Raw genomic sequence first — 115343 nt, 5'->3', positions numbered from 1 at the left:
ATTTTTATCAAAAGTACCAGAAACGTTTCAACCATTTTTGCATCTAGGTTCTTTTGCCTTGATTTTGGTTTTGATATATTATTTAAAACTGTCTTTTAGGTTGTTTATCGTAATGGTTTTATTTTCCTTAATTGTGCTTTACGGTATTTATATTTTAGACCAGTTAAATCTGGCCCCGCTTTGGTTAGTAATGTTATTTATTTTTGCCGTGTCGTGGGTATTTCAGTTTATAGGTCATAATCATGAGGGTAAGAAACTTTCATTTTTAAAAGATATACAGTTTTTGTTAATAGGGCCAGCTTGGACAATGAGTCACTTGTTTAGATTTTAAGTTTTTTCATTATTAAAGAAAGCATAGTATACATTGCACGTTGCGCTTTTTTTAATCTTTAACAGCATCCACCGCCATCATAATGGTATGTAGATTCGCTAATAAAAATATCATTTCGACCTAAAGTTTTTAATGCATCTGCCGTTTTATCACAAATGGCAAGTGGTTGATTTTTTAATAAGATATGCCCTTTTTTATCATCAAAATAATCGCCATCTCCATAATAAATAGCGGCTTTACCTGTAAATACGCATGGGCCGTCTTCAGGAATAGGATCTTTAATGGCTGCCACTTCTATAGATTCGATATATATTAACTCGTTTGTAGGGTAATTTTTGGGGTCTAAAATGCGATATGGTTTTCGCGCTCTAATTTCAATGGTTCCAAAACCGGCATCGGTTAACATTTTAATATATTCAGCAATGGGTATACTTCCGCTTAAACATAAAGCGCGCAAGCGTTCATCGTTTCTCAAGGTTTCGTTCATTTCTTGTTCACAGGTAGGGTCGCTCATCACTAACCGTCCGTGTGGTTTTAGCACGCGATACATTTCAGCAATAGCTCGCTTTAAGTCTTCAGCTTTGAAAATGTTAAATAAACAGTTTTGGGCTGCAACGTCAATGGTGTTGTCATTAACGGGTAAATTTAAAGCATCCCCTTTTTTCAAATCTATAAATTCGCTTTTAAACCAAGGGTTCATTTTTTCGGCTTCAATAAAATTTCGCTTTGAAGCCTCTAGCATTTCATCGACAACGTCAACACCTACAACGCCGCCCTTATTTCTATTGAAATAAGAAAATTGTAAAAGTTCCATGCCTCCCCCAACGCCTACATAAAGCATTTTTGGGTTGTTTGATAAATCGCGAGCATGTACCGTGCTACCACAGCCATAATTCATTTCCTGCATGATTTTTGGAATTTTTAACCCCGGTAATTCCCAAATAGGGTTAGTGGTACAGCATAAACCAACATCGGGAGTTAGTGCGGCTTCTTTATAAAGATTGTGGGTGGTTTCAAGGTAGCTCATATATTGTTATTCTGTTTTATTTGAGGATAAGTCGGTATGAATTTATAAAAATAACAGCATTAAAAATCTTTTCTTATGGTTTTCTCGTAAATAAAGCGTCTGGTTTATTGTAGGTGTGTTGTTCATCGAAAACATGCACAAAAAAGCAATATCAATTTAAAATAATGCGTTTCAGTAAACCAAGAATTTTTAATTTCGGCAGCCCTGAATTTATTAATATTTAACTGAAATAAAATATGAAAAAGATTTTTGTGAGTATATTTTCTATGTGGTGTGGTATTACGGCTTTTGGCCAAAGTTTTGGCGATAGTCCCTGGGTTTTTGAAGCAGGTTTTAATGCTGTAAATGTTTACTCGATAGGGGGAGATGCACCTCAGGGTCCGTTTTTTGATGAGTTTTTTAATGTTAACGACCATTGGAATATAGGCTTACCAACTTTAAAAGTAGCCAGATATATTAATGAGGACGTATTTTTAAGTGCGCGCGCATCGTTTAATAAACTTAATAAATGGGGTGAGTTTACTGGAGATTCTCGTGTTGAAGTAGATGGCCTTACTTACTTAGGCTTTGATGCCATGATAAATACAGATATTAATAATTTGTTCAAATCTGAAAATGCCGAACCATTTGTAGGCGCAGGTTTAGGGTATACATGGATTCAGGAAGGTACGTATAATATGCTTTCTGGTGCTAATGGAACGGATAATTTGGTTGGTGCGGCAACAATAAATTTAACAGGAGGTCTAAAATATTGGTTTTCTGAAACGATAGGTGTAAGTTGGGAAACCACTTATAAACATTCTTTTGAAGATTACTTAACCAAACACTGGCAACATAGTTTGGGCATAATTTTTAGAATACAAGATTGTTCGTGTACACTATAACAACAAAAAAGAAGGCTTCCTAGCCTTCTTTTTTGTTTGATATTTATAATATCTTGATTAATTCTCTGAAAAGGGTAATCATATTTGGTTCTGCCTTTTTTGCCATTTCTATAATTTCATTAATATTTACCGGTTTTAAATGGTCGGGGTCGCATTCATCGGTTAAAACTGAAACTGCGGCAACTTTAAGATTTAAATGATTGGCTACAATAATTTCAGGAACGGTACTCATACCTACAGCATCAGCCCCCATAATTTTTAACATTCTGTATTCAGCACGTGTTTCCAGTTGCGGACCCAACACGCTGGCATAAACGCCTTGATGTAGCTTGATGTCCAGATTTTTAGCAATACTCCTAAATTTTGCATTAATACGAGCATCGTAAGGCGCACTCATATCTACAAAGCGCTCGCCTAATTGTTCGACACCTCTAAAGGCTAGAGGAGAGTCTCCTTGCAAGTTTATATGGTCGTCAATTAGCATTAATTCACCTTTCTTATAGTTTGTATTAATAGCACCAGCTGCATTAGAAACTAAAAGTGTTGTTATGCCTAATTTTTCCATAATGCGCACTGGAAAAGTAACATCTTGTAGCGTATAGCCTTCATATAGATGAAAACGTCCTTGCATAACCATAATTTTTTTCCCTTCGAGAATGCCATAAATTAGTTTGCCCTTATGAAACTCGACAGTTGCAGTTGGAAAATTAGGTATATGATTATAGCTTACTTCATGTAAAACGTCAATCTCGTCGACTAGCTGACCTAATCCGGTGCCTAATATGATGCCTATTTCTGGATTGTCGAAGCCTTTGCCTTTTAGGTAGTCCGTAGTTTCGTTAATTATTTTAATCATGAGTTGAATAATATTGTTTTAATTCTTCATAACCTTGAATATCTTCAAAGGTATCAATATCATTTAATTCTTGTAATAAGGAAAAGTTTTTGTTTTGTAAATTTTTTAAAGTTTCTTTAAGTACGGTTTGGGTTCCCCATGCTTTGTTTTTAAAAAGTGTGGGTGTTAAAATTTTCATTCCTAATAAATAATATCCACCGTCTTTTGCAGGGCCAACAACATAGTCATGAGTATTAAGTTTTTCAAAAGCCTTGTTAATGGTCTTGGTATTTAAATCTAATAAGTCGCTACCAATTATAATAACCTTGTTGTAGCCCAGGTTTAAAAGAGCTGAAAAGGCTGATTCCATGCGCTCTCCCAAATCTTGTCCCGATTGTAAATATTTGTGGAATATTTTCGGATTCCAAATATCGTTTTCAACGATGTTTTCAGAATAAAACACAAATTTGTCTACTTTTAAAGATGCAGCTACCGAAGCTGTATGTTGCAGTAGATGTTTGTAAATTTTTAATGCGACTTCATCACCAACGGTTTTTGCTAATCGAGTTTTGCACTTACCAAGTTCTGGATTTCTCGTAAAAATGATTAAAGCCTGTTTGGGGTCTGAATTAATATTTTGGGTTTTCATTTAAATTGAAACAAAATTAGGTAACAGATCCCTGGCAACTACTACCTGCACCGGCGGTACAACCATAGCAATGTTGAGAAATAACAATATCTCTGCCTTCTAGAAGGTTCTCGTTATAATCGGAAATGTGTTTTACTTTACTGTTTACAGGAAGCTCTAACATTTGATTGAAATCGCAATCGTATAAATAACCATTCCAACTCACCGAAAGGGTGTTGGTACACATCACGTTTTTTACCGCATTAGGATTAAAGGCTTCAACTAATGCATACATGTAATCTTCATAATTTTCAGAGGCGATTAAATAATCTAAAAACCGACTAATAGGTAAATTAGTTAAAGCAAAGAGGTTATGAAAATGAATACCGAATTCTTCAAGAAATGCTTTTTTAAAGTCATTTTCCATAGCCGATTGATTGGCTGGTAGAAAAGCTCCTGAAGGATTGTAGACTAAATCCAGTTTAAGAGTGCTGTTGGGTAAACCGTAACCTACATCGTTTAACATTTTTAAAGCTCTAAGTGAGGCATCGAAAACACCGTTACCACGTTGTTTGTCGGTTTTTCCTTTAGTCCAGTGTGGCATCGAACTTACAACATGAACATTGTGCTTTTTGAAAAAGTCTGGCAAATCGAAATATTTTTTATTTGCTGTAATGATGGTTAAGTTTGAACGAACAATAAAATCTTTAATTCCTGCTTCTGAAGCTTCTTCTACAAACCAACGAAAATTCGGATTCATTTCTGGCGCACCGCCCGTTAAATCTAAAGTATGTGCTCCGGTAGTTTTTATAACTTCTAAACATTGTAACATCGTGTCCTTGCTCATAATTTCCTTTCGATCGGGACCAGCGTCGACATGACAATGTGTGCAAATTTGGTTGCACATATACCCTAAGTTAATCTGCAAAATTTCTAGCTTTTTAGCTTGTAAAGGGAATTGTTTAGATTCTGAAAGTTTGGTTTTAAAAGTAGGTAATTCACCATGTTGAAAAATACTATTTGAAAGTATTTCCTGTTGTCTCTTGGCATTTGCCAATTCACTTTCACGTTTATGAAGCGATTTAATCATTTGAAAATAGTTAGTTATTTTGTTGGCTAAAAGTACTGTTTACATGTCCAGTTTATTCACTTTGTTCATCATTTGGACACCGTGCACGAGCGAAGCACCTCCTCTAATAGCCGATGCTACATGTAAAGCTTCCATCATCTCTTCCTTTGTAATGCCACGTTGTAAACCGTCGCCAGTGTAAGCATCAATGCAATATGGGCACTGAATGGTGTGAGATACGGCTAAAGCTATTAGTGATTTTTCTCTTTCAGTAAGTGCGCCAGCTTCAAAAACTTTACCGTAGTATTCGAAAAATTTGGCGCCTAATTCTTCATTCCATTCCGATATTTTTCCAAATTTTTTAAGATCGGCTGGGTCGTAATATGTTTTTTGCATATTTTGATTTTTTGTTTAAAAATAGAAATGTATAACTTAAAAGTCGAAAGCTATTAATTTTCTTAACAAAAAAAGTCCATTATTCTCAAAAGAAAATAATGGACTATAAAACGTTGTCGTTTTTGGGATCTAGAAATAAAAAATGGATTTTTAAATACTGTTTGTAAAAAGGAATTTTTAAGCTCTCAAAATACTTCTCGAGATTACAATTTTTTGAATTTCTGAAGTACCCTCGTAAATTTGTGTAATTTTAGCATCACGCATTAGGCGTTCTACATGGTACTCTTTTACAAAACCGTTTCCTCCAAAAATTTGGACGGCTTCCACAGTATGTTGCATGGCTACTTTTGAGGCTTGTAATTTAGCTACAGCACTCGATACATCATAGCTTTTACCTTGGTCTTTATCCCAGGCTGCTCGCATCACTAAATATCTGGCTGCTTCAATGTCGGTATACATATCGGCTAACTTAAAAGCAATGGCTTGATGGTTGCAAATTTCAGTTCCAAAAGCCTTACGTTCCCTTGAATATTTTAAAGCCAGTTCGTAAGCGCCAGCGGCTATTCCTAAGGCTTGAGCAGCAATACCTATGCGACCACCAGAAAGTGTTTTCATAGCAAACCTAAAACCGGAGCCATCTTCGCCTATGCGATTTGCTTTTGGGACTTTTACATCATTAAATTGTAGGGTGTGGGTGTCGCTTCCTCGAATTCCTAGTTTATCTTCTTTGGGACCAATATGAAAACCTTCCATATCTTTTTCAATTATAAAGGCGTTAATGCCGTGCGACCCTTTGTCCCGATCAGTTTGTGCCATAACCAGATATATATCGGCACGACCGCCATTAGTTATCCAGTTTTTTGTGCCATTTAAAAGGTAATAATCACCTTTGTCGATTGCAGTGGTTTTTTGAGAGGTAGCGTCGCTACCAGCTTCGGGTTCGCTTAAACAAAATGCACCTAAATATTCTCCAGTTGCTAATTTTGTTAAGTAGTTTTGTTTTTGCTCTTCTGTGCCGTATGCTTCAAGACCGTAACAAACCAAAGAATTATTTACCGATACGATTACCGAAGCCGAAGCGTCTATTTTTGATAATTCTTCCATAATTAATACATATGAAATGGTATCCATGCCACTACCGCCATATTTTGGGTCGACCATAATGCCTAGAAAACCAAGGTCTCCCATTTTTTTTACGAGCGTTTTAGGGAAGTTTTGCTTTTCATCACGTTCTATTACCCCTGGTAATAATTCGTTTTGAGCAAAATCGCGTGCGGCATCTCGTATCATTTTATGTTCTTCAGAAAGCGTAAAATTCATAATTCTTAGTTATTGCGTTTATTCGATAAAAAATACACACAAATATAGCTTTTTAATGATAATTTATTAAAAGGCATTCTTATTTTTGTTGAGTATGATAAAAAATAGTTATAAAGTTATTGGAGTTATGTCTGGGACATCGCTCGATGGTATAGACTTAATTTATGTGTCGTTTGAAAAAAGTAATCGCTGGAATTTTCAGGTCATCCATGCTCAAACGGTAACGTATCCGAAGGTTTGGTGTACTGTGTTAAGCGATTTGGTTTCCCGTTCTATAGAAGAATTGAAATCTATCGATCTCGAGTACACTAATTATTTAGCTGAGGTAATAAAAAACTTTATAACCGAATTTAATATAGATAAAATTGATGCAGTTTGTTCTCATGGGCACACAGCGCTTCATCAACCTGAAAAGGAGATAACATATCAAATTGGAAATTTACCTGAGTTAGCAAAAAAAATTCAGGAAACTGTTGTGTGCGATTTTAGAGTTCAAGATGTAGCTTTTGGAGGGCAGGGCGCTCCTCTTGTGCCTATAGGTGATAAATTGTTGTTTTCGAATTTCGATTTTTGTTTAAACCTTGGAGGATTCGCAAATATCTCAACAGAAATAGAAAATAAGCGAATTGCCTATGATATTTGTCCGGTTAATATTGTTTTAAATCATTATGTCAAGAAATTAGGTTATGATTATGATGATGGAGGAAAAATAGCTGCCAAAGGAGTTGTGCATCGGGATCTGTTAAATGAATTAAATGCTATACCGTTTTATCTAGAAGATTTTCCTAAATCGCTTGGCTTAGAATGGGTTAATTTAAAAATCTTTCCGTTAATAGATGGATTTCAATTAAGTGTTAATGATGTTTTAAGAACCTTTGTTGAGCATATAGCACTACAACTGGCCAATGAAATGAATAAAAAGAAAAAAGCATCGGTATTCATTACGGGAGGAGGCGTTTACAATGCGTTTCTAATTAAAAGATTGAAAACGTATACTGAAAATAACATCGTTATTCCGGAAGCTGCCATTGTTGAATTTAAAGAAGCTTTAATTTTTGGGTTCCTCGGAGTCTTGAAACTTCGTAACGAAATAAATTGCCTGAGTACGGTAACGGGAGCCAGTAAAGACCACAGTTCGGGCAAGATTTTACGGCCCTAAAAATAATTTAAAATTAATCTTCAGGCATTTTTAGTTTTTTATATTTGTGAATTAATAATTTAAACCGTTTAGAAATGACTCAATTATAGCTACGCTTTAATATCAAAAAACACCGAACAAATTTGATTTTAGAATCAGTTATTAAAGACATTTTTAAACAAACACAATGAAAGAATTATTAAAAAAATACGAGAATAAAACCCCTGAAATAATATTTAACTGGAAAGACTCCGAAACCGAAGCCGAAGGCTGGGTAGTGATTAATTCATTACGCGGCGGTGCAGCCGGAGGCGGTACCAGAATGCGTTTAGGTTTAGATGTAAATGAAGTTTTGTCGTTGGCAAAAACCATGGAGATTAAATTTACAGTTTCGGGTCCAGCTATTGGTGGTGCTAAATCGGGGATTAATTTCGATCCTAAAGATCCAAGAAAGAAAGGGGTGCTTGAACGTTGGTATAAGGTGGTTTCTCCATTGCTTAAAAGTTATTACGGGACAGGAGGAGATTTAAATGTAGATGAAATTCATGAGGTTATTCCAATAACTGAAGAAAGTGGGGTCTGGCATCCTCAGGAAGGTGTGTTTAACGGACATTTTAAACCAACGGAAGCCGATAAAATTAACCGTATCGGGCAATTAAGACAAGGTGTTATAAAAGTCATTGAAAATCCGAAGTATTCCCCCGATGTTTTAAGAAAATATACTGTTGCCGATATGATAACAGGATTTGGTGTTGCCGAGGCTGTAAAACATTTTTATAAAATCTACGACGGATCGGTTCAAGGTAAACGTGCTGTTATTCAAGGGTTTGGGAATGTAGGAGCTGCGGCAGCATATTATTTGGCTCAAATGGGTGCAAAAGTCGTAGGAATTATCGATATTGCGGGCGGTTTAATAAATGAGCAAGGATTTACATTTGAGGAGATTAAAGCCTTATTTTTAGCAAAAAAGGGTAACACCTTAGAAAGTGATCATTTGATCCCTTTTGAAGAGATAAATGATAAAATTTGGAGCATTAATGCTGAAATTTTTGCACCTTGTGCCGCATCTCGATTAATTACTGAGCAACAAATAAATCAGTTAATTAAAAACGGACTTGAAGTTATTTCCTGTGGAGCCAATGTGCCTTTTGCAGATAAAGAAATATTTTTTGGGCCGATTATGGAGCATACCGATAATCAGGTTAGTTTAATTCCTGATTTTATATCGAACTGTGGTATGGCACGTGTATTTGCTTACTTTATGGAGCGTCGTGTGCAAATGACAGACGATGCTATTTTTAATGATACATCGAATAAGATAAAGGAAGCTATAGAAAACGTTTATAGCAAAAACCAACATAAAACAGGTATGAGTGCTACCGCTTTTGAGATTGCGCTCAGCCAACTTATTTAATTTTTAATTTTTTTATGGAAACAGCGATTATTTTAGTATTTGTTTTAGGCTATTTAGCCATAACTCTCGAACATAATTTAAAAATAGATAAACTTATACCGGCATTGGTCATGATGGCTATTTGTTGGGCCTTAATATCTCTAGGTTTAGATAGCTTTCCAAACTGGTTTGATTCTGCCAACCACGACTTGCTCGCTGGTTTTGGCGATTTTAATCACTACGAAAAGCTGCACCTCATGGAGGAAACCTTATTGCATCATTTGGGTAAAACAGCCGAAATTTTGGTGTTTCTTTTGGGAGCGATGACAATTGTTGAAATTATTGATTATTTCGATGGTTTTGCTACAATAAAGAGCTTTGTTAAAACAAAAAAGAAAACCAAAATATTATGGATATTTTCTATACTAGCATTTATTTTATCGGCTATTATCGATAATTTAACAGCGACAATTGTATTAATTTCAATACTTCAAAAAATTGTAAAAGACCGCGATATTCGTATTTGGTATGCAGGTTTAATTATTATTGCAGCAAATGCAGGAGGAGCATGGTCTCCAATTGGGGATGTAACCACAACCATGTTATGGATTGGTAAAAAAGTATCAACCGATCATTTGGTTGGGTATTTATTTGTACCATCGTTATTATGTATGATAGTTCCTTCGTTAATAGCTTCGTTTTTACCAGTGTTTAAAGGAGAGCTTGATATTGAAGAAAGTGATGATGACAAACCAAAATCGAAGTTTAGCGCTACAATGCTATATTTAGGGCTTGGTGCTATTGTGTTTGTTCCGATTTTTAAAATGGTAACACACTTACCGCCTTATGTGGGAATGATGTTGTCTCTAGGTGTTGTGGCTGTATTTGCAGAAATTTATAGTAGCTCTAAGTTTAGTATGACAGAGCTTGATGGCGAAAGTGATGCACATGCGCACCATAGTCCGGTGCACCATTCACTATCTAAAATTGAATTACCAAGTATATTATTCTTCTTAGGAATTTTAATGGCGGTTGCCGCCTTAGAGTCTTTAGGAATTTTATTCGGATTTGCTGAGTCTTTACAGGAAACTATGCCAATGTTAGGAACAGAAATTCATGTGGGTGAAGGTGTGTCAGATTTAGTTGTGTTATTATTAGGTGTGGGATCTGCGGTTATCGATAATGTACCGTTGGTTGCAGCGAGTTTGGGAATGTTTCATGAGCCTATGGATAATGAGCTTTGGCACTTTATAGCATATTCAGCAGGAACAGGAGGAAGTATGTTAATTATTGGTTCTGCTGCTGGTGTTGTGGCTATGGGTATGGAAAAAATTGATTTCTTCTGGTATCTTAAAAAGATTTCATGGTTAGCCTTGGTTGGTTTCTTGGTAGGAGCTGCGGCATTTATGGTAACCCGAACCTTGTTCTAATCAAAATAATAATTTTTTAAACTGTGCTTAAATAATTGTAAACTTGTAAGCGCAAGAAAATAGACTACCTCGTGGCAACTCCACGAGGTAGTTTTTTAGAAGTATGTATGAAATAAAACTAATTATTAATATTTATTTTTTTGTTTATTTGTAATAACATACTTAATTAACAAAACAATCGTTATACAATTGCCCATAAACTTAAAGATATGCTTAACACTTTATTACAAAATTCACAAGAAGGTGCCGAGTTACTTACAGATGAAGAGTCTGTAGAAAAAACACTTTCGATTATCGAACTAATCAGTAGCGGTGGTGTTGCTGGTCAAGTCATTATTTTATTGCTGTTTGTCCTACTTGTAGCAGCAATTTATATCTATTTTGAGCGCTTGTTTGCTATAAAATCGGCAGCAAAAATAGATGCTAATTTTATGAATCAAATTAAAGATCATGTTACACATGGTAAAATTGATTCGGCGCAATTATTATGTGCGCAAACCAATTCACCAGTATCAAGGCTTATTAATAAAGGTATCACAAGAATAGGAAAACCCCTAGCCGATATAAATACCGCCATTGAAAATGCAGGAAGATTAGAGGTGTACAGCTTAGAAAAAAACGTGAGTATATTGGCTACTATTTCGGGAGCTGCACCTATGATTGGATTCTTAGGAACTGTTATAGGAATGATCTTGTCTATTTTCGAAATTGCCAATTCTGGTGGTCAAATTGATATAAAATTATTAGCTGACGGATTATATACCGCCATGACGACTACTGTAGCAGGATTAATTGTTGGTATTGTTGCCTATATGACCTACAACCATTTAGTTGTTAAAACAGATAAGGTTGTGTACCAAATGGAAGCCCATTCAGTAGAGTTTTTAGATCATTTAAATGAGCCTATTTAATGAATTTAAAAGGAAGAAATAAAGTTACGCCAGAATTTAGTATGGCATCAATGACAGATATTGTTTTTCTGTTGTTGATATTTTTTATGTTGGCGTCTACATTAGTTACTACAAACGCTATCGATATTTTATTGCCAAAGGCAAGCGGCAAAACCGAGAATAAGAAGTCTGTAGCAGTTAGTATCAAAAAGGACTTAACCTACTACATCGATCAAAAGCGCGTTGGCGAAGCACTTTTAGAAAATGAATTATTGGCTTTATTATCTACTCAAGATAAACCAACAATTGTTTTAAGAGCAGAAAAATCGGTTCCAGTCGAAAATGTAGTGAAGGTGATGGATATAGCAAATAGAAACAAATTTAAAGTCATTTTGGCGGTTAGACCTAATAACTAAATTTGACTTTTAAAGCTATAATGGGGTTGAGGGTATAGCGTGAGTATATCATAAATCAGAAAAACAAACTGATGAAATATTTCGAAACGAAACACGAAAGAGATTCTGCTAAATTAACGGCGTTAATTACGGTTATTATATTGCTGCTGTTATTTGTAGTGGGAACGCCCTATATGGATCCTCCGGTAGAATATGGGGTAGCTGTTAATTTCGGAACGTCTAACGTGGGGTCCGGAAATGTTCAGCCATTAAAACCTATAAAATCTGAGCCCAATGAAATAGATCGCCCTTCGGAACCTGAAGTAACAAAAGCAGAACCAACAAAGGCAGCTGAAACAAAAGAAGAAGTTCTTACAGCGGATAATGCTGAAGAGATCGCGATAAAGAAACAGAAAGAAGCAGAAGCTAAAGCTAAAGCAGAAGCCGATGCAAAGGCAAAAGCTGAAGCCGAGCGTATTGCAAGAGAAAAGCGTGAGCAAGACGAAAAAAAGAGGAAATTAAATGCGTTAATTGGAGGTGTAAGTAAGTCTGAAGGAACGGCCACTGGAGGTGAAGGTGATGATAATAAAGCAGGTGATAAAGGTCAACTCGATGGCGACCCCTACGCACCGAGCTATTTTGGTTCCGGAGGATCTGGTAGTGGCGGCGTCGGTTATGGTTTAAACGGTAGAGGAAGGGCGTCATATCAAACACTAAAACAGGATTGTAACGAATCGGGCATGGTTATCGTAAAGATAATTGTAAACAGAAATGGGAATGTGATTGAAGCAGAACCTGGCGTTAGGGGAACTACCAATACAGCACCATGTTTACTTGAGCCTGCTAAAAAAATTGCTTTATCTCATAAATGGCAACCAGACCCTAATGCGCCTGTTAAACAAATAGGTTTCGTAAAAGTAAACTTCAAATTAGGTCAGTAATTAGAATATGACATATCAGGATACGATAGATTGGATGTTTTCACAATTACCAATGTATCAACGTCAGGGCCAGTCGGCATTTAAAAAGGATTTATCAAACACTTTAAAGTTAGTACAAGCGTTAAATCATCCGGAGCGTGAGTTTAAATCTATTCATGTTGCAGGTACTAATGGTAAAGGTTCAACAAGCCATATGATAGCGTCCGTGCTTCAGGAAGCTGGATATAAAGTTGGATTGTACACATCACCTCATTTAAAGGATTTTAGAGAGCGTATTAAAATAAATGGTGAGGTTGTAAGTAAAACTTATGTAATTGATTTTATAGCCAAGTATAAGCCTTTTTTTGAAGCAAATGAATTGTCTTTTTTTGAAATGACAGTAGGTATGGCTTTCGATTATTTTGCTAAAGAAAAAGTTGATATTGCTGTTATAGAAGTTGGTATGGGTGGAAGACTGGATTCTACAAATGTTATTACTCCAGAAGTCTCTGTAATTACAAACATAGGTTTAGATCATACACAATTTTTAGGAACAACTTTAGATGCTATCGCCCGGGAAAAAGGTGGAATTATTAAAAAGCATATACCTGTTGTAATTGGTGAAACGCAACAAGAAACAAAAGACGTATTTCTTAAATTAGCTAAGGATAATAATTCGGATATTATTTTTGCCGATCAGCTTTCATCAAAACAATATAGATCTGATTTAATAGGGGCTTATCAAAATAAAAATATCATCACGGTACAGCATGCTTTAAAACAGTTGCAATTAAAAGGTTTTGTTATTTCAGAAGAAAACATTGTTAAAGGGTTGCAATTTGTAGTAAAAAATACGGGGCTTTTAGGGCGTTGGCAGATTTTAAATTTACAGCCCAAAGTAGTTTGTGATACGGGGCATAATCGCGATGGGCTAACTTATGTAATGAATCAGTTTGCCAAGGAAAATTACAACAAATTACATATCGTTTTTGGAGTGGTAAGTGATAAAGATTTAAACTCAATTATAGACTTGTTACCGCAAAAGGCTGAATATTATTTTTGTAAACCTGATATTCCAAGAGGATTAAACGCCGATAAATTAAGAGAAGCATTTGCAAAATATAATTTATTTGGCAAATCGTATCCTTCGGTAAATAAAGCCTATGAAGCCGCGTTGCAAAATGCCGAAATTAGCGATTTTGTGTTTATTGGCGGAAGTAATTTTGTTGTAGCTGAAATTCTTTAATTTTTTTTAAAAAAGTTTTTGTCAATTCAAATTCTAGAGTATCTTTGCAGTCCGATTTCGGGGCGCGTAGCTCAGTTGGTTCAGAGCACTTGGTTTACACCCAAGGGGTCAGGGGTTCGAATCCCTTCGCGCCCACAAAAATCTAAAGTCAATCATTAGGTTTTTCTTTTTCAAAAAAGAGTTATTTTTTTAAGAAAAAGATTTTGCAAATTGAAAAACTAAAGTATATTTGCACACCGAAATTAAGGGCGCGTAGCTCAGTTGGTTCAGAGCACTTGGTTTACACCCAAGGGGTCAGGGGTTCGAATCCCTTCGCGCCCACAAGATAAAAATCCTAAAGTAATTTACTTTAGGATTTTTTTTTGTTTTCACATTTCTTGATAAGTTTTAGAATTAATCTTACAATTTCATCAATTTTTAATAAATTTAACTAGTTAAATATTATTAGCTCGTTATGAATTTGAATGAAATTAAAGGTCTTTATAAAGAAGTATTTAAAACATACGATCATCCGTCACTAGCAGATCATGTTCAAAAAATTGTTGAGTTAGATACCTATTTACCTTATAGTTCTACGTTTTACTGCATCACAAATACTAGCGATTTAACTTTTGAATATGTGAGTAGAAATATGCCTGCCTGCCTAGGTTTAGATAAGAGTTTGTTTGAAAAACAGGGGATGCGGTACTTTTGGAGTAGAATGCATCCTGATGATGTAGAGCCTTGGTTACAGGCGTTGAATAGTTTGATGACTTTTACGTTAAATGAAATTGATGTTTGTGATAGGAGTAAAGTGAATTACACTTGGAATTATCGTTTAAAGAACGGTGAAGGGAAGTATGTGAATATTGTCCAAAATACAACACCAATTCATTTTGATGAAACCGACAAGCCTATCATTGGTTTAGCGCATTACACGGTGTTAGCGCCAGAAATACAAATGAATGTTTGTGGCACTGCTAAAGTCTTGAACGATAATAATGAGTACGAGACAGTGTATTTTAATAATTTTTCGCAAAAATTATTAAACGATAATGTTAGTAATAGAGAGCGTGATGTAATTCGTTTACTGGTCCTTAATTACACCAGTAAAAAGATAGCTGAAAAATTAAATATTAGTTCAAATACCGTCGATACGCATAGAAGAAACATATTAAAAAAGTTTAATGTTTCCTCAACAGGAGAATTAATAGGTATTATAAAAATGAGTAATAATTTGGTGTAGTAGTTAAATTATGGCAAAATACTCAAATTGAGTATTGTAATGTGTGTTTTAAAGCGCCATATTTGTTTAGCTATTAATTAATTCTTAGGGAGAATTAAGTTTAAAGTGTCCATGTATGTTAAAATATGTTGGGCACTTTTTCATTTATAATTATAATAAATCCAGAATTCTTTCTAGAGCCATGCCTCGCGACCCCTTTATTAATAGGGTGGCATCATTGAATGCATTTATATCAGCATTAATTTTGAAGTCTTCATAGGATTTAAATTTTATAATCTTTTTTGAAATGAATTCAGTATTAAAGAAATGGGAGCCTATAGCAATAATCTGATTTATATTCTGGTTATTTGCGATATTTAAAATATGTTCATGCTCGGTTTTTGCACTTTCTCCCAATTCAAACATATCCCCTAAAATCGCAATTTTGTTGAAGTCTTTTAGGATTCCAAAGTTAGATAATGCCGCTTGCATACTTGTTGGATTTGCATTATAGGCGTCTAATATAATCTTGCTATTGGCTTTTTTAATAACCTGTGAACGGTTATTGCTAGGTATATACTGTTCTATCGCCAATTTTATTTTATCATCATCAACTTTGAAATAATTGGCAATAGTAATAGCAGCAGCAATGTTATTAAAATTGTACGCACCTATTAGTTGGCTTTCAATTTTTGTAGTTTTATAAAGAAGACTTACGTTTGGCTGGGCATTTAGAAATTTAATGATGTTTCCTTCTTTTTTGTCACTAAATACAACTCGCGAAGCATCATGGGTTTTGTCCATTTGAATGGGGTCTTGCCCATTAACAAAAATGACTTTTTTATGAGATTTAAGAAAGTCATACATTTCACTTTTGCCTTTTATAACGCCCTCAACACTTCCGAAACCTTCCAAATGTGCTTTTCCAAAGTTCGTAATGTAACCATAATCGGGTTCGGTAATAGCGCAAAGTACTTCAATTTCATTTAAATGATTCGCACCCATTTCAACAATTCCAATTTCTGTCTCTTGGTTCATAGACAGCAATGTTAAAGGAACGCCAATATGATTATTTAAATTGCCAACAGTAGCTTTGGTTTTATATTTTTGAGATAATGTAGCATTAATTAACTCTTTGGTTGTTGTTTTGCCGTTACTGCCGGTTAGTGCGATAATAGGAACTTTTAAATAGTTTCTATGGAAGTTTGCTAATTCTTGAAGCGTTTTCAAAACATTATCCACCAAAATTGTTCCTGAATTACTATGGTATTCTGCTTCGTCTATTAAGCAGTATTTTGCGCCACTTGCAAGGGCCTTTTCGGCATATTGGTTACCATTGAAATTTTCGCCTTTTAGGGCGAAAAACATGTCGTTTTTTTCAATAGTTCGTGTATCTGTACTTACAGCGCGACATTTTAAGAACAGGTCGTGTAATTGTGCTATTTTCAAGAATAATGCTATTTAATAATTGAGATTAAAAGTATAAAAAAAAGTCCTAACTCATTGTTAGGACTTTCAGTATTATTGGTAAAAACTAGAGTTTAGTTTTTCTTTTTGAATTTTTGTTTTGATTTCGATCCAACTCTAGACATAGCACATCTAAATCCAATATAATCGGTAGCCATATCTTGAGGGTAGTAGCGACGTTGAGCAGGGTCTAACCAATACTCTCTGTCTTTCCAAGAACCTCCTTTGTAAACTCTAACTTCGTCGTTTATTAAAGAAGTTCTATTGTTTGATTTGTCGTATTGTCTAACTAAGTTACCTAAAGAGTCTCTGGTTACAACATTTTTAGGAGAATTATACATTTTTCTTGTAACGCCATCTCCAGTGTTGGTACCCTCATCGTCATTAAAACTTTCGAAGTAACGTGAAGAACGTCGATCTCCATCTCTAAAGTTTATTTGATCACTCTTATCGAAATTAGTACGTAAATACGTTTCATTTTCATCTACAGGTACTTGTAAAATTTCACCTGGTAGGTTTCTTGCAACAATCTTTCCATTAGATAGGGTGTCGTAAACAATATCTTCTGGAGTAACAACTTTTACTGTTCCGTCATCGTTTAGTGCATTTTTGGTGTATACATTACCACGGTAGTAGTTAAAGTCGTTAAATTCGTCATCAACAATTGGTCTGTAAACATCGGCAACCCATTCGGCAACATTACCAGCCATATCATATAACCCATAATCGTTAGGTTCATATGATTTTACGGCATTAGTAATATCTGAACCGTCATCTGACCATCCAGCAATTCCGCCGTAATCACCTTTTCCTTGTTTAAAGTTTGCTAGTTGATCACCACGGTACTTACGTTTTCCGTTACGTGTATATTGGCCGTCCCATGGATATTTTTTACGTCCACGGTATAAGTTATAACTTCTTATTTCACTTAACCCTAAAGCAGCGTATTCCCATTCTGTTTCAGTTGGGAGTCTGTATTTAGGTGTAATAAGTCCTGTTTCTCTAGTTGCATAAATGTTAGTTTCATTACCATCGGCATCTGTTCTAACAAATCTTTTGTTTCTATTATCAGGGTTTATAACTTCTTCATTACCACCATAAGTTAAAGTTGGTGCATTAATATAAGTATCTGTATTAAACGTGGCATCTGCACCTACATCGGTAACTTTTGCATCACGTTTTAAGTAACCTTCACGCTCTAATGTATATTCATTAACACGGTCGGTTCTCCAATTAGCGAACTCAACAGCCTGAATCCAACTTACACCAACTACAGGATATTCTCCGTAAGCTGGATGACGTAAGTAATTGTCTGTCATTACTTCATTATAGCCTAAACGGTTTCTCCAAACTAAAGTATCTGGCAATGCACCATGGTAAATAGCTCTGAAATTTTCATCAGATGGCGGATAAACACGTTTTATCCAATCCAGATATTCCATGTACATGGCATTCGTAACTTCGGTTTCATCCATATAGAACGATTGAACATGTTGCTGGTTAGGCGTGTTGTTCCAATCGTGCATAACATCGTCTTGCACACGTCCTTTAGTAAATGTTCCTCCTTCAATAAAAACTAAACCAGGAGCTGTTTCCTGTTCTTTAAAGTCTGTATTGTATTGAAAACCGCCTTCACGTGAGTTAATTTGCCAACCCGTCGCTCTGGAAGTGTTTTTCGAGCTCGATGATTTTTTACAACTAGTTATGGTTGCGATTAGGGCTAAAACTAGTAAAGCTTTGAATGTTACTACTTTTTTCATATTCATACATTTAAGTAAGCTAATAATATTTTTGGTGATGCAATATAAGAATTAAACCTTACAATACAAGCGAATTTTTACATTTTACCTAAAAAAAAGTGTATTTCACCCTATTTTTTAGTCCTTACGTCGATGTTTTTGAGGTTTTTCTATCCTGATTTGTGTTATATTAACGTTTAGTTTCGAAAATTATTATTGTATTTTTGAAACTGTTATTAAAAATGTAAATTCAAGCTATACTATATATTTGTAATCAGCGTTAATTAAAGCAATGAAAGAGAAATTTTTACTTATCATAATTTTTATAAGTGGATTAGGTTTTGGGCAGCAAAAACAATTTAATTTAAATTGGGAAGCTTCACGGAGTATTTCTGCCGCTACTTATCAATTCGAAGTGCCGGCTTTTAATGCTGCTAATTTTACTTATGACTTTGAAACTGGTTTGCAATTTGTAGCTCAATGGGAATCTAATAGTTTAGTGAATGAAACCTCTGCTACCTTAAGTAATGTAGTTTATGCTTCCATAACCAAACAGGAATTAAAAGATTTAGATGTTACAATAATACCCACAAAATTAAGATTTAGTTTAAAAAATACGGCTGCCAGAGGAAAGCGTTATGCCTTTTTGCAATTATCACCCATTATTAAAGAGTCCAATGGGACTTATAAAAAAATAATCTCCTTTCAGCTTAATTATAGTTTTGGAGCAACAGTTTCAAAAAGAGCTAATTCTAGTAAAATATTTCAAACAAAGGTTATTTCTAATTCGGTACTCAGGAGTGGTGAATGGTATAAGTTTTACATAGATACTACTGGGGTTTTTAAATTGTCGAAGAATTTTTTGCAAAATTTAGGTGTCGATGTAAATAATGTCGATCCAAGGACGATTAAATTATTTGGTAACGGCGGCCGAATGATTCCTTTTTCTAATGCTGAACCTTACCCTTTTGATATACAAGAAAATGCTATTAAGTTTGTGGGTGAGTCGGATGGAAGTCTGGACAATGGTGATTATTTGCTGTTTTATGCGCAAGGCCCAAGAGGTTACAATACCGAAAGTAATACTCATATAAATTGTTATACCGATAAAACGTATTACTATATTAATGTAAGTTCAGGAAATGGTAAGCGAATTCAGCCGTTTTTCCAGCCTCAAGGAACGGCAGATATGATTATAACTACCTTTCAGGATTATAAATTTATAGAACACGACGAACATAATATTGCTTTTTTAGGCCGTCGTTGGTTTGGTGATAAGTTCGACATTACAACAAGTAGAAGTTATAGTTTAAATTTTGAAGATTTAGTAAGTTCAGAGCCAGTAACCTTAAGAGTTGCTGTGGCAGCTACGTCATCTTCCTCGTCTTCAATGGAACTGTCATTAAACGGGAGCACCTTAACGACGTTAAATATAAGTGGGGCTAACTCACCAACTTTAGCCAATGGCGCTTCGTATAACAATGAGATAACAGTAAATTCTTCTGAATTAAATATTAGAGTTAATTACAATAACCAAGGAAATCCAAGTGCCGTAGGGTATTTAGATTATATTTCGGCGGAAGCCACGCGGCTTTTAAAATTTCATGATAAACAATTTTCATTCAAAAATAATTTAGTTACTGCAGCTTCAGGTATCGGTGAGTATCAAATAACCAATGCCAGTAAGATTGATGAAATATGGGACGTTACCGATATTTATAATGTGGGTAACTTTATTAATGAAGCAGGAAATAGTACCCTTAGCTTTACTGCTGCATTAGGAGAGTTACGTACTTATGTGGCGGTGACCTCCGAAGATTATTACGTACCCAAGTTTGATTCAAAAACTTCAGTAAGTAATCAGAATCTAAAGGGGACTGTATTTTTAAACGATCAGGGAGAATTTCAGGATGTCGATTACCTTATTGTAGCTCCAGATAATATGATGAGTCAGGCGCAACGATTAGCTCAGATTAATCAAAGGCAATACAATTTGAATGTTAAAGTGTACAGTTTAAATAGTATTTATAATGAATTTAGTACAGGCAATCAAGATATTGGTGCTATCCGAAATTTTGTAAAATACATTTACGATAATGCCAGTTCACCTGAAAAACGTTTAAAATATCTATGTCTATTTGGAGATGGCTCTTTCGATTATAAAGATAGGGTGCCAAATAATACTAACATTGTGCCTTCATGGCATTCTTATAATAGTTTCAATCTTACTTCATCCTATATTACCGACGACTTTTATGGTATGATGGATGATACCGAAGGGACCATGGCGACCAGTGATAAATTAGATATCGCCGTTGGACGAATTTTGGCTGATAATCCGCAACAGGCAAAAGAGCTTGTAGATAAAATAGATTCCTACTATGCAAAGGAATCATTTGGAAGCTGGAGAAATAATTTTGTGGTTGTTTCCGATGATGTGGATAAAGATTGGGAGGGCATTTTACAGTCTACTACCGATAATATTGGAAACCGGGTAACCCAGGAAAAACCATTCATGAATATTGTTAAAATTCATAGCGATGCCTTTAAGCAGGAAACCTCGGCAGGTGGTAATCGATATCCTCAGGTGGTTACCGAATTTTTAAATGCTATAGACAATGGAGCTTTGGTGGTTAATTATTTTGGGCACGGTGGAGAAGATGGTTTAGCTCAGGAGCGTATTTTAACCAAACCAGATATTGAATCTTTAAGAAATTATAATAAGTTAAACTGTTTTGTTACCGTAACATGTGAGTTTACCAAGTTTGATAATCCATACCGCCAAACCGCAGGAGAGTTTACTTATTGGAATAAAGAAGCGGGAGCTGTTGGCTTAATTACAACGACACGACAAATTTTTGTGAGCTTTGCTATTGCATTTAATAATATTTTAAGTGAGTATATGTTTTCATATAGTGATAATGATGCTTATAGTGATTTTGAATATCCCTCTATGGCAGAGGCTTTACGGTTAACAAAAAATGATCCCGCCTTATCAGTTCAAAGTCAGCGACGACTGGTGTTTTTTATTGGAGATCCAGCTATGAAATTGGCTTTTGCTAAGCCTAATGTAGCGTTAACTAAAATAAACGATGTTCCAATTACACAAGCTACAGATACTCTAAAAGCATTAAGTTATGTGAAATTAGCCGGCGAGGTAACCGATTTGTCAGGAAATCTGTTATCCAATTATAACGGAACCTTAGCAACCACCATTTATGATAAAGATATCGACAGGACCACATTGGCTAATGATGGCACACGACTAAATGGAGAATTGGTTAAATTAAATTTTAAAACGCTGGGCGAGGTAATATTTAGAGGACAAGCCACCGTAACAAATGGTCAATTTGAATTCGATTTTATTGTACCAAAGGATATAGGTATTCCCGTTGGTTTCGGTAAAGTAAGTTTCTATTCAGAAAATGGAGCCTCGCTAGACGATCAGACAGGAGCAAGTGTGAATACTATAAAAATAGGAGGTATAAACGAAAATGCCGAAGAAGATAATATAGGGCCTGTAATAACATTGTTCATGAATGATGAAACATTCGTGTCTGGAGGAATTACTAACGAATCTCCTACCTTATTGGCTAAATTAGAAGACGCCAATGGAATAAATACAGCCAGTGGAATTGGTCATGATATTGTGGCTATAATTGATGGAGATGAAACCAACCCCTACATTTTAAATGATTACTATCAAACCGAATTAGATGTATATACTAATGGTGTGGTAAGTTTTCCGTTTCGAGATCTGGAACCTGGCTTACATACTTTAACACTGAAGGCTTGGGATGTTTATAATAATTCCTCAACAGCAGAAATTCAATTTATTGTTTACGACGAGGATCAGGAACTTGTTATCGAAAATGTGCTGAATTACCCAAATCCGTTTGTAAATTATACCGAATTTTGGTTTAATCACAATAGTTCGGCACCTTTAAACGTTTCTATACAGATATTCACGGTTTCAGGAAAGCTCGTTAGAACATTAAATGGACAAACCGCTGGAGGTGGTGTTGTGAATAGTACATTGTCAAGAGATATTATTTGGGACGGACGTGATGATTTTGGAGAAAAGATTGGCAAAGGCGTTTATATTTACAAACTCACGGTGCAATCTGAGGTATTAAGTAAAACCGTTGAAAAAATTGAGAAACTTGTAATACTTTAATAAAGATATATATTTGTTGAATTAAAATTAATCCATGAAAAACCAATTATTCTTTCTTTTGGCGCTGGCATTTGTATTAAATATTAGTGCGCAAACACCAACTACTATAATCCCCAATAATAACGATTCACGTGTAATAACTACGGGAATGCCTTTCATATTAATTGCCGCCGATGCACGTGCAGCATCGATGGGAGATATGGGGGTGGCTACCTCGGTTGATGCATTTTCTCAGCAATGGAATGCGTCGAAATATGTGTTTTCGGAGACAAAATCTGGTATTGGAGTAAGTTATACACCTTATTTAAGTAAGTTGGTTAACGATATATTTTTAGGGAACTTAACTTATTTTAACCGCCTGGATGAGCGTAGTGCTTTCGCTGCAAGTTTTAAATACTTCTCTTTAGGAGATATTGAATTTGTTACCGATGAGTTTTCTGAAGCTTTAATACAACGACCAAACGAATTAAGTATTGATGCGTCATACGCTTTACGATTATCGGACCAATACGCTATGTCGGTAGCTATGCGTTATTTGCGTTCCGATTTACGCCTAGATGGTGTTGATGGCGATACAACGCCTGCTAGTACTTTTGGTGTCGATATTTCGGGGTATTATCAAAGTGAAGAAGAGGCATATTCCGATTTTAATGGCCGCTGGCGTGCTGGTTGGGCGATTCAAAATGTTGGGCCTAAATTTAAGTATGATCAAGGAGGGTTTGAAAACTTTCAGCCAACAAACTTACGTTTAGGAGGTGGATTCGATTTTATTTTCGATCAATATAATAAAGTGTCTGTAACTGCTGAATTTGCAAAACTTTTAGTGCCTACCCCTCCAATTTTAGGTACGGAATTCGAGTTTACAGATAATAACGGTAATGGGGTTTACGATGAAGATGTAGACGATTTAGGAGATCAAATTTCAGATACAAATGGGGTGATTTTTGACGGAAAATCTCAAGATGTAAGTTTTCTTTCAGGAATTTTTCAATCCTTTGGAGATGCTCCAGGTGGTTTTAGCGAAGAACTAAAGGAATTTACCTGGGCCCTTGGTGCAGAGTATACCTATCAGGATTCTTTTGCATTTAGAGCTGGTTACTTTAATGAAAGTGAGGATAAAGGGGCTCGAAAATTTATGGGCTTAGGGGCCGGATTTAAGGCCAATGTATTGAATATAGACTTATCTTATTTATTCTCAACTTCAAAAGTTCAAAGCCCTTTAGAAGGTACATTGCGTTTCTCTCTTACCTTTAATATTGGGGCAGGTGAGTATATGGAGTATTAATTTCTAATTAAATATAACGAGAAAAAACTATTGTCTATGGCAATAGTTTTTTTGTTGATAATTGTTTCTTAACTTTATTGTATGGGCTGTTTTACAAAAAAGGCCTACACATTATGAAGGAAATAAAAATAGAAGCTACCCTAACTATTTTCGATTCGGTTAAAGAATTGCCCGATGATATACGTTTGTTAATAGATAAAGCAATAAAAGCAAGGACAAAAGCTTATGCACCATATTCTCAATTTCAAGTTGGTGCAGCTATATTGTTGGATAATGGTAAGATAGTTACTGGGAGTAATCAGGAAAATGCCTCTTTTCCTTCAGGTCTGTGCGCGGAGAGAACAGCTATCTATTATGCCGGAGCAAAGTATCCAAAAGCGCATATTATAAGAATGGCAATATCAGCTACATCGTTAAATAAACCATCGTTAACGCCTATTCCGCCATGTGGTGCTTGTAGGCAAGCTATTGCCGAGTATGAAATAAAGCAAAAAGAACCAATTGAAATTTATTACATGGGTGCAACAGGTAATGTAGCTCTGTCTAAATCTTTAGAAAATTTGTTGCCCTTTTTTTTTGATAAATCAGTACTTTAAAACTTATAAAAGTGAGTGATTTCATGTTGGTTAAACGTTTGAAATTTTAAAAAACATAGTGTTTTTTTTAAAATCTTAACAATTTGGCAAAGCAGACTTAGGTGTTCTTGTATTTTGGCATTTTTTTTTACTTTAATTAATTTACGTTTTTGCAATAGCTACCAATGTATTACTTTTGTAATTCGCTTAAGTAAAACCTAGAAATTAGTCGATGCAAAAAATCACAAAAGAGGTTTACCTCAAATGGTATGAAGACATGTTGTTCTGGAGAAAGTTTGAAGATAAACTTGCTGCAGTATATATACAACAAAAAGTAAGAGGATTTCTTCACTTATATAATGGTCAAGAAGCTGTATTAGCAGGTGCTTTACATGCAATGGATTTGACTAAAGATAAAATGATTACAGCGTATAGAAATCACGTGCAACCTATTGGAATGGGTGTAGATCCAAAACGTGTTATGGCTGAATTATATGGTAAAGGTACCGGAACCTCTCAAGGTTTAGGAGGCTCTATGCATATCTTTTCAAAAGAACACCGTTTTTATGGTGGTCATGGTATCGTAGGAGGGCAAATTCCTTTAGGTGCTGGTATAGCATTTGGAGATAAATATCACGGTAGCGATGCAGTTACTTTATGTTGTTTTGGTGATGGAGCTGCGCGTCAAGGGTCGTTACATGAAACCTTTAACTTAGCTATGCTTTGGAACTTACCTGTAGTATTTGTTTGTGAAAATAACGGATATGCCATGGGAACTTCTGTAGAGCGTACCGCAAATCATACCGATGTATGGAAATTAGGTTTAGGTTACGACATGCCTAGTGCTCCAGTTGATGGTATGAATCCTATAAAAGTGGCAGAAGCTTTTGATGAGGCTATTCAGCGTGCTAGAAAAGGTGGAGGTCCAACCTTCTTGGAACTTAAAACTTATCGTTACAGAGGACACTCAATGAGTGATGCTCAACATTATAGAACGAAAGAGGAAGTTGAAGAGTACAAGAAAATAGATCCAATTACTCAAGTAAAAGACGTTATTCTTGAAAAGGGTTATGCTACCGAAGACGAAATTAAAGTTATCGATAAGCGCGTAAAAGACCGTGTTTCTGAATGTGAAAAATTTGCAGAAGAGTCGCCATGGCCAGAAAAGAATGTTATGTACGATGTCGTTTACGAACAAGAAGATTATCCATTTATTCAACATAAATTATAAAATATGGCTATAGTAGTAAATATGCCGCGTTTAAGCGATACAATGGAAGAAGGAACTGTCGCCACTTGGTTAAAAAAAGTAGGTGATAAGGTTGAAGAAGGAGACATATTAGCAGAAATAGAAACCGATAAAGCCACCATGGAATTTGAATCTTTTAATGAAGGAACGTTACTTCATATTGGGGTTCAGGAAGGTGAAACAACCAAAGTAGATGAGTTGTTAGCCATTATTGGTGAGGAAGGTGAGGATATCTCAGGACTTTTAAGTGGAGGTTCTTCCGAAGCTCCTGCTAAAGAGGAAACTTCAACGGAAACTGAGGCTGCTCCTGCAGAATCAAAAGAAGAAGCTGCTGAGTCAGTAGAATTACCTGAAGGAGTTATTGTGGTTACTATGCCTCGTTTAAGTGATACTATGGAAGAAGGTACAGTCGCTACTTGGTTGAAGAAAGTTGGTGATGAAGTTTCGGAAGGTGATATACTAGCCGAAATTGAAACCGATAAAGCCACCATGGAGTTTGAATCTTTCCAGTCAGGAACGCTTTTACATATCGGTTTACAAGAAGGTGAATCTGCAAAAGTTGATTCATTATTAGCTATTATAGGCCCTGCAGGAACCGATGTTTCAGGTGTAGCTGCTAACTTTAAAGTAGAAGCTCCAGCTGCAAAAGCGGAAGAAGCACCTAAGGCTGAAGTTAAAACAGAAGCACCCAAGGCTGCTCCTGCCCCAGCAACGGAAAAACCTGTAAAGCGTCCTGCAACACCAGTAACTGAAGACGGACGAATTTTTGTATCGCCTTTAGCTAAGAAAATGGCAGAAGAAAAAGGTATTAACTTAACAAAAATTCAGGGTACAGGTGAAAATGGTCGTATTGTAAAGTATGATGTAGAAAATTATGAACCTGCTCAAGGTGCTGCTGCCGTTGGAAAATTTGTACCAGCAGGACAAGAAGATTTTGAAGATGTGCCGAATTCGCAAATGCGTAAAGCAATTGCTAAGGCATTAACAAACTCTAAATTCTCAGCACCACATTATTACCTGAGTGTAGAGTTTGATATGGAAAACGCTATGGCATTCCGTACACAATTCAATACCATACCTGACACAAAAATATCGTACAACGATATGGTTGTTAAGGCATGTGCTCTAGCATTAAAACAGCACCCTCAGGTTAATTCGCAGTGGTTTGCTGATAAAATGAGATTAAATAACCATGTACATATAGGTGTTGCTGTGGCTGTGCCAGATGGTCTAGTAGTTCCTGTAGTGCGTTTTGCAAACGAGCAAACCTTACCACAAATAGGAGCTGCCGTTAAAGATCTTGCGGGCAAAGCTAGAAACAAAAAATTAACGCCTCAGGAAATGGAGGGTAGTACATTTACTGTTTCTAATTTAGGAATGTTTGGAATTGATACATTTACTTCTATTATCAACCAGCCTAATTCAGCAATTTTATCTGTAGGGAATATTGTTGAAAAACCAGTGGTTAAAAACGGACAGATTGTTGTTGGGCACACTATGAAATTATCCTTAGCTTGTGACCATAGAACCATTGATGGTGCAACAGGAGCACAATTCCTGCAAACCTTAAAAGGATATATTGAAAATCCTATTACAATGTTAGTGTAGTAAATATTCTGAATAATTTAATTCAGAGTTTAGTTATATAATATAAATCGAAAAGCCTACTTCACATTGTGAATTAGGCTTTTTAATTTTTGGGTTCGTGCATTACTCCGATGTTACAGGATCTATTATTGTAGAAACCTCACTAATTGAATCTGCAGGAAAACCGCCTTGTTTGGCATGTTCCGCAATGAGTTCTTTGTTAGGTGAAATATACACACAATAAATTTTATTATCAGTAACATAACTGTGTACCCAATTTATTTCAGGTCCTAAGTTTTGTAAAACATTGCAAGACGTTTTAGAAATTGATTTTAATTCGTCTTGAGAAAGATTTCCCGCTCCGGGTAATGTTCTCTCGATTACATATTTTGGCATAACGTTGGTATTAAAAGGTTTCTCCTGATGTTGTTGGGTCTATGACTGTTGAAACTTTGGCAACAGAATTCACTGGGAACCCTCCTTTTTCGGCATGCTCTTTAACTAAATCAGCATTTTCAGCTAAATATACACAGTACATTTTATCGCCAGTTACGTAGCTATGCAGCCATGTAATTTTGGGCCCCATTTTTTTTAATACGCTACACGAGGTTATAGAGGCCGATTTTAAATCTTCGGTAGACCAATTGCCTAAATCGGGTATAATACGTTCTATAACATACATGTTTTGGCTTTTTAAGTTGGTGTCCGCTCTTAAGACCTCAGCAACCGATTTGCCTTGAGCAAACATATGAGTTGATGTAAGGGCTAGGGCTAGAAGTAAAACAAATTTAATAGTTTTCATAAATATTGGTTTTAGGGTTAAACATTTAGTTTGTTCCCCAAAGTTACAGTCATATTATGAGTTTAATTTGCACAAATAATTCAAAAGCTAGTAATTTTAACTCATTGATAAAAAGCGATTTATATTTTATTGCGTGTATTTTGAAGGTAGCATATTGTATTTGTTTTTAAAGCACTTCGAAAAATAGGCTAAGCTATTGAAGCCTGTTTCGAAAGCTATTTCTGAAATATTTCCCTCTTGATTGTCCATAAGTCGCACAGCTCTTTCTAATCTATAATCTCTTAAAAACGAATTGGGAGACTTACCTGTAAGTGCTGTTACTTTTCTATATAACTGAGATTTACTATACCCCAAACTTTCACTTAAAGCCTCTATGCTAACTTCCGGATTATGCCAGCTATTTTCAATATTATCCATAAAAAGCATAAGAAACTTTTCTTCAACAGGGGTTAAAGCTCTAATAGTTTTATTTAAAGGTAAGGGTTCGAGTGTTTCACTTTCATAAAGTTGTTTTACTTCATATGATATAGTAATGTCCGAATTTATGGATTCGCACATCCTGTTAATAAGTGTAATGACATCTTCAAAAATTTGAGGTTTGCTGGTTACAGGTTCGCCAGACGCAACAGCTATTTTTAAATATGTATTCGACATTGGTAAATTGTTGCGTATTTTCGATTCGATTTCTACCACAGTATTTATGGCGTTTATAACCGATTTAAAAGATATTAAATAACCGTGTTTATCTTTTTTTACAATATTGCCATGTTTAGTGTTAATGAGTTTTGTGATATGGTGGTCTAAAGTTTTCAAAGTTTCTTGAAAGCCATAACCATTTGAGCTGGGATTTCGATAAAAACTTATGTACATTAAAATTCTGTATGCCGAGTCATTTATTATATTCAGAGAAGAATTATTCGTGTTTTCAGGATCCGAAATGCGGCCTAGAAACGACTCCACTAGGCTAGCTTCAACCTCTATAATGGTATTAGGAACATCGCCATGAGCTTGCCTGTGCATCTTAACAATGGCTTCTTTGTTTGGAGCTTCAATTAGGCAAAACACGTTTTTTCGTTTATTGTCGAACCAGTAGGTAAATCCGCGGCAACCATATTCGTGTTCAATTTTTAAGTCTTCCTGATGTATTTCTGCCAACACCTCGGCCGAAACGTGTTCCGACACATCGTGGCGATCCATAAATATAGGCATGGGTTAAAATTTTAATTTAAAGTAATGATTATTAATTAGTTATGCAATTTTAATCGTTGTAATTCAATTGGTTTCAATAATAATCGGTTTTAAATTTTAATACAGAAATGAACTTTTTTATCTTTAAACACAAATAAAACCTATGCAGAAGAATATTATTATAACTGGAACGAGTCGAGGAATTGGTTTTGAATTAGTAAAATTATTTGCGCAAGCTGGCCATAATGTTTTGGCACTTTCAAGAAACGAAACGCCTGTTGTAGAATTAAACTTGATGGGGGTTACCGCATTTTCATTCGATTTGAATAACCCTAAAGCTTACCAGTCTGTAGAAACCTTTATATCGGAAAACTGGAAACAAGTTGATATTTTAATTAACAACGCTGGTATGTTGGTTAATAAACCATTTTCGCAAATAAGTATGACAGATTTCGAAGCGGTTTATAAAACGAATGTATTTGGTGTGGCAGAGCTTACGCGTGTCGTATTACCATTTATGAAACTTCAAAGTCATGTAGTAACCATTAGTTCGATGGGAGGCGTACAAGGTAGTATGAAATTTCCAGGGTTAGCAGCTTATAGCAGTAGTAAAGGAGCGGTTATTACGTTAACCGAATTATTAGCAGAAGAATATAAAGAATCCGGAATTTCTTTTAATGTATTGGCCTTAGGCGCTGTTCAAACTGAAATGTTAGAGGAAGCTTTTCCTGGTTATAAAGCACCAACCACAGCACTAGAAATGGCCGAATATATTATGAGTTTTGCTTTAACGGGGCAGAAATACTATAATGGGAAATTGTTACAAGTATCTAGCTCTACGCCTTAGTTTACAAAAGTTTTCCTCAAAAATTTATTAAATATAAATGAAACAATATAAGTGTATTATTTTTGATTGCGATGGTGTTTTGGTGGATACCGAAGTAACTAGCAATCAATTATTAGTCGATATGGCTAACGAATATGGTGCAAATATCGATTTAGATTATGCTATGAAATATTTTAAAGGAAGTCATTTTCAGCATTGTTTAAATCTTATAAAAAAGGTTGTGCAGGAGCCGGTTCCCGAATCATTTGAAACAGATTATAGAAGTGAATTGGATAGGCGTTTTAAAGCATCGGTGCAACCAATAGATGGAGTAAAGGCGATTATCGCTAAATTAAACATTCCGTTTTGCGTGGCCTCTAGCGGTACCGTAGAAAAAATTCGTTTAAATCTAGGACTGGTTGGATTATTAGAACAGTTTGAAGGAAAAATATTTAGTTGTTATACCATTAAAAAATGGAAACCCGAACCAGATGTTTTCTTATTAGCTGCTCAAACAATGGGATTTCAGCCAGAGGATTGTTTGGTTATAGAAGATAGTAAGTTAGGGGTGATGGCGGCTAAAAAAGGAGGTTTTGATGTGTTTGGTTATACCGAGCATGATTATTACAATGATTTGGATGGATTAGCAACCAAAACTTTTAAAACCATGGCTGAACTTCAAAATATGATTCCTCTATAAGTGAAAATGGGTATTTAGAATAATTACCTTACATTTGTGTATATGCGAGAAAAGCTTCAAGATTACATTCCGGTTCATGCGGTGTCTCAAGTTTTAAGCCTATTAGATCATGACAATTTGGTGGTTAAAGTCAAGAGGGAACGCAAAACTCGTCACGGTGATTATATGAAATTACCTAACGGTAAGCATCAAATTACTGTTAATTCAAATCTTAATCAATACCGGTTTTTAATAACGCTAATTCATGAAATAGCGCATTTCGAAACGTATAAGAATTATGGTGTATCAATAAAGCCGCACGGAAAAGAGTGGAAGAGAACATTTCAACATATAATGCTTTCTTTTTTAAATCCTGAAATTTTCCCTGAGCATTTATTGCCACTTTTAGCAAGACATTTTAAAAACCCGAGAGCCTCGAGCGATACCGATGTAGAACTGGCACATGCTTTAAAACAGTTTGATGCCCCATCAGACAAAACATATATTTTTGAAATCCCAGAAGGACGAATCTTTAAATTATATAACGGTCGTGTTTTTAAAAAGGGAGGTAAGCGTATCAAGCGTTTTGAATGTGTAGAAGTTAAAACAGGTCGATTGTATTTATTTAATCCGAATGCCGAAGTAGAATTATTGAATATAAATTAAAGGATTTAACTAAAAATTAAATGAAAATACAGTGTTTCAATGGTTTACTTAAAGGAGTCAAGTTGAAACTAAATATAATAGATGAGATGATTTTCAGTTAATTGAAGATTATCCAGAAAAACAAACAACCATGAACAAAAATTATTATGCTATTTTAATGGCTGGAGGCGTAGGGTCAAGATTTTGGCCGGTTAGTACAGAAACTTTTCCAAAACAATTTCACGATATGTTGGGGAGTGGAGATACGCTTATCCAAAAAACATTTCAACGATTAGCAAGACTTATTCCACAGGCAAACATATTCATATTAACAAACGAGCGATATAACGACTTGGTTTTTGAGCAGTTACCTCAATTAACAGAACGTCAGGTTGTTTTAGAACCAGCGATGCGTAATACGGCTCCATGTATTTTATATGCTTCTTTGAAAATTCATAAAGAAAATCCAGATGCCGTTATGATTGTAGCTCCAAGTGATCACTGGATTGAAGATGAGGTTACTTTTAGTGAAAACGTAGAACAGGCATTTAAATTTTGTGAAAAAAATGATGCGCTCATGACACTTGGTATTCAGCCAACATTTCCAAATACTGGATATGGCTATATAGAGTTCGATAAAAACAGTACCGATGCTATAAAAAAGGTAAATCAGTTTAGAGAAAAACCAGATTTCGAAACAGCCAAGGCATTTATAGCCCAAGGTAACTTTTTATGGAATGCCGGAATTTTTATGTGGAGTGTAAAGAGCGTTATTGCTGCTTTTAAAAATAATCAGCCAGATTTATATACATTATTCGAAAATGGAATTCCCATGTATAACACCGACAAAGAATCAGGCTTTATTGAACAAAACTATCCTTTGGCTGAGAATATATCAGTCGATTATGCCATAATGGAGCGTTCAAACAATGTTTATGTTATTGCTGCTGGTTTCGATTGGAATGATTTAGGGACTTGGGGAAGCTTATACGAAAAGCTAAACAAAGATGATGATAATAATGCTGTTGTTCACGCCAGGACTCTTGCTCAAGATGCTTCGGGAAATATGATTAGAACAAAAGGAGACAAAATAGTAGTTGTCGATGGCTTGAGTGATTATATCATTGTAGATAAAGATGATGTTTTGTTAATTTATCCAAAAACCAAGGAACAAGATATTAAACAGGTGCTTAAAAAGGTAAAGGATACCTTTGGAGAGCAATACGGATAACAGGTTACTATTTAAAATTTTTATGTGGTTTGGTTTTTAATTGAAAAGATTAATTACCAAACCATTTATTTTTTATATTAGTATGGCACTAGGAATATATAACCAATGGAAGAAAATAAATTCAATTTTTCTGAAGAAGAACATAAAAAAGAACAAATTGTAGAAGAAACAAAGGAAGCCGTTAAGAAAGATGCTCAGGGGCTTCTGTTAAGCATAAAACGTTTTTTTAGTGAGTTACTAGACTTTCGTGATGATACGGATAGAGAGGCGACTATGCAGGCTATAAAAAATGATATTCCGTTTAAAGGTGCTACAGCCTGGATTTTAGTTTGTTCCATATTTGTCGCATCAATTGGTTTAAATGCAAATTCTACAGCAGTTGTAATCGGTGCCATGTTAATTTCTCCATTAATGGGACCTATTTTAGGTATTGGTTTATCGGTAGCGATTAATGATATTGATACCCTCAGAAAATCGATGGTTAATTTCGGGGTAATGATTGTTTTAAGTGTTTTTACTGCATTTTTGTTTTTCTGGTTTTTTCCATTAAGTGAAGAATCTTCGGAATTACTGGCGCGTACTAAGCCCGATATTCGAGATGTGTTAATTGCTTTTTTTGGTGGTTCCGCTTTAATTATAGCAAGAACCAAAAGAGGGACTATCGCTTCAGTTATTTTTGGTGTAGCAATTGCAACAGCTTTAATGCCGCCTCTTTGTACTGTAGGTTATGGTTTGTCTGTGGCTATCGACGAAGAGTTTGCCAAAGGGATGCGATACGCTTTAGGTGCGTTATATCTATTCATTATTAACACGATATTTATCGCTTTAGCTACTTTTTTAGTTTTAAAAGTGCTAAAATTCCCAATGTTGCGTTATGCAAATTCGGCAAGACGTCGCCGTATAAGCCGCTTAGCTATGACGCTTGCTATCGTAGTTATGGTGCCGGCAATATGGACGTTTGTAAATGTTTTGCAACAAAGTCGTTTTGAAGTCGATGCACGTAATTTTATAAATCGGGAATTAACCACCTTACCTCATGCCGAGTATATTAGAAAAAACGCCTCGTACAGATATTCAGAAGACAAGGCAAGTCCGTCGGTGATAGAATTAAATACATTTGGGCTAGATGAAGTGCCTGAAAGCACGATTGCTTTGTTAAAAGATAGAATGGCAAAATATGATGGTTTAACAAGGTGTAATCTTATTTTTAATCAGAATAAAAGTAAGAATCTTGATAATTTGAAATATATGGAGCAGATACGTTATCGGGATTCTATCGATTTGTTGTCGCAAACCCAAAAAATTGTATTTCTTGAAGGAAAAGTTAAGAGTTTAGAAAAATTAGAAAGCTTACAAATACCTTTTGACGAACTAACCAAAGAAGTTAAAATCCTTTATGAAGGCGTAGAAAATTTGTCCTATTCAAGTGTCATTACCTCAAATTTCAATAAAATAGATACTTTATCGGTTATTACAGCGAAATGGAATACTTCAAAAATAAAAGAAAAGGATATTGCTAAAAAACAAGAGAATTTAGAAAAGTGGCTTAAACAAAAATACAAATTGGATAGTTTGGTGGTAACCAGACAAAACTAAATAGCTTAATGTTATTTAGAGTTTTCGGATAATCTTTTAAGCTCCGAATTCATTTTTTCAAATCCTTTTCGGGTATTTTCCAAATTGAAAAATTTAACCAGTACACCTTTAAAAAGTTCAGTGTGCTTAAAAGTTGTTGTGCCGTTTTTGTTGTCGGTGAGTTTCAAGGTATGCGTTCCGTCAAACAAACCTTTCATTAAAAAAATGCCCTTCCATTGAAGCGTTTTATTGGGTTCAAATTTTAAAATTTTGGGTTTAAATGTCATTTTCGATGCGTTTTCAGGTTGAATAACAACTTCAATTTTATTTCCAATTTCAAGTTTACCTTCTAGCTTTTTAATAAAAGGATTCCAGTCGGGATATGTTTCCTGATGAATTAAAATATTCCAGATGGTTTCGGGATTAGCATTAATGGTTATTTCAGTTTTTATCTCTTTTGTCATAATTCCTGTTTTTAATTAAGACAAAATTGAATAAAACAAAGCGCATAATTCTTGATAAAAATCAAGGGTTTTCAGAATGTCGTTTTCTAATGCGTGAAAAAGTTTCTGGAGTCATTCCTAATACAGACGCCAGATATTGTAATGACACCTGATTAAAAAGTGCTTTATTTTCTTGAAAGTACAAATGATACCTTTCTTCGGCACTCATAGATAGATGGGTAAAAACGCGATTTTCTAAGATAGCAAAACATTTGGCTATAAACTGACTTTCAATATCTTTCCATTTAGGAACAGATTCGCAGAGTTTATTGTAGTTTTGTTTGTCGATAGTTAATAGTTCTACGGGCGTTAAGGCTTGGATATACCATCGGCTTGGCTGGTTAAAAAAGAAGCTGGAAATTTCGGTAATGAAATAATCTGGGGTAGAAATCCAGTGTGTTATTTCTTTGCCTTCTGATAGAGCATAAATGCGTAGGAATCCCGTTTTTACTAAACTAAGTTTTTTGCAATAGCTGCCACTTTGTGTAAAGAAATCGTTCTTGGATAGTGTTTCCGAATAAAAAAATGAATTAAGTATTTGAAATTCTTCTTCAGTTAGTTCTCCGAAGTGTTCTTTTATAATGGAATAAAACGTGTTCAAAAGTAAAAAGATTAATCCTTATTGATGTTCTTCAATATACATACGTCTTACTTTTTTGAATAAATTAGACGAATAAACGAAATCGGTTACCGATTTGTTATCTGTTTTAAATATGGTGTCTTTAGAACCTTCCCATTCTTTATAGCCATTTTTTAGAAAAACGATTTTTTCACCAATCTCCATTACAGAATTCATGTCGTGCGAATTAATTACAGTAATTATTTGATATTCGTCGGTAATTTCCTGAATTAAATTATCAATTACCATGGATGTTTTGGGATCAAGACCAGAGTTTGGTTCGTCGCAAAATAAATATTTTGGATTGTTTACGATAGCACGAGCAATAGCGACACGTTTTTGCATACCACCTGAAGCTTCACTTGGCATTTTATTATGGGCATCGGCAAGGTTAACACGTTTCAATACAAAGTCAACACGGTCTTCCATTTCGCTTTTGCTTTGTTTCGTAAACATTTTTAGCGGAAACATTACGTTTTGGGCAATAGTCATAGAATCGAATAAAGCACTGCCTTGAAATACCATTCCAATTTCGGCACGTAAATCACGTTTTTGAGCGTCGGAAAGTTTTGAAAAAATTTTCCCGTCGTAAGCAATAGAGCCTTGTTCATATTCGAAAAGTCCTAATAAACATTTTAAAAAAACCGTTTTCCCTGAACCACTTTGCCCTATAATAAGGTTGGTTTTCCCTTTATCGAAAGTTGTTGTTATTCCTTTTAGGATTTCGGTATCGCCAAACGATTTATGTAAATCTGTAACTTCAATCATTAACTTAAAAGCATTTGGGTTAATAAATAGTTTAATAGAATAATGACCACACTGGTCCAAACAAACGATGTTGTACTGGCTTTGCCTACTTCTAAAGCACCGCCTTTCATATAATAACCATAAAAAGAAGGAATCGTAGCTAAAACAAATGCAAATACAAAAGTTTTAATAAACGCATAGGTCACATGAAAAGGGGTGAAATCGGTTTGAATACCAATTATAAAATCTTCTAGAGAACTAAAACCTCCAAACACGCAGGCTGCCATGCCTCCTAATATACCTAAAAACATACCAATTGCTATCACAAAGGGATACAGTAATAAAGCGACGGTTTTAGGAAATATTAAATAATTTAAAGAGTTAATACCCATAACCTCTAAGGCGTCAATTTGTTCGGTAACGCGCATTGTTCCTATGCTGGAAGTTATAAAAGAACCTACTTTACCAGCAATAATTATGGAGGTGAATGTAGGTGCAAATTCTAATATTACCGACTGTCGGGTAGCAAAACCAACTAATGAAGGAGGGATTAATGGGTTATCTATGTTTAATGCCGTTTGAATGGTTATTACGCCACCAACGAAAAATGAAATAAAAGCTACAATACCAAGAGAGCCTATAATCAAATCATCAATATCTTTTAAGATTAATGTTTTCATTACCGACCACTTTGTTGGTTTGCGAAACATATTAATAACCATTAAAAAGTATGCGCCAATATTGTGTAGATAAGTCATATGAAAAATTAATAGTGCTAAAGTAAAAAAAAGTAACAGGTATTTAACGTTAAATTTAAATTATGATTTTATTTGATAACTATTTTTGGCATCTTTATAAAAAATATATAATGAACAAAATTTTCACTTTATTATTCGCGGTTACTTTAGTTTTAAGTTGCAAAGCGCAGGAACAATCGAGAGATTTGCCTGCCAGCACACAAAATGATTATTATTTTACTAATAAACCAAAATTAATTGTAGGCATTGTTGTAGACCAAATGCGTTACGATTATTTAACACGCTTTTATACAAAGTATGGTGAGGGCGGATTTAAACGAATGATGAATGAAGGATATAATTGTAAAAATAATCATTTTAATTATGTGCCTACTAAAACGGCTCCTGGTCATGCCTCAGTTTTTTCCGGAACCACGCCAAAGTATCATGGCATAATATCTAATGGATGGTACGATAAGGAAATTAAGAAAAATGTGTACTGTGCAGGAGATGATAGTGTAGAATCTGTTGGTACTAGAAGCGATGCAGGAAAAATGTCTCCGCATCGAATGACCACAACGACGTTTGCCGACGAAAATAGGTTGTTTACACAAATGAGGGGTAAATCGATAGGTATATCTGTTAAAGATCGAGGTGCTATTTTACCAGCAGGGCACTCGGCAAATGCAGCCTATTGGTTTTATGGGAAAGATCAAGGCGATTTTATTACAAGTACTTATTACATGAATGAATTGCCGCAATGGGTTATAGATTTTAATTCATCCGATATCGCCGAATCGTATTTTAAACCTTGGAATACTTATTACGATATTGAAACTTATACTGAAAGCGGGAGCGATTTAAATAATTTTGAAGGAGGTTTTAAAGGTAAAGAATCGGCTACTTTTCCTTACGATTTAGACGTATTAAAAGACCAAAACGGCGGATTCGAAATATTAAAAACCACCGCATATGGTAACAGTATTGTTGCCGATTTTGCCATTGCAGCGTTAGCAGGAGAACAATTGGGACAAGACGATTATACCGATGTTTTAACGGTAAGTTTTTCCAGTACCGATTATGTAGGGCATAATTTTGGCGTGAATTCAAAGGAAATTGAAGATACTTACATTCGTTTAGATCTCGATTTAGAGCGTTTTTTTAATGCGCTTGATGATAAAGTTGGAAAAGGAAATTACACAGTGTTTTTAACGGCCGACCACGCGGCGGTAGATGTGCCTGCATATTTGCAAAGTGTAAAAATACCTGCAGGTTACGTGAATGCTCAATCAGAAAAGGAGCAAATGTCCAATTTTCTTCAGAAGAAATATGGAGCAAATTTAATCGAAAATGTTAGTAATAATCAAGTGTTTTTAGACCGAGAAAAAATAGCAGATTTAGACCTTAATTTACAAGATATTCAGGAAGAACTGGTTAATGAACTGATAACGTATCAGCATATCGATAAAGCCTATTCTGCTACAACTATGGCAACAACGGCATTTCCTATGGGAATAGAAGCGCTGTTGCAAAAAGGGTTTAATCAAAAACGGTCAGGGGATGTACTTTTTGATTATAAGGCAGCTTATATTTCTTACGGACATACTGGGTCAACACATGGTTCGGGTTTTGATTACGATACGCATGTGCCTTTATTGTTTTTTGGTAAGGGTATTAAACACGGACAAACCTTTGAGAAGACTGAAATTACAGATATTGCTCCAACCATTTCGGCGCTTCTAGACATTAGTTTTCCTAACGGAGCTATTATTGGAAAACCATTAGAGTTTGTTTTAGATTAGTTTGAAAAGAAAAACAACATATACACTTTTAGCAGTTATTTTGGTTATAATTGTTTACGGCTATGAACATATTTTAAAGGTTGAAGAACAGGCAGAAATTGTAAAGGAAGGTGCTACTATAAAACCAAACACAAACGAATATTTTTTGCCAACAAGTACAACCGGACAAGTTATACATCACGATGGATATTCGTTAAGTTATAATGAAGCTTACGAACAGGCAGAATGGGTAGCTTATGAGTTAAAGAAAACACACTTATCTAAATCTAATTTCGATAGGCCTTATTTTGAAATTGATGATGCTGTAAAAACAGGAGCGGCAAGTTGGCGTAATTATAAAAACTCAGGTTACGGTCGTGGACACTTATGTCCGGCAGGAGATAAGCGATATAGTAAGCAAGCCTATGATGAAACGTTTTTAACCAGCAATATAAGTCCGCAAGACCATGATTTTAATGCAGGCGTTTGGAATACACTAGAGCAAAAAGTTCGTTATTGGGCTAGTAAATACAATGGTGTTTTTGTAGTTACAGGTGGTGTCCTTCAACTAGGATTAAAAACCATAGGAACCGAAAACGTTGCTGTGCCAGAGTACTTTTATAAAGTAATAATTGATGTGAATTCGGGTGAACCAAAAATGATAGGTTTTTTAATGCCTAATCAAAGTTCGAATAAACCGTTATATGATTTTGTGGTTAAGGTAGATACTATTGAGAAGTTAACCGGAATTGATTTTTTCCCGCAATTAGACGACGGAATTGAAAAAAAATTGGAATCGGAAATTCATATAAGCGATTGGATTTTTACGGATTAACGACGAATTATGATGTTCATATATTAGGTTTAGTTTTGTCAATTGTTTTTTGTACCTTCTAATGGTATAAATATAAAAATCAGAGTGTTATGAAAAACAAATACATAGCCGTCCCAAATCTGATTTCCTTAAAAGTTGTTTCCTACCTCATTTTAATAATTGTGCTTTTAGCAGTTTCTGGTAATGTTGCCGCTCAAAATACAAATGCTAACGAAAATGCTACAGTTTATGGTGGTGAGATTATGTTTTCCGATGGTTCAATGTATGCCGAACTTTGTGTGGGCGATGGTGTGCCAGATATGGTGGATGTTGAAGTCCATAATGCTTCAGGTCGCATAAAGCAATGGATTATTACAGACGAAGAACATAATATTTTAGCGCTGCCTAATCATCCCTCCGAAGTAGATTTTGATGATTCCGGAACAGGAATTTGTTTAATATGGCATTTGTCGTACAATGGCATTAAACCGTTAATAGATCCCTCAGGACAAGGAAAATTCACATTAAATCTGAATGATATAAAAGGAAAATTCGACTTATCTAATTATATCGAAGTAAAACGAATTCAACAACCTGAAGGTGGTGAAATTTCGCTTAATGATGGTGCAACGGAAATTGAAATTTGTGCAGGCGATGGTGTTTCCGATTTATTTGAAGTCACTTTAACCGGTGCAGAAGGGCCTGATATGATTTGGGTAGTTACCGACGAAGATGCAAATATTTTAGATACTTCAAATACTAATAGTTTCGATTTAGAAGGAGCAGGCGATGGCGTTTGTTTAATCTGGCACTTAAGCTATGCGGAAAACGTGAGTTTAGAAGGGGTAACTAATGCAAATGATTTAACTGGATGTTTCGATCTTTCTAATCCAATTACGGTTATACGAAATGGTGTAAATGCGGGAAGCATTGCTATAGAAAATGATGGAGGCATAGAAATTGAAATTTGCGCTGGTGATGGAGTTAGTGATGCCTTTAATGTTGATGTGACTGGAGATTTATTAGGGGATAATATGGCTTGGGTGATTACTAATAATGGCGAAGATCCTGAAATATTAGCACTGCCTGAAGGACCTCCTTTCGATTTGGAAGGCGCGGGAGACGGAACCTGTTTAATTTGGCATATCGCTTTCGAAGATGGATTAATTGGAGCAGAAGTCGGGAATAACGTATCTGCATTATCTGGTTGTTTTGCTTTATCTAATGCCATAACTGTGATTAGAAATGAAGTTGCCGGCGGAACCATAACCGGGGGAGAAGAGAACACGTTTAGCTTTACGGTGGGCGATGGTTCGGAAGATAACATACCTGAAGATGGCATAGCTTTAGAGGGGAATGTGGGTGAAAACTCCGCTTGGGTTGTTACTAATGCAGACGGTACCATTATTTTAGGATTACCAGAAAACTTTTCTGACGTAAATTTCGATGAAGCTGATGCAGGAAATTGCTTGGTTTGGCATTTAAGTTATAATGGAACTTTAGAAGGGTTAACACCTCCCGAAGAAGGGGATCATCTGGTGTCTGGTTTATCGGGGTGTTTCAGTTTATCGAATTCTATTACTGTAGAAAGAAATACCGCAACTTCAAGTAAGGTGGCGGTTTACCCAAATCCAACAAAAGGTTCAGTAATTGTTAATTACTCTGGTTTTACGAATAAATCGGTTAATTTGAGTATGTTTACTTTACAAAATGGACAACTAATAAATAAAAATTTAGGTAGTTTACAAAAGAAGGCCATGTTAGATGTGAGCTCGTATGAAAATGGAATTTACTTTTTAAAAGTTTCCGATTTAAAAACGGGAGAGTATGTTGTTAAGCGACTTATTATAAACTATTAACAGAATAATGGTTTAATATTAAAAAAGGTGTAAAATGTATTTTACGCCTTTTGTTATTAAATCTAGTAAGTTTCTTGTAATACGTAAATACAAAAATTTGAATTTTTTGCTTTATTCCTTATCAATGTTGCCTAAAATATAGGAAGCCCTGCCAGAGCTGATACAACAACCTTGATGTTCATGCGTTTCGCCGCTTTTGCTGTTAGGAGAAATACAAGTTTGCTTGGCTGGAATTTCTTGTATCTCTATCACTTCGGGTTTAGAATCTTCTTTAGTTAAAAGGAAAATTCCAGTACCCATGAGTAAAATAAAGCTTAAAGTTTTCATGGTATGCTTTGAAGAGTTTAGAATGACAATTTAATGGTTTTAATAGAAATAACCAAAGTCATTAACTCAGCTTTCTAATTATGCTAATTTATTAAGCATACCTTTCCAACGTAAATCACGAATAAATTTACCTTCTTCAGCAGAAACAAGGGGTTCAGTCTTATTGTTTTTAGCTTTAAAATAACCTGCCATATAATCTCGAAATAAAGCAAGGCTTTTCTTTTTGTAAGCTAATTTTAGAGCTGAAATTAAGGTGATTGTGAAACCGTATCGCATTTTGTACATCGCTTCACCTTGTAGGTATTTAGAGGCTTTATTATAACTAATACCAGTAGGTTTTAAATGCTTTACATGCAACGAGTCATCGGTTAGAATGGACCAGCCATAATATTTGGCTAGAAGTTCATCAACGGTGTCCCATCCCATTGATGGTTTTAATTTACCTATTTGCAAAAAACAAGATTTAGTATAGGCTTTTAAAGCGCCACGTATATGGTCTTTGTTGGTTAAATTTTCCAATACCCATTGGTTGTTTTTTTCAATGTAGCAAAATCCAGCTGCCATACCGAGTTTAGAGTCATGTTTAAAATGATCTGCTATCTTTTCTAAATAGTTTTCAGGAAAAATTAAATCGGCATCAAATTTACAAATGATATCGTAGTCTTCATCCAGAACCTCGTAGCCTTTGTAAAATGCATTGATGATTTTGGAACCAGGCAAGTGTTTATCACTGGATTTTGAATTAATAAGTTCCAGCCAAGTATGATTTTCAGCGAAAGCTTCAGCAACTTGTTGCGTATTATCGGTAGAATTATCGTTAACTATTACTACTTTTTTTGGTAAAAGGGTTTGTTTTGCTAACGAATCTAAAGTTTGTTCGATGCAATCAGCTTCATTATGAGCTGGTATGATGATGTAAAAATTCACTAGTGGTATTTTAATAAACTAAATTTAAACCCTTTCGGCATAAACAATGTAATATCTTGGGGTGAACCAACGTAAAATAGGGCGAATACCTATTTTTTTTGTCGGATTCGTCCATTTTTTGCGTTCAATTATTTTCCAGCCTGCTTTTTCCAGCAACCAGTCGAATTGCCAGTCTTCAAATTCATGATAGTGTCTGTCGAGCATGTCTGTTTTACTTCTGTAAGCAGACGAAAACCATAATTTAAGAGGGACACTAGCTACTAGTTTGTTGGTTTTAATGGATTTAAGAACTGTAAATGGCGATAATAAATGTTCAAATATCTCAAATGCAGTAACCACATCGGCTGGAGAATTTTCAATAGTTGAAGTATCGATATCTAAATCTTCTCCTTTTGTGTTTTCAACGGTATAGCCTTGTTGTGTCATGATTTCAGAAAACGGATTTGTTACCCCTAAATCTAAAATATGTTCAGTAGTTGAAATATGTTTTTGAAGAAACTCCAGCGTATGTTTAAAGCGTTTGTTAGGAAATGTGTTTTCGTACATTTTTGGTTTCCGCTTTTGCGGTGATATTAATATTTGTATACAATGGCGTTAATGTGCATACCTGCACCCACACTTGCAAATATAATAACATCACCTTTGCTAAGGCTATGGTTTTCTAATTTATTATTTCTTACCAAATCAAATAAGGTTGGTACTGTAGCTACCGAACTATTACCTAATGTTTGAATACTCATAGGCATAATATGTTCCGGGATTTCTGTGCGATATAATCGGTAAAATCGTTTCAGAATGGCTTCGTCCATTTTCTCATTAGCCTGATGAATAAATATTTTTTTTACCTGAGTAATATCTACACCACTAGCATCCAAACAGCTTTGCATAGCTTTAGGGACATTAGTTAGTGCAAACTCATAAATTTTTCGCCCATCCATTTTAATGTAACGGGTATCTTTATCTAAGGATTGATTATTGGAATTCCCGTAATATAGAAAGTAGGCTTCATCGTAGGTGAAACTAGCTGTTTCATGAGCAAGAATTCCTCCAGGCTCATCGGTAGCCTCTACAATGGTTGCGCCAGCGCCATCGGAAAAAATCATGGCATCTCGATCGTGTTTATCAACAACGCGCGATAATGTTTCTGAACCAATAACCAGACAACGTTTTGCCATGCCTGATTTAATAAATGCTTTTGCTTGAATAACACCTTCAACCCAACCTGGGCATCCAAAGAGAATATCGTATGCTACACATTTTGGATTTTTTATACGTAAACTGTGTTTTATGCGAGCCGCTAACGAGGGGATAACATCACTTTGAATGGTGTTGTGTTTTACATCACCAAAATTGTGTGCAACTATAATGTAATCTAAGGTTTCAGGATTAATTCCAGCATCATTGATGGCACGTTCAGCAGCAAAAAATCCTAAATCGGAAGAGTTTAAATGAGGTTTAGCATAACGACGTTCAGCAATACCTGTAATCGCTTTAAACTTTTCAATAATAACTTCGTTAGGGTGATTAATAACTGTTCCATCGGTGTTAAGAAATTGGTGTTGATGGAATGCGTCGTTTTTTTCAATTGTATCAGGAATATAACTCCCAGTACCTGTAATTTTAATATTCATAAAAAGAAAATGCCTTTTATTATTTAGCAGTACAGCAATATACTAGCTTTCAATAAAAGGCAAGTTTTATTTTAAATTATTTTACGATGTTCAACGCCTATTTTAAGCTTCAGCGTAAGCTTCAATAGGAGCGCATGAACAAACTAAGTTTCTATCACCAAAGGCGTCATCTACACGTCTTACAGTTGGCCAGAATTTATTTTGCTTCACATAATCTAAAGGATAAGCAGCGTCTTCACGGGTGTATGGGAAATCCCATGTGTTAGCCGTTAACATCTCTAAAGTATGTGGTGCATTCTTTAACACATTATTAGTATCGTCTTTAGAAGCCTGATCAATTTCGTTTTTAATAGAAATCATGGCATCACAAAAACGATCAATCTCCGATTTGCTTTCGCTTTCTGTAGGCTCGATCATTAAAGTTCCGGCTACCGGGAACGATACTGTTGGTGCATGGAATCCGTAATCAATTAAACGTTTAGCTATATCGGTTACTTCAATGCCATTGGCTTTAAATGGGCGACAGTCAACAATCATTTCGTGTGCTGCACGACCACGCTCTCCAGAGTATAATGTATCGAAACTTCCTTGTAAACGCGATTTAATATAGTTCGCGTTTAAAATAGCGATTTTTGTAGATTCGGTTAAACCTTCAGCCCCTAACATTTTTATGTATCCGTAGGAGATTAAACAGACTAATGCCGATCCGAATGGTGCAGCAGAAATTGCTGGAATAGCATGCTTGCCACCAACAATTTTAACCGGGTTTCCTGGTAAGAATGGTACGAGTTGCTCGGCAACACAGATTGGACCAACACCAGGACCACCTCCTCCGTGAGGAATAGCAAAAGTTTTATGTAAATTTAAGTGACAAACATCGGCTCCAATATTTCCAGGATTTGTTAATCCTACCTGAGCATTCATGTTCGCACCATCCATATAAACTTGTCCGCCGTTATCATGAATGATTTGTGTAATTTCTTTTATAGCCGATTCGTAAACCCCATGTGTTGATGGGTAGGTTACCATTAAACACGATAAATTGTCTTTGTGTAAAAGCGCTTTTTCGCGTAAATCTTCAACATCAATATTACCTTCAGGAGTCGATTTAGTTACAACAACTTTCATGCCTGCCATAACAGCACTTGCCGGGTTTGTTCCGTGTGCCGACGATGGAATTAAGCAAATGTTTCTGTGGTGATCGCCACGAGACTCATGATATGCTTTAATAACCATTAAACCGGCAAACTCGCCTTGAGCACCAGAATTTGGTTGTAATGAGGTAGCTGCAAATCCGGTAATTTCAGTTAACTGATCTTCTAGCTCCTTTAAAATGGTTAAATATCCTTCAGCTTGATTTTGTGGTACAAACGGGTGGATGCTTGCCCATTTAATGTTACTTAACGGCAACATTTCTGAAGCTGCATTTAGCTTCATGGTACATGATCCTAATGAAATCATGGACTGGTTTAAGGCCAAATCTTTGCGTTCCAAACGTTTTATGTAACGCATTAATTCGGTTTCAGAGTGGTAAGAGTTGAATACTTCTGAAGTTAAAAATTCAGATTTTCTTTGAAGGTTTTCAGAAATATTATTGCTCTCTTTTAATTCAGAAACCTTAATAGTTTCTTTATTTGCAACCTGAGCAAATAAAGCTAGGATTGTATTAATATCGTCTACAGAAGTTGTTTCATTTGTTGAAATGGTAACTGTATCTGCATCTGGATAGTAGAAATTAATTTCATGTTCAAGAGCCAGAGCCTCGATTGCTTTTGCATCGGCTTTTACTTGAATGGTGTCGAAAAAGTCACTGTTTTCTTGAGAATAACCTAAAGTTTTTAGTCCTTCGGCTAAAGCTGAAGCTGCATTATGTACTTTACCAGCAATAAATTTCAAGCCTTTTGGACCATGATAAACAGCATACATGCTGGCCATGACAGCTAACAATACTTGGGCTGTACAAATATTTGAAGTGGCTTTATCTCTTTTTATATGTTGCTCACGAGTTTGAAGCGCCATACGCAATGCGCGGTCACCATTCATATCTTTACTAACACCTATAATACGACCAGGAACATCACGCTTGTAGGCTTCTTTTGTTGCAAAATAAGCTGCGTGTGGACCGCCAAAGCCCATAGGAACCCCAAAACGTTGGGTTGTACCAACAACTACATCGGCACCAAATTTACCCGGCGCTTCAAGTTTTATCAAACTCAAAATATCAGCAGCAACGGCTACTTTTATATTATTTTCGTTCGCTTTGCTAATAAAAGATTCTATATCGGTTACCTGTCCGTGTTTTCCTGGGTATTGTAAAATAGCACCAAAGAATTCAGTTGAAAAATCAAAATGGTTTTCACTACCTACCACTAGTTCTATACCAATCGGTAAAGCACGTGCTTCAAGTACAGATAAGGTTTGCGGTAAAATATTTTCAGAAACAAAAAACTTGTTTACACCTGCTTTTTTCTGATCACGACTGCGAACAGCAAAAAGTAAACTCATTGCTTCTGCAACAGCCGTTCCTTCGTCAAGTAAAGATGCGTTGGCAATCTCCATTCCAGTTAGTTCTATTACCATGGTTTGGAAATTTAATAAAGCCTCTAAACGACCCTGTGCTATTTCAGCTTGATAAGGTGTGTAAGCTGTATACCAACCTGGATTTTCAAGAACATTTCTTTGAATTACAGCTGGTAAAACGGTGGGGTGATACCCTAAACCAATATAAGTTTTAAAAACTTTATTTTTATCCGCCAAATTTTGAATATGCAGTGAATACTCATATTCAGTCATGGGTTCATCTAAGTTTAAACCGTTTTTTAACTTAATATCATCTGGTAACGTTTCATAAATTAACTGATCTAGTGAATCGACACCAATGGTTTGTAACATTTGGTTTTGTTCTTCTTCTCTAGGTCCGATATGACGCAATGCAAAAGCGTTTGTATTCATTAAAATTCGAATTTTGTTAAATATTCCGCAAAAGTACATAATATTAAGTGTGTTTTCTTGTCTTATAGGAGGAGATTTTATTCATAGGGTAGTAACTTTAACACTTTGTTTACATTTGTGTTATGAAAGTTTTGAAGCAGGTTGTTAATTTCTACATTAACAGTAGTATACATGTTGCATTTTCGGTAGTAGCTTTAACGTGGATTAGCTTAATAGAATTTCAAATATCTTTAGATAAGGAATTACTCAATTTTGTGTTTTTTGCTACGATAACAGGCTATAATTTTGTGAAATATTTTGGTATAGCAAAATTTCACCACCGTAGTTTGTCGAAATGGTTAAAAGCTATTCAGGTTTTTTCGTTTTTCAGTTTTATTTTTATGTGTTACTACGGTCTTAAGCTTAAGTTAAACACTGTATTGTTTATTGTTGGTTTCGGGTTGGTTACTTTTTTTTACGCCATACCGTTTTTGCCGAAGCGGTTTTTTTTAGATAGTAAACAAAATTTAAGAGATATTGGAGGGCTCAAGGTGTATTTAATAGCTCTGGTCTGGACTGGTGTTACTGTATTTTTGCCAGCCATTAATAATGACCATCCTATTAATGCAGATGTTATATTGACAGCTATTCAACGGTTTTTATTCATAATTGTAATTATGTTGCCTTTTGAGATTCGAGATTTGAGTTATGACAGTCTGAAACTGGCAACTATTCCTCAAAAAATAGGGATTAAAGAAACCAAAATTATGGGGTATATCTTGCTAATAGCTTTTTATATACTGGAATTATTTAAGGATTCGATGGCTTATGGAAGTATCTTGGTACTGTTTTTAATAGGTGTTATAACAGGGGTTTTGATTAAATTTTCAATGGTTACTCAGGGAAAGTATTATAGTGCTTTTTGGGTTGAAGGGTTGCCCGTATTATGGTTGTTAATGTTGTTGCTTTTTAATTAATTTGATGTTCTTTAAGGGCTTTATCAAATTCTTTTTTTAAAGCTTCTTTACATGTTTTGTCCATATATGAAATGTTAGAAGCTTTTATAGTTCTTGTTAGCTTGGTATTGTTTTTTGTATAGTTTCGGCAAAAGCTACAAAGAAGCAAATGGATATTTAATTTTACTTTTTCCCAAACTGTAGCTTCTTGGTATTGCGATTTATCACAAACATGGTTTGCTTCCCTGCAAGGCATCAAAAGTTTATGTTTACTAGCTAAAGTATTGGTTTCATTTTCTAAGTTGTCTTCCAACGTAGTCATATGGTCATTTTTTAAAGCGCTCTGCTTGTTGTCACGTTTTTTGTCAATCATAATTAAAACCAATTTTCTTTTAAACAATCTGCCATAGCAGTTCGTGCTCTATGAATGATAACCCAAAGGTTAGACGCAGTGATGTTGAGTTCATTACAAATAACTTCGGTGTCGTATCCTTCAATGGTTTTCATTTTAAAAACCAGTGCTTGTTTTTTGGGTAGTTTTTCGAGGCAATTATATATCGCGTCTCCAAGTTCTGCGTTTTCGAGTTTGTCCTCTGCAGTTTTATCAAAAGGGTCGGCTACCCGTTCTTCTAACCAGTCGCCTTCATCGTCCTCTGTATTGAAATTCATTCGTACTTCGGCCTGACCTTTATTAGAGTTTATTTTGCGGTAATAATCAATAATTTTTCTTTTTAAAATCGACACAAGCCAAGTGCGTTCGCTGGATTCTCCTTTGAAATTCTTCATTGATTTTAGGCCAGCAAAAAATGTGTCCTGTACCAAATCCTGGGCCACCTCTCGATCATTTACACGGGTAATTGTATAGTTAAAAAGGTAGTCAGAATACAAATCGATCCACTTATTGGCATTTATGTTATGATCAGGCATTTATAGGCTGTTTATGATCTACCAAAAATAGAATAAAAATTGAAATATTTAGTAGGTAAAAGTACAGTAAAAAAATACAACACACATATATATCCAAAACAAAGTAAATAACAGATGTATGTAAGTTTCAAAAGTTTTTCCTTTCCAAAGTTTGGGGGAATACACAAAAATTTGAAAATACAATCTAATCAGCCAGAATATACCCAAAGCAAATGTTAACTTTTTACCTAATTGGGTTTGTGTTAAATCTTGCGTAACCAAGAGACACAATAGCCCCATTAATATTATGGTTAACGCAATAAAAAACGTATGTGTTTTCATCATTTGTCTGTTAATTAGACTTAAAGATTTTAGGTCATTATTCCAGTTAAAATATTTGGGAAAACCTAAATGCAAAAGGGCTAAAGAGGTTAAGAGACTTCCAATAATTTTTAAGTGAATGTACATGATATTCTAATTTAAGGAGAACAATAAAAAATGGACAAAAATGGTGTGAATTTAGTTTCTTGGACGGTCGAAAACCCCGCTGTTTTTAAAGCATTTTTCCAAACTTGTTTTGAAAAAAAATGTGTAAAACCAATTGAAAATGCAAGAAAGTTAGGGAAATCTCTTAGGTGCTCAACCATAATGATTTTTCCGTTTGGTTTGCATATGCGTCGACATTCTTTTAAAAAGTTTATTTTTTCATTATTTGAGCGCATCTCGTGTACGGATGAGAGCAAAAATATGGTGTCGACTGATTTGTTTTTTAAAGGAATTTTTGAGGTGTTAATTTTTTGAGTGCCAGGGTATATTTGGCTCACGTTTCGGGCCCTAACAATTGCAGGTTCGGTATGATTATTAGGGTTGTAAAAATCGAATACAATTAAATTTGATTTTGGATACTTATGCTTTAACACAAAACTTGTTTCGTCAAAACCAGCATTAATATTAATATTTAGTTTGCTGTTGTGGTCTTCAATACCGTACTTTTTGAGCCAATCAAAATTGTAATAATTAGAATAGTCGTAAACGTATGCAGAAACTGCTAATGGAGCAACCATGCCATATAAAAATAAACTTATAGTACACCAGAGATAAACACTAGGTGTATTAAAAATTGAAATGGTAGTTAGTGTTATTATAAATACAATGAATCCATAAATATAGAAGTGCCGATTAAAACTTAAAATATTTAAAACACCTTGATATTTAATTCTTTTTTTTAGTTCCATGATTCTAGTTTTCCTTTTTTCCATTGGTATGGAATCGTTTCAATGATAAATGCATTGGCAAGAAGCTGCCCTTTAAATTTGTTTTGCTGTAAAAAGTCGAAGTGATAATTAATAAGTTTTAGTGGTTGCGGATTCCAATCTTTACGTACTCCTTCAATAATTAAAACTTCTTTGTTTGTTGCATTGTATGTAAAAGTAAAAGGTAGTGGGCCAGCAAAACGTCGAGCTTCTTTCCACGATGAAAATGGAGAGCCTTTCGGTAATTCAATCTCTATTGTATCATTCGAAAATTCAAAGTTAAACTTTGATTTTTTTGATACCACATTTGTTCGATTATAATTTTTTGTTTGTTGAATATCTGTAGTTGTATAATTATAATGTGTAAATAAGTTTCCCATAATTGCCATTCTTTTTTTGTTAGTTTCCGATTTTATAATATAGAGTCCCCGCAAGCGTTTTCCTGCTTGATTTTTGTACTTAACAAAAATTCGGTAACCGATTAAAAAGAAGTCATTTCCCAAGTAGATGGGAAACCCTTTTGGACGTAGATTTTTGGTTTCAACCATTGCGATGGCGAAAAATGCCCATTGGTCATCGAAAGTATCTAATTCTAAACATTCAGGAATTAAGCTTTCAAGTTGTTTTTTAGGAATAGCAAAAGTTAAAACAATAGAGGTTTCGAAAAAAGCTTCAACAGCAAACGGATGATTTTTAAGATTTAATATTGCCATGGGATACCTTATTAGAATGTATATTGTTTAAATAAATAATAGTTACTAGAATCAAAGCAAAGAAAATATTTAGTTTGCCGTATAGCAGTAATTCGGGAATAGTGAGAACTTCTAAAGTGTTCATAATGGAAATAATTATAATTTGAAATATGGCGTTCAGTTTTGGACTTTTATTTGATACCATCCAAAGGGCCATGCAAATTTCCAGAAAACCAATGATTATAGTTATTAACCTTGATTTGTCTTCAGCTAAAATTGAAGCTACAATCTGTTGGTGTCGAGGAACAAGGTTTAGCATTTTACAGAATAGGCCATTTATAAACCAGATGCATGCAATTATGATATTGATTTTTTTATAGTTCATTATCTTTTATTTTAAACTTTCAGAAAAAAATGAAACTTTGTTAGAAAAAAAATTAAGACATGATTTTCATAACTAATTTCGTTAACCAATTTTCCCTGTACTCCGTTATTTTATCCAGAACATTATCGGCTTTTAGTACAAAATCGTAAAGTTTACCGGTTTGCTCTTTAAAATGTTTTTCATCTTCTGCTCCAGAGATTTCAATACTCGAAACTTCTTTTAAAACTTTTAAAGCGGGCTTAATTTCTCTTTTGCTGCGTTCTTTTGATATTTTAACAGCCAATTCGTCAAGGTCTTTTTCGGCGGTAAAAAATTCGCGTCTTTCTCCTGGTTTAAATGCTTTATAAACAATGCCCCAATCAATTAAAGCACGCAAATTCATACTGGCATTTCCTCGTGAAATTTGTAATTCGTCCATAATGTCTTCCATAGAAACCGGTTGGTTAGAAACCATTAACAACGCATGTATTTGAGCCATGGTCTTGTTAATGCCCCATTGGCTACCCAAAGCGCCCCACGATTGTACAAATTTATTTTTTGCCTCTTTAAATTCCATTGCTGTTGTATAACTTTATCAAAGGTATAATAAAGTTTTTAAACTTTCAAAAAAAAATGAAAGTTTATTGGTTTTATATGTTATTTGGGATTTAAAATTGCATTTTCTTCATGGGTTAGTAATCTAGAATGCACAATAAAACGTAATCCTAACGGAATTTCCAATGAAAAACTTGCCCCTCGGCCTTTAGTGATGTCGATGGTTAAGTGCGTATGTTTCCAGTATTCAAATTGATCTTGATTCATATAAAATTTAACTCCCTCAACGATGCCAAGAAATACATCGCTATCATCTAAATATAGGTCATCTTTTTCAAAAAGCATTGGTGAGGAGCCGTCACAACAGCCACCACTTTGATGAAAAATAAGTTCGCCATGTTTTTCTTTTAATTGTTTTACAATATTTGCGGCTTCTTGGGTGATGGCTATTCGTTGCATATTCTTTTTTTAATTTAAGAGACTGGGTTATAATAAACCCAGTCCTATGACTGGGGGTTGAGGTATTGTATTAAAAGAAACCTAGTTTGTTTTTATCGTAAGAAATAAGCATGTTTTTAGTTTGGCGGTAGTGATCCATCATCATTAGGTGTGTTTCACGACCAAATCCTGATTTTTTATAACCTCCAAATGGGGCATGAGCAGGGTAGGCGTGGTAACAATTTACCCAAACGCGCCCTGCTTTTATGGCTCTTGGGATTTGATATAGTTGATGGGCATCGCGGGTCCACACACCAGCGCCCAAACCATAAAGTGTATCGTTGGCAATGTCTAAGGCTTCAGCTTCATCTTTAAATTTAGTAACACAAACCACGGGTCCGAAAATTTCTTCCTGAAAGACACGCATTTTATTATGCCCCTCTAAAATGGTCGGTTTAATGTAAAATCCGTTTGCCAAATCGCCACTTAATTTATTGGCTTCACCACCAGCTAATACTTTGGCGCCTTCTTCTACACCAATTTTTAAATACGACTGAATTTTTTCATACTGATCGTTAGACGCTTGGGCACCTACCATCGTGTTAACATCATAAGGGTCACCTTGTACTATCGCGTTTGTTCTGGCTACAACACGTTCCATAAAGGCGTCGTATATATCCTCTTGTACCAAAATTCGTGACGGACAAGTGCAAACTTCACCTTGATTGAAGGCGAATAATACGGCACCTTCAATAGCTTTATCCAGAAAGGCATCGTCGGCATCCATTACCGAATTAAAGAAAATATTTGGCGATTTACCACCAAGTTCCATGGTGACAGGATTCAGGTTTTTAGAGGCATACTGCATAATAAGTTGCCCAGTTGTGGTTTCGCCAGTAAACGCTACTTTGTCTATACGAGAACTGGAAGCTAAAGGTTTTCCTGCTTCGGGACCAAAACCATGAATAATATTAATAACCCCAGGCGGGAATACATCGGCTATTTTTTCCATCAATAAAGTTGCGGAAGAAGGTGTTTGCTCAGCAGGTTTTAAAACCACACAATTTCCTGTAGCTAGGGCAGGAGGTAGTTTCCAAGACAGCATTAATAGCGGGAAATTCCAGGGGATTATTTGTCCAACCACACCAAGAGGTTCTTTAATATTCATCGACAATGTGTTGGCATCTAATTCGGTTGCAGATCCTTCTTCCGCTCTAATACACGCGGCAAAGTAACGCCAATGATCAATGGCTAGAGGGACATCGGCATTTAATGTTTCTCGAATGGGTTTACCATTATCGCAGGTTTCAACAAGAGCAAATTCTTCTAGATTGGCTTCAATAATGTCTGCAACTTTATTTAGTAAAGAGGCACGTTCTGTAGCCGAGGTATTTCCCCATGCATCTTTGGCTGCATTGGCGGCATCTAAAGCTAAGTCTACATCCTCTTTTTGCGAACGCGGATATTTTGCGATTAAACTGTTATCCACCGGCGAATGGTTTTCAAAATATTGCCCTCCAACAGGAGGAACGAATTCGCCATTTATAAAATTGGCGTACGACGCTTTAAATTTTGGTTTCGAGTAACTCATTATATATTTAGTTTAATTATTAATATCTTAAAAAAATGACATGTATTTTTGTTAAAGTTTGGTATTTGTAAATTTATTTTGTCATTTTCTGATTATCTTGAACAGAATTATTATTGTTTTGAACATATCTATCATTTCATAATTTCAACCCATTTTTTTTGTACTATTGAATATGAGACAGTTACTAAATCATCATAAAAGTCATAGAAAACTCTCCACTTTAGTTGAAAATAGAACCACTTATAATGCTGAATATGCAGAGTTAAATATTTTTGAAACACATGAACATGCCGAGAAAGTCTCATTAACTTTCGATTTTCCTGTAATTGCCAGTATGCTCACTGGTAAGAAAATTATGCATATTGATGGCTTAGAAGCTTTTGAATTTTTTCCTGGAGAATCGGTTGTCATGCCTACAAGTAAAGAAATGATTATCGATTTTCCTTTGGCGACAAAGCATAGCCCTACCCAGTGCTTGGCTTTAGGTATTGATACCGATAAAATTGATGAGGTTGTAGAAAAGTTTAATTATGAAGTGACCATTGATAATGAAAATAATAACTGGACATTAGATAAAAACACCTCGCATTTAACCAACAATCAAGATGTAAATATTCTAATAGAGCGTTTAACCTCTGCATTCATAAATAACAATAAGTCGAAAGATGTCTTGTTAGATTTAATGATTCAGGAATTAATAATAAGGTTATTGCAAACTAAGGCGAAGGCTTTAATAATTAACGACCCCAATCAGGCATTTAACGACACACGAATTGGTACAGTGATAAAGTTTATTAAAGAGAATTTAACCAATAAGGATATTACGGTAGATTTGCTCGCAGAAAAGGCGTATATGAGTACATCGCATTTTCATAAGAAGTTCAAAAACACACTTGGTGTTTCGCCTATCGATTACATAAATTCTGAAAAAATCAAGTTTTCAAAAAAGCTTATAAAAGAGTCTAAGGATTTTAGAATGTCTGAGATTGCTTTTAAATCCGGTTTTAATAATACCAGTTATTTTAACCGACAGTTTAAGAAAATGGAGATGATGACGCCCCAACAATTTAAAAAAATGATTTCCGCTTAAAGAGAAGATTTTTAATACCCATTCAAGCGGAAATCCGTAAAACTATTTTATCAATCCTGCGCGACGTAATAAAGCTTCGGGTTGTGGTTCTTTTCCGCGGAAGCGTTTATACAAAGTCATTGGATCTTGCGTGCCTCCTTGCGAAAGCACATGGTCTTTAAATTTAGTGGCTACATCCATCGAGAATATACCTTCTTCTTTAAAGTACTCGAACGCATCGGCATCTAAAACTTCAGCCCATTTATAGCTATAATATCCTGAACTGTAACCACCTTGAAAAATGTGTGAGAATGAAGTGCTCATACAATTTTCGGAAACGTCGGGATAGAGTTTTGTGTTTTCGAAGGCTTTAAGTTCAAAGTCTTTTACCGAAGTAATGTTTTCAGGAGATTCGCTGCCATGCCAGCTCATATCTAACAAGCCAAAACTTAATTGTCGTAAGGTTTGCATACCTTCATGGAATGTTGCTGATGCTTTAATTTTTTCAATCAGTTCCATTGGAATCACTTCACCGGTTTCGTAGTGTGTCGCGAATAGCTCTAAGGCTTCTTTTTCGTAACACCAGTTTTCCAAAACCTGACTCGGTAATTCTACAAAATCCCAGAATACGCTGGTTCCGGAAAGGCTCGGATACGTCGTGTTAGCCAGCATGCCGTGTAAGGCATGACCGAATTCATGGAATAATGTGGTAACTTCGTTAAACGTTAACAACGACGGTTTACTTTTAGTAGGTTTTGTAAAATTGCAAACAATAGAAATATGCGGACGACTATTTTCACCATGTTTTACGTACTGTGGTTTGTAAACCGTCATCCAGGCACCATTGCGTTTTCCAGGCCTAGGGAAAAAATCGGCGTATAGAATAGAAATATATTCGCCTTCGGTATTTGTAACTTTATAAGTTAACACATCATCGTGATATTTGTCGATGGTATTAATTTCTTCAAATCTTAAACCGAATAGTTTTTCAGAAACAGTAAACGCTCCTTTAATAACATTTTCTAATTTGAAATATGGCTTAAGTTTTTCGTCATCTAAGTCGAACAATTTCTGTTTTAATTTTTCTGAATAATAAGCCGAATCCCATTTTTGTAACCGGTCGATACCGTCTAAATCTTTGGCAAATTGTTCTAGATTAGCAAACTCATCAAGAGCAGCAGGTTTTGCCTTTTCAAGAATGTCGTTTAAGAACGTTTGAACCGTTTCCGGGGTTTTAGCCATACGCTCTTCCAGAACAAAATCCGCATGGGTTTTATAGCCTAATAAGTTAGCTCGCTCATGACGAAGTTTTACGATTTTTAAAACAATTTCCTGATTGTCTAACGCGTCGTTTTTGAATGCTTTTGCTCCAAACGCAATGGCTAGTTTTTTACGAAGTTGGCGATTATCTGCATAGGTCATAAACGGAATATAGCTTGGGTAGTCTAGGGTAATTAACCAACCGTCTTTGCCTTTGCTTTCTGCCAATTGGGCGGCTGCTTCTATGGCGCCTTCAGGTAATCCAGCTAAATCGTCTTCATTAGTAATATGAAGTTCGTATTTATTAGTTTCTGCTAAAACGTTCTCCCCGAATTTTAAGCTTAGTTTGCTTAATGCTTTATCAATTTCACGGAGTTGTTGTTTTTTATCTTCAGGAAGATTAGCACCATTTCTAGAAAAACTTTTATACTTTTTATCTAAAAGGGTTTCTTGTTCCGTAGTAAGATTAAGTGTGTCTTTGGCTTCATAAACAGCTTTTACACGTTTAAAAAGTGCTTCGTTTAAGGTAATATCATTGCTAAATTCTGATAATAGCGGAGAAACTTCTTGTGCTATATTTTGAATTTCTTCATTGGTTTCGGCTGAATTTAAATTGAAAAATATACTTGTTATTCGATCCAACTGTTCTCCCGAAAAATCTAAAGCTTCAATAGTGTTTGCAAAGGTTGGAACTTCAGGATTTTTGGTTATAGTATCTATTTCATTTTTAGCATCTTCAATCCCTTGTTTTATAGCAGGAAGAAAATCTTCATTTTTAATTTTTGAAAAAGGCGCTGTATTAAAAGCAGTTTCAAATTTTTTTAGTAAGATGTTTATCATTTTAATAATAAATATGTTAAATCAAAAAAATTATTATGCATACATAGTAAAGTTTTTGTAGTTTTGAGCCGTTCAATTGATAGAGTGACTAACTCAAATGAATTTTTCTTAATAGAAAAACCCCGAATTTAATTCGGGGTTTTGTTTTTATAAGTTTTTTGCAGACTCGTATACTTTTTGTTTTAAGCTTTCTTTATAGTCTACAATTTTGTTAAGTATGGTCTCATCAGCTGAGCCTAAAATTTGAGCGGCTAAAATACCAGCGTTTTTAGCGCCATTAAGGGCTACTGTTGCTACAGGAACGCCACCTGGCATTTGTAAGATAGATAATACCGAATCCCAACCGTCTATAGAATTACTACTTTTTACAGGAACACCTATTACCGGTAATGGCGACAAGGATGCCACCATGCCTGGCAAATGCGCAGCACCTCCGGCACCGGCAATGATAACGCCAATTCCTCTGGTGTGAGCATGTTTGCCGTAGTCGAATAGTTTTTCAGGAGTTCGGTGAGCCGAAACAATATCGACTTCCACGTCTATATTGAATTCTTTTAAAATGTCTACCGCGTCTTGCATTACTGGCAAATCGCTTTTACTTCCCATGATGATGCCTACTTTATTCATCTGTAACTTTTTTATTTTTAGTCTTTATATTGAATAAGCGATTCCTATTCGCTTATAACTTTTATAGTTGATTTTACCTCCTCGGCTATTTTTCTTGCTTCATTAATATCATGGTCTACAATCGTAACATGTCCCATTTTTCTAAAAGGTCTGGTTTGCTTTTTACCATAAATGTGCGGCGTTACACCATTTAGTCGCATTATGGTTTCGATGTTTTCGTAAACCACATTACCTGAATAACCTTCTGCTCCTACTAAGTTAACCATGACGCCACCAACTTTACTATCGGTACGTCCTAAAGGTAAATCTAAAATGGCTCTTAAATGCTGCTCAAATTGTGAGGTGTAGCTGGCTTCTATAGACTGGTGACCCGAGTTATGAGGTCTTGGTGCCACTTCATTAATTAAAATCTCGTCATCTTGAGTCTGAAACATTTCAACTGCTAATAATCCAACATGATCAAAAGCTTCTGAAGTTTTTAAAGCCACGTTAATAGCTTTTTGCGCAACATCTTCAGGAATTCTTGCTGGGCAAATGACGTATTCCACCTGATTGGCCTCTGGGTGAAATTCCATTTCAACTACCGGGAAATTTTTACTTTCACCAGAAGGCGTGCGGGCTACAATAACTGCCAATTCATTTTTAAAAGGTACTAATGCTTCGGCAATGCACTCTACATTTGGTAAACCTTCTAAATCTGAAACGGTTTTTACAATTTTCACACCCTGCCCGTCATAGCCAAATTGTGCCGATTTCCAAACAAAAGGTAAAGTTAAGCTCCCATGATTAATGGCTTCTTTGATTTCCGAAGTATAGGCAAAACGTTTAAAAGGCGATGTTGGTAGATTGTTATCTATATAAAATAACTTTTGTCGCGCTTTGTTTTGAATGGTTCTAAGGGTTTTTGATGCCGGATATACTTTTACGCCTTCTTTTTCCAGGGTTTCTAAGGCGTCTACATTTACGTTTTCAATTTCAATAGTTAAAACATCAACTTGTTTACCAAAATTGTAAACAGCATCAAAATCCATTAAATCGCCTAAATGAAATTCATTACTTGCAATTTTACAAGGTGCTTCGTTACTGGCGTCTAATACGCAAGTGTATATGTCAAACTTTCTAGTATCGTTTAGTAGCATTTTACCTAATTGGCCACCACCAAGAATACCTAGTTTAAAATTTGAAGAAAAATAGTTCATTGCTTATCTTTAAAAAATGTAATTTTATTGTCTTACTGACAAAATACGATGCAAAAATACACTTAAATATTAATTAGTGTCTAAATCATAAATCAAAAAATGGTTATTCCTTAATCTATTGATTATCTTTGCAACTTTATAAATTTAAGAATCTGTGGTAAAGCTACATGACAAATTTTTTAAACCGTTTATTTCTGCTGAAGAAATAGATCGGGCTATGGCGCGTTTGGCAAGCGAAATAGCGAAAGATGTTGGTGACGAAATTCCTGTTTTTGTGGGGATTTTAAACGGGTCGTTTATGGTAGTAAGCGATTTTGTAAAGAAATATAAAAACCCTTGCGAGGTTACCTTTATAAAATTAGCATCTTACGAAGGTGTGAAATCTACCGAAGATATTCAGCGCCTAATTGGCTTAACACAAGATTTAACCGGGAGAACAGTTATCATTCTTGAGGATATAATAGACACAGGAAATACTCTAGCCGAAGTGCATCGTATTTTTAAAAATGAAAAAGTAAAGTCGCTTAAGATTGCTACGTTATTTTACAAACCCGAAGCCTATAAAAAAGATTTTAAACTACATTATGTTGGTATAGAGATTCCTAATAAATTCATTGTTGGTTACGGACTGGATTACAACGGGTTGGGAAGAAACTTGCCAGAAGTATATCAAATAAAACAAACAGAATACATGACAAACTTAGTGCTATTTGGTCCTCCGGGAGCAGGTAAAGGAACACAGGCAGAATTTTTAAAAGAGAAGTATAAATTAGTTCACATTTCTACAGGCGACGTTTTTAGATATAATATCAAAAATGAAACGGCTTTAGGTATGTTAGCAAAATCATATATCGATAAAGGCGAGTTGGTTCCTGATCAGGTAACTATTGATATGCTTGAGGCTGAAGTTGAAAAAAATACCGATGCCAACGGATTTATTTTCGATGGCTTTCCGCGCACCAGTGCACAGGCCGATGCCTTAGACAAATTAATGGAAAGCAAAGATTCTGCGATTAGCGCCATGATAGCGCTTGAAGTTGATGATGAAATTCTGGTAGAGCGTTTATTGAACAGAGGAAAAACCAGTGGAAGAGCTGATGACGCCGATGAATCTATTATCAGAAATAGAATTACAGAATATTATAACAAAACAGCAATTTTAAAGGATTACTATTCGGCGCAAAATAAATATTTTGGAGTTGACGGTGTAGGATCAATTGAAGAGATTACAGAGCGTTTAAGCAGCGTAATAGATAACCTATAAAATTAAAATCCGAAAGGATTAAAACAATAAAAACCATATCTTTAAAGTATTAAGGATATGGTTTTTTTCAAATTAAAATCAAGTTTAATTAGAATTTCCACTACTGTGGAGGAATAAAATAAACAGCAATGACAGAAGGAAATTTCGTTGATTATGTAAAAATGTATGTGAGCTCGGGAAATGGTGGAAAAGGATCTGCACATTTACATCGCGAAAAATATATTGCCAAAGGAGGACCCGATGGTGGTGATGGTGGTCGTGGAGGTCATGTTATCGTTAGGGGTAAATCGAATTTGTGGACCCTTCTGCATTTAAAATTTAAAAAACATATCCGCGCCGGGCATGGTGAACACGGCAGTAGTGGTCGCAGTTTTGGTGCCGATGGAGAAGATGTGTATATCGATGTGCCTTTAGGAACGGTTGTTCGCGACACCGAAACCAATGAAATTCTGTTTGAGATTACCGAGGAAGGTCAGGAAAAAATATTAGCAAAAGGTGGTAAAGGTGGTTTAGGAAACTGGCATTTTAAGAGTGCTACCAACCAAACACCTCGCTATGCGCAACCAGGATTACCTCTAGAAGAAAAGTACGTTACCATGGAACTTAAGGTACTTGCCGATGTGGGGCTAGTAGGTTTCCCTAATGCTGGAAAGTCTACGTTGCTATCGGTAGTGACTTCAGCAAAACCAAAAATTGCCGATTACGAGTTTACCACCCTAAAACCTAATTTAGGTATTGTTAAGTATCGGGATTTTCAAACCTTTGTTATGGCAGATATTCCTGGAATAATAGAAGGCGCAGCCGAGGGACGCGGTTTAGGGCATTACTTTTTACGCCATATTGAGCGCAATTCTATTTTATTGTTTTTAATTCCTGCTGATGCCGACGATATAAGAAAACAGTACGATATTCTACTTGATGAATTACGTCGTTACAATCCTGAAATGTTAGATAAAGAACGCATTATAGCCATTTCGAAAAGCGATATGCTGGACAATGAATTAAAAGCCGAATTAAAGGAGGAACTTGATAACGAACTTCCAATTCCATATATGTTTATTTCATCTGTAGCGCAACAAGGTATTACCGAACTTAAGGACGTACTTTGGAAAATGCTTAACAATTAACTAAGCGCTAATTAAATATTAGAAATCAGCTAAGAATAAAGAACACGATTGTATGCCAAGTTGGATTTTTTACTTAGCTATATGATTGTAATTCATTATGGGCAGTATAGAATAAATTTTCTGTATTTTTAGATAACTAAATCTATACTAAAATGAAAACCATATTACCATGTTTGTTTTCGGTTTTATTATTTGTATCCTGCGCTTCCATTCAGGTTAACTACGACTATGATCGCGATGTTAACTTTAGCAATTATAAAACCTATAACTATTACGCCGATATGACTACCGGCTTGAGTGAATTAGATACCAGACGTTTTCTTGATGCATTAGATGCTCAGATGGCAATTCAGGGGTATGAATTATCAGAAACTCCAGATTTTTTTATTGATGTTTCCAGCGAAGAATATCACCAAACAAATAATAGCTCTTTCGGGATAGGTTTGGGTGGAACAGGCAGGAACGTTGGCGGTGGAGTTTCTATCGGAGTACCAGTTGGACAGGGCAATGTTAATCGACGAATAAAAGTAGAGTTTGTTGACGAAAATAAAAAACAATTGTTTTGGCAAGCAATAAGTGAGAGCAACTTTAAACCACAAGACACACCCGAAAATCGAGAAACACTTTTTAACGCAATCGTAACAAAAATGTTATCCGAATATCCTCCGAAACCTTAGTTTTATAATTATCCTAACAGTTTCTATTCTTCAATTGATTTTTCATTTTGTAGTTTTACGTAAAATCAAAAAATATCTTATGAATTCATTACAAAATAAAGTTGCCTTTATAACCGGAGGCACGAAAGGAATCGGTTATGGTATCGCGCAATGTTTGTTAAATGAAGGTGTTCATGTTGCTATTACTGGAAGAGATTTATCGAGTGCTCAAAAGGCGGCCAACGCACTTAATTCTAACGCAAAACATGGAGCGAAAGCTATAGGTATTCAGGCTGATGTTAGGCAATACGAAAGTCAGCAACAAGCGATTCAAACTGTTTTAAACACCTTTAATGCTATAGATATCGTAATTGCTAATGCCGGTGTTGGACACTTCGCAAGTATCGAAGATTTATCGGTTGAGGAATGGCAAAATACTATCGACACCAATTTAACTGGTGTGTTCTACACAATTAAGTCAAGTGTTGAAGCTTTAAAGCAATCTAAAGGTTATTTTATAACGATTTCCAGTTTAGCAGGAACAAACTTCTTTGCTAAAGGTTCGGCGTATAATGCGAGTAAGTTTGGACTTACAGGATTTACACAATCGGTTATGCTCGATTTGCGTCAACATGGTGTTAATGTAAGTACTATTATGCCTGGTTCGGTATCGACACATTTTAATGGCAATACACCTGATGAAACCGATGCATGGAAAATTCAAATCGAAGATTTAGGGGAGTTGGTTGTCGACTTATTGAAACTTAACCCAAGAACTTTACCAAGTAAAATAGAAGTGCGTCCTAGTATGCCACCTAGTAAATAATAAAATGGATTTAATCTGCTTTATAAGAGTTATTTAAAAACGTTATTTTTGTGATTAAACCTGTACAATGAAACAATTCCTGTTTTTATTTTTTATACCAATTTTTAGTATCGGACAAGTTAATTCGGTAGCAATCCAAAGGCTTTTTGCCGAAGAAAAATTTGTTGATGCAGAGAATGTCCTTTTATCTTATTTAAAAAAACAACCACAGGATATTGAAGCTATAGAGTTGTTGGGAGATACGTATGGTCATTTAAAAAACTGGGATAAAGCCATTGAAAGCTATCAGGCGCTAATAGATTACAATGCCAATAATGCTAATTACCAATATAAGTATGGTGGCGTGTTAGGAATGAAGGCCTTATCAGTAAATAAAATCAAGGCTTTACGATTGCTGGACGATATAGAGGCGGCATTTTTAAAGGCTTCGAAATTAGATTCTAAACATATTGATGCGCGTTGGGCTTTAGTTGAATATTATATGAAATTACCATCTTTTATGGGAGGAGGTGCCGGCAGAGCGCTGCAAATTGCAAATGAGCTCGAGGCTATTTCAAAAGTAGATGGATATCTGGCGAAAGGCAGTATTTATGAAGCTGAAGAAGATATAGAATTAGCCGAGAAATATTACAAAATGGCCATTAATGTTGGCGGATCTTTGCTGTGTTACGATAAATTAACTCAATTTTATCTAGCTCAAGATGAACCTGAAAAGGCAATTTTGAATCTAAAAGAAGCATACAAAAGGCATCAAAATGAAGCACTTTTGCTTCAAATAAAATCAATTGAAAAAGATAATTTCTAGAAATTTAAAAGCGTTCTTGTAAGGAAAAATTAACCAATCCTTATCTTTACAGACTACAAAAATAACATATGAATGTACATTTTATAGCTATTGGAGGTTCGGCAATGCATAATCTTGCTTTAGCTTTATACCATAAAGGATACAAAGTAACAGGAAGTGACGATGAAATTTTCGAACCATCAAAATCTAGATTAGCAGCCAAAGGATTATTGCCTGAAGCCTTCGGTTGGTTTCCCGAAAAAATTAATTCAGTCTTAGATGCTGTCGTTTTGGGGATGCATGCTAAAGCTGATAACCCCGAATTATTAAAAGCGCAATCGCTCGGCTTAAAAATTTACAGTTATCCAGAGTTTTTATACGAGCAGTCTAAAAATAAAACAAGAGTCGTTATAGGTGGTAGTCATGGGAAAACAACCATAACTTCCATGATTCTTCATGTGATGCATTATCACGATCGCGATGTAGATTATATGGTAGGGGCTCAGCTAGAAGGTTTTGATGTTATGGTGAAGTTAACCGAAACGAATGATTTTATCGTATTGGAAGGAGACGAGTATTTAAGTTCTCCAATAGACCGACGTGCAAAATTTCATTTATATAAACCCAATATAGCCTTATTAAGCGGCATAGCCTGGGATCATATTAATGTCTTTCCAACCTATGAAAACTACGTAGAGCAGTTTAAAATTTTTGTAGATTCTATTGTTAAAGGGGGGAGTATAAATTACAATGAAGAAGATGAAGAAGTAAAACGTGTTGTTGAAGCTTCAGAAAATCCTATTAGAAAAATAGCATACCAAACACCAGAGTACACGGTTGAAAATGGCGAGACGTATTTAGAAACACCCGAAGGACCTATGCCTATTGAGGTTTTTGGGAAACATAACCTGAACAATTTAGCTGGAGCCAAGTGGATTTGCCAGCATATGGGAATTGACGAAGATGATTTCTATGAAGCTATTTCAACCTTTAAAGGTGCCAGTAAACGCTTAGAAAAAATAGCCGAAGGTAAAACCAGTGTTGCGTATAAAGATTTTGCACATTCTCCAAGTAAGGTCGAAGCAACTACAAAAGCAGTAAAAGAACAATATAATGACAGGCATTTATTGGCGTGTTTAGAATTGCATACCTACAGTAGTTTAAATGCTGAATTTTTAAAGGAATATAAGGGTGCTCTCGATGCTGCCGATACGGCTGTGGTGTTTTATTCGCCGCATGCGGTTGAAATTAAAAAATTAGAAGCTGTAACTCACCAACAAATAGCCGAAGCCTTTGAGCGTGATGACTTAATTATATATACCAATCCAGATGAGTTTAAGGCGTTTCTTTTTGAACAAGATTTAAGTAATAAGATTTTATTGCTTATGAGTTCGGGTAACTACGGCGGACTTGATTTTGATGAGGTTAAAAACCTAGTAAAGTAAAGTTAATCTGTATTAGATTTATCTTGATCAAGCATGTTATTAATTGGCATGCTTTTTATATGAATATCGCGTTGCGGGAAAGGGATTTCGATGCCTGCTTCTTTAAACGCGTTATATACCGCAACGGAAATCTCACTTTTAGTAACCAAACTAACTTCGTAATGCACCCAGCACTGTAGTACGAAATTTAAAGAATTATCACCAAACTCCAGGAATAAGGCTCTTGCGGGGGGAGTTTTTAAAACAAATTTATGTTCTGCTCCAGTTTTAGCAAGAATTTCAATGACGCGATTTGGATCTGCGTCGTAAGTCGCTCCAATATGTATGTCGATGCGCTTTATGTTGTCTGATAAAGTCCAGTTAATTAAATTATTAGACATAAGGTTATAATTTGGTACAATAACCTCGGCACCATCAAACGTTCTTATTTTTGATGAGCGTACGCCAATTTTATGTACCGTTCCCAGTAAATTATCAACTTCAACAGTATCGCCTTGCAAAATAGGGCGTTCAAAGACCAAAATTAATCCAGAAACAAAATTTGAAATTATAGTTTGTAATCCAAAACCAATACCAATACCCATGGCTCCAGCGAGCAGGTTAAATTTGCTTAAATCCATGCCCAATGCAGATAGGGCAAAAACAAATCCGAAAGCCACTATTAAATAGCGAATCACTAAAGAGATTGCGGCAGGAATTCCTTTGGGTAATCGCAATGCTTTAAGTACCCCATCACCATCGTCTATAACAAAGGAAATTAAACTTGTTAGCAAAAATGAAGCGGCCAGTATAAGAATAAACGAAATAATTGAACCTATTGTGAATGTAATAGAGCCTAGCTTATAGGGTTCGGATAGGATATCTCTGAGGAAATCACTTAACGGACGCAAAATTTCTATCATGTTCAGGAAAAACAGAAACCATAGGCAAAGCACTATAATCCGTATAATTTTCATCAATTTAATTTCTAAGGCTAACTTTTTATCATAATCAATAACAGCTTTAGCATTAAAATGTCTGTGAATTAAACTTGTAGAGACGCCTTCTATAATTAGTAAAAGGCTATAAAAAATAACAGTAATTACACCAATGTGTGTGCATATTTTAAGTGTAATATCGGTTAAGTTTGTATACCCTAAAATGTTAGAAGATAGCGCAACAAAAACCAGAATATAAACCGATGGAGCCAGTTTAATTAAAAAATTACTGAATGAATTAACAGTATCATCTGTTGTATGTAAAAGTTTTTTAAACAGCAGATAAACGGCAACACCAATTAAAATGGCTTCAATTAAAAGGTATATTCTGTAATAGCCTGAGTGAAACCACAAATAGGTTTTTATAGAGTCTAAAACATAAAAGAATGTTATAACGTAATACAGGTTTTTGAAGTGGGTTTTTATTTGTGGTCTAACCACATATGAAGATGCGATAAGTAATCCTAAAACGAGTATATTTTCAAATAATTTAGGTGTTCCTGTAAAGTATATAAAAGCAATAAGTAATGCCAGAAAAACAGTGCTCGCTGTAGGATGTTTTAATATAACATCTTTTGAGATTTGAAGATTTTTATCGGTTTCTTCAAATTTATATTTTTCAAATCCACGTTTTAGAAAATATATGATTCCGGCAATAAACAAAACCCATGTTAAATACAGGTAGATGGAGTTTTTGTTGGTTTTGATAAAGCTTCCACTTTCTTTTACACTTTCAGATATCGTGTCGGACAGGGAATTACTTGCGTTCGTTTCTTTTTTTGTAAATGATACTGCCCATAAAGGCTTATGGCGTAGGTGAAAAAGATTGTAGACTTCAGAGTTTTTTAAAGTTAAAATACTCTCCATAATCTCATTTATTAATTCAATCTTAAAATTTATTTTAGATTCAAGTTTAAGGGCCGTATTGTTTTCCTTAATAATGTTATCCTCTAATGTTTTAATATCTTGAATTAAATCTGTTATGCGATTTAGAATTTCTGTAGGGGCTTCTTCATTTTTGGCATTTTCAAGAGTTAATTTCCAGGTTTTGTAATGTAAGTCTACCGTTTCTAATAACCTTGTATTACGCGATATAAAGTCGTTAACATCGTCTTCAATCCCTTTTAGATAAATACGATGGCCATTCCATTTGGTATACAGGTTTTCTATTTTTTGTCGGTTTGGGTTCGATTTCAAAACCTTTTCGGTTTGTTCCTGCTGTTTATCTATATAAGTTGCGAACTTAGGGTAAAGCGAATCTATTTTATGAACAGCTTTACTGGCTTCTAACTTACGCTCAACAAGGTTAAGATCTTCATTGGTTTTTTCAATGTTTTGAATAATTGCTGCTAAAGGAATCGCTTTTGGTGCAGCTACAAGAGTGGAATCTACACCGTTATCTATTTCTTGTGCATTTGAAAACAAAAAACCAAATAATATTAGAACAAAAGTTAATAGAATGGTTTTTAGGACTTTTAGTGTAGAATTAAAATGCATAAAATTAAGGTTGACCTGTGTTATAAATTTATGCATTTTAATTAATATTTGATAAGATTATAAATGTTAAAAACTGCAAAAAGAATTGTTTTATTGGAGTTTGTTCTTAAAAAAATCAATGGTTCGTTTCCAAGCTAAGGTGGCGGCGGCCTCGTCGTATCTAGGCGTTGTATTATTATGAAACCCATGATTAACACCAGGATAAATGTAGGTTGTGTAGGTTTTATTGTACTCTTTTAAAGCGGCTTCATAGGCTTGCCAGCCAGCATTCACGCGAGTATCTAATTCGGCATACTGAATTAATAAAGGCGCTTTTATTTTGGCCGTATCTTCAGCCGATGGTTGTCCGCCATAAAAAGGCACTGCTGCAGAAAGCGTTGGTACTTTAACGGCCATCATATTCGCAATCCAGCCTCCAAAACAAAATCCGACTACTCCAATTTTACCATTACAGTTTTTATGATTTTTTAAGTAATTATAAGCAGCAATAAAATCTTCCAACATCTCATAGCGATCGCGTTGTCGTTGCAAAGCACGCCCATCATCATCGTTTCCAGGATATCCTCCTAATGGAGTCAAGGCATCTGGAGCTAATGAGATAAAACCTTCAATGGCAGCACGACGCCCTACATCTTCTATGTATGGGTTTAAACCACGATTTTCATGTACTACTATAATTCCTGGAAGTTTTTCTTTTGTCTTTTTAGGCATCGATAACAAGCCTTTTATGGTGCCACCTCCCTGAGGGGATTCATAAGTAATATAATCGGAATTTAGTTTTGAGTCTTTCGGATCCACCAGTAATGTGTCGACATAGTTAGGAGATATAAAACTTAAAAGCGATGTTATGGTAATACCACCAACGGCAAATACCGAAAGCTTTTCAACAAATTGTCGTCGATCGATTTTGTTGTGGGCGTAATCGTCGTATAAATCAAAAACTTCCTGTTGGATGTCTTCCTTTCTTAATGGCTTCATAATTATTAGGGTTTGGTGATGGTTTATAAATTTACAATATTTATATTTACTAAATGCAAGAAAAATCAACATCTTTTTCTATAAAAAACTGGAGCCAAGACGATCAGCCTCGCGAAAAAATGCTGTATAAAGGTAGGTTTGCTTTAAGCGATGCCGAACTAGTTGCTATTTTAATTGGGTCTGGTAACCGTGAGGAAAGTGCTGTCGCGTTGTGTAAGCGCATTTTATCTAGTGTAGATAACAACTTAAGTGCCTTAGGAAAACTAAGCATCAAACAGCTTATGCAGTTTAAGGGTATTGGCGAAGCAAAAGCGGTAACCATTGCAGCTGCTTTAGAATTAGGACGACGTAGACGAGGAGAAGAGGCTTTAGAGAAAAAGAAAATTACTTCCAGTCTTGCTGTTTTTGAAGTCATGCAGCCTATAATAGGAGATTTACAACATGAGGAATTCTGGATTATTTATCTAAATAATTCAAATAAAATAATTCAACAAAATCAACTAAGTAAAGGAGGGATCACTGGAACTTTGGTTGATGTCCGCCTGGTATTAAAAAATGCTTTAGAAGTGGGAGCTACAAGTTTGATATTATCGCATAACCACCCATCGGGAACGTTAAAACCCAGCGAAGCCGATAAACAAATCACTAATAAATTAAAAACAGCAGCACAAAGCATAGATATAAAAGTTTTAGATCACCTTATTATAACAGAAAATGCATACTTTAGTTTTGCAGACGAAGGAATTCTATAACTTTGTTTTAACTTATTTGTATTTTCCATGCTTTTAGTTTACACACATAAAATTACGCCTCGGTTAAAATATGTTTTTAAACACATATGTACGCGTGTGTTAGGGATTGAGGTGGATTTTACAACTCAAATAGAGAATTTTATTGCACACGACAGTTTAAAAATGTCGTATACTAAACAACAATTGGGAAATGAGTTCTTTATAAAGAATCATGAAATTTTATTTGAGCAAGGACTCAATGATATTGAGGTTAATGTCATGCCGTGGGACGAAACCAGGTGTTTCTTTCATAATGGGGATAAAAGTGCGATTCCGTTCGATATTTTTGCGGCTTCCTTTTATTTGCTTTCGAGATATGAAGAATATCTTCCGCATGTGAAAGATGAGTTCGGAAGATTTTTGGCCACTGAAAGTCTTGCTTTTAAAGAAGGCTTTTTACATCAGCCTGTAGTCGATATTTGGGCATTTAAATTTAAAGAGGCGCTACAGCAGCAGTTTACAGATTTTAACTTTCCTACTCGTAAGTTTTCAATAAAACCTATTATTGATGTTCCTACCGTATATCATTTTAAATTAAAAGGGGTTTTGCGTGGCATAGGGGGGACTTTAAAGGAACTTTTTAATTTAAAATTTAAAACCCTCTACAATAGGTTTATGGTGGTGTTTGGGCTACAGCACGATCCTTACGATACCTTTAAATATATTATTAACAAGCAAAAACAAAGCAATTATAAATTCTTATTCTTCTTTTTGCTGGGCGATTTTTCAACTTACGATAAAGGAACAAACCCAAACAGTAAACATTTCATTTCTTTAATAAAGCATATTGCCGATTATTGCGATGTCGGTTTAAAAGCCTCGTATTTTGCTTTAGAAAATACCGAGGTTTTAAAAAAGGAAAAAATACGTATAGAAGATATATTAAATAGACCCTTGAAAGCCTCAAGGCAGTCTTTTTCAAAATTAAACTTACCTGAATCCTACAGGAATTTAATTGAACATGAAATTTTAGAAGATTACACCATGGGCTATGTAAATTATATGGGATTTCGTTCAGGGACTTGTACTCCATTTTTGTTTTATGATTTAGATTATGAGATACAAACACCTCTAAAAATTAACGCCTATCATGTGCTTGATTATGCCTTACTTAAAAAGCAATCGCTATTGGATAAGAAAAAGGCGTTGAATGAAATAATTGCGCAAGTAAAGCAAGTAAATGGTGAATTTGTACCGATATTTCATAATTATACTTTTAGCGATATTAACCGTTGGCAAGGGTTTAAAGAATTGTTTAATATTATTTTAGACGCTCCTAATGACTAATAATATAACCGATATATTTTTTGATTTAGATCATACGTTGTGGGATTTCGATAGAAATTCAGAACTCGCCTTTGAGAAAATTTTGACATTAAATGGTATTGATGTCAATTTAAAAGAATTTTTAAGACATTACAAAGCGATTAACTTGCAGTATTGGAAATTGTATCGCGATGAAAAGGTAGACAAAGCTTTAATGCGATTTGGAAGGCTAAACGACACTTTTACAGCGTTAAATATGCAATTACAAACCGAGATAATTCATAAACTTTCGGATGATTATATTACTTATTTAACGGATCATAACTATTTATTTGATTATACGATTGAAGTATTAGAATATCTATCGCCACGTTACAATTTACATATTCTTTCTAACGGATTTGAAGAAGTTCAAACCAAAAAATTAAAAAAGTCTAATATTCATCACTATTTTAAAACCATTACCAATGGAGAATCCGTTGGTGTAAAAAAGCCAAATCCAAAAATTTTTCATTACGCTTTGCAACAAGCCAATACTAAAGTAGAAAACAGTGTTATGATCGGAGATGGTTTTGAAGCCGATATTTTAGGTGCATTAAATATTGGTATGGACGTTATCTATTTTAATGAATTCAATAAAACGGTCGATATGAATATTAAGCATGTAAATAACTTAAAAGATCTCTTGCAATATTTATAATATACTAGCCACATGATAATCTCGTTTAAAATAAAGAAACACCCTTCCTATGAAAAGATATAATGTTATTATCATCTTGTTTATGGTATTGCAGTATGCTTGTACCAAGGATGTGGATTTTGATCAAATCAATGATTTCGAAATCAATCCGGTTTTCGAAACCAGTTTTATTTACTTAGATGAGCCAGCTAGTCGGTTTCTAGATAACGGTCAGGAGGTGACATTTACACAAGATTTTATATTGGTTAACTTTTTTGAAGATGAAGTGTTAAACGATGAGGTTATTCGGATAGATTTAAATTTTGAACTTAATAATACCATTAGCCGTAATTTTAATATACAACTGGATTTTGTGGATCAATTAGGGCAGGTACAACATACATTTGTAATAAATCAGCCAGCGAATTCAGTAAATTCATTCACTGAAACTTTTGAAAATAGTACTCTTGATGCTTTAAAAAATTCCTATCAAATATATTTTACACTTCAATTACCCCCATCCAATAATACAATTAACCAAAATACACCCGGGCGCATACAATTACAATCGTTCGCAAAGGTTTATTTTCAAATTAAAAATACGTTGTGAGGTTATTTGTTATAATAGTATTGCTGGTTCAATTAACAGTTGCCCAAAACAAGCAACTGCTTTATGGTTTTAACGATATTCCCCAATCGTTACTCTTAAATCCAGGAGCTGAGGTTAAAAACGATTGGTATTTTGGAATACCCTTAATATCGCATATTCATGCAAATGCAGGAACATCGGAAGCTACGGTCTACGATATTTTTGCAAATAATGATATTAATTTTAACACAAAACTTCAAAATGCCGTTTACAGTATGAAATCTAACGACTTTGTTACGATTAACGAACAAGTCGATATTTTTTCGGGAGGATTTGCCTTTGGGAATAGCTTTGAAAAAAATGAATATATAAGTTTTGGATTTTATCAGGAGACAGATATTATCACTTATTTTCCAAAGGATTATGCTATTTTGGTTTTAGAAGGAAATGCCGATAATATTAATCGACGGTATAACGCAGGTCATTTAAAAGTATCAGGCGAAGCGCTTTCTGTTTTTCATGTAGGGTATAATAAAAAGGTGAATAAAGCGTTTACTTTTGGCGTTAGAGGAAAATTATACTCCAGTGTTGTTAATATAAACTCGGTTAAAAATAGTGGTTATTTTGTTACAACTCCAGGGGATAATAATAGGTATAAGCATATTTTCGATTTAAATATGAGCCTTCGAACATCTGGTTTAGCCAGCTTATTAGAAGACGATAATTCCGATTTACCAAACGACATAGATACGTTTAAAAAGCGCTTGTTTTTTGGGGGAAACTTAGGATTAGGATTAGATGCTGGATTTACGTATCGCCTAACCGACCAATGGACTATAGATGGTAGCGTAGCAGATATTGGCTTTATAAGACACAGTAAAGATGTTGAAAATTATGGTGTAAATGGAAGGTTTGAATATGAAGGAATAAACCCGTTTTTTCCAAGTTTGGATGAAAATGAAACCGCAGACGATTACTGGAGTAATATTGAAGATGAGTTTTCAGAATTGTTTACTGTAGATACTACAAATACAAAATATACTACTTGGCGTCCGGTTAAACTAAATGCTTCCGTAAATTATGCCTTTGGAAAGAATAGAGGCAGAGATTGCGATTGTCTTACCGAAGATTTAGAGTATCAAAATGCTGTTGGATTACAATTATATAGTATATTTAGACCGAAACAACCGCAGGTTGCATTAACAGCATATTATTACAGAAGGCTGTTTAAAGGTCTACAAGTAAAAGGAACGTATACCGTAGATTCGTATTCGTTTTATAATTTAGGGCTTGGTCTTTCTTCGCAATTTGCCGGTGTACAATTTTATCTTTTAGCAGATAATTTATTACAGTACAAAAACTTATATGATGCACAAAATGTATCTTTACAAATAGGATTTAATTATATATTTAATAAAAATGAAAACTAAATTTTTATCTCTCATTATAACGTGTTTACTTACTGTAAGCGCCATGGCTCAAGCCAATTTGAATGCTTATAAATATGTTATTGTTCCCAATAAATATGATTTTTTAAGAGAAAAGGATCAATATCAGGCGAATTCTTTAACCAAATTTTTATTTGAAAAATATGGCTTTAAAGCAGTAATGGAAGGCGAATCGTATCCTGAAGATTTAAAAATGAATCGATGTTTAGCTTTAAAATCGGATGCTATTAAAGATTCGGGATTGTTTAAAACTAAAGTGTCTATAGAATTAAAGGATTGTAACGATGTGGTGTTACTAACAACAGAATTTGGAGAAAGTCGGGAAAAGGAATATAAAAAGGCATATAACGAAGCCATACGGGATGCTTTTAAAGACATAGAAGCTCTAAATTATACGTATGAGCCGGTAGCGCAAACTGTTGCAGAAACAACAAATCAAACAACAAATACCGAACAGGAGATTCAGCAGTTAAAAGAAGAATTGGAAGCATTAAAGGCAAAAGAATCCGTTGCATCTACAGCGGTTGTTCCAGTTGTTTCAACTTCTGAAAAACAACCTGAAAAAGAAGAGGTTTCTGTTGAAGATAAAGTTACCACTAATGTGTTGTATGCTCAAGAAATTGAGAATGGATATCAATTAGTAGACGCTACGCCAAAAGTGGTTTACAAATTAACTAAAACAGCACAACCAAATTTATTTCTGGTTAACGGAGAGAATGCGATAATTTATAAAAAGGGCGAAGCCTGGATTATTGAATTCAATACTTCTGAAGGAGCGAAACAAAAGGAATTAAACATTAAGTTTTAAACCTTTTCTATCTAAAATCTAAAATTACAAGGGATGGATAGAAGGACAGTGTAATGCGTTCCTTTTATCAATCCTTAGTAGTTGTATTTATCTTTCCAGCGTTGTTTCAAGAATTCCCGGTGTGCATTTTCACGAGCATTATTTCCCGGATCATAAAGTTTAGAATGCTTGATTTCTTCTGGCAAAAACTCTTGATTGGCGAAACCACCTTCGTAATTGTGGGCATATTTGTAATTATCGCCATAACCTAATTCTTTCATCAGTTTTGTTGGGGCATTTCTAATGTCCAAAGGAACTGATAAATCGCCGGTTTCTTTTACTAATTGCTGGGCTTCGCCAATAGCCATATAAGCCGCATTGCTTTTTGGCGAACAGGCTAGATATGTAGCACACTGACTCAGTATAATCCTTGATTCAGGAAAGCCGATGGTCGATACGGCTTGAAAGGTGTTATTAGCAATTACTAGGGCTGTGGGGTTTGCATTTCCGATATCTTCACTAGCCAGAATTAAAAGTCTTCGAGCAACAAATTTGGGGTCTTCGCCGCCTTCAATCATTCTTGCTAACCAGTAAACTGCCGCATTGGGATCGCTTCCGCGGATGGATTTAATAAATGCCGAAATAATATCGTAATGCTGATCTCCGGTTTTATCGTATCGAACTGTATTATTCTGTACATTTTCTAGTACATGCTTATCTGTAATAACAATATCATTTGTTGCTTCAGCATTTATAATTAGTTCGAAAATATTCAAGAGTTTACGTGCATCACCGCCAGATAGTTTGATAAGCGCAGTGGTTTCTTTAAGGGTGATATTTTTTTCAGATAATATTGTGTCTTCTTTAATCGCACGGTGTAATAAGCTTTCTAAATCGGTTTTTTCAAAGGGTTTTAAAATATAAACCTGGCACCTAGATAATAATGCCGAAATAACTTCAAAACTAGGATTTTCTGTTGTGGCACCGATTAGCGTAACCCAGCCTTTTTCTACCGCCTGCAATAATGAATCCTGCTGCGACTTACTAAAGCGATGAATTTCATCAATAAATAAAATCGGATTCTTAGTGGTAAATAAGCCGCCGCTTTGTTTCGCTTTATCGATAACTTCTCTAACATCTTTGACACCAGAATTTATGGCACTTAATGTATAAAACGGGCGGCCAGATTCAGTCGCAATAATATTAGCAAGAGTTGTTTTACCAATGCCGGGAGGACCCCAAAAAATCATTGAAGGTATTACGCCTAGCTTAATTTGATTGGTTAAAATACCTTGATTCCCAACTAAATGAGTTTGGCTTATATAATCTGCTAATGTTTTAGGTCTTAAACGTTCTGCTAGAGGTGCATTCATAACTGTAAAATTACAGGAAATTTTTAATTCTTGAACATGAGTTCGTAAAAATGCCAGGAATGTCTTTGAGCATTTTGGTTTTTGAATTTTAAAAAGATTACAGTTTTTAATACTTGAAACAAGTTGCCTGCCAATTTAGCATAAAGACGAAAGTTGGTTATCAATTTGCTATCTTTAATTTTATGAAAACACATAAACATTTTCACTTTTCAATAGGAGTAGTAGCCTACCCTTTGTTTTTTGTATTACTTATATGGATTGTGTTTTGGGCTGAAGTACGTTTTAATTTTAAATTTAAGGATTATGGTATATACCCACAAACAATGAAGGGGTTGAGAGGTATCGTTTTTAGTCCGTTAATTCATGGTAGCATAAAACACCTGGCAAGTAATTCGGTGCCTTTATTGGTGCTTAGTATGGCTTTATTTTACTTTTACAGATCTATAGCCTGGCCCATAATTATTTATGGGATTTTATTGTCTGGATTTTTAACTTGGTGTATTGGCAGACCATCCTATCATATTGGTGCCAGCGGATTAATTTATGTTTTAGTGAGTTTTATATTCTTTAAGGGTGTTTTCGCTAAACATTACCGGTTAATTGCGTTGTCGCTTTTGGTTGTGTTTCTTTACGGAAGTATGATTTGGTATACAATGCCTATTGAAAAAGGTATTTCCTGGGAAGGTCATTTATCAGGGCTTATTACAGGTTTATTGTTTGCAATCATTTTTAAAAAATCGATAGCTAAGCCTAAAAAATATGTCTGGGAACAACCCGATTATAATGAAGAAGACGACCCGTTTTTAAGGCATTTTGATGAAAACGGAAATTTTATAGAACACCTAGAATCCGAAGAAGACATGGAAGGGGAGCCTACTAAGATTAATTATATTTATAAAAAATCGGAGGATTGATTAATAATTAAAAATAAAGAATAACTTCAAAATAAGTCTCGATACAAAATTCTTACAGAATTTCACTCGACCTGACGTTCTGAAATTTTGATTCTAACTTTTAACTTAGAGCATTCTTTGCCTTACAGCTTCATATAGAAAAGCACCACAGGCGACAGAGACATTTAATGACCCGATATCACCTAGTAACGGTAATTTAGCTTTGGCATCCACGACTTTTAAAGTAGATGGATTTATGCCACGATCTTCCGATCCCATGATAATGGCACAAGGCTCAGTAAAGGAAACATCGTATAAAGTATCGTCTGTTTTTTCGGTAGCAGCAATAACTTTTATACCTGAGGCCTGCATAAAAAATACCGCATCTTTAATGTGATCTACCTTGCAAATTGGTATTTTAAAAACAGCACCAGCACTGGTTTTAATTGTATCGCCATTTACAGGTGCACCACCTTTTTTTTGTATAACGATACCATCGACTCCTGTACATTCTGCCGTGCGTATAATGGCACCGAAATTTCGAACATCACTTAATTGATCTAATAAAAGAAATAGCGGTGTTTTGCCAGATTCGGTAACCTGCATGACCAGATTTTCTAAGTCGTAAAATGCGATCGGCGAAATTTGAGCAACAGCGCCTTGATGGTTGCCTTTGGTTAATCGGTTAAGTTTTTCAACAGGAACATACGACGAACTAATGGAGTTTTGACGAAGTGCAAATTCTAATTCAGAAAATAAATCGCCTTTAAGCCCCTTTTGAAGGAATACTTTATCAATTGTTTCGCCAGCATTTATAGCTTCTAAAATGGCTCGAATACCAAAAATTTGTGTTTGTTCTTGCATGGCGCAAAGGTAAAAAAAAAGAGGTTGTCTTTGATTTAAAGTCAACCTCTTTTTAATTATAATTGAAACAATTGTTTAATCTGCTTTTTTTAGTAAAAAAGGTCCTGAACCAAATGAACCCAAATCAACGGTCCATTGAAGGAATAAAGCTATGTTGCCAGTACACGAAAAAACATAATTTGTTCCTGCACCCGTCTCAACACGACATTCACCATACCCCCAACCAAATGCGTTTGTATCAAATACGCCTTGTTTGTCCGTTGATATAGCTCCAGTAGTTGGATTCACGTCTATAATTACGTCATAACCCATTTGTCCTGTATATGGCCCATACATATCTTTTATGGTAAGTTGGTTAGCACCTGGTCCTGCAACTACTTCAACTTGCCATGGATCGTCTTCAAAAAACCAGTCGTATGTTACATCAAACGTACCAGTTAAAGTAGATAAATCTACAGATGGACACAAAATAACGAAGTCAAATTCGAAAGCTTGTCTATAACCAGCTTCGTCTAATAAGTCATTTGTAACACCCCCACCAGTAAAAGTAAAATCTGAAGGGTCCTCTGTGTCATTATCGTCATAATCTAATCGTTCAGCTCCATTGTATTCTACACCGTCGACTGTTACAACAGAAGCTGTAAAGTAGAATGTGTCACCAAACCCGATATCATCTACAGTGATTCCTAAAAGAGTAGCTAAATCACTCGCTGTGTAATTTAAACTAGACGGAAAGCTGTTTAACACGACAACATCAACAGTATCGGTGCGACTACCTGCTAAATCAGCGTATAATTTTAAATCATAGCTAGCAAGGTTTTTATTCGCATCAAGAATGGTAAAGGAATAGTTAACATCACTTACTTGATTTACTCCTACCGCAGCAGGTGGTGTTACCTCAAATCTCGGGAAACCTCCAGTTTCTAAAAAGTCATTCAGATTATCTTTATCATCATCACTACAAGAAAAAGAAAGTAATAATGTAAATGCAGTGAGGCAAAGCGCCATCAACTTATTTACGTTATATTTAAATATATTTTTCATAATATTTTTTTTAAAATTATTTTAAATCGTCAGGGTTAGTATCCCAGAATACTTTTTCAGTAATAGGTTTTTGCTCTATGTTTGAATTAGTATTCACCACGGTTGCCGGATATAAAAATGTTCTAGGGAATGCTCCTGGTGTTTTAACGTGCGGAGTCAAATCACTTGGCATGCTTGTTCTTCTATAATTATTCCAAGCCTCAATACCATTACCCCAAAGAGCAATGTAATATTCTTTCATTATGATATCTAATCTTTCTTCGTCGTTAGCAGCGGCGTCGTATTGCCCTAACACGTAAGTTACGTAAGCATCAACGTCAGCTTGTGTTGCTGCAAATGTAGCATCAACTAAACCAGGGTAGAAGTTAATTACTTTATCCATTGATGCACGGATTCCTTCTTCTAAAAGCGTTCTTGGATTTCCAGTTGTTCCAGCCATTAATGCCGATTCTGATTTAAGGAATTTTACGAAAGATGATAACATGAATGGGAAGATACCAGCTCCTTGTGCTCCAGAGTTTGCAGTAACCGATGTAAAGTCATCTGCATCGAATTTACCACCGATTGGATATAAACCGTAAGTAGTACGCTTTGGTCCATCTGGTGGTACACCGTCATCATCTCCATGATCACGTGTCCAATAATAATCTCCTAAATAACAGAAGTTGTATCCTGGCTCTCCTTCACAAGGTAAGTCGTCTCCTGTTGGAGCTTCCTCGATTTGTCTGTAAAAATAGTATCTTAATCTTGGGTCTTCAAAACCTTTATCGGCTAAAAGAAGATTAACGTAATATCCGGTCAAATAATCGTCTGCTCCATCTGGATCATAATTTAAAGCAAAGTACGGGTGTCTACTATCGCCTGTAGTACTAGCGACTGTAGAATATTGGAATTGAAAATCATCAGTACTGTTTTCAATTATGCCAGAACTTATTAAACTATTAATTTGACTACTGTAATCTCCAACTAAACGCATTTGTGCATACATTTTAAACTTAAGAGTTCGAGCCATTTTTAGCCATTGACTTTTGTTACCTCCATAAAATAAATCGTTTGGCATAACGGCGTTTGGAGTATTGATGGCAGCAATACCTTCATCAATAATAGTAAACATTGCATTATAAATATCCGCACCATCGTCTACTGAAGGGTTTGGATTTTCATTACCTAATAAAGCTTCTGAATATGGTACTTTACCAAAAGTATCAACTAAAGTAACGTAAATATAAGCTTGAAGTATTTTTGCAACTCCAGTATACCCAGCAAGTTCTCTTTCTGCGGCTAATGGTAGAAGGATGTTTATATCTTGAAGACATTCTCTGTATAAACCAGTCCAGATGTCATCTATGGATCCAGCCGTTAAAGAGAAAGGTCCGGCATAAGCACCAAATAAGTGCTGCATGCGAATAAATTCTGATGCCCGCACATTTATACCATCTTCGTTGTCTTCATTGTAAGCAATCGCGCTTACAAATTGTAATTGAACATTATTTAGAAGTAACTCTGGGTCTACACTTGCAGGGGTTAGCTGACTTGGTGAATCTTGTTGATTTAAATCCATGATTTCACATCCGGTATTTAAAACCAAAAGCATTAAGCCCAGTACAATGATTTTATTTTTTATCGTTTTCATTTCTTAATTTTTTGTTTTAGAATGTGGCTTTTATGCTAAATCCGTATTTTTTCGAGGTAGGAGCAGTCTGGAATTCTAAACCAGCACCGTTACCAACACCTGTACTAATAGTTTCAGGGTCGAAGTTCGTGTATTTAGGAACGTTAGGTGCATTATACCACATGTTTTGTCCTAAAAGTGAAATAGACATGCTGCCAAAAGGTGTACTATCTAATACAGATTTTGGTAAGGCGTACGTTAAAGATACTTCTCTTAATCTAATCACTGAAGCATCATAAATTCCACCATCACTTGGATCAAGAACGTTTAAGAAGTAAATTGAATTGGCGCCAAGTTGAATGTTGTTTGGAATTTGATTTCCGTTGGTATCCAATAATGGTTCTCCAGTTGTAGGATCGCCATAGTATCCTGGAATTATAAAAGTTCCTTCTCTTTTCTCCGTATCTTTTGTAACACCTCTTCTTAATAAGTTTCCAATAGTATTCGAGCTTATATCTCCACCATGAGTATATTCAAGTTGAGCAGATAAGGTTAAACCTTTATAAGAAAATGAGTTGATTGTTGTCATTTTCCAATCTGGGTTTGGATCTCCAATAATCTGATCGTCGAAACCTAAAGCCGAGCTGTCGTATATGTAACCATCATTTGGATTAATTAAATAGTTACCGTTGTCGTCTCTTAATGTGTAGCTACCTTTAATAACACCTAAAGGCTGACCTTCGATAGCATAGTTACCTAAATTAGAGAAACCAGCAATAAATACGTCATCTCCACCGGGTAGTTCAACCACTTTATTTTGCGATGCTGTAAAGATAAAGTTTGAATTCCATCTGAATCCATCACTATTGTTAAACGGATCAAAACCTAATGTAACCTCTATACCTTCGGTCTCAATTCTACCGGCGTTAATAAAAGTTTGGTCGAAACCTGTTGATGGATCTAAGAATTTACGTAAAATTTGATCTTTCGAATCACGCTTATATGCACTTACTTCTAAGTCAATTTTGTTTTTCCACAATTTAGTTTCAATACCTACCTCTATTTCTGAGTGTAACTCTGCTTTTAAATCTGGGTTAGGGAATAATGAACTACTTGAATTGGTATTGATAGTACCTGTTGGCGTTGTAAAATCGGCTGTAGAAAGTACTAATGTTGGTCTGGTTAAATAAGTGCCAGGGAAACCAGCAGATGTACCGTAACCAACGCGTAATTTTAGGAAATTCATGAAATCACCTTTCATACTTGGGAAAACCGATGTCGGTAAAAACGATAAAGCAGCACTAGGATAAAATAATGATCTGTTTGCTTTTTCAATTGTAGAAGACCAATCGTTTCTTCCTGCTAATGTTAAGTATAAGAAGTCTGAATAATCAAAAGATAATGAACCATAAACACCTACAGTGTTCTCAACACTTTTAAAGTCAAGCGAACTACCTAGCGGGTCAGTATTACTTTGAGTGGTAAAGTTGTTGTGGTCGATAAAATCGAAAACAACCTGACCGCTACTTGCTACACCAAATTTTTCATAGGTTTCAGAATTTAAGTTAGCACCTATAGTACCGTTTAAACCAAAATTTTCAGCAATTTGAATATCTTTTAATCCAAAAATTAAACTATGATCCCAAATTGTGTTCGTTCCAGAAGATGTTTTTAAGAATCCGTTTTGAGCTAAAATGCTGCTCACACCACCTTTGTTAATGTAAAATTCTTGTTTTTCTGTATACGTATCGAATCCAACTCTATAGGTTAGATTCACATTGTCACTTATATCAAAAACAGTACTTATAGAGTTATAAAAACGGTTAACGTCAATAGATTCTTTAGAATTGTCAACTAACCATCTAGGGTTTTCCTGATCTGCTCTATAGTAAATATTTCCTCCTGTTACCGGGTCTTGGTATGGTAAACCCATTAAATCGAAGTTTCGAGGAACGAATAAAGTTCTAAAGAAAATCGAAAAGTTTCCAGAACCACTATCGGCTGCTACTGGCGGTGTTGAAAAACTACTAGTTGAGAAGTTAAAGGAGCCATTAATGGTAAACTTATTGCTTAGCTTAATAGAACCTCCAATTCCGAAGTTGTTACGTTTAATTTTATTTCCAGGAACATAACCTTCTTCATCTGTGTCTCCAAAATTAATGTTATACGATACATTTTCTGTGGCTTTTGAAGCATTGATGGATGTAGTTCTACCTAATCCAGCTCTAAAGAAATCTTTAACGTTGTTTTTGAATGGTTGATAGTCTACAAAAACACCTTGATATTCTGGAAAAGAAGATGCAAATTGAGGTTGATTGTAATGGTGACGAACAGTAAGATTCTGATTAAAGTTAGCTCCCCAGTTTCCAACAAAACCAACGTTTTCAGTATTGTCTCCACCTTGTCCATATGTGTTTTGGTAATCAGGTAGGCTAGAAATTTCGTTGAAGAAAACCGACTGATCTACACTTATTTCAAACCCTTTGTCTATTAAATCGGCTGATCCGGTTTTAGTTGTAATTAAAATTACACCATTTCTACCAGCATCACCATATAATACGGTTGCACTTAAACCTTTAAGTACACTCATGCTCTCTATGTTATTAGGGTCTAAGTCTAAGAAACGACTAGAAGCAGAAGATGAACCATTACCTGTAGTTACGTTACTTTCCGCGTTAGTATTTGTGTTGAAAGGAACGCCATTAACTACAAAAAGCGGTTGGTTGTTACCTGTAATAGAAACATTACCACGAATAGAAATGTTAGTACCACTACCTGCCAGACCACTAGTTCCAACAACATTAACACCGGCTACTTTACCATTTAAAACTCTGGCAATGTCTGCCTCAGGTTTACCTTCAACCGATTCCGATTTTAAGGTAGTTACCGAGTATCCTAGGGCTTTTTTCTCTCTTCTAATACCTTGGGCCGTGATAACAACTTCCTCAAGAGCCGCAGCATCTTCTGTAAGTGTTACGTTTATAGTATTAGAAGTACCTACAGTCATCTCAATGGTGGCGTATCCTACAAAGCTAAATACCAAGACATCGCCTTGATTCGCTTCAATAAAATAGTTGCCATCGAAATCGGTAGAGGTACCTGTAGTTGTACCTTTTACTAAGACTGTTGCTCCAGGTAAGGGCAGACCAGAACCGTCTGAAACTGTACCTGAAATTGTCTTTTGTTGTGCATAAGTTAGTTGCACGACAAACGCTAGTATTAGCGTTAGAATTCCACTAAACTTTGTTTTCATTTTATAATTATTTGAATTAGTCGGCACTAAAATCATAATAAAAAGTTAATAAAACAATAATTTTAGGTTAAAATTTAAGGATTTGTAATTGATTTTACGTTTTGAAACCTTGTAATTGTCTAAAAATTAGCATTTAAGCTAATGTGTATTTTGGAGTTCGAAAACTTAAAAGGTGTATTTTCGGTTTTTCCGTTGGCATAGGTAAGTCGGAGTAAGCCTGTTTTTGTAATAATTGCCATGCCAAAACCAAAACTGTATAATTTTTCGTTGCTTTCTGTTATTTTATTTTGGTAATAGGCTAAATCGGTAACCGAATGTATGTATATAGAATTGCTTAGTTGGTAACGGTATTCGGTGTTTAAAACACTAAAAAGTGACGCGTAAATGCTGTTTTCTTCAAACCCGCGAATAGAATTGATTCCGCCAAAGCGCATCAGCTCGTTTTCTAGATAGTTATTAGAGTTTAAAAGGCTGCCTGTAAGTCTTAAATAAATGCAGTTTCTATAGTTGAAATTAAAAATTTTAAATGTTTCTAAATTGAATAACGATTGTTGTTCTTTAGTGTTGTTTTGTGTTCGGTTTCCAAAATTTGTTTCAAGGTAATATTTGGATTGAACAGGAAAAAGTGCAGAGTTCGATTGGGAATTAATAAACTCGTAAGCTATGGTAAAATAATTTGTTCTGTAGTCTGTTAATGTCGATATATTATTCTCCGAAAGTAAATTGTTCGATTCAGTAAAGGTAATGCCACTAAATATTTTGTGTTTAGGGTTAATTTGATAGTGTAATTTGGCTGATTGATTTACTGTGGTAAACGAGGAGTCTTTTCTAAATATTCTAAGCAAAAAATCGAACCCAATTGGCGATTTAAATAAATATGGTAAAGATGTGTTTGCTTCAAAGGTTTGTTGTTCGTTTTCGTCACTTTTGTAAAGAAGTCTTAAGGTTTCACCAAAATTTAAATTATTTATAAGGTTCAAATTTAAATAACCATCAAACTGTAATTTGTTACTATCTTCATTGGTGCCAAATCCAAGAAATCCATCAAAGGTGTTGCTTTTTGTTTTTTCAAGATAAAGATATAAGGTGGTAGAATCTTTAGTGAATAGAACTTCTGGTGGTTTGGTTTCGTTTGTAAATCTTAAATTTTTAAGTCTGGCGGTTTTCTTTTTTATTTCTGAAAGATTAAATGTTCGATTGGTTTTAATTTTAAGGTAATGTTTTAAGTAAGATTCTGGGAATTTCTCATATCCTTTAATTATAATGTTGTCTATGCTGCGTTTTTTAGAATCGGTAAATGTTTTAAGTTCCGCTTGTAAACTAGTTTCATCTCTTACAACAACTTTTGTAAGCCGCAGTTTAGAAAATGGAAATCCGCTTTCTGTTTGGTTTTGGTTAATGTAATTAAGTGTTTTTTCTACGGTAGAAAAATCGATCACAAAATAATCAGGATGTACATGTTGAGATATCTTTTTTAAAATAGATTTGTTGATGTCGCTCTCCTTATAATAAATGTATAAGCGGTGATATTTGTTTTTTAATTGAAAAACTGTTGAAAACGTACTGTCGTTTTCTTTTAAGATATCGTTGTGGGTGTTCTCGATGTAGCCCTGTAGATTTAATTTTTTCTGGATCGAATCTACTTCATTTTTTAAAGCAATGAAATTGGGGTGCTTTTTTAGGTAGTTTAATGAATCGATAACAGAAGTTTCATATTTGGTGCGCCCTGTTATAGTTAAATGTAAATTCTGACTAATCAGCCTGTTAAAGGATGTGAGTATAAAAAGGAATAAAATAATTATTTTTTTTGTCACGGGTGTTAAGGCGAATTAATGGATGTAAATCTATAGTAATTGGTGCACATAAAATATAACGCATAATATTTTTTTAAATTCTATTGAAAATTAATGATTTAGGATTTGAATTATTAAATTAAATTTCTACCTTTGCAGCCCTCTTAAAAGAGGATTGAAAATTTTATATATAATTTATATGCCAACAATTTCACAATTAGTAAGAACAGGAAGAGCCAAAATAACCAAGAAGAGTAAATCGGCTGCTTTAGATTCTTGTCCTCAAAGACGTGGAGTATGTACGCGTGTTTACACTACAACACCTAAAAAACCAAACTCAGCAATGCGTAAAGTTGCAAGGGTAAGGTTAACGAATGGTAATGAGGTGAACGCTTACATCCCAGGTGAAGGTCATAATCTACAAGAGCACTCGATAGTATTGGTTAGAGGTGGAAGGGTAAAAGATTTACCAGGAGTTAGATATCACATCGTTCGTGGTGCTTTAGACACAGCAGGTGTACAAGGTAGAACACAGCGTAGATCTAAGTATGGTGCAAAACGCCCTAAAAAGTAATTTAAAACTTTAAGAAGAAGACATGAGAAAAAGACAAGCGAAAAAAAGACCGCTTTTACCAGATCCACGTTTTAACGATCAGTTAGTAACGCGTTTTGTTAACATGATGATGTGGGATGGAAAGAAGTCTGTAGCTTTTAAAGTGTTCTATGATGCTATTGATATTGTAGAGTCTAAGAAAACTGACGAAGAAAAAACAGCTTTAGAGACTTGGAAAGATGCTTTATCTAATGTGATGCCTCACGTAGAAGTACGTAGCCGTCGTGTTGGAGGTGCTACATTCCAAATTCCAATGCAAATTCGTCCGGATCGTAAAGTATCAACTGCTATGAAATGGTTAATCGGATATGCTCGTAAGCGTAACGAAAAATCTATGGCACAGCGTTTAGCTTCAGAAATTTTAGCAGCAGCTAAAGAAGAAGGAGCGGCAGTTAAGAAAAGAGTTGATACTCATAAAATGGCGGAAGCTAATAAAGCATTCTCTCACTTTAGATTTTAATAAGAAATGGCAAGAGATTTAAAATATACAAGAAATATTGGTATTGCCGCTCATATCGATGCTGGTAAAACAACAACAACAGAGCGTATACTTTACTATACAGGAGTGTCTCACAAAATTGGTGAGGTTCACGATGGTGCAGCAACTATGGACTGGATGGAGCAAGAGCAAGAGCGTGGTATTACTATCACATCTGCAGCAACAACTTGTACATGGAAATTCCCAATGGAGAATGCACAACCATTACCTGATACAATGGATTATCACTTTAATATTATTGATACTCCTGGTCACGTTGACTTTACCGTAGAGGTAAACCGTTCGTTACGTGTGTTAGATGGTTTAGTATTCTTATTTAGTGCTGTTGATGGTGTAGAGCCACAATCTGAAACTAACTGGAGACTTGCTGATAACTACAAAGTACCACGTATTGGTTTTGTTAACAAGATGGATCGTCAAGGGTCTAACTTTTTAGCAGTGTGTCAACAAGTAAAAGATATGTTAAAATCAAATGCAGTGCCAATCGTTTTAAACATTGGTGATGAGGCTGATTTTAAAGGTATCGTTGATTTAGTTAAAAACAGAGCAGTAGTATGGCATGACGAAACTCAAGGGGCAACTTTTGATGTTGTTGACATTCCAGAAGATATGAAAGAAGAAGCGCGTAAATATCGTGCGCTTTTAATCGAAGAAGTTGCTACATACGATGAGAACTTATTAGAGAAATTCATGGAAGATGAAGATTCTATTACTGAAGACGAAGTGCACGCTGCACTTAGAGCTGCTGTAATGGATATGGCTATCATTCCAATGATTTGTGGTTCTTCATTTAAAAATAAAGGAGTACAATTCTTATTAGATGCTGTATGTCGTTATTTACCTTCTCCAATCGATAGAGATAGTGTAGTAGGAACAAACCCTAATACAGGAGAAGAAGAAAGACGTAAGCCATCTGTAGATGAGCCATTCGCAGCTTTAGCATTTAAAATTGCTACCGATCCTTTCGTAGGACGTTTAGCATTCTTCCGTGCTTATTCAGGTCGTTTGGATGCAGGTTCTTACATTTTAAATAACCGTTCAGGTAAAAAAGAGCGTATCTCTCGAATTTACCAAATGCACTCTAATAAACAAAATGCTATCGAATATATTGAAGCAGGTGATATTGGAGCAGCAGTAGGGTTTAAAGATATCAAGACTGGTGATACGATGTCTGCAGAAAAAGCACCAATCGTATTAGAATCAATGGAATTCCCAGATCCGGTAATTGGTATCGCAGTAGAGCCTAAAACTAAGGCAGACGTAGATAAAATGGGTATGGCTTTAGCAAAATTAGCTGAAGAAGATCCAACATTTACAGCAAGAACAGACGAAGCTTCAGGACAGACTATTATTTCTGGAATGGGTGAGCTTCACTTAGATATTATTGTAGACCGTCTTAAACGTGAGTTCAAGGTTGAAGTAAACCAAGGACAACCTCAGGTAGAGTACAAAGAAGCTGTTACAGCAAGTGCTCAACACAGAGAAACATATAAGAAACAGTCTGGTGGTCGTGGTAAATTCGCAGATATCGTATTTACTTTAGAGCCGGCTGAAGAAGGTAAGACAGGTTTAGAATTCGTTTCAGAAATTAAAGGTGGTAACGTTCCTAAAGAATTTATCCCTTCAATTGAGAAAGGATTCAAAGAAGCTATGAAGAATGGTCCGTTAGCAGGATACGAAGTTGATGCTATGAAAGTGACATTAACCGATGGTTCTTACCACGATGTGGATTCGGATCAATTATCATTCGAATTAGCTGCGAAATTAGGATTTAAAGCTGCTGCAAAAGCTGCGAAGGCGGTAATCATGGAGCCAATGATGAAGCTGGAGGTTATTACTCCAGAAGAAAACATGGGTGACATTGTAGGAGATTTAAATAGAAGAAGAGGTCAAGTAAGTGACATGAGTGATAGAGCAGGTGCTAAAGTTGTAAAAGCTATTGTGCCGTTATCAGAAATGTTTGGATATGTAACAACATTAAGAACATTATCTTCTGGTCGTGCTACATCTACTATGGAATTCTCACACTACGATGAAACTCCTTCAAATATCGCTGAAGAAGTAATCAAAGCAGCTAAAGGAGTTGAAGCTTAAAATCTAAGAAAATGAGTCAAAAAATTAGAATAAAATTAAAGTCATACGATCATAACTTAGTAGACAAGTCTGCTGATAAGATTGTAAAAACAGTAAAAAATACTGGAGCTGTAGTAACTGGACCAATTCCATTACCTACAAACAAAAAGATCTTTACTGTTTTACGTTCTCCACACGTAAACAAGAAGTCAAGAGAGCAGTTTCAATTAAGCTCTTACAAGAGATTAATGGATATCTACTCTTCGTCTTCTAAAACAATTGATGCTTTAATGAAACTTGAATTACCAAGTGGTGTTGAAGTAGAGATTAAAGTTTAAGTAGAACAAACGACATGTCCTTAACGACTGGTTAAGGAAAAACGGATAAAATACAATTCAAGGCTGAAACGTATTTTTGGCCTTGAGTTTTTTTAATAACAAATAGTAATAATTAATAAATAATTTAATATGTCTGGGTTAATTGGAAAAAAAATCGGTATGACCAGCATTTTCGATGAAAATGGGAAAAACATTCCTTGTACAGTAATCGAAGCAGGTCCATGTATCGTTACCCAAGTCAGAACCATTGAAGTAGACGGCTATGAGGCTGTTCAATTAGGTTTCGATGACGCGACAGAGAAAAGCGCAACTAAAGCTGACCTTGGTCACGCTAAGAAAGCGGGAACTACTGTAAAGCGTAAAACCGTTGAATTTAAAGGTTTTGATGAGGAGTACAAATTAGGTGATGCAATCACAGTAGATCACTTTATCGAAGGAGAGTTTGTTGATATTTCAGGAACATCTAAAGGTAAAGGATTCCAAGGCGTTGTTAAACGTCACGGTTTTGGTGGTGTAGGTCAAGCGACGCACGGTCAACATAACCGTTTAAGAGCTCCAGGTTCTATTGGTGCAGCTTCATATCCTGCAAGAGTATTTAAAGGAATGAAAATGGCCGGACGAATGGGGAACGATCAAGTGAAAGTTGAAAATTTAAGAGTTTTAAAAGTAGTTCCAGAAAAGAATTTACTTGTTGTTAAAGGATGTGTTCCTGGACACAAAAACGCTTATGTAATTATTAGAAAGTAATGGAAGTAGCAGTTTTAGATATAAACGGAAAAGATACTGGAAGAAAGGCAAACCTTTCTAACGAAGTATTTGCTATTGAGCCTAATAATCATGCAGTATACTTGGATGTTAAGCAATACTTAGCAAACCAAAGACAAGGAACTCACAAATCGAAAGAAAGAGGTGAGATCGCAGGAAGTACTCGTAAGATTAAAAAGCAAAAAGGAACAGGTACTGCCAGAGCAGGTAGTATTAAGTCTGGAGTTTTTAAAGGTGGAGGTCGTATGTTCGGTCCAAGACCAAGAAACTATAGCTTCAAACTTAATAAGAACGTAAAACGTTTAGCACGTAAATCGGCATTAAGTATTAAAGCAGGAGAGCAATCGGTAGTTGTATTAGAAGATTTCAACTTTGAAACTCCAAAAACTAAGAACTTCACAGCAGTGCTAAAAGCCTTAAACTTAGAGAATAAAAAATCTTTATTTGTGTTGGGTGCCTCAAATAATAATGTATATTTGTCGTCACGCAATTTAAAAGGCTCTGAGGTTGTAACTGCTTCAGAATTAAACACTTACAAGATCTTAAATGCGAATCAAGTAGTTGTTTTAGAAGGTGCGTTAGAAGGAATTGAAACAAATTTAAGTAAATAGAAACCATGAGTATCTTAATTAAACCTATAATCACAGAGAAAGCGACTGCAGATAGCGAGTTAAGAAACTGCTATACTTTCGCGGTGAACACAAAGGCGAACAAGGTAGAAATCAAGAAAGCAGTAGAAGCTGTTTACGGTGTTTCTGTTGAAAAAGTTCGTACTATAAATGTCCGTCCAGAAAGAAGAACTCGTTATACAAAAACAGGTCTTCAACATGGTAAAACAAATGCTGTTAAAAAGGCAATTGTACAACTGGCGGAAGGTGAAATGATTGATTTATACAGTAACATGTAATTAGACAAAAATGTCAGTAAGAAAATTAAAACCAATCACACCAGGACAGCGTTTTAGAGTAGTAAACGGTTATGACGCCATTACTACTGATAAGCCGGAGAAAAGTTTATTAGCTCCGAAAAAAAGGTCTGGTGGTAGAAACAGTCAAGGAAAAATGACCATGCGCTATATCGGTGGAGGTCATAAGAAGAAGTATCGTATTATCGATTTTAAACGTAACAAAGCAGGAATTCCAGCCGAGGTTAAATCTATCGAGTACGATCCAAACAGAACCGCTTTTATCGCATTATTGAATTATCAAGATGGCGAGAAGAGATATATCATTGCTCAAAATGGTTTACAAGTAGGTCAAACCGTAGTTTCGGGAGATAAAGTAGCTCCAGAAATTGGAAATGCAATGCCATTAAGTCAAATTCCGTTAGGAACAATTATTTCTTGTATCGAGTTACGTCCAGGTCAGGGAGCTGTTATGGCTCGTAGTGCTGGTGCTTTTGCGCAGTTAATGGCAAGAGATGGTAAGTTTGCATCAGTAAAATTACCTTCAGGCGAAACAAGATTAATTTTAGTTAACTGTTTAGCAACTATTGGAGCAGTATCTAACTCTGATCACCAGTTATTAGTTGGTGGTAAAGCAGGTAGAACAAGATGGTTAGGAAGAAGACCACGTACTAGACCAGTAGTAATGAACCCGGTTGATCACCCAATGGGTGGTGGTGAAGGACGTGCTTCAGGTGGACACCCACGTTCTAGAAATGGCGTTCCGGCTAAGGGTTACAGAACGCGTTCTAAAAAGAACCCAACGAATAAGTATATTGTAGAACGTAGAAAGAAATAAGACATGGCAAGATCATTAAAAAAAGGACCTTACGTTCATTATAAATTAGAAAGAAAAGTAGCTGCTAACGTTGAGTCTGGTAAGAAAACAGTAATTAAAACCTGGTCTAGAGCCAGTATGATTACTCCAGATTTCGTAGGACAAACAATTGCAGTACACAATGGCCGTCAATTTGTGCCAGTATATGTTACTGAAAACATGGTAGGTCATAAATTAGGAGAATTTTCACCAACACGTTCATTCCGTGGACATGCAGGTGCTAAAAACAAAGGTAAAAAGTAGTAAGCAATGGGAAGTCGTAAAAAACAAATGGCAGACGCTATTAAGGAAGAGAAAAAGCATATCGCTTTCGCAAAACTTAATAATTGTCCTACGTCACCAAGAAAAATGCGCTTAGTAGCCGATTTAGTAAGAGGTGAAAAAGTTGAGCAAGCACTAAACATATTAAAATTTAGTCAGAAAGAAGCTTCTGGTCGTTTAGAGAAATTGTTATTGTCTGCAATTGCAAACTGGCAAGCTAAGAACGAAGATGCAAGCATCGAAGACGCTGAATTATTTGTAAAAGAGATTAGAGTTGACGGAGGATCTATGTTAAAAAGATTACGTCCAGCACCTCAAGGTCGTGCACACAGAATTAGAAAACGTTCTAACCACGTAACAATCGTTGTTGGAGCTAACAATAACACACAAAGCTAAGATAGAAGTATGGGACAAAAAACAAATCCAATCGGAAATCGCTTAGGAATTATCAGAGGATGGGAATCTAACTGGTACGGTGGTAATGACTACGGAGATAAGCTTGCCGAAGATGATAAAATTAGAAAATACGTTCACGCACGTTTATCTAAAGCTAGTGTAAGTAGAGTAATTATCGAGCGTACTCTTAAACTTGTAACCGTTACTATCACTACCGCCAGACCGGGTATTATTATCGGTAAAGGTGGTCAAGAGGTAGACAAGTTAAAAGAAGAGCTTAAGAAAATTACTGGTAAAGAAGTTCAGATTAACATCTTTGAAATTAAAAGACCTGAACTAGACGCATTTTTAGTAGCATCAAGTATTGCTCGCCAAATTGAAAACAGAATTTCGTACCGTCGTGCAATAAAAATGGCTATCGCTGCTACTATGCGTATGAATGCTGAAGGAATTAAAATCGAAATTAGTGGACGTTTAAACGGTGCTGAAATGGCACGTTCTGAGCACTACAAAGAAGGTCGTATTCCTTTATCAACTTTTAGAGCCGATATTGATTATGCTTTAGTTGAGGCACACACTACTTATGGTAGATTGGGTGTTAAAGTATGGATCATGAAAGGTGAAGTATATGGTAAAAGAGAGCTTTCTCCGCTTGTTGGTTTATCTAAGAAGCAAGGAAAAGGTGGAGCAGGACGTGGTAATTCAAAGTCTCGTCGTAGAAAGTAATTTTTTAAAGTAAAGAAAAATGTTACAGCCTAAAAGAACAAAATTTCGTAAGCAACAAAAAGGACGTATGAAAGGTCTTTCTCAAAGAGGACACCAACTTTCAAACGGAACTTTTGGAATAAAAGCATTAGACGCTGTGTTTATCACGTCTCGTCAAATAGAAGCTGCACGTATTGCTGCAACCCGTTACATGAAAAGAGAGGGGCAACTGTGGATTAAAATTTTCCCAGATAAGCCAATCACTAAAAAACCTTTAGAGGTACGTATGGGTAAAGGTAAAGGTGCCGTAGAATATTGGGTAGCCGTGGTAAAACCAGGAAGAGTATTATTTGAAATTGGAGGTGTGCCTTTAGAAGTAGCGCAAGAAGCGTTACGTTTAGCAGCACAAAAACTTCCGGTTAAAACTAAGTTTTTAATCGCTCGCGATTACGAAGCATAATAATTTAAGATGATGAAACAATCAGAAATTAAAGAATTATCAGTAGCCGAGTTACAAGAGAAACTTGGTGAAACAAAAAAGAGTTATTCAGACCTAAAATTAGCTCATGCAATATCTCCTTTAGAGAATCCAATTCAATTACGTTCATTAAGAAGAACCGTAGCTAGAATTGCGACCGAATTAACTAAAAGAGAATTACAATAATTCTGCTAAAAGATGGAAACAAGAAATTTAAGAAAAGAACGTATAGGAGTTGTTACTAGTAACAAAATGCAGAAATCTATTGTGGTTTCTGAAGTTAAAAAAGTAAAACACCCTATGTATGGTAAGTTCGTGTTAAAAACGAAAAAATACGTTGCACACGACGAAACAAACGATTGTAACATTGGAGATACTGTAAGGATTATGGAAACTCGTCCGTTAAGTAAATCTAAATGTTGGAGATTAGTTGAAATCATAGAAAGAGCTAAATAATTATGGTACAGCAAGAATCAAGATTAAAAGTAGCAGACAACACTGGAGCTAAAGAAGTTTTAGTAATCCGTGTTTTAGGTGGTACAAAAAGAAGATATGCTTCTGTTGGAGATAAAATAGTAGTTTCTGTAAAAGATGCTACTCCAAACGGAAACGTAAAAAAGAAAGCAGTTTCAACTGCGGTTGTTGTACGTACTAAGAAAGAAGTAAGAAGACCAGACGGATCTTATATTAGATTCGACGATAACGCTTGTGTATTATTAAACCCAGCGGGTGAGATGAGAGGTACACGTGTATTCGGTCCTGTTGCTAGAGAGCTTCGTGATAAACAATTCATGAAAATTGTATCATTAGCACCAGAAGTGCTTTAATACATTAAATTAAGATGACAAAGCTTAAAATAAAAACTGGAGATACTGTAAAAGTAATTGCTGGAGATCACAAAGGATCTGAAGGTAAAGTACAAAAAGTATTAAAAGACAAGAACAAAGCGATCGTTGAGGGGGTTAACTTGGTTAAGAAACATACTAAACCAAGTGCCCAAAATCCTCAAGGTGGTATCGTTGAAAAGGAAGCTCCTATTCATATCTCAAACTTATCAGTGTTAACTTCTAAAGGAGAAACAACACGTATAGGATATAGAGTAGAGGGAGATAAAAAAGTAAGATTTTCTAAAAAATCTAATGAAGTATTATAGTTATGGCATATTCACCTAGACTTAAAGAAGAGTATAAAAGCAGAGTAATTGCAGCTCTTACAGAAGAATTTGGATATAATAATGTAATGCAGGTACCAAAACTACAAAAGATAGTAATATCTAAAGGTGTTGGAGCTGCAGTTGCAGACAAAAAGTTAATTGACTACGCAGTAGAAGAGTTAACTACTATATCTGGACAAAAAGCGGTAGCAACAATGTCTAAAAAAGACGTTGCAACGTTTAAATTACGTAAAGGCATGCCAATTGGAGCTAAAGTAACTTTACGTGGCGAGAGAATGTACGAGTTTTTAGATCGTTTAGTAACATCTGCCTTACCTCGAGTAAGAGATTTTAACGGTATTAAAGCTACAGGATTTGACGGACGTGGTAACTACAACTTAGGAATCACCGAGCAAATCATCTTTCCAGAGATAAATATTGATAAAGTTAATAGAATCTCAGGAATGGATATTACATTTGTAACTTCGGCTGAAACCGATAAAGAAGCAAAATCATTATTAACCGAATTAGGATTACCTTTTAAAAAGAACTAAGTTATGGCTAAAGAATCAATGAAAGCCCGCGAGGTAAAAAGAGCAAAAACAGTAGCTAAATATGCTGAAAAACGCAAAGCTTTAAAAGAAGCTGGCGATTACGAAGCATTACAAAAGTTGCCAAAAAATGCTTCTCCAATTCGTCAACATAATAGATGTAAATTAACAGGAAGACCTAGAGGTTACATGAGAACGTTTGGAATTTCACGTGTTACTTTTAGAGAGATGGCCAACCAAGGTCTTATTCCTGGTGTTAAAAAAGCAAGTTGGTAATATTATTTTAAATAATCAGATTTAAGGTTCGGCTACCAACGCCGAAAACCAAAATCGCAAAATCAATTCATTATGTACACAGATCCAATAGCGGATTATTTGACAAGAATTAGAAATGCAGTGCGTGCAAACCACAGAGTGGTAGAAATCCCTGCGTCTAATTTAAAGAAAGACATCACTAAAATATTATTCGAACAAGGATATATTTTAAGTTACAAATTCGATGACTCTACAGTACAAGGAACAATTAAAATTGCTCTTAAGTACAATAAAGAGACCAAAGAATCTGTAATCAAGAAGATTGAAAGAGTAAGTAAACCAGGTTTACGTAAGTATGCAAGTTCAAAAGAACTTCCTAGAGTTCTTAATGGTCTTGGTATTGCCATCGTTTCTACGTCGCACGGCGTAATGACAGGTAAACAAGCCAAAAGAGACAATGTAGGTGGAGAAGTTTTATGTTACGTTTACTAAAAATATAAAGATATGTCAAGAATAGGTAATAACCCAGTAGTAATTCCAAACGGCGTTACAGTTGATGTAAAGGACAACGTAATAACAGTAAAAGGAAAGTTAGGAGAATTAACTCAAACTTTTGAATCTGTAGATGTTAAAGTTGAAGATGCTAATGTTATTGTAACACGTTCTGCTGATTCTAAGGATGAAAAAGCTAAACATGGTCTTTATAGAGCTTTAGTAAACAACATGATTAAAGGTGTTTCTGAAGGATGGACTAAACAGTTAGAATTAGTAGGTGTAGGATACAGAGCAAGCAACCAAGGTAATAAACTTGAATTAGCTTTAGGTTTTTCTCATGCTATAGTAATGGACTTAGCTCCAGAAATTAAGGTTGAAACAGTATCTGAAAAAGGGAAGAACCCAATTGTTAAATTAACGTCACACGACAAACAACTTGTTGGACAAGTAGCTGCGAAAATTCGCGGATTTAGAAAACCAGAACCTTACAAAGGAAAAGGTATCAAGTTTGTTGGTGAAGTTTTAAGAAGAAAAGCAGGTAAATCAGCTTAATAATTAAGTTATGGCATTGACAAAACACAAAAGAAGAATTAGAATTAAAAACAGAATTCGTAAAATTGTTTCTGGTACAGAAGCAAGACCAAGATTAACTGTTTTTAGAAGTAATAAAGAAATTTATGCTCAAGTGGTAGATGACGTAACTGGTAAAACTATCAGTGCAGCATCTTCAAGAGACAAAGATATTAGTTCTGTAAAAGCTACTAAAGTAGAATTAGCTAAGTTAGTAGGTAAAACAGTTGCTGAAAGAGCTATGAAAGCTGGTGTAGAAACTATCGCTTTTGATAGAGGTGGATATTTATACCATGGTAGAGTAAAATCGTTAGCTGAAGGAGCTAGAGAAGCAGGACTTAAATTCTAAAAATTATGTTTCAAAAATATAAAAGCGCAGAGTTAGTAAAACCAGGTGGATTAGATCTTAAAGATCGTTTAGTTGGTGTACAAAGAGTTACCAAAGTAACTAAAGGAGGTAGAGCATTTGGTTTTTCAGCAATCGTAGTTGTTGGTGATGAAGCTGGTGTTGTAGGTCAAGGTTTAGGAAAATCTAAAGACGTTGCAACAGCAATCGCTAAAGCAGTAGAAGATGCAAAGAAAAATTTAGTGAGAATTCCTTTAAAAGGAAAAACATTACCTCACGAGCAAAAAGGTAAATTCGGTGGAGCACGAGTAAACATCATGCCAGCTGCAGAAGGTACCGGAGTTATTGCTGGTGGTGCAGTTAGAACTGTACTTGAGGCGGTTGGTGTACACGATGTATTATCAAAATCTCAAGGATCATCTAACCCTCATAACGTAGTAAAGGCAACTTTCGATGCTTTATTACAATTAAGAGACGCTAACGCAATTGCTAGAGATAGAGGTATTTCACTTGAACAAGTTTTTAAAGCTTAATAAGAAAAAGAGATGGCAAAAATTAAAGTTACAAAAGTTAAAAGCGCTATCAACAAGCCGCTTAGACAAAAAAGAGTACTTGAGTCTCTTGGATTAAAAAAGATTGGTCAAGTAGTAGAGCATGAAACCACACCAAGTATTCTTGGTATGGTTGCTAAAGTTTCACATTTAGTTTCTGTAGAAGAAGCTTAAAAATATAAACTGAAAAATGGATTTAAGTAATTTAAAACCTGCAGAAGGTTCAGTAAAAAACCAAGGGAAAAGAGTAGGTCGTGGACAAGGGTCTGGTAAAGGTGGTACTGCTACACGTGGTCACAAAGGAGCTAAGTCGCGTTCTGGATACTCTAAGAAAGTAGGATTTGAAGGTGGTCAAATGCCAATTCAAAGACGTGTTCCTAAGTTTGGTTTTACTAATATTAACCGCGTAGAATATCAAGGTATTAACTTAGATACTTTACAACAGTTAGTAGATGATAACAAAGTTACAGATACTGTAGATTTCGAAACTTTATTCGCTAATCGTTTAGCTGGAAAAAATGATCTGGTTAAAATTTTAGGTAGAGGAGAGTTAAAAGCAAAATTAAAAGTATCTGCACATAAATTTACCGCTTCAGCAAAAGCTGCTATTGAAGCTGCAGGAGGTGAAGTTGTAACATTATAATAAGACCTTATTACAAGTATGAAGTTTATAGAATCGTTAAAGAATGTTTGGAAAATAGAAGAACTAAGAAACAGAATTACCGTTACACTTGGTTTGTTATTAGTTTATCGTTTTGGTGCTCAAGTTGTACTACCGGGTATTGATGCTGCTCAGTTAGAAGGGCTGGCAGATAGTACCGATGGAGGTATATTAGGATTACTTAATGCCTTTACGGGTGGTGCATTTGCAAATGCTTCGGTTTTTGCTTTGGGTATCATGCCTTACATTTCTGCTTCTATTGTAGTACAGTTAATGGGAATAGCTATTCCTTATTTACAAAAACTACAAAAAGAAGGCGCTAGTGGCCAGAAAAAAATTAATCAAATTACACGTTGGTTAACCATTGCTATATGTTTATTACAAGCTCCAGGTTATCTGGCTAGTTTACCAGCATTAGGCATACCAACCAGTGCGTTTTTATTAGGACAAGGGCCATTATTCTATTTCTCATCTGTTTCTATTTTAGTTACCGGATGTATCTTTGCGATGTGGTTAGGAGAAAAAATTACCGATAAAGGTATAGGTAATGGTATTTCACTTTTAATTATGGTGGGGATCATTGCAAGGCTACCAGCCTCTTTTCTTCAAAACGCAGCGACTAGATTGGAAGGAAATAACGTGATGTTAATCCTTTTCGAATTAGTACTATGGTTCGCAATTATATTAGCTGCTATCATGCTTGTTATGGCTGTTAGAAAAATAGCGGTGCAATATGCTAGAAGAACTGCTAGCGGTGGTTATGAAAAAAGCGCTGCAGCCGGATCTAGACAGTATATTCCATTAAAGTTAAATGCTTCTGGAGTAATGCCAATTATATTTGCTCAAGCGATCATGTTTGTGCCTGGTTTAATTGGTGGGTCATCGTTTTTGAAAGAAACAGCTACCGGGATCTGGTTACAAACCAATTTTGCTGATATGTTTGGCTTTTGGTACAACTTAGTATTTGCATTCTTAATAATCGTATTTACATACTTTTATACGGCAATTACAGTACCAACAAATAAAATGGCCGACGATTTAAAACGTAGCGGTGGATTTATTCCAGGCATTCGCCCTGGTACTGAAACATCAGAATATCTTGATAAAATAATGTCTCAGATTACCTTACCAGGTTCTATTTTCTTAGCACTTATTGCCATATTTCCGGCATTCATTGTTAAGTTAATGGGCGTACAACAAGGATGGGCGTTATTCTTCGGTGGTACCTCGCTAATTATTTTAGTAGGTGTTGCTATAGATACAATGCAACAGGTTAATTCATACTTGTTGAACAGACATTATGATGGCTTGATGAAAACAGGTAAAAATAGAAAAGCAGTAGCTTAAATATTATACTATGGCAAAACAGGCAGCAATAGAACAAGACGGAACAATAATTGAAGCATTATCAAATGCCATGTTTCGTGTTGAATTAGAAAATGGTCACATAGTGACAGCACATATCTCTGGTAAAATGCGTATGCATTATATAAAATTGTTACCAGGCGATAAAGTAAAATTAGAAATGAGCCCTTACGATTTGACTAAGGCTCGCATAACTTATAGATACTAAAACGAATACGATGAAAGTTAGAGCATCCGTTAAAAAAAGAAGTGCCGATTGCAAAATCGTGCGTAGAAAAGGTAGACTTTACGTGATAAACAAAAAGAATCCTAGATTTAAACAAAGACAAGGTTAAAATTGTACATGAGTTATTAGGGCTTAGAAGTTAGATGAGAATCTGTTCGAAATAGAAATGTTTAGGATTCTAACAACTAAAAACTAGCAACTAGAAACTAAAAACAATATGGCAAGAATTGCAGGTGTAGACATACCAAAAAACAAAAGAGGAGTTATCTCTTTAACTTATATCTACGGAATAGGTAGAAGTAGAGCAAAAGAAATATTAGCTCAAGCTAATGTTGACGAAAGTATCAAGGTACAAGACTGGAACGACGACCAAATTTCTGGAATTCGTGAGGCAGTTGGATCGTATACTATTGAAGGTGAATTACGTTCTGAAACTCAATTAAACATCAAACGTTTAATGGATATCGGATGTAATAGAGGTATTCGTCACAGAGCTGGACTTCCTTTAAGAGGGCAACGTACTAAGAACAACTCTAGAACGAGAAAAGGTAGAAGAAAAACTGTTGCTAACAAGAAAAAAGCAACTAAATAATTAAAAGTCAGTTAGTATTTAGATGTTAGATGAATCTGTTTGAAATGTAAAAGTTTAGGATTCTATCACTAACAACTAACAACTAGAAACTAAAATAATATGGCAAAGTCAAATACAAAAACTACTAAAAAACGTAAAGTTATAGTGGATTCTGTTGGAGAAGCGCACGTAACAGCTTCTTTTAACAACATTATTATCTCATTAACTAACAAAAAAGGAGACGTAATTTCATGGTCGTCTGCTGGTAAAATGGGATTTAGAGGTTCTAAGAAAAACACCCCTTATGCTGCTCAGTTAGCTGCTGAAGATGCTGCTGCTGTAGCTTCTGAAGCTGGGTTAAAGAAAGTAAAAGTATACGTTAAAGGTCCTGGAAATGGTAGAGAATCTGCTATCCGATCTATTCATAATGCTGGTATCGAAGTAACCGAAATTATCGATGTTACTCCATTACCACATAATGGATGTAGACCTCCAAAACGTAGAAGAGTATAATTGCTCTTAAAACATATCTATAATAAAAATAATATCAGCTATTTATATAGTTGGTATTATTTTTTTGTGTAAATTTGCACACCGAAAAAATAACAAGTATTAACAAGAGATAAACGATTATCGGAGGATAAGATTTAGACCTTAATCCATAATCACTCTTAAAACAATTAGAAATGGCAAGATATACTGGTCCTAAAACTAAAATCGCTCGTAAATTTGGTGAAGCGATATTTGGAGACGATAAGTCTTTCGAAAAAAGAAATTACCCTCCTGGGCAACATGGAAACGCTAGAAAGCGTGGAAAAAAATCTGAGTACGCAATCCAATTAGCTGAAAAACAAAAAGCTAAATACACTTACGGAATCTTAGAAAGACAATTTAGAGGTTTATTTAAAAAGGCAAGAGCTGCACAAGGTATTACTGGTGAGGTTCTTTTACAATTATGTGAATCTAGATTAGATAACGTTGTTTACAGAATGGGTATCGCTCCTTCTAGAAGTGGTGCAAGACAATTAGTGTCTCACAGACATATTACAGTAAACGGGGAGTTAGTAAATATTCCTTCTTACCAATTAAAAGCTGGTGATGTTGTAGCGGTAAGAGAGAAATCTAAATCGTTAGAAGTTATCGAAAGATCTTTATCTAACTCAAGCAACGTTTACGAATGGATTACTTGGAATGACGATACGAAACAAGGAACTTACGTTTCTGTTCCTGCTAGAATTCAAATTCCAGAAAACATCAACGAACAATTTATCGTCGAGTTATACTCAAAATAATAATTTATTAACAATATTGGTATTTGGCCAAAGGGTTTATTCGTACTTCTTCAAACTTATAAACCGCGCAACCAAATAACAATTAAAACGAAGAAAAAAAACATGGCAGTATTTAATTTTCAGAAGCCCGACAAAGTAATCATGATTGATTCTACAGATTTTGAAGGGAAATTCGAATTTCGTCCTTTAGAACCTGGATACGGTTTAACAGTTGGTAACGCATTAAGAAGAGTACTCTTGTCTTCATTAGAAGGTTTTGCAATTACTTCTGTAAGAATCGAAGGTGTAGATCATGAGTTTTCAACGATTGCTGGAGTGGTAGAAGATGTTACAGAAATCATCTTAAACTTAAAGCAAGTTCGTTTCAAAAGACAAATTGAAGATATCGACAATGAGTCTGTATCTATTTCAATTTCAGGTCAAGAGCAAATTACTGCTGGCGATTTCCAAAAGTTTATCTCAGGATTCCAAGTGTTGAATACAGAATTAGTTATCTGTAACTTAGATCCAAAAGTTAACTTTAACATGGAAATCACGATTGAAAAAGGTAGAGGTTATGTGCCTGCAGAAGAAAATAAAAAGGCTGCTGCACCAATAGGTACTATCTTTACAGATTCAATTTACACGCCTATAAAAAATGTTAAGTATAGTATTGAGAACTATCGTGTAGAACAAAAAACTGACTACGAAAAATTAGTTTTTGAAATCATCACAGACGGTTCGATTACACCTCAAGATGCATTAACAGAGGCCGCTAAAACGTTAATTCACCACTTCATGTTATTCTCTGATGAGCGTATCACTTTAGAAGCTGATGAAATTGCACAAACTGAAACATATGATGAGGAATCATTACACATGAGACAGTTACTTAAAACTAAGTTAATCGATATGGATTTATCGGTACGTGCGCTTAACTGTTTAAAAGCAGCAGAAGTTGATACTTTAGGTGACTTAGTATCATTTAACAAAAATGACTTAATGAAATTCAGAAACTTCGGTAAGAAGTCTTTAACAGAGCTTGAAGAGCTTGTAAGTGTTAAAGGGTTAAACTTCGGAATGGATTTAAGTAAATATAAATTAGATAAAGACTAGTATGGTTGTAGGTTTACGAATAACATTTAGTTGTTATTCGTAAATCTTAAACTGTAAATTTATTAACCCATCATAATTTGCTCCCAATAAAGGTATAGTAGCAAGATGATGATAACAAAAATGTCATGAGACACGGAAAAAAAGTAAATCACTTAGGTAGAAAAACCGCTCATAGAAAAGCAATGTTAGCCAATATGGCTTGTTCTTTAATCGAGCACAAGCGTATTAACACTACTGTTGCTAAAGCTAAAGCTTTAAAACAATTTGTAGAGCCGTTAATTACTAAGTCTAAAGAAGACACAACTCACAACAGACGTATAGTTATGTCTCGTTTAAGACAAAAAGAAGCGGTAACCGAATTATTCAGAGACGTTGCTGCTAAGATAGCAGACAGACCAGGAGGTTATACAAGAATTATAAAACTTGGTAATCGTTTAGGTGATAACGCTGATATGGCAATGATCGAGCTAGTAGATTATAATGAAATTTACAAAGCAGGTAAACCAGAGAAAAAGACAACACGTAGAAGTAGAAGAGGTGGTTCTAAACCAGCAGCTGCTCCGGCCGTTGAAACTAAAGCTTCAAACGAAGAAGAATAAATGTTAAACACATTTTTACATATTAAAGGATAAACTATTTTAGTTTATCCTTTTTTTTGCGCAATTTTGCAAAACTTTTTTAGCGAAACATGAAATATCAAAAAAGACAAAAAGCCATCATTCTTTTAGCAGATGGTACCATTTTTTATGGTAAGGCAGTAGGAAATAAACAAGGTACTGCATTTGGTGAGGTATGCTTTAATACAGGTATGACTGGTTACCAAGAGATTTTTACAGATCCTTCTTATTTCGGACAAATTATGGTGACTACCAATGCTCACATTGGTAACTACGGAACAAACGCAGAAGAAGTAGAATCAAACTCAGTTAAAATTGCTGGGTTAGTAGTTAAAAACTTTAGCTATGAATTCTCTCGTGAAGCTGCAGATAGTTCTTTAGAGGAGTTTTTAGATAAGAATAATTTACTAGCTATTTCCGATGTTGATACCAGAGCTTTAGTAAGCTATATTAGAGACAATGGGGCTATGAATGCTGTTATTTCAACCGAAGTAGATAATATTGAAGGTTTAAAACAGCAATTAGCTCAAGTCCCAAACATGGAAGGTTTAGAGTTAGCATCAAAAGTGTCGACCAAAGAACCTTATTATTTTGGTAATGAAAACGCAACGTACAAAATAGCAGCTTTAGATATTGGAATTAAAACTAATATCCTAAGAAACTTAGCAAAACGCGATGCGTATATAAAAGTATTCCCTTATAACTCTAAATTTGAAGATTTAGAAGCGTTTAATCCTGACGGGTATTTCTTGTCTAATGGACCTGGAGATCCGGAGCCATTAGTAGAAGCGCAGGAGGTAGCCAAAGAGATTATAAAAAGAAATTTACCATTATTCGGTATTTGTTTAGGGCATCAAGTCATTGCATTAGCAAATGGGGTTTCTACCTATAAAATGCATAATGGGCATAGAGGGATAAATCACCCTGTTAAAAATATGGTAACAGGTAAAGGTGAAATTACTTCTCAAAACCATGGTTTTGCGATCAATAGAGAAGAAACTGAAGCACATTCGGATATCGAAATTACGCATGTACATTTAAATGACGATACGGTGGCAGGTATTAAGATGAAAAGCAAAAATGTTTTTTCGGTACAATACCACCCTGAGGCAAGTCCTGGACCGCATGACTCCTCTTACCTTTTCGATCAGTTTATAGAAAACATAAAAAATAAGTAGTATGAAATCCTCAAAAAACAATATGATTTTTTGAGGATTTTCTTTACTAAAACGTTGTAGCCTATAATATGAATATTTCTTGAAAAACATCTTACAAGAAATAAGATTTAAACGTAAATTTGAATAAATAAAAGATTAAAAAATAACCAATTATGAGTGTAATAATCAATATTCACGCAAGACAAATTCTTGATTCCAGAGGGAATCCTACTGTTGAAGTAGATGTAGTTACTGAAAATGATATTTTAGGAAGAGCTGCTGTACCGTCAGGAGCATCAACAGGAGAGCACGAAGCTGTCGAGTTACGCGATGGAGGGAAGGCATATATGGGTAAAGGCGTACTAAAGGCTGTAGAGAATGTAAACGCCATTATAGCACCAGAATTATTAGGTGTATCAGTTTTTGAACAAAACCTTATCGATCAAATAATGATCGATTTAGATGGAACAAGCAATAAATCAAAATTAGGAGCCAATGCTATTTTAGGTGTTTCTTTAGCAGTTGCTAAGGCTGCGGCAGGAGAGTTAGGTTTACCTTTATATCGTTATGTAGGTGGTGTATCTGCTAATACACTTCCATTACCAATGATGAATATTATAAATGGAGGTTCTCATAGTGACGCGCCAATTGCATTCCAGGAATTTATGATAATGCCTGTTAAAGCAAAAAACTTCACGCACGCTATGCAAATGGGAACAGAAATTTTCCATAATCTTAAAAAAGTTTTACACGATAGAAACTTAAGTACAGCTGTAGGTGATGAAGGTGGTTTTGCGCCAACTTTAGACGGGACTGAAGACGCTATTGAAACCATAGCTAAAGCTGTTGAAAATGCTGGATACAAATTCGGTGAAGAAGTTAAGATCGCTTTAGACTGTGCTTCGGCTGAATTCTATGAAGAAGGTGTTTATAACTACGCTAAATTTGAAGGCGAAACTGGTGTTGTAAGAACAAGTAAAGAACAAGCTGAATACTTGGCAGAGTTAGTGTCTAAATACCCAATTATTTCTATCGAAGACGGTATGGATGAAAACGACTGGGAAGGATGGAGTTATTTAACCGAGTTAGTTGGCGATAAGGTACAGTTAGTAGGAGATGATTTATTTGTAACTAACGTAGAGCGATTATCAAGAGGTATTGAAAACGGTATAGCTAATTCAATCTTAATCAAGGTAAACCAAATAGGAACGTTAACTGAAACTATCGCAGCCGTAAACATGGCACACAATGCTGGGTATACTTCAGTAATGTCTCACCGTTCAGGTGAAACTGAAGATAATACGATTGCCGATTTAGCTGTAGCTTTAAATACAGGTCAAATTAAAACAGGATCGGCTTCTAGAAGTGACCGTATGGCAAAATATAATCAATTACTAAGAATTGAAGAAGAGCTAGGAGATGTTGCCTATTTCCCTCAAGAAAAGGCATTTAAAGTAAAATAAATAGACTAGTTATATCTTTATTGTATTCGATTACATTGAGATTTAAATAACGTTATAAAAAGTCATTGAATTTTCAATAAAAGGCGATTATTTTTTAATAATCGCCTTTTTTTATACTTAGATTCTAAACAATATGTTAATTGATGAAATCTTTAGTTTGTTCTACTTCATAAGTATACAGGAATTTCTTAAATTAGCGATCCGATAAAATTAAATTAACAATCATTAAAAACTTATGGCTGATACTGCTACCATTGAAATAAACGGTGAGAAACATGAATTTCCTTTAGTTGAAGGAACAGAGAAAGAAGTTGCGATAGATATTACAAAATTAAGGGCAGCAACAAAAGGAGTAATAACTATAGATCCCGGATATAAGAATACAGGGTCTTGCGAAAGTGCAATTACTTTTTTAGATGGAGAGCAAGGTATTTTAAGGTACAGAGGTTACAGTATTGAAGAGTTAGCGGCAAAAGCCGATTTTTTAGAAGTTGCTTATCTTTTAATTTTTGGAGAGTTACCAACCAAAGAGCAAAGTGAGAAATTTCATAATGATATCAAAGCACAGGCGGTTGTAGACGAAGACGTAAAGAAAATTTTAGATGCGTTTCCTAAGTCGGCACATCCAATGGGGGTGATTGCTTCTTTAACGAGTGCTTTAACGGCGTTTAATCCTTCTTCGGTAAATGTAGATTCTGAAGAGGATATGTATAAATCTGTTGTTAAAATTCTTGGTAAATTTCCTGTATTAGTAGCTTGGACTTTCCGTAAAAAAGAAGGGATGCCTTTAGATTACGGCGATAATTCATTAGGTTATGTAGAAAACATCTTGAAAATGATGTTCAAGAAACCAAATGGAGAATACACGCAAAATAGAATTTTAGTAGATGCTTTAGATAAATTATTAATCTTACATGCTGATCACGAACAAAACTGTTCTACTTCTACAGTACGAATTGTAGGTTCGTCGCATGCTGGACTTTTTGCATCACTTTCAGCTGGTATTTCGGCGTTATGGGGACCACTGCATGGTGGAGCTAACCAAGCTGTTTTAGAAATGCTTGAAGGTATTAAAGCCGATGGAGGTGATACTAAAAAGTACATGGCTAAGGCAAAAGATAAAAACGATCCTTTCCGATTAATGGGCTTCGGACACCGTGTATACAAAAACTTCGATCCTAGAGCAAGAATTATTAAAAAGGCTGCAGATGACGTTCTTGGTGATTTAGGTGTTGAAGATCCGATTTTAGATATCGCTAAAGGTCTGGAAAAAGAAGCACTTGAAGATTCATATTTCGTAGACAGAAAATTATATCCAAACGTAGATTTCTACTCGGGAATTATTTATCGTGCTATGGGAATACCTACCGATATGTTTACGGTAATGTTTGCTTTAGGACGTTTACCTGGTTGGATTGCGCAGTGGAGAGAAATGCGTTTACGCAAAGAACCAATAGGCCGCCCAAGACAAGTGTATACAGGTGCGACTGAGAGAAAATTTGTTTCAATAGACGAAAGATAATATTTAAAATATTAGTGAATAAAAAGAAGAAGCTTCATGAGATTTACTTATGAAGCTTTTTTATATTTACAACATGCTAAAACTAAATATTAAAAACGAAATATCTAAGCTTAAAGCTGTTGTTTTAGGAACGGCGAAAAGCAATGGACCTACACCAAAGGTTCAGGATTGTTATGATCCTAAAAGTATTGAGCATGTATTGGCGGGCACTTATCCGATTGAAGAAGATATGATTCAGGAAATGGAAGCAGTGGCCACGGTGTTTGAAAAGTATGGAGTAAAGGTGTATCGTCCTGAGGTTATAAAAGATTGTAATCAAATTTTTTCTAGAGATATAGCTTTTGTAGTTGAAGATAAAATTATTCGTGCCAACATTTTGCCAAATCGGGAAGCAGAAATAGAGGCTATAAAATATGTCTGGGATCAGGTCGAACCAGAAAATCAAATTATTCTTCCGCCCGAGTGTCATGTGGAGGGAGGCGACGTGATGCCATGGGACGATTATATTTTTGTTGGAACGTATTCAGGAGATGATTATCCCGATTTAATTACGGCACGTACGAATATGGATGCTGTAATTGCTTTACAAGAATTGTTTCCCGAAAAAACAGTGAAGTCATTCGAACTTAGAAAATCGAATACTAATGCAAAAGAAAACGCATTACATCTCGACTGTTGCTTTCAACCGCTAGGTAAAGGAAAGGCTATTTTGCATAAAAACGGGTTCTTAATTGAACGAGAATACCAATGGCTAGTTGATTTTTTTGGAGAAGACAATATATTCGAAATTACAAAAGATGAAATGTACAATATGTACAGTAACGTATTTTCAATTTCTGAAGAGGTTATAATTTCAGAACAAAACTTTACACGGTTAAACGATTGGTTGCGAAAGGAGGGCTTCACGGTTGAAGAGGTGCCTTATGCAGAAATCGCTAAGCAAGAAGGGTTACTGCGCTGTTCAACGATGCCCTTAATTAGGGAATAAAAGAGTTACAATTATCTATAAACTACAATCATTAGGTTCAATATGAATTGAAATGTTGCCTAAATTGAGAATTTCGCTGTGTAGATAGTCTTTAAGTTTATGCGATAAATCATGTCCTTTTTTAACGGTAATGTTACTGTCTACAATGGCATGTAAATCTACATGATAGCGCATTCCCGATTTTCTGATATAACATTTTTCAGTTCCTAATATGCCAGGCACTTCAATAGATTTTTCTCGAATTTCTAAAATTAAATCGTCGTAAAGATGTTCATCCATAATCTCGCCTAAGGCAGGACGAAAAATTAAATAGCTGTTGTACAAAATAAATATCGAGGCTAACAGCGCTGCCCAATCATCGGCTGTTTCGTAGCCTTCGCCAAAAATAAGTGCAATGGAAATACCAATAAAAGCCATTACCGAAGTTATAGCGTCACTGCGGTGATGCCAAGCATCAGCTTTTAATGATGAACTATGTGTTTCTTTACTTTTTTTTAATACAATTTGAAAGGATACTTCTTTCCATAAAATAATACAGCCTAAAACAACTAAAGTCCAGGGTTTAGGGGTTTTATGAGGCGTTTGAATATGTTCTATGCTTTCGTAGGCAATAACGGTTGCCGAAGTCACTAAAAAAGCCACAACAATAAATGTTATTAGGGGTTCGATTTTTCCGTGGCCGTAAGGATGATTGTCATCGGCAGGTTTTTTAGCGTATTTCAACCCGAGAAAAACTAAGGCAGATGAGAAAATATCGGCAGTCGATTCTATGGCATCCGCAATTAAAGCGTAGGAGTTACCAAATAATCCAGCCAGTCCTTTTATAAGCGCTAACAATGTATTGCCAATAATGCTGAAATAGGCTGTTTTTATGGCCGTTTGCTCCGTACTCATAGTATTTTTACTCGTGTTTTTTATGGTGTCTGATATAATGGCGAAGTTACTTGTTTTTATTCTTAAATTTAAGAATACGCTTTGTTAAATGCTAATCTCAATACTGTTTTGTACTGTAAATAATTATACTTTTGTAGCTAAACTAATTTTTATGCAACAAACCACGAATACTATATTAATGATTCGTCCAATTAATTTTAGGATGAATGAGCAAACGGCTGTGAATAACTATTATCAAAAAGTAATTGATAATATGTTGCCTGGAACATTGAATGCCAAAGCGCAGCTCGAATTTGATGCCTATGTCGAAAAATTACGAAGTATTGGTTTGCAGGTAATCGTGGTGAATGATACAAATACTAATGATACTCCAGATTCTATTTTTCCAAATAATTGGGTGTCATTTCATGAAAAGGGAACTATCGCCTTGTACCCAATGTTTGCCGAAAACAGGCGCTTAGAACGTCGAGAAGAAGTTTTAGAAGCGGTTGAAGAAGCTGGTTTTGTTATAAATGATGTGATAGATTACACCGAAGCAGAACTTGAAGGTGTTTTTCTGGAAGGCACAGGAAGCTTAATTCTTGATCGTGTTAATAGAAAAGCTTATTGTGCTTTATCGCCACGTGCCGATGAAGATTTGTTTATTGAGTTTTGCGAAGATTTCGAATATTTCCCTGTTTTATTTACAGCCAACCAAACGGTAAACGGAGAAAGAAAACCTATTTATCATACAAACGTTATGATGTGTATAGGAGAAACTTTTGCTGTAGTTTGTTTAAGCAGTATAGATGATAAAAAGGAACGTAAAAACCTATTAACGCATTTAAAAAATGACGGAAAGGAAGTCATTGATATTACCGAAGCACAGGTTAATAGTTTTGCAGGCAATATGTTGCAGGTAAAAGGATCGAATGATGAACGGTATTTAATTATGAGTGCTGCAGCTCATCATGTGTTAACCGAACAGCAAATTACTAAATTAGAAAAACATACTAAGATACTCTCCAGTTCATTAGATACTATTGAAGCTTGTGGTGGCGGAAGTGCTCGCTGTATGATGGCTGAAATTTTTCTACCGAAGGCCTAGTAAATAATAATGTTAGGTTGCTTCTAAAAATGTTAGTATAAATTGAAGGTTTATGGCAGAAGTATTATAAGTTTATCTTAGTAAAGGAAGGCCTTTTAACTTAGGAAAAACATTAATTGTTAGGTTTGGATTTTGGTAATTGTACATAAAAAGTAGTTCCAACATTAACAGTGCTTTCAACCCAAATTTTACCGTTATTAAGTTCTACTAGTTCTTTACAAATGGATAACCCAAGTCCGGTACCTTTTTCATTATTTGTTCCAAGTGTTGTGAAAGAACTGTTTTTAAATAACTTGGACATATTTTCTTCAGAAATGCCTATACCTGTATCGGCAACACTAATTATACAACTACCATTACTTATATGATTAGAAATAGTTATGGTGTCACCATTTTTACAAAATTTAAGGGCATTAGCTAATAAGTTTTGAATAACAATTTCAATCATACTCTTATCGGCATAAGCAAAATCTCGTAGCGAATGATCGACTAAGGTTATGCCTTTACTTTCCATGCGTTGTTCAATAAGTTTAACTTTTTCCTCGAAAACCTCCTGAATATCGAACAATGATGGTTTCGGGTCTAACGATTGCATTTGTGATTTAGACCAGTTTAGTAAATTAAATAACAGTAGTGAGGCATTATTAGCATTTTCGCTTAATTCGGGTACCAAATTATCGAACTCTTCTCTTGATAAGGATCCTTCTCTAAGTAAATTTATAAAGCCATTAATTGATGATAATGAGTCTTTTAGATCGTGAGAGATTATTGAGAATAGTTTGTCTTTTACATTGTTTACATTTTCTAAATGTTGGGTTTGTTCTGCAAAAGCCTCATTTTGTAATTGTATTTTTATGTTTTTTTCTTCTAATTCCTGAGTATATTTTATGTTACTGTTTCGTTTCATATAAATTAAAATAAGGAATGTTGAAACGATGGCTAATGCAGCTAATAATCCGTAAAGTACAATTTTAAATTTATTGTCGCTTTGAATCATTAATGGGGTGGGGTGTACGATTTCTTCCGTTTGTTCTAAAGTTGGTTCAGTTTTGTCGAAATTCGGATTGAATTCCAAGTCCGATGGCTTAAGCTTAACCGTATTTGTTGCGTTTGCTGCACTTAATTGGTTTTTTAAATTGTAATATTCACGTTGCCAAACAAACGCCTTGTCGAATTTACGTTTAGTTGAATCAAGAACCTTCATGTATTTATAATAAGTTAAAAGTTCTTGCTTGTTGTCGGTGCTTTTAGCTAAGTTACCAGCTTCGTATAATTGCTGTTCGGCAAGATTAAATTGTTTTAGTTGAATGTTTAATGCCCCTAAACCATTTAAAGCCAGTAATAAACCGGCTTTGTCGTTAGATGATCTGTTAAGTTTTAATCCATCTAATAGGTATTTTGTTGCTTTGTCGAAATCGTTAAACTTTAAATACTCCCTACCAATTTTAGGGTAAATAATGCCTTTGATAGAGTCGCTGTTAGGAGAAGATTGATTTAATACCGACTCGTAAAATTCAATTGATTTTCGGTATTCTTTATTTTTCGAATAGAGCTCAGCAAGTTTTATTTTGGTTGTTAATATTTTTAGAGGATCATTTAACTGCTCAAGAACATCTAACGATTTTAAGTTAAATTGAATAGCATAATCACTAGCCCCAATATTAAGGTAGGCTTCAGCCAGATTGCAATATGCTTGTGCCAGTTCCTTTTTAAGGTTTAATTGTTCTAAATCTCTGGTAGCAGCCAAAGCATATTGCAAACCTTCAGCAAAATTTCCACGATTAATTTCTAATAAACCTATACTATTATTTACAACGGCTACACCCGTGGTATCGTTCAAGGTTTGGTAAATGGATTTCGCTTTTTTGAATCCATTAATAGCATTTATATAATCACCTTTGTCGGCATAAATTTTAGATTTATAGTAGGCAGTAGTAGCAATACCTTTTTCGAAAGTAATGTTATTAGAAAGTTTTTCACTTTCAATAATGTATTTGATAGCTTTGTTATATTCCTTACTCTCGTACAGTAATTTTATTATTTTTAAGGAGGTTTCTACTTTTATTGAATCTTGAGTTTCGAAAGCTAATTGTATAGAAAGACTGTCCAGCTCTTGGTTTTGGGAATAACCAAGTAGTGCAGATGATAATATAAAAACAATTAAAGTAATTATTCTCCTCATACAATATTCAAATTATAAAATTGAATATAGCAGTAACTAAAGTCATCTTTATAGAGGGAATTTAAAGAATGCTTTACTAAGCTGTAATATTATGTTCGTTAATTTTTTGTTTAAAGTCTAAAATATTAAGACTTTGGATTAATAGCTTTACAGAACAAAATTATTAAATGTGAGGTTAAAATCTAATTTCTGCGTTTTACTACCAATATTTTAGATAAACCGACATAAGGATATTTGGAAATAATCGACGAATAGATGAACGGTATTTTTTAATAGAGAAAATGCATTTTTATCGATAAAATGCAATAATATAATTGTTTTTAATTAATTGTTTATTTAGCGTATTGATTAATAGTGCTTTGTGGGTTTAGTTGTGTAATTATAATTAAAAGTATGGTTAATTTCGCAACAGTTCTTTTAAAATTAAAAATTTCCAAAATGCTTAATAAAAGTTTTATCTTTGCTCACCTAAAAAACGACTGTAAATGAGCCTTCAGAAAACTTTAGAAAATCAAGTAAAACAAGCCGTTTTGGCTTCGTTTAACGTATCGATTGATACCGTAGAATTTCAAGCAACTAGAAAAGAGTTTGCTGGAGATATTACTGTAGTCATCTTTCCAATGCTCAGATACGTAAAAGGTAATCCTGTACACATAGGAGAGACCATTGGGAATTATTTGGTTGAACACGTTAACCAAGTAAAAGCGTTTAATGTGGTAAAAGGATTTTTAAATATTGAAATTAGCGATGCGTATTACATCGAATTTTTTAATGGTATAAAAAACATTAAAAGGTATGGTTTTCTTGTCCCAAATGAGGAGGAAAAAGCTATTATGGTTGAGTATTCGTCACCAAACACGAATAAACCGTTGCACCTGGGGCACATTAGAAATAATTTGTTAGGGTATAGCGTATCTGAGATTTTAAAAGCATCAGGTAAGAAGGTCTATAAAACACAAATTATTAACGATCGTGGGATACATATTTGTAAAAGTATGTTGGCCTGGGAAATGTTTGGTAATGGAGAAACTCCCGAAAATACTGGATTAAAAGGGGATAAACTAGTTGGTAATTATTATGTGAAGTTCGATCAGGAATATAAAAAAGAGATTGAAACTTTAATCGCTTCAGGTAAGTCTCAAGAAGAAGCTAAAAAAGAAGCGCCATTATTGTTGAAAGCCCAGGACATGTTGCGCAAATGGGAATCAGGAGATGAACAGGTTGTAGCGCTTTGGAAGCAAATGAATGGATGGGTATATGACGGATTCGATATTACTTATAAAAATCTGGGAGTTAATTTTGATGCCCTTTACTACGAAAGCAATACCTATTTATTAGGTAAAGAATTTGTGGCAGAAGGCTTAAAGTCGGGGGTGTTTTTTAAAGAAGAAGATGGTTCCGTTTGGTGTGATTTAACCGAAGAAGGATTAGATAAAAAAATCGTTCAACGTGCCGATGGGACTGCAGTTTATATGACTCAGGATATAGGTACCGCAATTCAACGTATAAAAGATTATCCTGATGTTGGCGGAATGGTCTACACTGTAGGTAATGAACAAGATTACCACTTTCAGGTGTTATTTATTATTCTTAAAAAATTAGGATTTGAATGGGCCAAAAACTTATATCATTTAAGTTATGGAATGGTAGATTTGCCAAGCGGTAAAATGAAGAGTAGAGAAGGGACTGTTGTAGATGCTGACGACCTTATTGAGGAAATGGCAGCTACAGCTGAAGAGATCTCAGAAGAATTAGGAAAACTTGATGGTTATACTGAAGATGAAAAGAAAGCGTTGTATAAAACAATTGGCTTAGGAGCTCTCAAGTACTATATATTAAAAGTAGATCCTAAAAAACGAATTTTATTTGATCCTAAAGAATCTATCGATTTTCAAGGAAATACGGGGCCTTTCATTCAATATACCTATGCCAGAATTCAGGCTATTTTAAGAAAGGCAGATTTCGATTATTCAGGTGCTTTAAATAGCTCCGATATTGTTTTAAATCCAAAAGAGAAAGAATTAATAAAACAATTGGAAGTATTTCCGGAGGTAATACAAAATGCAGCGGCACAACACAGTCCTGCCCTTGTAGCTAATTACACCTACGATCTAGTTAAAGAGTTTAATTCTTTTTATCAAAACGTGTCTATTTTGGGAGCCGATAATGAAATAGAAAAAATATTCAGAGTGCAGCTGTCAAAGCATGTAGGAACTACTATAAAAAATGCATTTAGTGTATTAGGAATTCAGGTACCAGAACGTATGTAAAAATAGGTTTTACTATAAAAAAAGCGCTTAATCTAATTAAGCGCTTTTTTTATTTCCCATAAAGGAAATATTTATTTACTAAATCGATATACTTGCGTTTTGCCTCTTTTTGACCAATATCTTTCACCTGAAATAGAGCGTTCGTTTTAAACGCATTAATAATGGCTTTTTTGCTTTTGGGTCGGCTGTAGTCGTTTGTTGCTTTTTTGTAGTAAGCATATAGATTTAAGAGTACATCGGCTGGAAATGGATCGGTATAAGCGTTTACGCGATCTACAGCCTCTTGAAATTCTTTATCTAAGTCGTTAACACTACTCATTGGCTTCGGCAATAATACTTTCTCCACCTTTCACTTTTTGGTTCAACTTTACTTTTACGTTGGTATCTAAAGGCAAAAATAAATCTACTCTTGAACCAAATTTAATAAATCCGGAATCTGCGCCTTGAATGGCAGTATCGTTAACCTTGGCATAATTTACAATCCGTTTAGCAAGCGCACCTGCAATTTGTCTGTAAAGTACTTGTCCATAGGTTTCGTTTTCTACCACAACTGTCGTTCTTTCGTTTTCTTCGCTAGCTTTTGGATGCCATGCTACCAAATATTTTCCGGGATGGTATTTACTGTAAGTAACTTTACCACCAATAGGATAACGCGTAACATGCACATTTATTGGAGACATGAAAACACTAATTTGAAGACGTTTTTCGTTGAAAAATTCTTTTTCAAATACTTCTTCTATTACAACAACTTTACCATCTACAGGTGATAATACCTGTGTGTTATTAGGTTTGGTACGTCTTTTAGGGTTTCTAAAAAACTGCAGAATAAGTATTAAAAATACTAAAAGTATTAGTTTTAGAACTAATTTTAACCCATCAAAAGAAACTAAATTATCAACTAACAGGGTGCCTGCAATTACCAATATAAAGGTAACAACAATGATTTTATATCCTTCTTTATGAAACATATTGTAACAATCTTAAAAATAAATATATGAAAGGAGCGGTAAATATTATGCTATCTAATCGGTCTAACAATCCGCCATGTCCAGGCATGATAACACCACTGTCTTTAACATTTGCTTGTCTTTTAAACTTCGACTCTACCAAGTCGCCAAGGGTACCAAACACACTTATAATGATGCTTAATACAAGCCAACTCGTAAAATTTAAAGTTTGAGCAAAGGTACTAATAAAATAACTTGCTACACTAGAAAAAAAGAGTCCGCCCATAAAGCCTTCTACAGTTTTTTTAGGTGATATTTTTTCGAATAATTTTTGCTTACCAAAATTCTTTCCAACTAAATAGGCAAAAGAATCATTTACCCATACCAGAAGAAATGCCCCCAGTAGTATGTTGGGGTTGTATGCGTCATGGTAATCGGCAATCAGAATTAAAAATACGAAAGCACTAGATAAG

At 35.0% G+C, this 115343-nt stretch carries 120 protein-coding genes and 2 tRNA genes (2 of these 122 running past the window's edge); 78 read left to right on the top strand and 44 right to left on the bottom strand.

Translation table 11 applies throughout. The annotated features are described in order from the left end of the window. Positions 1-331 carry the 3' portion of an Mpo1 family 2-hydroxy fatty acid dioxygenase gene (locus ICJ83_RS01395; RefSeq protein WP_188228565.1) on the top strand. The gene continues 140 nt to the left of window position 1, outside the view, so 331 of the gene's 471 nt are visible here — the last part of the coding sequence; the start codon falls outside the window, past its left edge; the stop codon is at positions 329-331. 58 nt (positions 332-389) lie between these two features. Here ICJ83_RS01395 and arsM read toward each other — a convergent pair whose 3' ends face one another. Beyond that, positions 390-1358: an arsenosugar biosynthesis arsenite methyltransferase ArsM gene (gene arsM, locus ICJ83_RS01390; protein ID WP_188228564.1), complete on the bottom strand. Its 969-nt coding sequence runs from the start codon at positions 1356-1358 to the stop codon at positions 390-392. Between the two features lie 236 nt (positions 1359-1594). Between arsM and ICJ83_RS01385 the strand changes: the two genes are divergently transcribed. Continuing rightward, positions 1595-2242 (top strand): hypothetical protein, encoded by a 648-nt coding sequence (locus ICJ83_RS01385; RefSeq protein ID WP_188228563.1) that lies wholly within the window; start codon positions 1595-1597, stop codon positions 2240-2242. Between the two features lie 43 nt (positions 2243-2285). Here the strand turns inward: ICJ83_RS01385 and ICJ83_RS01380 are convergent, their stop codons facing one another. The 5 genes from ICJ83_RS01380 to ICJ83_RS01360 form a co-directional block, all read right to left on the bottom strand. After that, positions 2286-3098: a purine-nucleoside phosphorylase gene (locus ICJ83_RS01380; protein ID WP_188228562.1), complete on the bottom strand. Its 813-nt coding sequence runs from the start codon at positions 3096-3098 to the stop codon at positions 2286-2288. Beyond that, positions 3091-3726: a TIGR04282 family arsenosugar biosynthesis glycosyltransferase gene (locus ICJ83_RS01375; protein ID WP_188228561.1), complete on the bottom strand. Its 636-nt coding sequence runs from the start codon at positions 3724-3726 to the stop codon at positions 3091-3093. The genes ICJ83_RS01380 and ICJ83_RS01375 overlap by 8 nt, the downstream gene beginning before the upstream one ends. 16 nt (positions 3727-3742) lie before the next feature. Continuing rightward, complete coding sequence (arsS, locus tag ICJ83_RS01370) at positions 3743-4795, bottom strand: arsenosugar biosynthesis radical SAM (seleno)protein ArsS (protein WP_188228560.1); 1053 nt, start codon at positions 4793-4795, stop codon at positions 3743-3745. 39 nt (positions 4796-4834) lie between these two features. Next, on the bottom strand, positions 4835-5170 hold the full coding sequence (locus tag ICJ83_RS01365; protein ID WP_188228559.1) for an arsenosugar biosynthesis-associated peroxidase-like protein: 336 nt from the start codon (positions 5168-5170) through the stop codon (positions 4835-4837). Positions 5171-5347: 177 nt separating this feature from the next. After that, on the bottom strand, positions 5348-6490 hold the full coding sequence (locus ICJ83_RS01360) for an acyl-CoA dehydrogenase (RefSeq protein WP_188228558.1): 1143 nt from the start codon (positions 6488-6490) through the stop codon (positions 5348-5350). Between the two features lie 94 nt (positions 6491-6584). Between ICJ83_RS01360 and ICJ83_RS01355 the strand changes: the two genes are divergently transcribed. The 10 genes from ICJ83_RS01355 to ICJ83_RS01310 all read left to right on the top strand — a co-directional run bounded on the left by ICJ83_RS01355 (position 6585) and on the right by ICJ83_RS01310 (position 15127). Beyond that, positions 6585-7649 (top strand): anhydro-N-acetylmuramic acid kinase, encoded by a 1065-nt coding sequence (locus tag ICJ83_RS01355; RefSeq protein ID WP_188228557.1) that lies wholly within the window; start codon positions 6585-6587, stop codon positions 7647-7649. A gap of 166 nt (positions 7650-7815) precedes the next feature. Beyond that, positions 7816-9042: a Glu/Leu/Phe/Val dehydrogenase dimerization domain-containing protein gene (locus ICJ83_RS01350; protein ID WP_188228556.1), complete on the top strand. Its 1227-nt coding sequence runs from the start codon at positions 7816-7818 to the stop codon at positions 9040-9042. A gap of 14 nt (positions 9043-9056) precedes the next feature. Next, positions 9057-10451 (top strand): sodium:proton antiporter NhaD, encoded by a 1395-nt coding sequence (gene nhaD / locus ICJ83_RS01345; protein WP_188228555.1) that lies wholly within the window; start codon positions 9057-9059, stop codon positions 10449-10451. A gap of 209 nt (positions 10452-10660) precedes the next feature. After that, the gene (locus ICJ83_RS01340; RefSeq protein ID WP_188228554.1) at positions 10661-11362 is read left to right on the top strand and encodes a MotA/TolQ/ExbB proton channel family protein; all 702 of its coding nucleotides are present in this window, start codon (positions 10661-10663) and stop codon (positions 11360-11362) included. Then, positions 11362-11757, top strand: coding sequence for an ExbD/TolR family protein (locus ICJ83_RS01335; RefSeq protein WP_188228553.1), 396 nt, complete (start codon positions 11362-11364; stop codon positions 11755-11757). The genes ICJ83_RS01340 and ICJ83_RS01335 overlap by 1 nt, the downstream gene beginning before the upstream one ends. A 71-nt stretch (positions 11758-11828) precedes the next feature. Then, the gene (locus ICJ83_RS01330; protein WP_188228552.1) at positions 11829-12677 is read left to right on the top strand and encodes an energy transducer TonB; all 849 of its coding nucleotides are present in this window, start codon (positions 11829-11831) and stop codon (positions 12675-12677) included. Positions 12678-12684: 7 nt separating this feature from the next. Next, the gene (locus tag ICJ83_RS01325) at positions 12685-13902 is read left to right on the top strand and encodes a bifunctional folylpolyglutamate synthase/dihydrofolate synthase (protein WP_188228551.1); all 1218 of its coding nucleotides are present in this window, start codon (positions 12685-12687) and stop codon (positions 13900-13902) included. A gap of 60 nt (positions 13903-13962) precedes the next feature. After that, positions 13963-14037: transfer RNA gene (locus tag ICJ83_RS01320), tRNA-Val, on the top strand. A gap of 111 nt (positions 14038-14148) precedes the next feature. After that, positions 14149-14223: transfer RNA gene (locus ICJ83_RS01315), tRNA-Val, on the top strand. Between the two features lie 133 nt (positions 14224-14356). Further along, positions 14357-15127, top strand: coding sequence for a helix-turn-helix domain-containing protein (locus tag ICJ83_RS01310; protein ID WP_188228550.1), 771 nt, complete (start codon positions 14357-14359; stop codon positions 15125-15127). A 150-nt stretch (positions 15128-15277) separates the two neighbouring features. Here the strand turns inward: ICJ83_RS01310 and ICJ83_RS01305 are convergent, their stop codons facing one another. Together ICJ83_RS01305 and gldJ are read right to left on the bottom strand one after the other, a co-directional pair. Continuing rightward, positions 15278-16555 carry a UDP-N-acetylmuramoyl-tripeptide--D-alanyl-D-alanine ligase gene (locus ICJ83_RS01305; protein WP_188228549.1) on the bottom strand — a complete coding sequence of 426 codons (1278 nt, stop codon included), beginning with the start codon at positions 16553-16555 and terminating at the stop codon, positions 15278-15280. Positions 16556-16647: 92 nt separating this feature from the next. Further along, positions 16648-18339: a gliding motility lipoprotein GldJ gene (gldJ, locus tag ICJ83_RS01300; protein ID WP_188228548.1), complete on the bottom strand. Its 1692-nt coding sequence runs from the start codon at positions 18337-18339 to the stop codon at positions 16648-16650. A gap of 265 nt (positions 18340-18604) precedes the next feature. Between gldJ and porU the strand changes: the two genes are divergently transcribed. The 5 genes from porU (at position 18605) to ICJ83_RS01275 (ending at position 27206) form a co-directional block, all read left to right on the top strand. Continuing rightward, on the top strand, positions 18605-22489 hold the full coding sequence (gene porU, locus ICJ83_RS01295) for a type IX secretion system sortase PorU (RefSeq protein WP_188228547.1): 3885 nt from the start codon (positions 18605-18607) through the stop codon (positions 22487-22489). Positions 22490-22523: 34 nt separating this feature from the next. After that, entirely contained in the window at positions 22524-23774 is a 1251-nt protein-coding gene (gene porV / locus ICJ83_RS01290) for a type IX secretion system outer membrane channel protein PorV (protein WP_188228546.1), read from the top strand. 113 nt (positions 23775-23887) lie between these two features. Then, positions 23888-24370 (top strand): cytidine deaminase, encoded by a 483-nt coding sequence (cdd, locus tag ICJ83_RS01285; protein WP_188228545.1) that lies wholly within the window; start codon positions 23888-23890, stop codon positions 24368-24370. A 211-nt stretch (positions 24371-24581) separates the two neighbouring features. Next, positions 24582-25580, top strand: a complete 999-nt coding sequence (gene pdhA, locus ICJ83_RS01280; RefSeq protein ID WP_188228544.1) for a pyruvate dehydrogenase (acetyl-transferring) E1 component subunit alpha — start codon at positions 24582-24584, stop codon at positions 25578-25580. Positions 25581-25583: 3 nt separating this feature from the next. After that, a complete protein-coding gene (locus tag ICJ83_RS01275; protein WP_188228543.1) occupies positions 25584-27206 on the top strand; it encodes a pyruvate dehydrogenase complex dihydrolipoamide acetyltransferase in 1623 nt (540 codons plus the stop codon). 102 nt (positions 27207-27308) lie between these two features. On the opposite strand, the gene ICJ83_RS01270 is transcribed toward ICJ83_RS01275, so the two are convergent. From ICJ83_RS01270 to ICJ83_RS01260, 3 genes are all read right to left on the bottom strand, one after another. Further along, positions 27309-27581, bottom strand: a complete 273-nt coding sequence (locus ICJ83_RS01270; RefSeq protein ID WP_188228542.1) for a DUF4242 domain-containing protein — start codon at positions 27579-27581, stop codon at positions 27309-27311. 10 nt (positions 27582-27591) lie between these two features. Further along, on the bottom strand, positions 27592-27987 hold the full coding sequence (locus tag ICJ83_RS01265) for a DUF4242 domain-containing protein (RefSeq protein ID WP_223154559.1): 396 nt from the start codon (positions 27985-27987) through the stop codon (positions 27592-27594). A 126-nt stretch (positions 27988-28113) separates the two neighbouring features. Continuing rightward, positions 28114-29196 carry a nickel-binding protein gene (locus ICJ83_RS01260; RefSeq protein WP_188228541.1) on the bottom strand — a complete coding sequence of 361 codons (1083 nt, stop codon included), beginning with the start codon at positions 29194-29196 and terminating at the stop codon, positions 28114-28116. A 142-nt stretch (positions 29197-29338) separates the two neighbouring features. Between ICJ83_RS01260 and ICJ83_RS01255 the strand changes: the two genes are divergently transcribed. From ICJ83_RS01255 to ICJ83_RS01235, 5 genes are all read left to right on the top strand, one after another. Continuing rightward, positions 29339-30022, top strand: coding sequence for an SDR family NAD(P)-dependent oxidoreductase (locus ICJ83_RS01255; RefSeq protein ID WP_188228540.1), 684 nt, complete (start codon positions 29339-29341; stop codon positions 30020-30022). 37 nt (positions 30023-30059) lie between these two features. Continuing rightward, positions 30060-30701: an HAD family hydrolase gene (locus tag ICJ83_RS01250; protein ID WP_188228539.1), complete on the top strand. Its 642-nt coding sequence runs from the start codon at positions 30060-30062 to the stop codon at positions 30699-30701. Between the two features lie 42 nt (positions 30702-30743). Continuing rightward, positions 30744-31346 carry a SprT-like domain-containing protein gene (locus tag ICJ83_RS01245; RefSeq protein ID WP_188228538.1) on the top strand — a complete coding sequence of 201 codons (603 nt, stop codon included), beginning with the start codon at positions 30744-30746 and terminating at the stop codon, positions 31344-31346. A gap of 130 nt (positions 31347-31476) precedes the next feature. Further along, positions 31477-32556: a mannose-1-phosphate guanylyltransferase gene (locus ICJ83_RS01240; protein WP_188228537.1), complete on the top strand. Its 1080-nt coding sequence runs from the start codon at positions 31477-31479 to the stop codon at positions 32554-32556. A 105-nt stretch (positions 32557-32661) separates the two neighbouring features. Next, positions 32662-34152: a DUF389 domain-containing protein gene (locus ICJ83_RS01235; RefSeq protein WP_188228536.1), complete on the top strand. Its 1491-nt coding sequence runs from the start codon at positions 32662-32664 to the stop codon at positions 34150-34152. Between the two features lie 11 nt (positions 34153-34163). Here the strand turns inward: ICJ83_RS01235 and ICJ83_RS01230 are convergent, their stop codons facing one another. The 4 genes from ICJ83_RS01230 to ICJ83_RS01215 form a co-directional block, all read right to left on the bottom strand. Next, complete coding sequence (locus ICJ83_RS01230; RefSeq protein WP_188228535.1) at positions 34164-34595, bottom strand: SRPBCC domain-containing protein; 432 nt, start codon at positions 34593-34595, stop codon at positions 34164-34166. Positions 34596-34656: 61 nt separating this feature from the next. Then, positions 34657-35235 (bottom strand): Crp/Fnr family transcriptional regulator, encoded by a 579-nt coding sequence (locus tag ICJ83_RS01225; protein ID WP_188228534.1) that lies wholly within the window; start codon positions 35233-35235, stop codon positions 34657-34659. A gap of 18 nt (positions 35236-35253) precedes the next feature. Further along, entirely contained in the window at positions 35254-36021 is a 768-nt protein-coding gene (locus ICJ83_RS01220; protein WP_188228533.1) for an ABC transporter ATP-binding protein, read from the bottom strand. Then, positions 36021-36758, bottom strand: a complete 738-nt coding sequence (locus tag ICJ83_RS01215) for an MlaE family ABC transporter permease (RefSeq protein ID WP_188228532.1) — start codon at positions 36756-36758, stop codon at positions 36021-36023. Before ICJ83_RS01215 ends, ICJ83_RS01220 begins: the two co-directional genes overlap by 1 nt. Before the next feature lie 110 nt (positions 36759-36868). Between ICJ83_RS01215 and pafA the strand changes: the two genes are divergently transcribed. The 3 genes from pafA to ICJ83_RS01200 all read left to right on the top strand — a co-directional run bounded on the left by pafA (position 36869) and on the right by ICJ83_RS01200 (position 41191). After that, entirely contained in the window at positions 36869-38539 is a 1671-nt protein-coding gene (pafA, locus tag ICJ83_RS01210) for an alkaline phosphatase PafA (RefSeq protein WP_188228531.1), read from the top strand. 1 nt (position 38540) lies between these two features. Next, positions 38541-39353, top strand: coding sequence for a DNA/RNA non-specific endonuclease (locus tag ICJ83_RS01205; protein WP_188228530.1), 813 nt, complete (start codon positions 38541-38543; stop codon positions 39351-39353). Positions 39354-39442: 89 nt separating this feature from the next. After that, positions 39443-41191, top strand: coding sequence for a T9SS type A sorting domain-containing protein (locus tag ICJ83_RS01200; RefSeq protein ID WP_188228529.1), 1749 nt, complete (start codon positions 39443-39445; stop codon positions 41189-41191). Positions 41192-41302: 111 nt separating this feature from the next. Here the strand turns inward: ICJ83_RS01200 and ICJ83_RS01195 are convergent, their stop codons facing one another. From ICJ83_RS01195 to gcvP, 5 genes are all read right to left on the bottom strand, one after another. Further along, positions 41303-41518 carry a hypothetical protein gene (locus tag ICJ83_RS01195; RefSeq protein ID WP_188228528.1) on the bottom strand — a complete coding sequence of 72 codons (216 nt, stop codon included), beginning with the start codon at positions 41516-41518 and terminating at the stop codon, positions 41303-41305. A gap of 78 nt (positions 41519-41596) precedes the next feature. Next, complete coding sequence (locus ICJ83_RS01190) at positions 41597-42445, bottom strand: glycosyltransferase (RefSeq protein WP_188228527.1); 849 nt, start codon at positions 42443-42445, stop codon at positions 41597-41599. 24 nt (positions 42446-42469) lie between these two features. Continuing rightward, positions 42470-42991: a methyltransferase domain-containing protein gene (locus ICJ83_RS01185; protein WP_188228526.1), complete on the bottom strand. Its 522-nt coding sequence runs from the start codon at positions 42989-42991 to the stop codon at positions 42470-42472. 26 nt (positions 42992-43017) lie between these two features. After that, positions 43018-44076, bottom strand: coding sequence for a 3-oxoacyl-ACP synthase III family protein (locus tag ICJ83_RS01180; RefSeq protein WP_188228525.1), 1059 nt, complete (start codon positions 44074-44076; stop codon positions 43018-43020). A 102-nt stretch (positions 44077-44178) separates the two neighbouring features. Next, positions 44179-47028, bottom strand: a complete 2850-nt coding sequence (gcvP, locus tag ICJ83_RS01175; protein WP_188228524.1) for an aminomethyl-transferring glycine dehydrogenase — start codon at positions 47026-47028, stop codon at positions 44179-44181. Positions 47029-47150: 122 nt separating this feature from the next. Between gcvP and ICJ83_RS01170 the strand changes: the two genes are divergently transcribed. Beyond that, on the top strand, positions 47151-47984 hold the full coding sequence (locus tag ICJ83_RS01170; protein ID WP_188228523.1) for a UbiA prenyltransferase family protein: 834 nt from the start codon (positions 47151-47153) through the stop codon (positions 47982-47984). Here ICJ83_RS01170 and ICJ83_RS01165 read toward each other — a convergent pair. The 8 genes from ICJ83_RS01165 to ICJ83_RS01130 form a co-directional block, all read right to left on the bottom strand. Continuing rightward, positions 47977-48336: a hypothetical protein gene (locus ICJ83_RS01165; RefSeq protein WP_223154558.1), complete on the bottom strand. Its 360-nt coding sequence runs from the start codon at positions 48334-48336 to the stop codon at positions 47977-47979. The genes ICJ83_RS01170 and ICJ83_RS01165 overlap by 8 nt on opposite strands. 2 nt (positions 48337-48338) lie before the next feature. Continuing rightward, positions 48339-48890: a sigma-70 family RNA polymerase sigma factor gene (locus ICJ83_RS01160; protein ID WP_188228522.1), complete on the bottom strand. Its 552-nt coding sequence runs from the start codon at positions 48888-48890 to the stop codon at positions 48339-48341. Between the two features lie 458 nt (positions 48891-49348). After that, the gene (locus tag ICJ83_RS01155; protein ID WP_188228521.1) at positions 49349-50104 is read right to left on the bottom strand and encodes a class I SAM-dependent methyltransferase; all 756 of its coding nucleotides are present in this window, start codon (positions 50102-50104) and stop codon (positions 49349-49351) included. Beyond that, on the bottom strand, positions 50095-50835 hold the full coding sequence (locus ICJ83_RS01150; protein ID WP_188228520.1) for a DUF2071 domain-containing protein: 741 nt from the start codon (positions 50833-50835) through the stop codon (positions 50095-50097). The genes ICJ83_RS01155 and ICJ83_RS01150 overlap by 10 nt, the downstream gene beginning before the upstream one ends. After that, positions 50816-51199 carry a DoxX-like family protein gene (locus ICJ83_RS01145; RefSeq protein WP_188228519.1) on the bottom strand — a complete coding sequence of 128 codons (384 nt, stop codon included), beginning with the start codon at positions 51197-51199 and terminating at the stop codon, positions 50816-50818. Before ICJ83_RS01145 ends, ICJ83_RS01150 begins: the two co-directional genes overlap by 20 nt. A 52-nt stretch (positions 51200-51251) precedes the next feature. Beyond that, positions 51252-51755 (bottom strand): GbsR/MarR family transcriptional regulator, encoded by a 504-nt coding sequence (locus ICJ83_RS01140; RefSeq protein WP_188228518.1) that lies wholly within the window; start codon positions 51753-51755, stop codon positions 51252-51254. 80 nt (positions 51756-51835) lie between these two features. After that, a complete protein-coding gene (locus tag ICJ83_RS01135) occupies positions 51836-52192 on the bottom strand; it encodes a DUF779 domain-containing protein (protein ID WP_188228517.1) in 357 nt (118 codons plus the stop codon). A 70-nt stretch (positions 52193-52262) separates the two neighbouring features. After that, positions 52263-53762 (bottom strand): aldehyde dehydrogenase family protein, encoded by a 1500-nt coding sequence (locus tag ICJ83_RS01130; protein ID WP_188228516.1) that lies wholly within the window; start codon positions 53760-53762, stop codon positions 52263-52265. 172 nt (positions 53763-53934) lie between these two features. Between ICJ83_RS01130 and ICJ83_RS01125 the strand changes: the two genes are divergently transcribed. Further along, the gene (locus tag ICJ83_RS01125) at positions 53935-54852 is read left to right on the top strand and encodes an AraC family transcriptional regulator (protein WP_188228515.1); all 918 of its coding nucleotides are present in this window, start codon (positions 53935-53937) and stop codon (positions 54850-54852) included. A 42-nt stretch (positions 54853-54894) separates the two neighbouring features. Here ICJ83_RS01125 and ICJ83_RS01120 read toward each other — a convergent pair whose 3' ends face one another. The 3 genes from ICJ83_RS01120 to ICJ83_RS01110 form a co-directional block, all read right to left on the bottom strand. Continuing rightward, on the bottom strand, positions 54895-56931 hold the full coding sequence (locus ICJ83_RS01120; protein ID WP_223154556.1) for a M3 family metallopeptidase: 2037 nt from the start codon (positions 56929-56931) through the stop codon (positions 54895-54897). Between the two features lie 147 nt (positions 56932-57078). Beyond that, positions 57079-57558 (bottom strand): 5-(carboxyamino)imidazole ribonucleotide mutase, encoded by a 480-nt coding sequence (purE, locus tag ICJ83_RS01115; RefSeq protein ID WP_188228514.1) that lies wholly within the window; start codon positions 57556-57558, stop codon positions 57079-57081. Between the two features lie 44 nt (positions 57559-57602). Further along, positions 57603-58757 carry a 5-(carboxyamino)imidazole ribonucleotide synthase gene (locus ICJ83_RS01110; RefSeq protein WP_188228513.1) on the bottom strand — a complete coding sequence of 385 codons (1155 nt, stop codon included), beginning with the start codon at positions 58755-58757 and terminating at the stop codon, positions 57603-57605. A gap of 154 nt (positions 58758-58911) precedes the next feature. On the opposite strand from ICJ83_RS01110, the gene ICJ83_RS01105 reads away from it, so the two are divergent. The 6 genes from ICJ83_RS01105 to ICJ83_RS01080 all read left to right on the top strand — a co-directional run bounded on the left by ICJ83_RS01105 (position 58912) and on the right by ICJ83_RS01080 (position 64859). Next, positions 58912-60021 carry an adenylate kinase gene (locus tag ICJ83_RS01105; RefSeq protein WP_188228512.1) on the top strand — a complete coding sequence of 370 codons (1110 nt, stop codon included), beginning with the start codon at positions 58912-58914 and terminating at the stop codon, positions 60019-60021. Between the two features lie 128 nt (positions 60022-60149). Next, a complete protein-coding gene (gene obgE / locus ICJ83_RS01100; RefSeq protein ID WP_188228511.1) occupies positions 60150-61148 on the top strand; it encodes a GTPase ObgE in 999 nt (332 codons plus the stop codon). Between the two features lie 152 nt (positions 61149-61300). Continuing rightward, positions 61301-61825, top strand: coding sequence for a DUF4136 domain-containing protein (locus ICJ83_RS01095; protein ID WP_188228510.1), 525 nt, complete (start codon positions 61301-61303; stop codon positions 61823-61825). A 79-nt stretch (positions 61826-61904) separates the two neighbouring features. Further along, positions 61905-62630 (top strand): SDR family oxidoreductase, encoded by a 726-nt coding sequence (locus ICJ83_RS01090; RefSeq protein ID WP_188228509.1) that lies wholly within the window; start codon positions 61905-61907, stop codon positions 62628-62630. A gap of 67 nt (positions 62631-62697) precedes the next feature. Next, the gene (locus tag ICJ83_RS01085) at positions 62698-63435 is read left to right on the top strand and encodes a tetratricopeptide repeat protein (protein WP_188228508.1); all 738 of its coding nucleotides are present in this window, start codon (positions 62698-62700) and stop codon (positions 63433-63435) included. A 68-nt stretch (positions 63436-63503) separates the two neighbouring features. Further along, on the top strand, positions 63504-64859 hold the full coding sequence (locus tag ICJ83_RS01080) for a UDP-N-acetylmuramate--L-alanine ligase (protein ID WP_188228507.1): 1356 nt from the start codon (positions 63504-63506) through the stop codon (positions 64857-64859). Positions 64860-64861: 2 nt separating this feature from the next. Here ICJ83_RS01080 and ICJ83_RS01075 read toward each other — a convergent pair whose 3' ends face one another. Further along, positions 64862-67333, bottom strand: coding sequence for a mechanosensitive ion channel family protein (locus ICJ83_RS01075; protein ID WP_223154555.1), 2472 nt, complete (start codon positions 67331-67333; stop codon positions 64862-64864). Between the two features lie 90 nt (positions 67334-67423). After that, a complete protein-coding gene (locus tag ICJ83_RS01070; RefSeq protein ID WP_188228505.1) occupies positions 67424-68311 on the bottom strand; it encodes a dienelactone hydrolase family protein in 888 nt (295 codons plus the stop codon). Between the two features lie 53 nt (positions 68312-68364). Here ICJ83_RS01070 and radC point away from each other — a divergent pair, with 53 nt between their 5' ends. The 6 genes from radC to ICJ83_RS01040 are packed head-to-tail and all read left to right on the top strand — an operon-like array spanning position 68365 to position 73892. Next, positions 68365-69063 (top strand): RadC family protein, encoded by a 699-nt coding sequence (gene radC, locus ICJ83_RS01065; protein WP_188228504.1) that lies wholly within the window; start codon positions 68365-68367, stop codon positions 69061-69063. A gap of 27 nt (positions 69064-69090) precedes the next feature. Continuing rightward, entirely contained in the window at positions 69091-70389 is a 1299-nt protein-coding gene (locus ICJ83_RS01060) for a polysaccharide deacetylase family protein (protein WP_188228503.1), read from the top strand. After that, positions 70382-71068 carry a YjjG family noncanonical pyrimidine nucleotidase gene (locus ICJ83_RS01055; protein WP_188228502.1) on the top strand — a complete coding sequence of 229 codons (687 nt, stop codon included), beginning with the start codon at positions 70382-70384 and terminating at the stop codon, positions 71066-71068. The genes ICJ83_RS01060 and ICJ83_RS01055 overlap by 8 nt, the downstream gene beginning before the upstream one ends. A 49-nt stretch (positions 71069-71117) precedes the next feature. Further along, positions 71118-71657 carry a hypothetical protein gene (locus ICJ83_RS01050; protein ID WP_188228501.1) on the top strand — a complete coding sequence of 180 codons (540 nt, stop codon included), beginning with the start codon at positions 71118-71120 and terminating at the stop codon, positions 71655-71657. Further along, a complete protein-coding gene (locus ICJ83_RS01045; RefSeq protein WP_188228500.1) occupies positions 71654-73066 on the top strand; it encodes a DUF5723 family protein in 1413 nt (470 codons plus the stop codon). The genes ICJ83_RS01050 and ICJ83_RS01045 overlap by 4 nt, the downstream gene beginning before the upstream one ends. Next, positions 73056-73892, top strand: coding sequence for a hypothetical protein (locus ICJ83_RS01040; RefSeq protein ID WP_188228499.1), 837 nt, complete (start codon positions 73056-73058; stop codon positions 73890-73892). The genes ICJ83_RS01045 and ICJ83_RS01040 overlap by 11 nt, the downstream gene beginning before the upstream one ends. Before the next feature lie 74 nt (positions 73893-73966). Here the strand turns inward: ICJ83_RS01040 and ICJ83_RS01035 are convergent, their stop codons facing one another. Continuing rightward, positions 73967-75244 (bottom strand): replication-associated recombination protein A, encoded by a 1278-nt coding sequence (locus ICJ83_RS01035; RefSeq protein ID WP_188228498.1) that lies wholly within the window; start codon positions 75242-75244, stop codon positions 73967-73969. Positions 75245-75426: 182 nt separating this feature from the next. On the opposite strand from ICJ83_RS01035, the gene ICJ83_RS01030 reads away from it, so the two are divergent. Further along, a complete protein-coding gene (locus ICJ83_RS01030; protein ID WP_188228497.1) occupies positions 75427-76158 on the top strand; it encodes a rhomboid family intramembrane serine protease in 732 nt (243 codons plus the stop codon). Positions 76159-76263: 105 nt separating this feature from the next. Here ICJ83_RS01030 and rlmB read toward each other — a convergent pair whose 3' ends face one another. The 5 genes from rlmB to ICJ83_RS01005 all read right to left on the bottom strand — a co-directional run bounded on the left by rlmB (position 76264) and on the right by ICJ83_RS01005 (position 84724). Then, positions 76264-77001 carry a 23S rRNA (guanosine(2251)-2'-O)-methyltransferase RlmB gene (gene rlmB / locus ICJ83_RS01025; protein ID WP_188228496.1) on the bottom strand — a complete coding sequence of 246 codons (738 nt, stop codon included), beginning with the start codon at positions 76999-77001 and terminating at the stop codon, positions 76264-76266. Positions 77002-77076: 75 nt separating this feature from the next. Next, positions 77077-78045, bottom strand: coding sequence for a hypothetical protein (locus tag ICJ83_RS01020; RefSeq protein WP_188228495.1), 969 nt, complete (start codon positions 78043-78045; stop codon positions 77077-77079). A gap of 16 nt (positions 78046-78061) precedes the next feature. Continuing rightward, positions 78062-79678: a SusD/RagB family nutrient-binding outer membrane lipoprotein gene (locus tag ICJ83_RS01015; RefSeq protein ID WP_188228494.1), complete on the bottom strand. Its 1617-nt coding sequence runs from the start codon at positions 79676-79678 to the stop codon at positions 78062-78064. Positions 79679-79694: 16 nt separating this feature from the next. Beyond that, positions 79695-82910: a SusC/RagA family TonB-linked outer membrane protein gene (locus ICJ83_RS01010; RefSeq protein ID WP_188228493.1), complete on the bottom strand. Its 3216-nt coding sequence runs from the start codon at positions 82908-82910 to the stop codon at positions 79695-79697. A 119-nt stretch (positions 82911-83029) separates the two neighbouring features. Continuing rightward, positions 83030-84724, bottom strand: coding sequence for a POTRA domain-containing protein (locus ICJ83_RS01005; RefSeq protein WP_317173243.1), 1695 nt, complete (start codon positions 84722-84724; stop codon positions 83030-83032). A 178-nt stretch (positions 84725-84902) separates the two neighbouring features. Here ICJ83_RS01005 and rpsL point away from each other — a divergent pair, with 178 nt between their 5' ends. The 36 genes from rpsL to ICJ83_RS00825 all read left to right on the top strand — a co-directional run bounded on the left by rpsL (position 84903) and on the right by ICJ83_RS00825 (position 107490). After that, positions 84903-85277, top strand: coding sequence for a 30S ribosomal protein S12 (gene rpsL / locus ICJ83_RS01000; protein WP_027138488.1), 375 nt, complete (start codon positions 84903-84905; stop codon positions 85275-85277). Between the two features lie 22 nt (positions 85278-85299). Beyond that, a complete protein-coding gene (gene rpsG, locus ICJ83_RS00995; protein WP_188228492.1) occupies positions 85300-85776 on the top strand; it encodes a 30S ribosomal protein S7 in 477 nt (158 codons plus the stop codon). 6 nt (positions 85777-85782) lie between these two features. Further along, positions 85783-87909, top strand: a complete 2127-nt coding sequence (fusA, locus tag ICJ83_RS00990; protein ID WP_188228491.1) for an elongation factor G — start codon at positions 85783-85785, stop codon at positions 87907-87909. 11 nt (positions 87910-87920) lie between these two features. Further along, the gene (gene rpsJ, locus ICJ83_RS00985) at positions 87921-88226 is read left to right on the top strand and encodes a 30S ribosomal protein S10 (RefSeq protein WP_188214800.1); all 306 of its coding nucleotides are present in this window, start codon (positions 87921-87923) and stop codon (positions 88224-88226) included. Between the two features lie 129 nt (positions 88227-88355). Next, positions 88356-88973, top strand: a complete 618-nt coding sequence (rplC, locus tag ICJ83_RS00980) for a 50S ribosomal protein L3 (RefSeq protein WP_188228490.1) — start codon at positions 88356-88358, stop codon at positions 88971-88973. Next, a complete protein-coding gene (rplD, locus tag ICJ83_RS00975) occupies positions 88973-89602 on the top strand; it encodes a 50S ribosomal protein L4 (RefSeq protein WP_188228489.1) in 630 nt (209 codons plus the stop codon). The genes rplC and rplD overlap by 1 nt, the downstream gene beginning before the upstream one ends. A gap of 5 nt (positions 89603-89607) precedes the next feature. Beyond that, positions 89608-89898, top strand: a complete 291-nt coding sequence (gene rplW / locus ICJ83_RS00970; protein WP_188228488.1) for a 50S ribosomal protein L23 — start codon at positions 89608-89610, stop codon at positions 89896-89898. A gap of 10 nt (positions 89899-89908) precedes the next feature. Further along, the gene (gene rplB / locus ICJ83_RS00965; protein WP_188228487.1) at positions 89909-90733 is read left to right on the top strand and encodes a 50S ribosomal protein L2; all 825 of its coding nucleotides are present in this window, start codon (positions 89909-89911) and stop codon (positions 90731-90733) included. 3 nt (positions 90734-90736) lie between these two features. Continuing rightward, positions 90737-91015: a 30S ribosomal protein S19 gene (rpsS, locus tag ICJ83_RS00960; protein ID WP_188223485.1), complete on the top strand. Its 279-nt coding sequence runs from the start codon at positions 90737-90739 to the stop codon at positions 91013-91015. 6 nt (positions 91016-91021) lie between these two features. Beyond that, entirely contained in the window at positions 91022-91429 is a 408-nt protein-coding gene (rplV, locus tag ICJ83_RS00955; protein ID WP_188228486.1) for a 50S ribosomal protein L22, read from the top strand. A gap of 9 nt (positions 91430-91438) precedes the next feature. Next, positions 91439-92155 (top strand): 30S ribosomal protein S3, encoded by a 717-nt coding sequence (rpsC, locus tag ICJ83_RS00950; protein ID WP_188228485.1) that lies wholly within the window; start codon positions 91439-91441, stop codon positions 92153-92155. Between the two features lie 19 nt (positions 92156-92174). Beyond that, positions 92175-92594: a 50S ribosomal protein L16 gene (rplP, locus tag ICJ83_RS00945; RefSeq protein ID WP_188223488.1), complete on the top strand. Its 420-nt coding sequence runs from the start codon at positions 92175-92177 to the stop codon at positions 92592-92594. Positions 92595-92606: 12 nt separating this feature from the next. Further along, positions 92607-92798 carry a 50S ribosomal protein L29 gene (gene rpmC, locus ICJ83_RS00940; RefSeq protein ID WP_092848742.1) on the top strand — a complete coding sequence of 64 codons (192 nt, stop codon included), beginning with the start codon at positions 92607-92609 and terminating at the stop codon, positions 92796-92798. A gap of 12 nt (positions 92799-92810) precedes the next feature. Beyond that, a complete protein-coding gene (gene rpsQ / locus ICJ83_RS00935) occupies positions 92811-93068 on the top strand; it encodes a 30S ribosomal protein S17 (protein ID WP_044637136.1) in 258 nt (85 codons plus the stop codon). 2 nt (positions 93069-93070) lie between these two features. Next, entirely contained in the window at positions 93071-93439 is a 369-nt protein-coding gene (rplN, locus tag ICJ83_RS00930) for a 50S ribosomal protein L14 (protein WP_188223490.1), read from the top strand. Between the two features lie 14 nt (positions 93440-93453). Further along, the gene (gene rplX / locus ICJ83_RS00925; RefSeq protein WP_188228484.1) at positions 93454-93765 is read left to right on the top strand and encodes a 50S ribosomal protein L24; all 312 of its coding nucleotides are present in this window, start codon (positions 93454-93456) and stop codon (positions 93763-93765) included. A gap of 2 nt (positions 93766-93767) precedes the next feature. Beyond that, positions 93768-94319, top strand: coding sequence for a 50S ribosomal protein L5 (gene rplE, locus ICJ83_RS00920; RefSeq protein WP_188228483.1), 552 nt, complete (start codon positions 93768-93770; stop codon positions 94317-94319). Between the two features lie 3 nt (positions 94320-94322). After that, on the top strand, positions 94323-94592 hold the full coding sequence (rpsN, locus tag ICJ83_RS00915) for a 30S ribosomal protein S14 (RefSeq protein WP_019386280.1): 270 nt from the start codon (positions 94323-94325) through the stop codon (positions 94590-94592). 72 nt (positions 94593-94664) lie between these two features. Beyond that, the gene (rpsH, locus tag ICJ83_RS00910; protein WP_188228482.1) at positions 94665-95063 is read left to right on the top strand and encodes a 30S ribosomal protein S8; all 399 of its coding nucleotides are present in this window, start codon (positions 94665-94667) and stop codon (positions 95061-95063) included. Between the two features lie 12 nt (positions 95064-95075). After that, complete coding sequence (gene rplF, locus ICJ83_RS00905) at positions 95076-95618, top strand: 50S ribosomal protein L6 (protein ID WP_188228481.1); 543 nt, start codon at positions 95076-95078, stop codon at positions 95616-95618. A gap of 10 nt (positions 95619-95628) precedes the next feature. Further along, positions 95629-95985: a 50S ribosomal protein L18 gene (rplR, locus tag ICJ83_RS00900; RefSeq protein WP_188228480.1), complete on the top strand. Its 357-nt coding sequence runs from the start codon at positions 95629-95631 to the stop codon at positions 95983-95985. Positions 95986-95990: 5 nt separating this feature from the next. Next, a complete protein-coding gene (gene rpsE, locus ICJ83_RS00895) occupies positions 95991-96515 on the top strand; it encodes a 30S ribosomal protein S5 (protein WP_188223497.1) in 525 nt (174 codons plus the stop codon). A gap of 12 nt (positions 96516-96527) precedes the next feature. After that, positions 96528-96707: a 50S ribosomal protein L30 gene (rpmD, locus tag ICJ83_RS00890; RefSeq protein ID WP_188223498.1), complete on the top strand. Its 180-nt coding sequence runs from the start codon at positions 96528-96530 to the stop codon at positions 96705-96707. Between the two features lie 16 nt (positions 96708-96723). Beyond that, positions 96724-97176: a 50S ribosomal protein L15 gene (gene rplO / locus ICJ83_RS00885; protein WP_188228479.1), complete on the top strand. Its 453-nt coding sequence runs from the start codon at positions 96724-96726 to the stop codon at positions 97174-97176. Between the two features lie 18 nt (positions 97177-97194). Then, the gene (gene secY, locus ICJ83_RS00880; RefSeq protein WP_188228478.1) at positions 97195-98541 is read left to right on the top strand and encodes a preprotein translocase subunit SecY; all 1347 of its coding nucleotides are present in this window, start codon (positions 97195-97197) and stop codon (positions 98539-98541) included. Between the two features lie 10 nt (positions 98542-98551). Beyond that, a complete protein-coding gene (infA, locus tag ICJ83_RS00875) occupies positions 98552-98767 on the top strand; it encodes a translation initiation factor IF-1 (RefSeq protein ID WP_007094967.1) in 216 nt (71 codons plus the stop codon). A 10-nt stretch (positions 98768-98777) separates the two neighbouring features. After that, the gene (ykgO, locus tag ICJ83_RS00870; protein ID WP_013305171.1) at positions 98778-98894 is read left to right on the top strand and encodes a type B 50S ribosomal protein L36; all 117 of its coding nucleotides are present in this window, start codon (positions 98778-98780) and stop codon (positions 98892-98894) included. 108 nt (positions 98895-99002) lie between these two features. Beyond that, positions 99003-99377, top strand: a complete 375-nt coding sequence (gene rpsM / locus ICJ83_RS00865) for a 30S ribosomal protein S13 (RefSeq protein WP_188228477.1) — start codon at positions 99003-99005, stop codon at positions 99375-99377. Between the two features lie 99 nt (positions 99378-99476). Continuing rightward, entirely contained in the window at positions 99477-99869 is a 393-nt protein-coding gene (gene rpsK, locus ICJ83_RS00860) for a 30S ribosomal protein S11 (protein WP_188214822.1), read from the top strand. A gap of 173 nt (positions 99870-100042) precedes the next feature. Next, the gene (gene rpsD, locus ICJ83_RS00855) at positions 100043-100648 is read left to right on the top strand and encodes a 30S ribosomal protein S4 (protein WP_188223502.1); all 606 of its coding nucleotides are present in this window, start codon (positions 100043-100045) and stop codon (positions 100646-100648) included. Between the two features lie 102 nt (positions 100649-100750). After that, positions 100751-101743, top strand: a complete 993-nt coding sequence (locus ICJ83_RS00850) for a DNA-directed RNA polymerase subunit alpha (protein WP_188223503.1) — start codon at positions 100751-100753, stop codon at positions 101741-101743. Positions 101744-101868: 125 nt separating this feature from the next. Further along, positions 101869-102342 (top strand): 50S ribosomal protein L17, encoded by a 474-nt coding sequence (gene rplQ / locus ICJ83_RS00845; RefSeq protein WP_188228476.1) that lies wholly within the window; start codon positions 101869-101871, stop codon positions 102340-102342. An 89-nt stretch (positions 102343-102431) separates the two neighbouring features. Then, positions 102432-103538, top strand: coding sequence for a glutamine-hydrolyzing carbamoyl-phosphate synthase small subunit (carA, locus tag ICJ83_RS00840; RefSeq protein ID WP_188228475.1), 1107 nt, complete (start codon positions 102432-102434; stop codon positions 103536-103538). 152 nt (positions 103539-103690) lie between these two features. Next, entirely contained in the window at positions 103691-104980 is a 1290-nt protein-coding gene (gene eno / locus ICJ83_RS00835; RefSeq protein ID WP_188228474.1) for a phosphopyruvate hydratase, read from the top strand. A gap of 235 nt (positions 104981-105215) precedes the next feature. Continuing rightward, positions 105216-106502, top strand: coding sequence for a citrate synthase (locus ICJ83_RS00830; protein WP_188228473.1), 1287 nt, complete (start codon positions 105216-105218; stop codon positions 106500-106502). 73 nt (positions 106503-106575) lie between these two features. Beyond that, positions 106576-107490 (top strand): dimethylarginine dimethylaminohydrolase family protein, encoded by a 915-nt coding sequence (locus ICJ83_RS00825; RefSeq protein WP_188228472.1) that lies wholly within the window; start codon positions 106576-106578, stop codon positions 107488-107490. A 15-nt stretch (positions 107491-107505) separates the two neighbouring features. Here ICJ83_RS00825 and ICJ83_RS00820 read toward each other — a convergent pair whose 3' ends face one another. Continuing rightward, a complete protein-coding gene (locus ICJ83_RS00820) occupies positions 107506-108384 on the bottom strand; it encodes a cation diffusion facilitator family transporter (protein WP_188228471.1) in 879 nt (292 codons plus the stop codon). A 151-nt stretch (positions 108385-108535) separates the two neighbouring features. On the opposite strand from ICJ83_RS00820, the gene ctlX reads away from it, so the two are divergent. Continuing rightward, positions 108536-109471, top strand: coding sequence for a citrulline utilization hydrolase CtlX (ctlX, locus tag ICJ83_RS00815; RefSeq protein ID WP_188228470.1), 936 nt, complete (start codon positions 108536-108538; stop codon positions 109469-109471). Between the two features lie 112 nt (positions 109472-109583). Here the strand turns inward: ctlX and ICJ83_RS00810 are convergent, their stop codons facing one another. Beyond that, a complete protein-coding gene (locus tag ICJ83_RS00810; protein ID WP_188228469.1) occupies positions 109584-111653 on the bottom strand; it encodes a tetratricopeptide repeat-containing sensor histidine kinase in 2070 nt (689 codons plus the stop codon). Positions 111654-112138: 485 nt separating this feature from the next. Here ICJ83_RS00810 and argS point away from each other — a divergent pair, with 485 nt between their 5' ends. Continuing rightward, a complete protein-coding gene (argS, locus tag ICJ83_RS00805; protein WP_188228468.1) occupies positions 112139-113923 on the top strand; it encodes an arginine--tRNA ligase in 1785 nt (594 codons plus the stop codon). A gap of 49 nt (positions 113924-113972) precedes the next feature. Here argS and ICJ83_RS00800 read toward each other — a convergent pair whose 3' ends face one another. The 3 genes in view from ICJ83_RS00800 to ICJ83_RS00790 are tightly spaced (each overlapping or abutting the next) and all read right to left on the bottom strand, a layout consistent with a single transcriptional unit that may run on beyond the window. Then, on the bottom strand, positions 113973-114242 hold the full coding sequence (locus tag ICJ83_RS00800) for an acyl-CoA-binding protein (protein ID WP_188229262.1): 270 nt from the start codon (positions 114240-114242) through the stop codon (positions 113973-113975). Beyond that, entirely contained in the window at positions 114235-114891 is a 657-nt protein-coding gene (locus ICJ83_RS00795; RefSeq protein ID WP_188228467.1) for a phosphatidylserine decarboxylase family protein, read from the bottom strand. The genes ICJ83_RS00800 and ICJ83_RS00795 overlap by 8 nt, the downstream gene beginning before the upstream one ends. Beyond that, positions 114881-115343 carry the 3' portion of a phosphatidate cytidylyltransferase gene (locus ICJ83_RS00790; protein WP_188228466.1) on the bottom strand. It continues 359 nt past the right edge of the window, so the window shows 463 of its 822 coding nt (coding positions 360-822); the start codon falls outside the window, past its right edge; it ends in the stop codon at positions 114881-114883. Before ICJ83_RS00790 ends, ICJ83_RS00795 begins: the two co-directional genes overlap by 11 nt.

The sequence above is a fragment of the Aestuariibaculum sediminum genome (assembly GCF_014596945.1).
Lineage (GTDB): Bacteria > Bacteroidota > Bacteroidia > Flavobacteriales > Flavobacteriaceae > Aestuariibaculum > Aestuariibaculum sediminum.
The sequence above is the reverse complement of the archived record's forward strand: the minus strand, read 5'-3'. Positions and strand labels throughout refer to the sequence as shown.

What these genes read in the sequence shown, in the direction of transcription:
- ICJ83_RS01120 (WP_223154556.1), bottom strand. Translation starts at nt 56,931, where the DNA reads ATGATAAACATCTTACTAAAAAAATTTGAAACTGCTTTTAATACAGCG.
- ICJ83_RS01385 (WP_188228563.1), top strand. Translation starts at nt 1,595, where the DNA reads ATGAAAAAGATTTTTGTGAGTATATTTTCTATGTGGTGTGGTATTACG.
- eno (WP_188228474.1), top strand. Translation starts at nt 103,691, where the DNA reads ATGAGTGTAATAATCAATATTCACGCAAGACAAATTCTTGATTCCAGA.
- ICJ83_RS01335 (WP_188228553.1), top strand. Translation starts at nt 11,362, where the DNA reads ATGAATTTAAAAGGAAGAAATAAAGTTACGCCAGAATTTAGTATGGCA.
- rplD (WP_188228489.1), top strand. Translation starts at nt 88,973, where the DNA reads ATGGAAGTAGCAGTTTTAGATATAAACGGAAAAGATACTGGAAGAAAG.
- arsM (WP_188228564.1), bottom strand. Translation starts at nt 1,358, where the DNA reads ATGAGCTACCTTGAAACCACCCACAATCTTTATAAAGAAGCCGCACTA.
- ICJ83_RS01380 (WP_188228562.1), bottom strand. Translation starts at nt 3,098, where the DNA reads ATGATTAAAATAATTAACGAAACTACGGACTACCTAAAAGGCAAAGGC.
- ICJ83_RS01040 (WP_188228499.1), top strand. Translation starts at nt 73,056, where the DNA reads ATGAAAACTAAATTTTTATCTCTCATTATAACGTGTTTACTTACTGTA.
- ICJ83_RS01200 (WP_188228529.1), top strand. Translation starts at nt 39,443, where the DNA reads ATGAAAAACAAATACATAGCCGTCCCAAATCTGATTTCCTTAAAAGTT.
- ICJ83_RS01085 (WP_188228508.1), top strand. Translation starts at nt 62,698, where the DNA reads ATGAAACAATTCCTGTTTTTATTTTTTATACCAATTTTTAGTATCGGA.
- ICJ83_RS01135 (WP_188228517.1), bottom strand. Translation starts at nt 52,192, where the DNA reads ATGCAACGAATAGCCATCACCCAAGAAGCCGCAAATATTGTAAAACAA.
- ICJ83_RS01250 (WP_188228539.1), top strand. Translation starts at nt 30,060, where the DNA reads ATGAAACAATATAAGTGTATTATTTTTGATTGCGATGGTGTTTTGGTG.
- rpsJ (WP_188214800.1), top strand. Translation starts at nt 87,921, where the DNA reads ATGAGTCAAAAAATTAGAATAAAATTAAAGTCATACGATCATAACTTA.
- ICJ83_RS01130 (WP_188228516.1), bottom strand. Translation starts at nt 53,762, where the DNA reads ATGAGTTACTCGAAACCAAAATTTAAAGCGTCGTACGCCAATTTTATA.
- rplO (WP_188228479.1), top strand. Translation starts at nt 96,724, where the DNA reads ATGGATTTAAGTAATTTAAAACCTGCAGAAGGTTCAGTAAAAAACCAA.
- secY (WP_188228478.1), top strand. Translation starts at nt 97,195, where the DNA reads ATGAAGTTTATAGAATCGTTAAAGAATGTTTGGAAAATAGAAGAACTA.
- cdd (WP_188228545.1), top strand. Translation starts at nt 23,888, where the DNA reads ATGAAGGAAATAAAAATAGAAGCTACCCTAACTATTTTCGATTCGGTT.
- radC (WP_188228504.1), top strand. Translation starts at nt 68,365, where the DNA reads ATGCAAGAAAAATCAACATCTTTTTCTATAAAAAACTGGAGCCAAGAC.
- obgE (WP_188228511.1), top strand. Translation starts at nt 60,150, where the DNA reads ATGACAGAAGGAAATTTCGTTGATTATGTAAAAATGTATGTGAGCTCG.
- ICJ83_RS01185 (WP_188228526.1), bottom strand. Translation starts at nt 42,991, where the DNA reads ATGTACGAAAACACATTTCCTAACAAACGCTTTAAACATACGCTGGAG.
- fusA (WP_188228491.1), top strand. Translation starts at nt 85,783, where the DNA reads ATGGCAAGAGATTTAAAATATACAAGAAATATTGGTATTGCCGCTCAT.
- carA (WP_188228475.1), top strand. Translation starts at nt 102,432, where the DNA reads ATGAAATATCAAAAAAGACAAAAAGCCATCATTCTTTTAGCAGATGGT.
- ICJ83_RS01170 (WP_188228523.1), top strand. Translation starts at nt 47,151, where the DNA reads ATGAAAGTTTTGAAGCAGGTTGTTAATTTCTACATTAACAGTAGTATA.
- ICJ83_RS00825 (WP_188228472.1), top strand. Translation starts at nt 106,576, where the DNA reads ATGCTAAAACTAAATATTAAAAACGAAATATCTAAGCTTAAAGCTGTT.
- ICJ83_RS01035 (WP_188228498.1), bottom strand. Translation starts at nt 75,244, where the DNA reads ATGAATGCACCTCTAGCAGAACGTTTAAGACCTAAAACATTAGCAGAT.
- rpsL (WP_027138488.1), top strand. Translation starts at nt 84,903, where the DNA reads ATGCCAACAATTTCACAATTAGTAAGAACAGGAAGAGCCAAAATAACC.
- rpsG (WP_188228492.1), top strand. Translation starts at nt 85,300, where the DNA reads ATGAGAAAAAGACAAGCGAAAAAAAGACCGCTTTTACCAGATCCACGT.
- rplE (WP_188228483.1), top strand. Translation starts at nt 93,768, where the DNA reads ATGGCATATTCACCTAGACTTAAAGAAGAGTATAAAAGCAGAGTAATT.
- ICJ83_RS01165 (WP_223154558.1), bottom strand. Translation starts at nt 48,336, where the DNA reads ATGATTGACAAAAAACGTGACAACAAGCAGAGCGCTTTAAAAAATGAC.
- gldJ (WP_188228548.1), bottom strand. Translation starts at nt 18,339, where the DNA reads ATGAATATGAAAAAAGTAGTAACATTCAAAGCTTTACTAGTTTTAGCC.
- rpsE (WP_188223497.1), top strand. Translation starts at nt 95,991, where the DNA reads ATGTTTCAAAAATATAAAAGCGCAGAGTTAGTAAAACCAGGTGGATTA.
- nhaD (WP_188228555.1), top strand. Translation starts at nt 9,057, where the DNA reads ATGGAAACAGCGATTATTTTAGTATTTGTTTTAGGCTATTTAGCCATA.
- argS (WP_188228468.1), top strand. Translation starts at nt 112,139, where the DNA reads ATGAGCCTTCAGAAAACTTTAGAAAATCAAGTAAAACAAGCCGTTTTG.
- rpsQ (WP_044637136.1), top strand. Translation starts at nt 92,811, where the DNA reads ATGGAAACAAGAAATTTAAGAAAAGAACGTATAGGAGTTGTTACTAGT.
- ICJ83_RS01020 (WP_188228495.1), bottom strand. Translation starts at nt 78,045, where the DNA reads ATGAAAAATATATTTAAATATAACGTAAATAAGTTGATGGCGCTTTGC.
- ICJ83_RS01075 (WP_223154555.1), bottom strand. Translation starts at nt 67,333, where the DNA reads ATGCATTTTAATTCTACACTAAAAGTCCTAAAAACCATTCTATTAACT.
- pafA (WP_188228531.1), top strand. Translation starts at nt 36,869, where the DNA reads ATGAACAAAATTTTCACTTTATTATTCGCGGTTACTTTAGTTTTAAGT.
- rpsK (WP_188214822.1), top strand. Translation starts at nt 99,477, where the DNA reads ATGGCAAAGTCAAATACAAAAACTACTAAAAAACGTAAAGTTATAGTG.
- ICJ83_RS01215 (WP_188228532.1), bottom strand. Translation starts at nt 36,758, where the DNA reads ATGACTTATCTACACAATATTGGCGCATACTTTTTAATGGTTATTAAT.
- ICJ83_RS01030 (WP_188228497.1), top strand. Translation starts at nt 75,427, where the DNA reads ATGAAAACACATAAACATTTTCACTTTTCAATAGGAGTAGTAGCCTAC.
- rplP (WP_188223488.1), top strand. Translation starts at nt 92,175, where the DNA reads ATGTTACAGCCTAAAAGAACAAAATTTCGTAAGCAACAAAAAGGACGT.
- rplQ (WP_188228476.1), top strand. Translation starts at nt 101,869, where the DNA reads ATGAGACACGGAAAAAAAGTAAATCACTTAGGTAGAAAAACCGCTCAT.
- ICJ83_RS01070 (WP_188228505.1), bottom strand. Translation starts at nt 68,311, where the DNA reads ATGAAGCCATTAAGAAAGGAAGACATCCAACAGGAAGTTTTTGATTTA.
- rplV (WP_188228486.1), top strand. Translation starts at nt 91,022, where the DNA reads ATGGGAAGTCGTAAAAAACAAATGGCAGACGCTATTAAGGAAGAGAAA.
- gcvP (WP_188228524.1), bottom strand. Translation starts at nt 47,028, where the DNA reads ATGAATACAAACGCTTTTGCATTGCGTCATATCGGACCTAGAGAAGAA.
- purE (WP_188228514.1), bottom strand. Translation starts at nt 57,558, where the DNA reads ATGAATAAAGTAGGCATCATCATGGGAAGTAAAAGCGATTTGCCAGTA.
- ICJ83_RS01245 (WP_188228538.1), top strand. Translation starts at nt 30,744, where the DNA reads ATGCGAGAAAAGCTTCAAGATTACATTCCGGTTCATGCGGTGTCTCAA.
- porU (WP_188228547.1), top strand. Translation starts at nt 18,605, where the DNA reads ATGAAAGAGAAATTTTTACTTATCATAATTTTTATAAGTGGATTAGGT.
- ICJ83_RS01325 (WP_188228551.1), top strand. Translation starts at nt 12,685, where the DNA reads ATGACATATCAGGATACGATAGATTGGATGTTTTCACAATTACCAATG.
- rpmD (WP_188223498.1), top strand. Translation starts at nt 96,528, where the DNA reads ATGGCAAAAATTAAAGTTACAAAAGTTAAAAGCGCTATCAACAAGCCG.
- ICJ83_RS00820 (WP_188228471.1), bottom strand. Translation starts at nt 108,384, where the DNA reads ATGAGTACGGAGCAAACGGCCATAAAAACAGCCTATTTCAGCATTATT.
- ICJ83_RS01160 (WP_188228522.1), bottom strand. Translation starts at nt 48,890, where the DNA reads ATGCCTGATCATAACATAAATGCCAATAAGTGGATCGATTTGTATTCT.
- ICJ83_RS01255 (WP_188228540.1), top strand. Translation starts at nt 29,339, where the DNA reads ATGCAGAAGAATATTATTATAACTGGAACGAGTCGAGGAATTGGTTTT.
- rpsD (WP_188223502.1), top strand. Translation starts at nt 100,043, where the DNA reads ATGGCAAGATATACTGGTCCTAAAACTAAAATCGCTCGTAAATTTGGT.
- rplN (WP_188223490.1), top strand. Translation starts at nt 93,071, where the DNA reads ATGGTACAGCAAGAATCAAGATTAAAAGTAGCAGACAACACTGGAGCT.
- ICJ83_RS00850 (WP_188223503.1), top strand. Translation starts at nt 100,751, where the DNA reads ATGGCAGTATTTAATTTTCAGAAGCCCGACAAAGTAATCATGATTGAT.
- ICJ83_RS01360 (WP_188228558.1), bottom strand. Translation starts at nt 6,490, where the DNA reads ATGAATTTTACGCTTTCTGAAGAACATAAAATGATACGAGATGCCGCA.
- porV (WP_188228546.1), top strand. Translation starts at nt 22,524, where the DNA reads ATGAAAAACCAATTATTCTTTCTTTTGGCGCTGGCATTTGTATTAAAT.
- rpmC (WP_092848742.1), top strand. Translation starts at nt 92,607, where the DNA reads ATGAAACAATCAGAAATTAAAGAATTATCAGTAGCCGAGTTACAAGAG.
- rpsC (WP_188228485.1), top strand. Translation starts at nt 91,439, where the DNA reads ATGGGACAAAAAACAAATCCAATCGGAAATCGCTTAGGAATTATCAGA.
- ICJ83_RS01140 (WP_188228518.1), bottom strand. Translation starts at nt 51,755, where the DNA reads ATGGAATTTAAAGAGGCAAAAAATAAATTTGTACAATCGTGGGGCGCT.
- infA (WP_007094967.1), top strand. Translation starts at nt 98,552, where the DNA reads ATGGCAAAACAGGCAGCAATAGAACAAGACGGAACAATAATTGAAGCA.
- rpsM (WP_188228477.1), top strand. Translation starts at nt 99,003, where the DNA reads ATGGCAAGAATTGCAGGTGTAGACATACCAAAAAACAAAAGAGGAGTT.
- ICJ83_RS01275 (WP_188228543.1), top strand. Translation starts at nt 25,584, where the DNA reads ATGGCTATAGTAGTAAATATGCCGCGTTTAAGCGATACAATGGAAGAA.
- ykgO (WP_013305171.1), top strand. Translation starts at nt 98,778, where the DNA reads ATGAAAGTTAGAGCATCCGTTAAAAAAAGAAGTGCCGATTGCAAAATC.
- ICJ83_RS01365 (WP_188228559.1), bottom strand. Translation starts at nt 5,170, where the DNA reads ATGCAAAAAACATATTACGACCCAGCCGATCTTAAAAAATTTGGAAAA.
- rpsN (WP_019386280.1), top strand. Translation starts at nt 94,323, where the DNA reads ATGGCTAAAGAATCAATGAAAGCCCGCGAGGTAAAAAGAGCAAAAACA.
- ICJ83_RS01155 (WP_188228521.1), bottom strand. Translation starts at nt 50,104, where the DNA reads ATGGAACTAAAAAAAAGAATTAAATATCAAGGTGTTTTAAATATTTTA.
- ICJ83_RS00800 (WP_188229262.1), bottom strand. Translation starts at nt 114,242, where the DNA reads ATGAGTAGTGTTAACGACTTAGATAAAGAATTTCAAGAGGCTGTAGAT.
- ICJ83_RS01195 (WP_188228528.1), bottom strand. Translation starts at nt 41,518, where the DNA reads ATGAAAACTTTAAGCTTTATTTTACTCATGGGTACTGGAATTTTCCTT.
- rplB (WP_188228487.1), top strand. Translation starts at nt 89,909, where the DNA reads ATGTCAGTAAGAAAATTAAAACCAATCACACCAGGACAGCGTTTTAGA.
- ICJ83_RS01260 (WP_188228541.1), bottom strand. Translation starts at nt 29,196, where the DNA reads ATGCCTATATTTATGGATCGCCACGATGTGTCGGAACACGTTTCGGCC.
- rlmB (WP_188228496.1), bottom strand. Translation starts at nt 77,001, where the DNA reads ATGCAAGAACAAACACAAATTTTTGGTATTCGAGCCATTTTAGAAGCT.
- ICJ83_RS00830 (WP_188228473.1), top strand. Translation starts at nt 105,216, where the DNA reads ATGGCTGATACTGCTACCATTGAAATAAACGGTGAGAAACATGAATTT.
- ICJ83_RS01240 (WP_188228537.1), top strand. Translation starts at nt 31,477, where the DNA reads ATGAACAAAAATTATTATGCTATTTTAATGGCTGGAGGCGTAGGGTCA.
- ICJ83_RS01265 (WP_223154559.1), bottom strand. Translation starts at nt 27,987, where the DNA reads ATGAAAACTATTAAATTTGTTTTACTTCTAGCCCTAGCCCTTACATCA.
- ICJ83_RS01125 (WP_188228515.1), top strand. Translation starts at nt 53,935, where the DNA reads ATGAGACAGTTACTAAATCATCATAAAAGTCATAGAAAACTCTCCACT.
- ICJ83_RS01375 (WP_188228561.1), bottom strand. Translation starts at nt 3,726, where the DNA reads ATGAAAACCCAAAATATTAATTCAGACCCCAAACAGGCTTTAATCATT.
- ICJ83_RS01270 (WP_188228542.1), bottom strand. Translation starts at nt 27,581, where the DNA reads ATGCCAAAATATGTAATCGAGAGAACATTACCCGGAGCGGGAAATCTT.
- rplC (WP_188228490.1), top strand. Translation starts at nt 88,356, where the DNA reads ATGTCTGGGTTAATTGGAAAAAAAATCGGTATGACCAGCATTTTCGAT.
- ICJ83_RS01220 (WP_188228533.1), bottom strand. Translation starts at nt 36,021, where the DNA reads ATGATTGAAGTTACAGATTTACATAAATCGTTTGGCGATACCGAAATC.
- ICJ83_RS00810 (WP_188228469.1), bottom strand. Translation starts at nt 111,653, where the DNA reads ATGAGGAGAATAATTACTTTAATTGTTTTTATATTATCATCTGCACTA.
- ICJ83_RS01310 (WP_188228550.1), top strand. Translation starts at nt 14,357, where the DNA reads ATGAATTTGAATGAAATTAAAGGTCTTTATAAAGAAGTATTTAAAACA.
- ICJ83_RS01355 (WP_188228557.1), top strand. Translation starts at nt 6,585, where the DNA reads ATGATAAAAAATAGTTATAAAGTTATTGGAGTTATGTCTGGGACATCG.
- ICJ83_RS01050 (WP_188228501.1), top strand. Translation starts at nt 71,118, where the DNA reads ATGAAAAGATATAATGTTATTATCATCTTGTTTATGGTATTGCAGTAT.
- ICJ83_RS01110 (WP_188228513.1), bottom strand. Translation starts at nt 58,757, where the DNA reads ATGAACTATTTTTCTTCAAATTTTAAACTAGGTATTCTTGGTGGTGGC.
- rpsH (WP_188228482.1), top strand. Translation starts at nt 94,665, where the DNA reads ATGTACACAGATCCAATAGCGGATTATTTGACAAGAATTAGAAATGCA.
- rpsS (WP_188223485.1), top strand. Translation starts at nt 90,737, where the DNA reads ATGGCAAGATCATTAAAAAAAGGACCTTACGTTCATTATAAATTAGAA.
- arsS (WP_188228560.1), bottom strand. Translation starts at nt 4,795, where the DNA reads ATGATTAAATCGCTTCATAAACGTGAAAGTGAATTGGCAAATGCCAAG.
- ctlX (WP_188228470.1), top strand. Translation starts at nt 108,536, where the DNA reads ATGCAACAAACCACGAATACTATATTAATGATTCGTCCAATTAATTTT.
- rplX (WP_188228484.1), top strand. Translation starts at nt 93,454, where the DNA reads ATGACAAAGCTTAAAATAAAAACTGGAGATACTGTAAAAGTAATTGCT.
- ICJ83_RS01080 (WP_188228507.1), top strand. Translation starts at nt 63,504, where the DNA reads ATGAATGTACATTTTATAGCTATTGGAGGTTCGGCAATGCATAATCTT.
- ICJ83_RS01145 (WP_188228519.1), bottom strand. Translation starts at nt 51,199, where the DNA reads ATGAACTATAAAAAAATCAATATCATAATTGCATGCATCTGGTTTATA.
- ICJ83_RS01150 (WP_188228520.1), bottom strand. Translation starts at nt 50,835, where the DNA reads ATGGCAATATTAAATCTTAAAAATCATCCGTTTGCTGTTGAAGCTTTT.
- rplW (WP_188228488.1), top strand. Translation starts at nt 89,608, where the DNA reads ATGAGTATCTTAATTAAACCTATAATCACAGAGAAAGCGACTGCAGAT.
- ICJ83_RS01010 (WP_188228493.1), bottom strand. Translation starts at nt 82,910, where the DNA reads ATGAAAACAAAGTTTAGTGGAATTCTAACGCTAATACTAGCGTTTGTC.
- ICJ83_RS01015 (WP_188228494.1), bottom strand. Translation starts at nt 79,678, where the DNA reads ATGAAAACGATAAAAAATAAAATCATTGTACTGGGCTTAATGCTTTTG.
- ICJ83_RS01230 (WP_188228535.1), bottom strand. Translation starts at nt 34,595, where the DNA reads ATGACAAAAGAGATAAAAACTGAAATAACCATTAATGCTAATCCCGAA.
- ICJ83_RS01340 (WP_188228554.1), top strand. Translation starts at nt 10,661, where the DNA reads ATGCTTAACACTTTATTACAAAATTCACAAGAAGGTGCCGAGTTACTT.
- ICJ83_RS01095 (WP_188228510.1), top strand. Translation starts at nt 61,301, where the DNA reads ATGAAAACCATATTACCATGTTTGTTTTCGGTTTTATTATTTGTATCC.
- ICJ83_RS01060 (WP_188228503.1), top strand. Translation starts at nt 69,091, where the DNA reads ATGCTTTTAGTTTACACACATAAAATTACGCCTCGGTTAAAATATGTT.
- rplF (WP_188228481.1), top strand. Translation starts at nt 95,076, where the DNA reads ATGTCAAGAATAGGTAATAACCCAGTAGTAATTCCAAACGGCGTTACA.
- ICJ83_RS01330 (WP_188228552.1), top strand. Translation starts at nt 11,829, where the DNA reads ATGAAATATTTCGAAACGAAACACGAAAGAGATTCTGCTAAATTAACG.
- ICJ83_RS00795 (WP_188228467.1), bottom strand. Translation starts at nt 114,891, where the DNA reads ATGTTTCATAAAGAAGGATATAAAATCATTGTTGTTACCTTTATATTG.
- ICJ83_RS01055 (WP_188228502.1), top strand. Translation starts at nt 70,382, where the DNA reads ATGACTAATAATATAACCGATATATTTTTTGATTTAGATCATACGTTG.
- ICJ83_RS01180 (WP_188228525.1), bottom strand. Translation starts at nt 44,076, where the DNA reads ATGAATATTAAAATTACAGGTACTGGGAGTTATATTCCTGATACAATT.
- ICJ83_RS01350 (WP_188228556.1), top strand. Translation starts at nt 7,816, where the DNA reads ATGAAAGAATTATTAAAAAAATACGAGAATAAAACCCCTGAAATAATA.
- ICJ83_RS01235 (WP_188228536.1), top strand. Translation starts at nt 32,662, where the DNA reads ATGGAAGAAAATAAATTCAATTTTTCTGAAGAAGAACATAAAAAAGAA.
- pdhA (WP_188228544.1), top strand. Translation starts at nt 24,582, where the DNA reads ATGCAAAAAATCACAAAAGAGGTTTACCTCAAATGGTATGAAGACATG.
- ICJ83_RS01090 (WP_188228509.1), top strand. Translation starts at nt 61,905, where the DNA reads ATGAATTCATTACAAAATAAAGTTGCCTTTATAACCGGAGGCACGAAA.
- rplR (WP_188228480.1), top strand. Translation starts at nt 95,629, where the DNA reads ATGGCATTGACAAAACACAAAAGAAGAATTAGAATTAAAAACAGAATT.